Raw genomic sequence first — 115,343 nt, 5'->3', positions numbered from 1 at the left:
GCTGAGTGTACAGGCTATGTTGAAAGATGCCGGATATCAGGTTCCTGAAATCAATATGGAAGCTTATATGAAGGTGCGTGCATTGATTCAGGAATTTATGGACGATTTTCTCGGATTGTACATCAGCCCGAAAAATCGTCTGATGAACTCTTTGTTGATTGCTCCCGGATTGCCGGGCGGTATGATGGGGAGTTTGATGGCTGACCTTGAATCCAATCTTGAATCTATCAATAAATACAAGGCAAAACGTAATTTGCCGTTTATGACACAGGATCAGCTTCTTATTAAGTTGTTTGATGAAGTGGCTTACGTATGGCCTCGTGTCGGTTATCCTCCGTTGGTTACACCATTCAGTCAATATGTGAAGAATCTGGCCATGATGAACGTGATGGCGATGGAGAAAGGCAAAGAGCGCTGGGGAATGATTGCTGATGATATTTGGGATATGATTTTGGGTAAAGCCGGACGTTTGCCGGGTAAACTCGCTCCTGAAATTATTGAAAAGGCGGAGCGTGAAGGCCGTAAATTCTTTGAAGGGAATCCGCAGGATAACTATCCGGACAGTCTCGACAAATACCGTAAGTTGATGAAGGAGAATAAATGGGACGTAGGGCAGGATGACGAAGAACTCTTCGAATATGCCATGCATCCGGCTCAGTATGAGGCTTACAAGAGTGGAAAAGCAAAAGAAGACTTCTTGGAAGACGTTGCTAAGCGTCGTGCAGAAAAAGATAAATCTCCGGAGGAAGATGCAAAACCGAAGACACTGACTGTGCAAGTTGACGGACAGGCCTATCGTGTGACAGTGGCTTACGGTGATACCGAACTTCCTGTTGCATCAGCCGCTACCGCTGCTCCGGCCGGAGAGGGCAAGGAAGTGCTTTCACCGCTAGAAGGCAAATTCTTCTTGGTGAAGAATGCGCAGGAGACTGCTTTGCAAGTAGGCGACACGGTGAAAGAAGGTGATGTCATTTGTTATGTGGAAGCCATGAAGACCTACAATGCCATTCGTGCAGAGTTTGGCGGTACGGTTACTGCCATTTGCGTTACTCCGGGAGATGCTGTTTCAGAAGATGATGTATTAATGAAGATAGGATAATGAACGAGATATTTGAGAATTTATACGAGATGACTGCGTTCAGCAATATCATTGCCGAACCGCAGTTCCTGATAATGTATGCCATCGCGTTTGTTCTGCTCTATCTCGGTATCAAGAAACAGTACGAACCGCTGCTGCTTGTTCCCATTGCTTTCGGGGTGTTGCTTGCCAACTTTCCCGGTGGAGATATGGGAGTCATTCAGGCAGATGAGAATGGTATGGTGATGGTAAACGGAGTGTTGAAAAACATCTGGGAAATGCCGTTGCATGACATTGCCCACGAATTAGGCTTGATGAACTTCATTTACTATATGCTGATTAAGACAGGTTTCCTGCCTCCGATCATCTTTATGGGTGTCGGTGCGTTGACGGACTTCGGGCCGATGTTGCGTAACTTGCATCTTTCTATATTCGGTGCGGCTGCACAGCTGGGTATCTTTACCGTGTTGTTGGTGGCTATCTTGATGGGGTTCACTCCGCAAGAAGCTGCTTCTTTAGGTATTATCGGAGGTGCGGATGGTCCGACGGCCATCTTTACAACTATCAAGCTGGCACCGCATTTGTTGGGTCCGATTGCTATTGCGGCTTATTCCTACATGGCACTCGTTCCGGTGATTATTCCGTTGGTAGTGAAACTGTTCTGTACAAAGAAAGAGTTGAGTATCAACATGAAAGAGCAGGAAAAAATGTATCCTTCGAAGACTGAAATCAAGAATCTGCGTGTATTGAAGATTATCTTCCCGATTGTGGTAACTACCGTTGTTGCCCTCTTCGTACCAAGTGCAGTGCCTTTGGTGGGTATGTTGATGTTTGGTAACCTGGTAAAAGAAATCGGTACCAATACATTCCGCTTGTTCGATGCTGCTTCCAATAGCATCATGAATGCTGCTACTATCTTCCTCGGACTGTCCGTAGGAGCAACGATGACATCCGAAGCATTCCTTAACTGGACAACAATCGGTATAGTGATCGGTGGATTCCTTGCATTTGCACTTTCTATAACCGGTGGTATCTTCTTTGTGAAATTGGTAAATCTCTTCTCCAAGAAGAAAATCAATCCGCTTATCGGTGCTACCGGATTAAGTGCTGTGCCTATGGCAAGCCGTGTTGCTAACGAGATTGCTTTGAAATATGACCCGAAAAATCATGTATTGCAGTATTGTATGGCAAGTAACATTTCCGGAGTAATCGGTTCTGCCGTAGCTGCCGGTGTTCTGATTTCTTTCCTTGCGTAATTAGGAACAACTGATTTCTGAAAAGAAAAGAAGGGAGTGTCAACATTCTGCGTTTTGACACTCTCTTCTTTGTTAGATGAATTTAAAATTTGGTTTTTATTATTCACTGATAACTCTTCTGTATTCCGCTATTGCTATCTTTTCTGATAAGTATGCATTAATCAAGTTTGTATGTGCTTGTGTCCATGATAACTGTGCGGATAATACGTCTACCATATTTGCTTTTCCCTCGTTGTAAGAGAAAGAAACCAGGTCGAGATTTTCATTAGCCAGATTCATCGTTTCTGTGGCTGTCTTTACCTGATATTCCGTTTCAGTCAACTTAGTCAGTGCGGCTGAAAGTTCTTCGTTAATATTGTCCGTCACATAGCTTTGTTGTAACTTCTGTATTCCGATAAACGCTTTTTGTTGGCGGTTCGTCTTGAAACGGGCGCCCCATCTGAAAATCGGGATATTGAGATTAATGCCGACAATGGGATTGAATGAAACATCATATCCGAGATTTGGCGTACTAGTTGCCCATCCACCGCTGAAATACATACTCAACTGAGGATTGAATTGACTTAATGCGGCTTTACGTTGCGCTTGACTTTTCATGATGTTCACTTCCGTACTTTCATAATCCGCACGTCGTTGCAATACATTTTCAAGAGAAAGGATTTGTATAGGAGCAGAAGTCTTGTCAATAGTATAAAGACTGTCTACGGGGGTGTTGGGAGCTATTCCCATCAGAATATTCAATTTCTGCAATGCCAACGTGTAATTCTGACGGGCTTTGATATATTGAAGTTCAGCTTCTTTTAGCCGGGTGGAAATCATGAGTAGGTCTGTACGGCTAATCATTCCATCATTGAAACGGTCTAGAATAATATCATATTGCTGTTTTACGATATGTTGATATTTATCGGCAGCTTGCAGCATTGCTTGTGAAGCAGACGCATTCCAATAGACTGCATCGCTCTGATAATGAATTTGGTCGATTGTCATTTCCTCATTGAGCAGGCCGAGTTTTTCATCCGCTTTGGCAATCTTGTGTTGAGCGTTGAGTGCCCCTCCTGTATAAAGAGGTTGCGAGACGACGAATACTCCTTGATAGGTGTGGTTACGGTATTCCCCTAATGGCTCGTTCCATGCTTTAAGATCACTCATATTGAGTGTACCGTCCGCATTGATATCGATTTTGGGCAGGAAACCGGTATGAGCAATCTTACGTGCCTCCGCACTTGCTATAGTTTTTAGTTTCTGTTGCTTGAGTATTTGGCTATAAGCTTCCACTTTATCCCGGTACGCTTCCCGGCTGAGAAAGGGGTGTTGTGCCTCGGCTGTAAGACTAAGGAGCAGCAGAGACAGAGTTATTAGTTGAGTTCTCATTTTATTCATTGTAATTTATTTCTTCTGTCTAAATAAGGGTTATATTTAGTTTTTGATTCTTTGGATAGCGCAATAGGCCACCGGAAGAACGAATAGCGTCAGAGCTGAAGCGACCAACAATCCTCCCATAATCGTAGCCGCCATACCTCCGAACATCGCATCAAATAGTAGCGGTAACATTCCCAAAATTGTTGTTCCGGAAGCCATCGCTACGGGGACGATACGGCTGGTTGTAGCACTGACTACAGCTTCTAAAGGCTTTTTACCCATAGCTGTTTCCAAGTCTATCTGTTCGACGAGTACAATCGCGTTTTTGATATTCATTCCAATCAATCCCAGTAAACCGAGAATGGAAAAGAAGTCGAACGATTTGCCAAGTACTAATAATCCCAGCACGATACCAATGAAGATCAGTGGTAACATCAATAGAATTACGGTCGGTTTGCGATACGTCTTGAATAAGAACAACAAGGTTACAAACATCAGGAAGAAAGTCAGCGGTAAATTTTTAGCCAACGCCTCATTTGATTCGACTTGACTTTCCTGTTCTCCGAAGTACTTCATTGTATATCCTTCTGGGACCTTAATTTCTTTCTGTACCTGAGACCACACCTGGTTGAAAGCGGCAATTGCATTTACTCCTCGACGTGGGTCGCATTGTGCCATCATTACCATCTGACGGTTGTAATCCTTTACATTCGAGAATCGGTATTGGAAATCAAAATCCGAGACCACTTGTTCCAGGCTGGTTGTTTCATTTCCGCTGCCGAATACGGGTAGGGTACGCAAGTCATTGATACGGAATGAGTCCACTGTATTATCTTTCAATAAGATGGGAAGCACTTGGTCTCCTTGCCTGTATTCCCCTAATGTCATTCCGGTGGTACCGATTTGAATACTTTGAGCCATTCCTTGTCGGGAGACTCCTAGAGGTTGTGCCCGTTCCGGACTATATACCGGTTTCCATACGGGGATTTTATTTCCCCATGAGTTTCGGATATTAATTAAATCCGAGTTTTGATGCATAATCTCCAGTGCTTGATTGGTAAGTGCCACGAGTGTGTCTACATTCGGTCCTATAAAGCCTATCTCGATAGCTGCATCTACTGCGGGAGATAGTTTGAACAGGCTGGTACGAGTGATTGCATTCGGATAGTTGGCTTTCATATATCCGTCGAAATTCTCTTCATATTCTTTCGTATACTTGCTATCCGTCAATTCAACTAATATGTTGGCAAAGTTCGGTTTTGGACCTACCGAAGTGGAAGCCAGGTAATACCTGAGCGGGGTGCTTCCAAAAGTGATTGATACCTTTTTTACTTCCGGTTGCTTCGCTAAATGATCTTCTACCGATTTCATTTCTTTCACGACATCTTGGATACTATATCCATCAGGATAGAATACGTCTGCCCGGAAATAGGGTTTGTCCAAAGAAGGGAAGAAGTTTTGTGGCATCGTTCCCATGATAACCAGCGAGATAATGAACAGTACCACCATCGAACCTAATGTTAACGCTTTTCTGCGAATCAGTGCACGTAGGATGGAAGCGAACTTGTGGTAGAACGGTTTATCGTATGGATCTTTTGCACCATCGTTTACTTTTGCTTTCAGGATAAAGTTACCGAATACTGTGGTCTGCGTGAGAGCAAGTACCCAACTCAATCCCAAAGATATGGCGAGCACCACGAAAAGCGGTTTTACTATCTCCGCCACAGAAGAAGGAGCGAGATAAAGTGGCAAGAATGAACAAATGGCAATGAATGTAGCTCCGAGTAATCCCCATTGAGGACCGGTAGCGCCATCTATCAGGGCCTTTCTTCTATTTACCCCACGTGCAATAGCGATTTGTGCATTGTCTGTTACCACAATGGCGTTATCCACCAACATTCCCATAGCGATAATGAATCCGGCAAGGGAGGTACGATTCAGTCCTACACCGAAGAAAGACATGATGAGTAGAGTTCCACCGATGGAAAAAATAAGTGACGAGCCGATTAGTACACCGGCGCGTAAGCCCATTACCAGCATAATGATTACAATTACAATCAGAATAGATTCGATCAGGTTGATGATGAATCCGTTGTTGGCTTCGTTGGCTATTTCATTTTCCAGATATAGGCTCTGCAACTCCAGACCTACGGGCATGAGCGGCAACAATTCGTTAAGTTTGTTTTTTACATTTTCTCCTGTCTGCACAACATCTCGTTGCGGGTCGGTCGATACACCGATACCGATGGCACGTTTCCCGTTTACGTGCATGATGTTGGACGGCGGATCCATATATCCTTTCTCTATTACAGCGATGTCACCCAGTTTCACTTGTCCGGCTTTTGTTGTAATTACTTGGTTGCGGATGTCGTCAACAGTAGTATACATACCGTTGGCTGTTACCCGTAGCTGCTGTTCGCCGGCTCGGATTTCTCCGGTATTGATAATCTGATTTTGCGATTGCAGCAGACTGGCAAGTTGTTTCGGATCGATACCCATGCCAACTAATTTGTTGGTTGAGATATAGATATTCACTACCTCTGTCTGTACTCCGAATAGGGCAACTTTCATCACTCCATCTGCTGTGACTACCTGTGTTTTAATCCGTTCAGCCCAATTGCGCATCTCTTCGTAAGAATAACCTTCATCTGCCGTCAGTCCGTAATAAATGCCGAATACATCGCCAAAATCATCAGAAACGGTCGGGGTAGATGCGCCACTTGGCAACTGGGGCTGTATATTGAGCACCTTTCGTCGCAATTCATCCCATTTCTGGGGAATGGAATTGGCTGCTAATGAAGGTTGCAGCTCGAATGTAATTTTAGAGAGTCCGTACATGGATTCTGATTTGATCTTATATACGCCACTCATACTTTGAATCTCACGGGAGATAGGTTCGGTAATCAGTCGTTCTACTTCAGCCGGTTCGGCACCCGGATAACGGGTCATGATAACCGCCGACTTGATGACGAACGGAGCATCCTCTTTCTTTCCTAGCTTACCGAAGGAAGTGATTCCCCCGATTAGCAATACTGCAAGAAAGAAATAGATGATTTTCGTGTTATCTAATGAATATTTAGCTAAGTTCATTTCTCTATTTCTTTTACGGTTTCTCCTTCTACTAACTGGTATACGCCTGCGATAATGATCTTTTCTCCGGGTTTCAGACCTTCTGAGATTAGTACTTGAGCTTCTCCGGTAGGTGCATTGACAGTCACTTCACGTTTGTGTACTTTGTTGCCTTCCACTACCCAGACATACATTTTCTTCCCTTCACTTTCGCCAAATACGGCGCTGAGCGGCACGATTGTCCAACTGTCCTGTACCAATGGACCGACATCGGCCGTGAAACGTATGCTACACGTAAAGCCCGGTTTCACAGCATAAAGATCTCGATCGAAAGACGGATCATCAATTGTTATGCTGACCGGGATTCCCGTGCCGTCTGTTGATATATCAAGGTATTCTTCTAATTTTGCCTGAAAGATATGTCCTCTGAATGTGTCGAATTCTACTAGAAAACGAGGATCTTTAGTGCGAAGCAGATAGAGATAGACATCCGGTATGGTGAATTTGATACGCAGATTACGGGTGTTGACTAGTTGCACGATACCTTCTCCGGAGTTGACACGCTGATAGTTTTCTACCAGACGTTTTTCGATGGAGCCGTCGAAAGGAGCTGTCAGTTTTGTGTCGCGCATATTATTGACGGACAACTCATATTCGGATTTTGCTTTCTGATAGTTGGCAAGGCTGATTTCATATTCCTGCACAGAGATCGCTTGGCGGGAGAGAAGCCGTTTGTTACGTTCTACCTGTGCAGCTGCCGTTTCGTAAGCAGATTTGGTTGCGGCATATTGTAATGCAATATCTCTGGGATCAATGGCTGCGATCAGTTGTCCCTTCTTTACTTTTTCTCCCTCGATGACGGGCAATTGAATGATCTGTCCACTGACACGGAATGCCAGTTTTACATATTCTACCGCTTCTACAATTCCCGAAAAATCTTTTCTGATAATCGATCTAGACTCAACAATTGCAGTCTTTACGGGACGACTTGTTGTTGTCTTCGTCTCTTTTTTCTGTCCGCAGCTTGCCAGTAAAATTGCAGCTATCAGGACGAATCCATATTTCTTCTTCATATACCATACTGATGTTTAGAGTTTTTGCGTTGGTTCGTTTCTCTTTATTACAGAGAATAAACAACTTATGGATATGAATGTTCGGGAAAACCGAAAGATTTAGGTCTTAGCTTCTCGGTCTTTTCGGTCTTCCGGAAAAGATTGTGAGTTCAAAAATGGTGAATATGATTTCTGTCGTTGTATAACCATTAAGATCATATTCCAGGTTTTCATTTTCATCGTAGTACTTGAGGTAGACAGTTGGAGTACCTTTGTCGAAATCGAGAAAAAGATAAGAGGTATAATCGTAGATACCTAAATTGGCAAATTCATTTAAGATAGCAGTGTTGAAAAGAGTGCACCATCCTGTAGTCTGTTCGTAGCCGGACATTTCGAACCTACGATGCTCTTTGCTGAAATCATCCTCGTCCACATGTTTGAGTTGCCTTTTTATTTCCGGACCGAAAGAGAGGCGCTTTCTGATAAAATTGAGAACTTCTTCTTTTGTCATTTGTTCTAATTGGGTTATTTCCATTACTTTAGTTTGTTTATTATCTAACAAAGGTAGTTTCTTTATTCGGTAAAAACTGTGTACGCTGATATTTTTTAAGATTTTTCTGTTCTCTCTATGTAGCTTAAAATGAAAAAGAGGAAATTCCCCGCTGAGAATCCCCTCTTTTCATCTTTAACGAAAGATCGAATTATTTCTTCTTACGGTCACCGTAACGGCTCATGAACTTATCAACACGACCTGCAGTGTCTACCAAAGTAGATTTTCCTGTATAGAACGGATGAGAAGTGTTAGAGATTTCAATCTTCAGCAACGGATAAGTTTCACCTTCGAACTCGATGGTTTCTTTAGTTGCTACTGTTGATTTAGACAAAAACATATCACCATTTGACATATCTTTGAATACTACCGGACGGTATGATTCTGGATGAAGGCCTTTTTTCATTTCAGTATCTGTTTTTTTAATTTATATTCTGTTACTATTTTGGTAAGAAATAGTGTAATGGTCATTTTCAGTGCGCAAAGATAATGCTTTTCTGTGAAATAGAAAAAGGTTTTGCTGAAAAACTTTTGTTTATGACGCATTGCTTATTATATAATAAGGTGTATTTGCCCAAAGGGTTATTATTTGTCTTTTAGTTATTTGTTTGCAAGGTAGACATTACAATCTAATGTCTACCTTGCTTTCCGGCAAGAAATAGATGTTCTATTTAAGCCTTTTTCTACTATATTTTTCTTTCCGATGTTCGTTATTCGGTGGATAATGCTTACTTTTGCGTAGAATTTTTATTCACTAACAATAAACTTTAAACAAAATGGTAAATTACAAAGATTTAGGATTGGTAAACACGAGAGAAATGTTTGCTAAGGCTATCAAAGGTGGATATGCTATCCCGGCATTCAACTTCAACAATATGGAACAGATGCAAGCTATCATCAAGGCTGCTGTTGAAACTAAATCTCCTGTGATTCTTCAGGTATCTAAAGGTGCTCGTCAGTATGCTAACGCTACTTTATTGCGTTACATGGCTCAGGGTGCTGTAGAATATGCTAAAGAATTAGGTTGCGCACATCCGGAAATCGTTCTCCACCTTGATCATGGAGATACTTTCGAAACTTGCAAATCTTGCATTGATTCAGGTTTCTCTTCAGTAATGATCGACGGTTCTCATCTTCCTTACGAAGAAAACGTTGCATTGACTAAGAAAGTAGTTGATTACGCACACCAGTTTGACGTAACAGTTGAAGGCGAACTTGGCGTATTGGCAGGTGTAGAAGATGAAGTTTCTGCTGACCACCACACATATACTGACCCTGAAGAAGTAATTGATTTTGCTACCCGTACAGGTTGCGACTCTTTGGCTATTTCAATCGGTACTTCTCACGGTGCTTACAAATTTACTCCGGAACAATGTCATATCGATCCGAAAACAGGTCGTATGGTTCCTCCTCCATTGGCATTCGAAGTATTGGACGCTGTAATGGAAAAACTTCCGGGATTCCCAATCGTTCTTCACGGATCATCTTCAGTTCCTGAAGAAGAAGTGGAAACTATCAATAAATATGGTGGTGCTTTGAAAGCTGCTATCGGTATTCCTGAAGAAGAATTGCGTAAGGCTGCTAAATCTGCAGTTTGCAAAATCAATATCGACTCAGACTCTCGTTTGGCTATGACTGCTGCTGTACGTAAGGTATTTGCTGAAAAACCGGCTGAATTCGACCCGCGTAAATATCTTGGTCCGGCTCGTGACAATATGGAAAAACTGTACAAGCACAAAATCCTTAACGTGCTCGGTTCTGACAACAAATTGGCTCAGTAATCAGATTATTCCAATATAAATATATAAGAAAAGGCTGCAACCATTATGGTTGCAGCCTTTTCTAGTTTCATGATTTTCTTTAAATCGTGATTTTACATTAAGAATCCAAGCAGGATACCGGCAGCAACTGCAGAACCGATAACTCCGGCTACGTTCGGACCCATAGCGTGCATCAGCAGGTAATTGGTCGGATCGTATTCCAAACCGATAACTTGTGAGATACGTGCAGAGTCGGGAACGGCAGATACGCCTGCATTACCGATTAACGGATTAATCTTATTGCCTTTCTTCAGGAAGAGATTGAATATCTTTACGAAGATTACGCCTGAAGCTGTTGCGATGATAAATGACAATGCGCCGAGTGCGAAAATCTTGATAGAATCGAAAGTCAAGAACTCGGAAGCTTGCGTAGAAGCACCCACTGTCAACCCTAACAGAATAGTGATCGTATCAATCAGCGGACCACTTGCCGTATTGGCCAGACGACGTGTCACTCCACTCTCTTTTAATAGGTTACCGAAGAACAGCATACCTAATAAAGGCAAACCGGAAGGAACCAGGAAACAAGTCAGCAACAGACCGATAATTGGGAAAATCACTTTTTCCGTATGAGAAACAGCGCGTGGCGGCTTCATACGGATGACACGCTCGCTCTTGGTGGTGAGCAGACGCATGATAGGTGGTTGTATCACCGGAACCAGTGCCATATAAGAGTAGGCGGATACAGCAATGGCTCCCATTAAATTAGGTGCTAGTTTGGAAGACAAGAATATGGCTGTCGGACCGTCTGCACCACCAATGATACCGATTGCTCCGGCTTGCATGGGATCGAATCCCATTTCCAATGCAATCATGTACGCACCGAAGATACCGAATTGTGCTGCTGCACCGATCAACATCAATTTCGGGTTAGAGATGAGTGCGGAGAAGTCCGTCATAGCCCCAATGCCTAAGAAAATAAGCGGCGGATACCATCCGGATGTCACTCCTTGATACAATATATTCAAAACTGAACCTTCTTCATAAATACCGACTTTCAGTCCGGCATCCATATTGAAAGGTATATTACCGATCAGTATACCGAATCCGATAGGAATCAGCAACATCGGCTCGAACTCTTTGGCTACTGCCAAATAGATGAACCCCAAGCCGACAAGAATCATGACTATGTGTCCTGTGGTAGCGTTGGCAAAGCCTGTGTAGGTCCAGAAGTCGGCTAGGTTGTTTCCTAAAAAGTTTATGAAATCTCCCATATTATTCGATAATTACGAGGTCAGTACCTTCAAGAACAGAATCTCCCTTGTTTACATTGATTGCAGTAATCTTACCGTCTTTGTCAGCATTGATATTGTTTTCCATTTTCATGGCTTCCAATATAATGATGGTCTGTCCTTTCTTTACTGCATCTCCTACATTAACTTTAATATCGAGGATAACACCCGGAAGTGGAGATTTGACGCCTGATTTTCCGGAAGCTGGAGCGGCCGGTTTCACCACCTGAGTAGGAGCGGCCGGTGCATTAGGCATAGGACGTACTACTACAGGTTTAACGGCTGCTTTGGGCTTCTTTTCCATTTCCACTTTATAATGCGTACCGTTCACTTCTACGTGAGCGATATTATCTTCAATATCTCCGATGGTTACTTTATATAAGTTACCGTTGATTTTATATTTATATTCTTTCATCGTTTTTACTTTTTATAAGGTGACTTACTTTCTGGGAGGAGTTTCGCGCAAAGTATAAATCTTTGAACTCCACGGTGAATAGCTCCGTTTTACGCGAGTAATGGTCAGTACAGTTTCTTCTACATCATGTACTTCATCCTGCATTTCGTGCAATGCCATAGAAATAGCGGCATAAACTTCGCCCGGAGCTTGTGACAGCTCTTTGGCTTCATGCTTGTCGATTCCTTTGGATTTCATTGTATTACGCTTACTCAGGTTGACAGCGACTTTACCTACTACTTTGAAAGCGATATACAGAAGGATAAGTCCGCAGAATACTACGCTCATGGCTGAAATGGACATACCGATACCAACCGAGTCATGTTCTTCGAATTTTTCCATCTTGGCATTGCTGTCAAGAGTTTGGTTATTAGTGCTTGGTGTAACATATTTGTCACTGCTTCCACCTTTCACTTCCCATTCTGCTGCTCCGTCGCTAACACGTGCATACGATTGGTTAGGACCTAAAACACCAGCAGGTATCACAACCTTGTCGATTAACTTTTTACCGGAGTCAAATAACCCGATCCAATTGGCGGTTTCCGGATTCAGCTTGCAACTTGTGTGGAAAGTACCACGGTTAGGCTCGCCGTCTGCCCAGAAAAGGGCATGTTGACGCGGCTTTATCAATGTCAGTACGTCACCTTTCGGAATAAAGTAAGTAACTGTATCGCCCGGTTGGTTGCTCACTTTCAGTAAGCAAGCTGCCAAATCGGCGCTACCGAATGATTTATTGAATATTTCAATCCATGCGCTGTGCAGTCCGTAGTCATCCTGAAAATTACTTTGGTTATCTATCAAGACCTCGTTCAGTACCAGCTTGCTGTTCGACTTTTTCTCCCCACAAGAAGTAAGCCCGATCAGTAATAGCAGAGAAAGGAATATTCCGATTTTGGTTTTATTCATAATCGTTCTTGTTTTAATGTGAAAAGTTGGATTACAACGGAATATTTCCATGCTTCTTAGCCGGATTGGTCAGTTTCTTAGTCTGCAACTGTTGCAAAGCGCGAATAACACGGAAACGTGTGTTACGTGGCTCAATCACATCGTCAATGTAACCGTATTTAGCGGCATTGTAAGGATTAGCGAACAATTTCGTGTATTCTGCTTCTTTCTCGGCTAGGAATTGAGCGGGATTCTCCTGATCTTTAGCTTCGCGTGCATATAATACCTCTACTGCTCCGGCACCACCCATTACTGCGATTTCAGCAGTCGGCCATGCATAATTCATGTCACCGCGAAGCTGCTTACAACTCATCACAATATGAGAACCTCCGTAGGACTTACGCAAAGTAATAGTTACTTTAGGTACGGTAGCCTCACCGTATGCATATAATAATTTAGCACCGTGCAGGATTACACCGTTGTATTCCTGACCTGTTCCCGGAAGGAATCCCGGTACATCTACCAGCGATACGATAGGAATATTGAACGCGTCGCAGAAACGGACGAAACGTGCACCCTTACGAGATGCGTTGCTATCGAGCACACCTGCCAGATATTTCGGCTGGTTGGCAACGATACCTACTGACTGTCCGTTGAAACGTGCAAAACCGATGATAATATTCTTAGCATAATCTTTTTGGATTTCCAGGAATTCTCCGTTATCTACGATGGCTCCGATCACTTCGTACATATCATACGGCTTAGTCGGACTATCGGGAATAATGTCATTCAAAGAATCTTCCAGACGATCGATTGGGTCTGTGCAATCCACATACGGAGCTTCTTCAAGGTTATTTTGAGGAATATAGCTCAACAGTTTGCGGATTAATGCGAAACCTTCTTCTTCGGTTTTGGCAGTGAAATGAGTGACGCCTGATTTGGTAGAGTGAACACTTGCGCCACCGAGATTTTCCTGGCTGACGTCTTCACCTGTTACTGTTTTTACAACTTTCGGTCCGGTAAGGAACATATAGGAAGTGCCTTCCATCATCAAAGTGAAGTCCGTTAGAGCCGGAGAGTATACGGCACCACCGGCACAAGGACCGAAGATACCGGAAATTTGCGGAATGACACCGGAGGCAAGGATATTACGTTGGAAGATTTCAGCATAGCCGGCAAGAGCATTGATACCCTCTTGAATACGGGCACCGCCTGAGTCGTTGATACCGATACAAGGTGCACCCATCTTCATGGCCTGATCCATGATTTTGCAAATCTTCTGTGACATTGTTTCAGACAGTGAACCGGCAGAAACGGTGAAGTCCTGTGCGAACACATATACCAGACGTCCTTCGATAGTACCGCAACCGGTTACTACACCGTCTCCGGGATAGTGCTTCTTGTCCATGCCGAAGTTCGTACATCTGTGCTCAACGAACATGTCCATTTCTTCAAAGCTCCCTTCATCCAGCAACATAGCCAGACGTTCGCGTGCTGTGTATTTCCCTTTTTCATGTTGCTTCGCAATTGCTTTTTCACCGCCTCCGAGACGTGCTACGGCACGGCGTTCAATAAGCTCTTTAATTTTTTCAAGTTGATTACTCATGAGTTCTTGTTAGTTTTAGAGTTTATGATTAATGTTCGCAGAGTTCTGTCAGCACACCTAGAGTGGACTTCGGGTGGAGGAAAGCGATATTCAAACCTTCGGCACCTTTGCGCGGAGCCTTGTCAATCAGGCGGATTTCTTTGCTTTCTGCTTCTGCCAAGGCATTGGCTACGCCATCTTCTACGGCAAATGCAACGTGATGAACACCTGCACCTTTGTTTTCAATAAACTTAGCGATGGTACTCTCGGGGCAAGTCGGCTCCAACAGCTCAATTTTTGTTTCGCCTACTTTTAAGAAAGCAGTTCTTACCTTCTGATCTTCCACTGTTTCAATGTTGTAACACTTCAAACCCAATACATTTTCGTAGTAAGGAAGGGCTTCTTCGATGCTTTTTACGGCAATGCCCAGATGTTCAATGTGTGAAATCTTCATAACTATACTTTTTTATTTGGTTTTAATTATGTGCTTATATGGCATAAAACAGCACAAAGAAAGACAATTCTTACCTAATAAAGAAATATTTCTGCATTTAATTGCTGCGTTATAAAGCATAAAAAATCATAGGACAGGGATATGAAGAGCCGTTTTGTAATCTTGAGATTACATTTAGATATAAAATTTGACTAGAAGATTGTTTAGCCAAGTCCAACTGACACGAAACCAGCGGCGGGTGCTGCTTTGTTTTCCACCAAAGCGAAGCACGAAATCCCGATAGCCATGTTTACGGAACGGAAGTCCTACATCCATGAATTCCATGTGGCGGAACCCGCGTTGATGGGCATCTTCCAATGCTTTCCAAACAGCCAGTATACCGGGATATTGCAATGCGTATGTCTTTCGCATTCCTCCTGAAAACCAAAGGAAGGCACTCTCTCCGGAATAGATACAGACAGCTCCGCCGATAATTTTCTCCTTATATTTGACGATGAATATTTTTGCTTGTTTGCCCCTGATGAGCATACTGTTCATGTGTCGGAAGAAATCGTTGGCGGGGAAATATCTGCGTATACGGGAGGAATAGACTTTATGTAGCATTCGTGAGAAATCGCGAATCTCTTCTACTGTATGTGCCTCTTCTACTTTTGCTCCGTTCTTAAGTCCTTTTTTTATTTGCCGGATACGTGACGGACTAAATCGGTCTTCTACATTTTTCATACTATGCAGCGAGTTGCGTACCCGTAGCCAATTGACCGGAAAGTAGTTATTGTTTCGGAAGAAACGATAACCGAACATCGAATTATTCAGATTACGGAATTCGATAAGGAAGCAGGTGCGTGTTGCCTCCTGAGTGAGATGCTCAAGCATCTCTCCAAAAACTTCCTCAGCTTTTTCCTTGTTAGCGGAAAGCGACTCATCCAACCCTTCGCCTTCACTGTATACTACACAGTGTTTTACCAATGAAGAGGGGAGCCATCTTTTTGCTTTGCGGATGGCTGCGAGTAAACGTGCCATTGGTTTGCCGTTTTCCGTTGCCACTATCAATAAAGGAGTATAGCCCGGAGTCGCTTCGTAAATCAGAAACAGCTCTTTGGAATGAAAGGTATTCTTTCCCGGCAAATAAGGAATATCCTTTCCTTTATAATATGTTGTTAGTTTAAGTGGCATTCAACTACAAAATTACAATTTTTATTTCTCATACAACAAGAAAACGGATAATTTATTGGAAATGCTAATAGTACAATTTTTTATTTTTTTGGTAAAAATGTATCAGATAAAAGAAATATAGTATCAAAAGTGAGTACGTATATAATTTATAATCGTCATTAATATGATTATAATCAAGTGGTTTTTGCAAAACAACGAGAATTAATATTAACTTTAAATTAAGACGAATGAGTAATTATGCATTTGTTGAAACATGGAGAACACATCAGAGACGTGCTTCCATGATTTTAGGGCTCTCATTATTGTGCGCCCCCCTGTGCTCTCCCGCTTATGCGGAAGGCGGAGTGTCTGATACTATGGTGCAAGCTGTAATGCAAACAAAGACAGTGAGAGGAACTGTGTTGGATGAAACCGGTGAGCCGCTGATTGGAGTTTCTGTTGTTGTGAAAGGTACGAATACAGGTACGATTACTGATTTTAACGGTAACTTCTCAATTAATCTTCCTGTTGGGAAAAATGTTTTGGTGCTTTCCTATATTGGGTATAAGGAGCAGACAGTGACGGTGACTGGTAACGCTCCATTGAACCTGAAGATGATTGCTGATACGCAGGCATTGGACGAAGTTGTGGTAATCGGCTATGGTTTAGTGAAGAAACGCGACTTGACAGGAGCTGTATCTTCTGTGAAAGCTGATGATATTACGATTGCTCCGACTTCTAATGCAATGGAAGCTCTGCAAGGTAAAATTGCAGGTATGGATATAACTAAGACTAGTGGTCAGATTGATTCAGAACCTTCTATTATTTTGCGTGGTTCTCGTTCCATATATGGCAGTAATGAACCTCTATTCATTATTGATGGTATGCCGGGTAATTATAATCAGGTGAATCCTTCGGATATTGAAACAGTCGATGTGTTGAAAGATGCGTCTTCTACTGCTATTTATGGTTCTGCCGGTGCCAATGGGGTAGTCATGATTACTACTAAACGTGGTAAGCAAGGCAAGGCTACCGTGAATTTTGATGCTTACTATGGTTTTAGCGGAACTCCGAACTATAAGCATGGAATGACTGGTGACGAGTGGGTGAACTATCAGAAAGAGGCTTATGCTTATAAAAATGGTTCGCTTCCGGAAAATATGTCTAGCGTGCTGAATAACGCTGATTATACTAAAGCCTATGAGACAGGAAAGTGGATTGACTGGGTTGACCAAGTATCCGGTAATACGGCTACTACCCAAAAATATAGCTTGTCTGTAAATGCCGGTGGTGAAAAAACCAAAGTTTTTGCTTCTCTTTCTTATAATAGAGAAGAAGGACTTTTGGCTAATGAGAATCTGAATAAATATCAATTTCGCTTGAATATCGATCAAGAAATTTTCAGTTGGGCTAAAGTCGGTTTCACATCCAGCCTTGCTTATCAAGATAAAAATCAAGGGGTGAAGAATACGTTTACCAAAGCTTTAACTTCTATGCCTTTGGGAGATGCTTACGATGAAAATGGAAACATAAACCATGAGTTTATAGAAAATCAAAATACTCCTCTAGGCGACTTTATCGAGGGACAATATGCTAATAATACTAAGACTACTTACATTAATTCGAATGCTTATTTAGAATTGACTCCCGTCAAAGGATTGAGCTATCGTTCGCAAGTGAGTGCCACATTGAGTCATTCGCGTCAAGGTCAGTATTGGGGGGCGCAGTGTAATGCCAACCGTCCATCATATGCAGGCTCTCCTCATGCGGCTATTACCAATAAAGATGGCTACTCGTATCTGTGGGAAAATATTCTCAATTATAAGCTGACGGTGGCACGTGACCATGATTTTGGCGCAACTTTCATCACTTCTTGGCAGAAGAACAATAATGAAAGTTCGTTAGCTTCCGGTAGTGGGCAGGATTTGGATAAGTGGTCATTCTGGAGATTGACTTCCGCCAAGTCACAACACATAGAATCGGATTATCAACAAAAGCAACAGATGGCGTATGCAGTCCGTTTTAATTATGCGTATAAAGGCAAATATCTTTTGAATCTGTCTAATCGTTGGGATGGAGTATCTTGGCTGTCCGAAGGACATAAATGGGACTCTTTCTTTGCTGCTGCATTAGGTTGGAGGGTTTCAGATGAAAATTTTATGGAAAGTACTAAAAATTGGTTAAGTAATTTGAAACTGCGTTTGGGTTATGGTGTCACCGGTAATTCGGGTGGTATTACCGCTTATTCTACCTCCACTACTCCAATTGTTTATTCTGCTAGTGGTGTTTCTGTAGGTGGAGCTGTTGTACCGTTCGCACAATATACAGGCACGGTGGCTAGCCTGGATTTAGGCTGGGAAAAGTCATACAACTGGAATATTGGTCTCGACTTCGGATTATTTAATAACCGTATTGATGGTTCTGTAGAGTGGTTTAAAACAAAAACGAAAGGTTTGTTGTATTCCCGTACACTTCCTATAACTTCGGGCTTGACCGGTTGGGGAAGTCCATTGAAAATGTGGCAGAATTTGGCGGAAACCGGCAATCATGGGGTGGAAGCTACCATTAACTCACATAACATTAAGACCAAATCGTTTACCTGGAATACTACTTTGTCTCTGACTTGGAGCAAAGAGAAAATCGAATCATTGCCTGATGGCGATTTGGAAAAAGAAAGTTTGTTTGAAGGAGAACCTATTCATTCTTTATACGGTTACAAATATGCCGGAATTTGGGGAACAGACAGTGACGAGGAAACAATGAAGACATATGGCGTCAAACCGGGTTTCATCAAGATTGATACGGTGGAAAAAGATGGAGATGGTGGCGTTCATAAGTATAGTGACAAAGACCGTCAGGTTTTGGGACACACTAATCCTGACTGGATTGTTGGCTTGAACAACACATTTACTTTCAAGAATCTAGATTTGTCAGTATTTGCAATGGGACGTTTTGGGCAAACCATTTGCAGTGACTTATTAGGTTATTATACTGCGGAACAGTCTGTAACTACCAATCAGCTAGCTGGCGTGGACTATTGGACGGAATCTAATCAGGGTGCCTATTTCCCACGTCCCGGAACAGGAACGGAACAGAAAACTGTTTATACTGCACTTAAATATCGGGATGGTTCGTTTATTAAGATTAAGAATATCACGCTGGGATATACGTTGCCAAAGAATATTTCCCAAAAGGTATTGTTGTCTAAATGTCGTGTGTATGCCACCATGTATAACCCTATTATTTGGGTGAAAGATAAACAATTGAAGGGTACCGACCCTGAAACGAACGGTTCGGATGCTTTCCCAACTTATCGTCAGTTTGTGTTTGGCGTGAATTTAACATTTTAATAGAGAAGGAGATTTGATATGAATAAAACAATATATAAGATTTCGTTGTCTGCCGTTGCAGCAACCATGTTGTCTTTTCAGGCTTGTTCTTTGGAAGAGGTCAATCCGGGTGGTTTCCTCATTGAAGACTTGACACTGACTAGTGAAGGGTATACTGAATTGATTAATCAATGCTATTTTTCCATGGAACGCGGATTTTATGGAACGGATGGATGGATGGCGTTCACAGAAGGAGACACTGATTTGTGGACTTACAGAGCGAATGATGCTAATAGTTATCAACAGTTTTTCTGGTTCTATGCCGGTGCGGCTGCTAATACCACATATACCGATAACATTTGGAACAATGCCTACGATGGCATTGGGTCATGCAATACGGCTATCTCTTTGGCTGATAAAGCTCCTTTTACTACCGAAGAAGAACGGAATGCGAAAGTGGCCGAGGCACGTTTCCTGCGGGCTGTTTACTATTTCAATTTAGTGGAGCAATTTGGAGCTGTCACGAAATTGGTCGATGTGCCTAAGTTGCCGAACTATGCGCCAACACGCACCGAGCCCTTGGAAATCTATAAAGATGTGATTATTCCGGATTTGGAATTTGCCGCAACATGGTTGCCTGTTGGCGATCACTCTACCACTACCACACCGACCAAAAAGTCTGCTATGGCTTTCTTGGCAAAGGCTTGTCTTCAGACGTATGAGTATGGTTCTATTGAGTATCTGCAGATTGCATTGGACAATGCAAAAAAGCTGATAACCGATTGTGAAAGTGGAGGAAATACTTATATGACTTATATGTATCCTACGTATGCGGAGGTGTTCAAAGAAGATAACAATTTTGAAAATAAGGAGGCTCTTTGGAAACATCGTTGGGCTGCTAGTTCTAGCGCGCATGGTTCTAGTAATGGTAATTACAAGTTGAATCGTAACGACGAATATTTCCTTTGTAACCTGACGAAGTTTGGTGCTCGTCAAGATAGTCAGGAAAGTCGTCTGACATGGGAAGGATCTATCAATGGTATCTTTATGCCTACTCAACACTTGCTGAGTCTCTATGTGCAAACTGATGGAACTTTGGATCCCCGTTATCATCAGTCATTTACTACCGAATGGAATGCGAACCAAAACTATTCATGGACTTCTGACGATTGTACTAATTTCCGTAAAGACAGAAGTGTGGAAGGTAAAAGTCTGACCATTGGCGACTTGGCAGTTAAGTTTATCACTCCGCAGGATAATGATTATGAGACAGAAAAAGCTAAAAAAGCAACCTCTGACTATCTGATAGTAGATTATGCTGATGTGTATGACGCAGCGAAGAAAAATGTGATTATGAAGAATGGATCTAATGAAAATCAACTTCGTTATTTTTATCCTTCTCTCAATAAGCATAACAGCAGTAATTATTACGTAGCCAGCGCTTCTAAAAAACGTAATGGTAATTTGAATGCGACATTTATTATGCGTATGCCCGAGGTGTATTTCATTGCTGCCGAAGCAGATCTTTATTTGAATGGAGGAACCAATGCACTTGGTTATCTAAACAAGGTTCGTCTTCGTGCTAATGCAAAGGCACTTCAAGAAACCGTAGACGTGCGTACCATTTTGGATGAACGCGCCCGTGAACTATGTGGAGAATATTGCCGATTTTATGATCTAAAACGCACAGGAATGTTGAAAAATAAATCTTATTTGGAAGCGACACATCCTGATTTAGCACAATATTTTGAACCGAATTACGCACTTCGTCCTATTTCTACTAATTTTACAGCTACCATTTCAAATGGTGCAGAGTATCAGAATCCTGGTTATTAACAGATGTGTGTAATAATAATTTTGATGAAGGCAGTCATTTTTCTCATTTAGTTTTCGTAGTCAAATTGCCAATGCGGAAGAATATGGAACAAATGGGTATTAGACCTTTATAGATTAATTATTTTGTAGAGAGGGATATGTCGTGAGATACATTTCTCTCTTTATTTATCGGTGCTTATTGTAAGATGAATTAAAAGCCTTGCTGCATTTTTTTCATTTTTTGATATTTTGTGTACTTTTGTTGTACTCAAATTATATTGATTATGATAGAAGAAATATTAGTTTACAACAAAAAATTTGTTGAGAACAAGGGATATGAATCGTATATTACCAATAAATATCCCGATAAGAAAATAGCGATTCTTTCTTGTATGGATACCCGTTTGACAGCATTGCTTCCGGCAGCGTTGGGTATAAAGAACGGCGATGTGAAAATGATAAAAAATGCAGGTGGTGTTATTTCCCATCCTTTTGGTAGCGTGATCCGGAGTTTACTCGTAGCTATCTTTGAACTGGGTGTGGAGGAGATTATGGTGATTGCCCATTCTGACTGTGGGGCTTGCCATATGCATAGTGAGGAGATGATCGGGAAAATGAAAGCACGGGGGATCAATCCGGATTATATTGACATGATGCGTTTCTGCGGAGTAGATTTTAATTCCTGGTTGGACGGTTTTGAAGATACGGAAAAGTCGGTAAGAGGAACTGTTGATTTTATCGTACACCATCCTTTGATTCCTTCGGATGTGAGAGTTTACGGATTTATTATTGATTCTACGACCGGAGAATTGACGAGAATAGTATAATTGCATTATCTTTGCATACATTAATCAGATGAAACCGGAAATGATATGGAAAATTTCAGTGAATTGATAAAGAACCGTCGCAGTATGCGTAAGTTTACTGATGAAGAACTGACTCAAGATGAGGTGGTTGCCTTGATGAAAGCCGCTTTGATGTCTCCCTCTTCCAAACGCAGTAATAGTTGGCAGTTTATAGTTGTTGATGATAAAGAAATATTAAAAGAACTGTCTCACTGTAAGGAGCAGGCCTCTTCCTTTATTGCTGACGCCGCTTTGGCGATTGTTGTAATGGCTGACCCGTTGGCGAGTGATGTTTGGATTGAAGATGCTGCGATTGCCTCCATTATGATACAGTTACAGGCGGAAGATCTAGGATTGGGAAGTTGCTGGGTACAGGTGCGCGAACGTTTCACAGCCACCGGAATGCCTTCCGACGAATTTGTACATGGAATACTGGATATACCTTTGCAGCTTCAGATTCTGTCCGTTATAGCTATCGGTCACAAAGGAATGGAACGCAAGCCTTTCAATGAAGAACACCTTCAGTGGGAGAAAATTCACATTAATAAGTTTGGAGGAAAATAACGATGGGAGCTGCCAAAGCAAATAACAGCAAAGATACCTATATGGCTACTGCTGTTTCTTTTATAGTAATAGGAGCACTCTTTTTGATCGATAAACTGATTCATTTTTCTTCTCTTGGTTTGCCTTGGGTGATGAATAAGGATAATATGTTATTGTACGCTTCTGTCTGTTTCCTTATTTTCAAACGGGATAAATCCATTGGTTTCGTGTTGCTGGGACTTTGGCTGGTGATGAATATCGGGCTGGTGATATCGTTGCTGGGCTCGTTATCAGGATATCTGTTGCCATTGACGTTGCTCATCATCGGAATTATTTTATTTTGGATTGCAAAACGGTAAAGAAGTGATGAATAGAAGTATAGAAGATACTCCGATTGTGTTTATCGGTGCCGGGAATTTGGCCACTAATCTGGCAAAGGCGCTTTATTACAAAGGTTTTCGTATCGTGCAAGTGTATAGCCGGACGAAAGCATCTGCCCGTGCTTTAGCCGAACAGGTAGAAGCCGGATATACGACGGATTTACAGGAAATATCAAAAGAAGCCCGATTATATATTGTATCTCTGAAAGATGCGGCTTTTGTTGAATTATTGCCTCAGATAACGGAAGGAAAGCAAGATGCGCTGCTGGTACATACGGCGGGCAGTATCCCGATGAGTGTTTGGGAGAAATATGCGGAACGTTATGGAGTGTTTTACCCCATGCAGACTTTCAGTAAGCAACGTGAAGTTAATTTCCGGGAAATACCCTTCTTTGTTGAGGCGAAAAGACCGGAAGATGTGGAACTTCTGAAAGCGATAGCTGCGACTCTTTCGGATAATGTGTACGAGATAACTTCCGAACAGCGTAAGAGTCTTCATTTGGCTGCTGTCTTTATCTGTAATTTTACAAATCATATGTATGCCTTAGCGGCGGATTTGCTTGAAAAGTATAATCTGCCTTTCGATGTCATGCTTCCGTTGATTGATGAGACTGCGCGTAAAGTGCACGAATTGACACCTCATGAGGCACAAACCGGACCGGCAGTGCGTTATGATGAAAATGTGATAAGTAATCATCTTGCTATGTTGGCAGACTCGCCGGCGTTACACGAAATATATAAATTAATGAGTAAAAGTATCCATGAGCACCATCAATTATGATTTGTCCCGTATCAAGGCGTTGGCTTTCGATGTTGACGGAGTCTTGAGTTCGACCACAGTTCCCCTGCATCCCTCCGGTGAGCCGATGCGTACTGTGAATATTAAGGATGGTTATGCTATCCAGCTTGCCGTAAAGAAAGGGCTTCATATCGCTATCATTACCGGAGGGCGGACAGAAGCCGTACGTATCCGCTTTGAAGGCTTGGGAGTGAAGGATTTGTATATGGGCTCTGCCGTAAAGATACATGATTATCATGCGTTCCGTGATAAATATGGATTGTCTGACGATGAAATATTATATATGGGGGATGATGTGCCCGATATAGAAGTGATGCGTGAATGCGGTCTTCCCTGCTGCCCGAAAGATGCTGTTCCGGAAGTAAAATCCGTAGCAAAGTACATCTCTTATGCCGATGGCGGTCATGGCTGCGGACGTGATGTGGTGGAGCAAGTGCTGAAAGCTCATGGGCTGTGGATGGCACAGGATGCTTTTGGTTGGTAGCACACAAAAAAGAACAAACAGAATAACTAATTCGTAATTGATAAAGTAATGCTTGATAATTTAAAGAAATATCAGATCATATTAGCTTCCAACTCGCCTCGTCGGAAAGAGCTAATGTCGGGTTTGGGAGTGGATTATGTGGTAAGGACTTTACCCGATGTGGATGAATCCTATCCGAATACATTGGCTGGAGCGGAGATACCCGAATTCATAGCCCGTGAAAAGGCGGACGCCTATCGTGCTATGATGAAACCGGGAGAATTATTAGTGACTGCTGATACCATTGTGTGGCTGGATGGTCAGGTTTTGGGCAAACCGGAAGGGAGAGAGGGGGCTGTTGAAATGCTCCGTGCACTTTCGGGGAAATCACATCAGGTTTTCACCGGTGTTTGCCTGACTACTACTGAATGGCAGAAAAGTTTTACCGCATCTTCCGATGTTCTGTTCGATGTCTTGTCTGACGATGAAATACAGTATTATGTCGATTGTTATCAACCTATGGATAAGGCGGGAGCATACGGTGTACAGGAATGGATTGGATATATCGGAGTGAAATCTATTTCCGGTAGCTTCTATAATATAATGGGACTCCCCATACAAAAGCTGTACGGGGAGTTGAAAAAGTTATAATAAATCCAACATTAAAGGAATGTCTTCTTCTCGAACACCTTGTTTGAGAAGAGCTTCTTCATCTTTATGGAACATTTCCAGGAAATGTTCACGGCTTTCACAGGCTATAATTGCCTTTCCATAGAAAGTGACCGCTTTCTGGATATCTCCCATCACCCATGCAACGTGCCCGGCATTCATGTAATCGATTGCCTGCGGCTTTTGTCCGATGATTTTCTCGTAATATTTCATGGCTTGTTCATATTTCCGGCTGATGAATGAGCACCATCCGATACCGCGCCATGCTTTCACACAATTGCTCTTGATGAAGTCCAACTTGAAGAAGTAATTCAACGCTTCTTCATATTGTTCCATTTCTGCCAGGCAATTACCGATATAGAAAATTACGTTTGCATCTTCCGGAGCCACTTCCTCTACCTTTTTATAATAGGCGAGAGCCGCCCGGTAGTTCTTAGTCAGCCGATAGCAGGTAGCCAGATGGCGGTTGTTCCAGATGTTATCCGGTTTTAGTGTATCAGCTTTCAGATAGGCCTGAATAGCTTCTTCGTATTGTTTTGTTTTCTGTAACACATATCCGAACTTTTGGTAACCGTCAGCAATATCGTCCCCTTCAAATTCTCCGATTTCTTCCAACTCTTTGTAGATTTCGACCGCTTCCTCCCAGCGTTCTTTTGATATATAGAAGTCGGCGATGGGGAATAACACGTCTGCCCAATACAAGATATTGTCGAGTGCGGGAACATTATGGAAGTCAAGTTTATCTTGAAAAATATCTCTGAATTCCTGTCGGCGCACGCTCAGCTTGAAGAAACGGTAAAGATCGTGTAAATACTGGTTGCTGATAGCACCCGGACTTTCGTTAAGTCGTTTTATCATTTCAGGATTTGAATTTGAATTCTCCATCAATTCGTTCATTTGCTGCTCGTTGAGCTGGCTGAGCATCATGTCCTGCTGCGCTTGGGGTAATTGGTGGATGGTGAAAAACAACGAATATTTGTCGCTATTGCTGAAGATTCCCGCTTCAAGTATCAAGTCCAATACTGTGTTTCCTTTATTACCTGTTTTTTTCAGCGCTTTTAGTACGCTGGAGTGTTGCTTGCTGAAAGGATAGAACCAGTTCTGCACTTCACGGAAGAACGGATAACTCTTCAGAGCGGCAAATGTACTCATATATACATCAGCTCCTTCAAGCTGGAGCTCGCTCATTTCACGCAGCTTGTCTCCCAAACCGGATTTTTCGAAAGTGTCTTCCCAATCCGGATTCTTGTCATCGTTCTCTTCATCGTTCTCCTCTAGGTCGAATCGCATATTCTTCATAGAAGAGACAGACTTCAACATTTCAGGAATAATCTCTTCCCGCATCTTTTTATCGATTTTCTCTGTTTCCTGACATAAGAGCATTTGGTGATAAACACGTGCGACCTCCTTTCTGAATGTAGGGATTTCATCCATGAGATCTACTCTCTTGAGGATTTCCGGATAAAAGATCAAACGGTTTCTGTAAATGTGGAAGATAATCATTACACCTACCAATGCCCGTTGGCTGACGCTGACGTTCGAATGACTGTATGCGTTGAGTAGCCACATTATTTTCCGCACATCGAAACTTTCCATCAAACTTAGTGTGACAGCGCTTGTGAACAGGCATAAATCTTCTCCCGGAAGTAATTCGGACGCAAGCATGGCTTGTGCCTCTTCTTCGTCCTGAGGAGTCCATGCGCTGTTTGTCCATACCCTGACGAACATGAATTTGAGTGTGTCTTCATGCCGTTTCAGGACTTCATCCATTTTTGTGTCAGAGAGTAATCCGCTGACTGCCAAGTCGTCATTGAATGACTCCAATATATGCAGTATTGTTTTAATGCCGTAGTTCGCTAAGTCCGGTGATGTAGGAGTGCGGCGCACTTCGTGATAATAGTTGGATGAAGCGTTGTCCAGCATGAGCAACCGCGATTGGTCGGCGATAGCCCACGTATCCGTAAGCATTTTCTGATACAGATTCCATCGTTCGGGATCATTGGCTCCCTGTCTCATATAATCGAGCATATACTTATATGAAGTTTGCAGCTGTTCCAATCGGGTACGTAAATCCCAGTCAGAGCATTGCCACAACAGGGATTCCAATTGTATCAAGGCTTCCTTAAGTCTTCTATCTTCAAGTAAGGAATATATATATGCGTATTGTTCATTAATTGTTTTTTCGTTCATAATTTGATCAATTATTTATTTCTTTCCATCTACATGGAACAGTGCAAAAAGAATGCCAAAAAAGGGAATCAACGTATTAACCTTCATTATAGGTTATAAATAAGGGCAACTCTTTTCACAAAGAACTGCCCTTCAAAAATGTTGAAATCTTATGTGAATTTATTCTTGAATAGCGGCGATGCCCGGAAGGATTTTTCCTTCGATTGCTTCAAGTAATGCGCCACCACCTGTTGAAACGTAAGATACACCGTTGGCCAGACCGAACTTGTTGACACAAGCTACAGAGTCACCACCACCGACGAGTGAGAAAGCACCGTTCTTGGTTGCTTCAACGATAGCTTCACCTACTGTACGTGAGCCGTGAGTGAAGTTGTCAAATTCGAATACACCTGTAGGACCGTTCCAAAGAATAGTCTTAGATTCTTTGATAACGTTAGCGAAGATTTCTTCAGTCTTAGGACCGATATCAAGACCTTCCCATCCATCAGGAATTTCGTTAACCGGACAGAATTTAGTATTTGCATCGTTAGAGAAAGCGTCAGCGATTTTAGCGTCAACAGCCAAAACCAGGTTCACACCTTTTTCTTTAGCCTTCTTTATCAGATCCAAAGCCAAGTCAAGTTTGTCGTCCTCGCAGATAGAGATACCGATTTTACCACCTTGCGCTTTAGTAAATGTATAAGTCATACCACCTGCGATAATCAAGTTGTCTACCTTGTTCAACAGGTTTTCGATGATTTCGATTTTAGAAGAAACTTTAGAGCCACCCATGATAGCAGTGAACGGACGTTTGATATCGTTCAATACTTTATCTACGGCTTTCACTTCTTTTTCCATCAGGTAACCGAACATCTTGTTATCAGTATCGAAATATTTAGCGATCAATGCCGTAGAAGCATGAGCGCGGTGAGCAGTACCGAATGCGTCGTTTACATAGCAGTCAGCGTAAGAAGCCAATTTCTTGGTAAATTCTTTCTGGCTTTCTTTTACAGCTTTCTTTGCAGCAGCTTTTTCTTCGTCAGTTGCGTCTTCTGCCAAACCTCTTGGTTTGCCTTCTTCTTCAGCATAGAAACGAAGGTTTTCGAGCAACAGCACTTCGCCCGGTTGCAGAGCAGCAGCTTTCACGGCAGCTTCTTCACCCATACAGTCGTTAGCAAACTGAACTTCAACACCCAGCAATTCAGACAGGTGTTTGATGATATGTTTCAAAGAAAATTTATCGGCAACGCCTTTCGGACGACCCAAATGAGAGCCAATGATGATGCTTCCGCCGTCTGCTAGGATCTTCTTCAAAGTAGGAAGAGCCGCACGCATACGGGTGTCGTCTGTGATGTTGAAGTTTTCGTCCAAGGGTACATTGAAGTCCACGCGAACAAATGCCTTTTTACCGGCAAAATTGAATTTGTCAATTGTCTGCATAATACTCTATTTTTATTTAAAAGTGTTTTTAAGATTCTTCGTTAAGAACGACCGCAAAGTTACTATTTATTTCGGTTCTCCGTTATTAAATCGTTATTTATTCTTGGCTTTTGATTCCTCTTTTGTAACTTTATAGGTGTTACAGAAATATTTGCACATCATTTGCAAACCACAGGTAGCACATTTGGGAGTACGTGCCTGACAAACATAACGACCGTGAAGGATCAGCCAATGATGGGCGATAGGGATCAGTTCCTCCGGAATATTCTTTATCAGTTCTTTTTCCACACTAAACGGAGTAGTGCAACTGTCCGGCACTAATCCGATGCGGTGGCTTACCCGGAATACGTGTGTGTCAACCGCCATTGCCGCTTTATTGAATACTACGGACTGAATCACGTTGGCCGTCTTCCTGCCCACACCGGGCAGCTTTGTCAAGTCTTCCAGATTATCGGGAACTTGGCTTTGGAAGTTATTCACCAGCATTTTTGCCATGCCGACCAGATGTTTCGCCTTGTTGTTCGGGTAAGATACACTCCGGATATATTCAAAAACGACTTCGGGAGTGGTGGCTGCCAAAGCCTCCGGAGTTGGAAAATCTTTATATAAAGGCGGAGTAATCATATTTACCCGTTTGTCTGTGCATTGGGCGGAGAGGATTACTGCGATCAGCAGTTCGTACGGATTGTTGTAATGTAATTCTGTTTCGGCCACAGGCACGTTCTCCTGAAACCAGGCGATCACTTTCTCATAACGTTCTTTCTTTCTCATCGTAGTTTGTTTTTATGGTAATGAGGCGTTACTTTGATTTTAAAATAGATGGCGGAAACTACCGTCAGGCAGGCTCCGAACAGATAGGCTTTGTCAAATGTGCTGATTTCTGCAATATATCCTCCCGTCAGCATACCAATACCGATTCCTACATCCCACGAAGTAAGATAGGTGGAAGTGGCCGTCCCCCGTTGGCTGTTGGGAGCCAGGTTGACAAACAGCGTATTGAACGCCGGAAACATGATCCCGAAGCCTACGCCCATCAGTAGCGCGACACCGAAAAACAGGATTGTGCAGACCGCTTCATTCCATTGAATCAGATATACGCAAGAAGCTAACAGAAAGAAACTGAAAATGACAAGATACAGTCCGGCGGCTATTACTTGTGTTATTTTCCCCCGATCCACCAACTTCCCGGAGAATATCCGGGAGATGGCCATACCGATAGCCATAAAAGTGAAGAAGAATCCCGTTTGCGTGTTTATTCCTATCTGACGGGCATACATGGCTACATAATTGGTAGTCATGCCGTAAGGAATAGAAAGCAACAACAGGCTAAGTCCGGCAGGCAATCCTTTTAACAAGATAAACCGGTCGAGTGAAATAGGTTCCCGTTTCACCGGAGGTTTATAGGGTGTTTTTACTAAACTGGCGGAAATAAATCCCAATACACATGAACCGAGCGCATAGCAGAATATCGTAGCAAAAGAGACTCCCGCGTCATGCAGGAATAATCCGAACATCGGTCCGATGGACATCGCTGTGTTGTTTGTAAGTCCGTAATATCCTAAACCTTCGCCTCTGCGTGAAGAGGGCATAATGTCGATAACGATTGTATTTCCGCCCACCGTAACCATCCCGAACGAGACACCGTGAATAATACGGAATATGATAAATAAGGTCAGTGAACCGGCAATCAGATAACCGCCGAACATCATCATAAAGATAAAATAAGCGAAAAGATACAGCGGTTTGCGTGCAAATGTATCAAGCAGATAACCGGAAAACGGACGAATGCAAAGTGCCGCTACTGTATAACAGGAAAGTACGATACCGATGGTAGAGGTCCCTGCCTGGAAAAACTCGGATAAATAAAACGGCAAAACGGGAATCAGCAGCCAGAAACCGAAGTAGAGCAGAAAATTGGCTGCCAAGATGAAACAATAACTAGGAGTAATGAGTCTATCCTTTGCCATAATGAATTAGTTTATTCCACCATTAGTTCACCACAGATTACACGGATTAGCACAGATTTTTAATAAATTCCCAATAATCTGTGTTAATCCGTGTAATCTGTGGTGAATATGATTAGTAGGCGCTCTCGAATTCCTTCAGGAAGCGTGTGTCATTTTCAGAGAACAGTCTGAGGTCGTTGACGCGATATTTTAAGTTGGTGATTCGTTCAATGCCCATTCCTAAAGCATAACCGCTATATATCTTGCTGTCAATACCGTTCAGCTCCAGCACGTTCGGATCTACCATACCGCAACCTAAGATTTCCACCCAACCTGTGTGTTTGCAGAAAGGACAACCTTTTCCACCGCAGATGTTACAGCTTATATCCATTTCGGCACTGGGCTCTGTGAAAGGGAAATAAGAAGGACGCAGGCGGATTTTGGTATCTTCACCGAACATTTCGCGGGCAAAAAGAAGCAATGCCTGTTTCAAATCCGTGAAAGACACGTTGCGGTCTACGTATAAAGCTTCCACTTGGTGGAAGAAGGCGTGTGCACGGTAGCTGATAGCTTCGTTACGATATACGCGTCCCGGACAAAGTACGCGGATAGGAGGTTGTGTAGACTCCATTACACGGCTCTGTACGCTGGATGTGTGTGTACGCAAAACGACATTGTGAGACACTTCGGTATTGTTTTCAATAAAGAAAGTGTCTTGCATATCGCGTGCCGGATGGTCTTCCGCAAAGTTCATGGAAGAGAATACATGCCAGTCGTCTTCGATTTCCGGTCCGTCTGCGATGTTGAAACCCATTCGGGCAAAAATATCGATGATTTCGTTCTTCACGATTGTGAGCGGATGGCGCGTACCAAGTTTCACAGGATAAGCCGAACGGGTCAAATCCAATCCGTCGCAACCGTTGTCTTGGTTTTCAAACTGCTCTTTCAGCGCATTGATTTTATCCTGCGCTTTCGTTTTCAGTTCATTCAGCCTCATGCCGACTTCCTTTTTCTGCTCAGCCGGTACGTTACGAAAATCTGCCATTAAGTCGTTAATGGCTCCCTTCTTGCTAAGGTATTTGATGCGGAGAGCTTCGAGTTCTTCGGCATTGGAGGCGTGCAAGGCTTCCACCTCTTTCAGAAGTTGTTCAATCTTAGCTATCATATTTTTGATATATTGTTATTCAGTTTCTTGGTAAAAACCTTGCAAAGATATAATATTTATTTCAGTTGGTGAAATCTATATAGACGTTTTTATGGAGTTACTTACTTTAGGTTCGGATTTAAAATCGCATCCTCGTAAGGATAGGGAGCGTACATTTTACTATCATCCCATGTACCCGTTACGGGCACCGCTTCATTTCTCTCGATACCCTCCGCTACTTTTATTAGCGGGTTCTCCTTGCGGTATTCAAAATGATCTTTGTACCGGTACATCCTGAACATATCCCTGGCCCTGCTTGCAATGCCTCCCCAATAGTATCCGGCTATTTCCCAGCCGTGCTCATCGTAGGCGGCTTCTGCCAGTGCTTCGGGTGTCATGGTTTCCTTATAAAAATTAGTTTCTTGACCGTCAGCCCTGTTACGTACCTTATTTAATACTTCTATGGCTTTTGTATTGACTTCTCCCGAACGCCCTGTTGCTTCGGCATACCAGCAATATACCTGCGACAGCCGTATCAGTTGGAGCGTCTTTTCGCCTGCCGCGTTCACCAGAGCGGGATTGGTGTAATCGAACTCCGTTCCACGTACAGCACCTTCCACCGTTTTCATGAAAACAGGTGCAACCACTTCGCGGGAAGGTGGATCGGTGTCATACCACCAGTCATGTAGCTCGCCATCGCTCAATATGATTTTAGGAAAGTAAGTGGCATCTTTGCGCGGTCCTTCCGGAAAAGCTTTCCAGAATTTGATTTCTCCATTGGTATCTCCCCATCCGCCTTGCGCCATATCCTGAAGGAAGTCGGTCAAAGGAGCGGCTTGATTTGTCTGGTTCCGGTTATAGTAGATGCCCAGCAGTAACTCTTTATTCTTATTATTATATTCCCAAGAATATACCTGGCTGTATTCATCCAGCAGTGCATAATTATAAATGTGGTTCTCCACACCGTCGATTACTTCTTTTGCTTTGCCTGCCGCCAGTTTATAATATTCCGTTCCTTTGTTGAGCGGCCATCCTGCCATGCACATATACACGTATGCCATTGTCGCTTTCACTGCTCCTTCACTTACGGCGATATTTATTCCGTTTCTGGCATAAGGCTCTTTGGTGTAATTTGCAGGACAGTCTGTTTCTGCAATCTTCAGGTCGGATAGGATCAATTTATAAACTTCTTCTTCTGTTTGCAAAGGAGCGTTGTAATTGATTTCCTCTTCCAGCATGATAGGTACTTTTCCCCACGTTGTCACCAGATAGAAATACGAATAGGCTCTCCAATAATGTGCCTGTCCGATAGCAGCCTTAATTTCTTCCTCTGATACGTCGGGGGTGCGTCCAGCATTGTTGATAATGAAGTTGGCGGCTTTGATTACTTTGAAACGCTGTTCCCACATACTGGACAGCCATGAATTATTATCTTTCACATCAAACTGGTCATGTTCCCTAAGCGGCTGTTTGTTGCTGGAAGGGTGGGTGGAAATATCATCACCGGCTAGGAAGTTAGTACCGCAAAGATTATTGCTGGCCTGTGAACTTGCTATCACGGAGTATAATGCGGTCAGTGAAGCATCAAGATCTTCTTTGTTGCTGAAGAATTCTTCTGAAGGTAACTGTCCTTTAGGGTCTTCGGTCAGGAAGTCGTTGCACGAAACGAGACATAGACCCGCCCAAACGAATGGCAATGTCTTTTTGATATACTTATATGTTGTTTTCATCTTGTTCTTTATTTATAGGTCAATGGTTAAAATCTGATTTTGGCGCCAAAAGTTATTGTTCGTGGGATGGGGTACGCACCATAGTCCAGACCGTCATAGCTGGTATAAACCTCCGGATCCATTCCTTTGTAACGGGTGATTGTAAAAAGGTCTTGCGCGCTTACGGATAATTGTATGCTTGCAAACTTGGCAACCCGTCTCGGAATGCGATACGAAATGCTGACGTTCTTCAATTTGACGAAAGAAGCGTCTTCCAGCCAGAAATCCGAGTTGGCGTAATTCTTACTTTCGGTATTGGTGAGGCTCGGATAAGCTGCTTCCGCTTTGTTGCTTACGTGATCCCAACCTTTGAAATAAGCATCCCGCAGCGTGACGAAACGTGAATTCCCGGTCATTGAGGCGGCCGTGTAGCGGCTTATATTCAGGCGGTTGTATCCGGTGGCGGCATTGAAGAAGATGTTTACAGTCCAGTTTTTCCAACTGATTGTGTTGTTCCACCCCATTGTCCATTTCGGGCTTGCCTGTCCTTTTACTACCAAGTCGTCGGAAGTAGGGCTGGTAGTCAGGCTGCCGTCTGCTTTCTGATAAAGGTTGGCGCCTTTCTCGTCGAATCCTTTCCATTGATATACATAGAAAGATCCCATCGGATAACCGGGCTTCATAATTTGCATCGCGCCGCCCAAATCGCTATAGTTGGCTGTCAGTACGAAGTCACTGCCGGCAAGGTCGGTTACTTCATTTTTCACATAAGCGGCATTGAAACCGGTCTCCCAAGTCACCGTTCCTTTCACCGGGAAGGTGTTGACCGAGAATTCAACTCCCATGTTCTTCAGTTCACCCTGATTCACCCAATACGTACCTCCACCGTTGTATTTGGGTACTTGTTTTTGGAAGAGCAGGTCTTTGGTTATTTTCTTGAACCAATCGAATGTAATGTTGAACCCGCCTAAGCTTAAATCTACTCCCAAATCATATTGGTAGGTCTTTTCCCAAGTGATATCGGGAGTAGGGAACTGGTTACCCCAATACCCTGTGTAAGCATTGGAAGTACCCCAGCCGTAAGTTGCGCCCGATAACATTCCCAGCGTACTGTATGCGGCAATGTCCTGATTACCGGTGACACCGAAACTACCTCTTAATTTCAATTGTTCCAATATATGTTGGTTGCTCATGAACTTCTCCTTTGCTATATCCCAAGCTACTGCTGCGGATGGAAAATATCCCCATTTATTGTTTCCTTGAAATTTGGAAGAGCCGTCCGCTCTTAATGCGGCAGTGATGAAATACCGTTTCTTGTAGTCATAGTTGGCACGTATGATTCCTGAAGCAAGAGACGCTTCTGTGTACGAGTTGCTTGCATTTCTTATGGCGGCATTGGCGATATTCCAATATCCTACGCTCTCATTGTTCAGATTCGAACCGGTACCTTGCAAGCCCGTATCCCATGAGCGGCTGATTTCCCATACGGCCATTGCCGTAACGTTGTGGTCACCGAATTGTCTTTGCCAGGTCAGGTTATTGGTATTCTGCCAATAGTTATGCATATTGCTGGTGTTGTTCATGCTGTTGATTGCACCGGGAGCTTCCAATTTCGATTTGAAAGAATAGGAAGGGCTGTGGTCGTAGTCGTATCCACCTTGTACGGAGAACGTAAGCCCTTTCATTATCTTGAATAATAAGGTCAGGTTGGCATTGAGGTTATAACTGTAACTGTCACTGTAGTTAACCATCAGCTCGCCGTATGGATTCGAGCCGTTGGCGATGTTATACGGGTCTCTGTTGTATATGCCGGTTTCCGAGTCTTTCATTTCCATCGTAGGGGAGAAGTTGGTGATATGAAACCAGTTGGCGCCGTCGTTATGCTTATGCAGACTGCTGGCGTTCATCTTGGCGGAGATAGTCAGCCAGGGTTTTACATCAGCATCGATGTTTGCCCGGATACCATAACGTTTGTAATCCGTCCTGATAGTGACGGCTTCCTGATCCAGCATATTTCCGGAAATAAGATATTTCACTTTGGCGTTTCCGCCGGAGATGCTTAACCTGTAATCCTGCGTGATACCGGTGTGGGTGATGAGGTCAGCCCAATTGATTCCTTTTGTCCCGTTTTTGTAGGCTTCGAGGTCTTCTGCTGAAATCGTAGATGAACCGCGTATATCATTCAGTGCCGTTGCATATTCATATGCGTTCAGTAAATCATATTGTTTTCTCACTGTGGAAAGACCTACGGAAGCATCGAACGTAATACTGGCTTTTCCTTCGCTACCGCCTTTGGTGGTGATCAAAATAACTCCGTTTGAACCTCGCGAACCGTAAATAGCGGTGGATGAAGCGTCTTTCAGAACTTCCATCGATTGGATATCCGACGGATTGATACCGTCCAGCCCGCTGGAAGAGATGATTCCGTCTATCACGTACAACGGGTCACTACTTTTATTGATAGAGGTAGTACCGCGTACACGTACTTTCATGCCTGCTCCGGGCACACCGCTTGTCGCAGTAACTTCCACACCGGGTGTCCGGCCTTGAAGGATGTTTTCCACTCGTTTTATCGGCTGGTTCTTGAATTGCCTGGTCGACACACCGGAAACGGAGCCCGTCAAATCGCTTTTCTTGACTGTTCCGTATCCTACCACCACTACCTCTTCTAGTAGCTGATTGTCTTCTTTCAGTATGACATGGAGGGCTGTTCTTTTTCTTATTTTTATTTCCTGCGGATGATATCCGATATAAGAAATAACGAGGGTGGCTCCTTGGGGAACACTCAGTGTAAATTTGCCGTCCATATCACTCGTCGTCCCTGTCGTTTCTTCTCCTTTTATTAATACAGAGGCGCCGATGATGGTTTCTCCTTGTTCGTCATAAATAATTCCTTTTATGGTTCTGTTCCCGCCTTCATCGGTTTCGTCTTCTTGCACTTCCGTCACCGGCTCTCCTTCTGTCGGGGCTTCCATCGGCATACTTGCTGCTTGTGAAAACAGATGTGATGGTAAAAGGAACACAAACAGAATGCTTAACAACCATTTGCTTTTTCTTGTCACTTTCATGTTTATTTAAGTTTAGATTTTCTTATAGGGATTGAATTCTGTTAATAGTTAGTGGGCAAGCAGCGTGCCAGACCATTCTATATACTGTCCGGATAAAACGTAAATAATTGATTTTTATTGTTATAGTATTTAAGAAATAAAGTGTGTTTTTTTAGAAGTGTGGAATTGCAGACTGTGGAATTGTGTAAAAATTCCACAGTGTGGTGGAGTATATTCCCCATTGTTTTATCGGTACGCATTGAAATAATTTATATCTTTGCACCGTTATGTACCGAAAATCCGGCAACTTATGAAAAAGATTGTTTTCACTCTTCTGATTTTGGCTTTTTCTTTTCGCCTTGCGGCCCAGATAGACTATTTGGAGCCGGTGCGATCTCTCTCTACTTATAAAGGCGAGTTGGGTGAATATTATCGTAGTGTATTCTCTTTGTTAAATACAGGTTTTCAGAAACAGCCTTATGCGCGTTTTACAGCTATTCCTTCCTTTTCGCCCGAATATGCCATGTCGGTGGAAAAGAAGAACGGACGTTATTTTCTTATATCGAACACGCTGTCACGAACTTATTGGCAGGCGGAGAAAGGAACGGTGAAAGTGGAGACGAAATCAGTTGCCATCAGTCCGTCGCTTTATCGGTCTTTGGGAGCTATCTTTCATATAGTCACTGAGCAGATACAGGATTTGGATGGTTCCAGTGCTGGTTTGGATGGGGTTGTCTATTATTTTTCTTCCACCAATGAGAAAGGGAAAGAGCGGATGGGACGGAAGTGGTCTCCGGAAAAAGGAACTTTGATGGAGCGTCTTGTGTTGGTTTGCCAGTCGGCTTATATGTTGTCCAAAGGTGGGAATATATCGGAGCAGACTTTGGCAGAAGAAGCCGCTTCTCTGTTGAAGGCCCTGCAACAACGCAGCAAGGAAGCTCCCGATGCATATAAACAACCGATATATGTTGGAATTTATCAGGTAGGTCCCCGTTCGAGAGCGCTTTCCGGAAAACGGATAGAAGAGTTAGCTCATTTTCCGGACATGACTCCTGAAGAATATATTGCCGGACAGATGGTGTATCCGGCCGATTTATTGGAAAAGAATATTCCCGGATTTGCTTTGTGCGAGTTTACTATTGATAAAGAAGGAGTTATACTTCGTCCGCATATAGTACGGTCTACGCATCCGGAGTTTGCGGAAGAAGCTCTCCGCATTGTAAAAGGAATGCCGAAGTGGGCTCCAGCTCTTGTAGAAGGTAAACCGACAGATAGTAATTATACTCTTTATATTCCTTTTCGACCGCAGAATTATCGGGCGAAATAACCTTCCTCCCCTAGTGTAAAAATATAAAATCCTCTATCACCTATCACCTGTTGCTCTGAATTCCTTTATTCATCGTGCTTTCAATAGGGTGATAGGTTGTGTGTAATCTATCACCGCACCTGTCACCTATCACCGCTTTCTCTGAAAACAGTAATCGGTAGAATGTCTCTCTTACTATTGGTTATTTTGTTTCATAGCTGTTTGAAACATTTTGTTTGCCACCGTAAAACACTATGTTTCACGCTGCCAAACACTTTGTTTCGCACTGTCGAACACTTTGTTTCAAGCCGTTGAAACACGACTCTACTCCGTATGTTTGGGATGAATCGTATAGTTGGTTTAGGCGAATCGTATGGTTAGTTTAAGTGAAACGTATGGTCGATTTAGGCAAATCGTATGGTCGTATTGGGTGACAGATGTTTTGCCAAGATAGTTACTCATGTATAATCAGATTCAAAAAATCATTAAAACAAAGAACTTTTCTTGTTCTTGATTGTCTTATGACCATAAATATATAAAATGAGAACTTATGGATGATATGATTAACAGACACGATTCGATTGCAGAAGAAAATATCGAACCGAATGGTCGTCCGGCCACGAATGATTTTGAAGAATGGAGCAGCGAAGTTTCTGACCGTGCAGACAATGTTTTCAAGAATGATACGAAAGACGGTCCCGACAAAGACCGTAAGAAACGTATAAAGGAAATAGATGAAGTGATAAAGAAGGACCTTGAATAAAGGTCCTTTATTTGATTACAATCTCTATTTGTATATTTTTAGGTATAAGTTCTACTCCATATTTTTTCTTGAATGCCGCTTTTGCTCTTTGTACGGAAGTTTTCCCTTTAATTCAACAATACTCGTTGTGACAATGATCAAGTATTAAATAATCGCACCTGATGCCTTCAGTGATTTGGCAACCGTCGACTTTTATTTTTGTTAGTAAATGTTGGTCAGGGTTTAAGAAAATACATTTGCATTTATTCTCTTTGATTACCAGAATTTTATCTGTCATTTCTCGTGTACATTTTCCGGATGTAACTTAGATACGTTATCAGCCTCTATCATATTATTCAAGGTTGATAATAGATATGGACTATGTGTTGTTACTGTCAGTTTACCGACTCCTTGCTCACCTATGAATATATTGAAATCTTTCAATATAATTTCTGCTGAAGTGATCGCTCCAAAGTTGCGAATGATGAGTTTACGTTCCATATTACTATACGACTTATATTTTCGAGTCGTGCAATATAATCATTTAATGGTAGAAAATCAAAAAAGAGCAACTCTGTTTATGAATTGCTCTTTTAAGAAGTGGAGCGTATCGGACTCGAACCGATCACCTTAACACTGCCAGTGTTACGCTCTAGCCAGATGAGCTAACGCCCCTTTTTTCTCTTATATGATAACGTTTGTAAACGAATCTCTTTTGTTGCCGCAAATATAATGCAATATTCTGAAATAATTGCTATGTTTGCGGTAAATAATCTATTAGAAGGAAAAATATGTTGATTTATAACACCACTTTTCAAGTGGACGATGATGTTCACGATAATTTTTTGATTTGGATAAAAGAATCTTATATTCCCGAAGTACAGAAGCACGGAGCGCTGAAAACGCCACGTATTTGTCGTATACTGAGCCATCGGGAAGATGGGAGCGCCTATTCTTTACAGTGGGAAGTAGAGAGTAGCGGATTGTTGCACCGCTGGCATTTGGAACAAGGGGTGCGATTGAATGACGAACTGACTAAGATATTTAAGGATAAGGTAATCGGATTTCCCACATTGATGGAGGTGATAGAGTGATTCAACCGGTAAAAGAGAAGATAATTCTGGGGATAGACCCCGGTACGACAATCATGGGATATGGAGTGCTGAGAATAAAAGGAACCAAACCTGAAATGATTGCTATGGGGATTATCGACTTGCGTAAGTTTGCCAATCATTACTTGAAACTGCGCCATATCCATGAGCGGGTGCTGAGTATTATTGAAAGCTATTTGCCTGATGAACTGGCTATTGAAGCTCCTTTCTTCGGCAAAAATGTTCAGTCTATGTTGAAATTGGGACGTGCGCAAGGAGTGGCGATGGCAGCAGCGTTAAGTCGTGATATACCGATCACCGAATATGCCCCGTTGAAGATAAAGATGGCTATTACCGGAAACGGACAAGCATCGAAGGAGCAGGTGGCGGATATGTTGCAGAGAATGCTTCATTTCTCAAAAGCGGATATGCCCACCTTTATGGATGCGACCGACGGTCTGGCTGCCGCCTATTGTCATTTCCTGCAAATGGGACGGCCTGCCGTAGAGAAGGGATATAGTAGCTGGAAGGATTTTATAGCGAAGAATCCGGATAAAGTGAAGTAAACTTTAACAATAATCAGATTACGAAAAATAGTATCATAGGAGAGCTTGAGATGAAGATAGGAATTAATTCAATAATAGGAGTGACTACAGTGGCAACAGTGATGAGTTGTTCTTCTGCGAAAAAGGAATATGCTTCCTTCGAGTTGTATCCCGTCCGTACGGGAAGCCTTACGGAAATGGAATATACTCCGGAAGCTACGAAATTCACCCTTTGGTCACCGACAGCAGAAGAGGTGCGCCTGATGCTTTATGATGAAGGTGAAGGAGGCCATGCCTATGAAACTGTGAAGATGGAACTTGGAGAGGATGGAACTTGGGCAACTGTGGTTAACAAGAATTTGCTCAATAAGTTCTATACTTTCAATGTGAAAATCAATGATAAATGGCAAGGGGATACTCCGGGAATTAATGCTCACGCCGTTGGGGTGAACGGAAAACGTGCCGCTATTATCGATTGGAAAGCAACGAACCCGGAAGGATGGGAGAATGATCAACGTCCTCCGCTGAAATCTCCTGCCGATATGATTATCTACGAAATGCATCATCGTGATTTTTCGGTCGATTCTACTTCCGGAATAAAGAATAAAGGAAAGTTCCTTGCTTTAACCGAGCATGGAACGATGAATTCGGACAAATTGCTGACGGGAATCGACCATCTGATAGAGTTGGGTGTGACGCACGTGCATCTTCTTCCTTCCTATGATTATGCTTCCGTAGATGAAACGAAATTGGATGAAAATCAGTACAATTGGGGATATGACCCGTTGAACTACAATGTTCCGGACGGCTCATATTCAACAGATCCTTATCAACCCGCCACTCGCGTGAAAGAATTCAAGCAAATGGTACAGGCGTTGCATAAAGCCGACATCCGGGTGATTCTGGATGTGGTTTACAATCATACGTTTAATACGGCGGAGAGTAATTTTGAACGTACAGTACCCGGTTATTTTTATCGTCAGAAAGAAGACGGGACATTGGCGAACGGTTCGGGTTGTGGAAATGAAACGGCTAGTGAACGTCCTATGATGCGTAAGTTTATGATAGAATCCGTGCTTTACTGGATGAAGGAATATCATATCGATGGTTTTCGCTTCGATTTGATGGGAGTGCATGATATTGAAACGATGAACGAGATTCGGAAGGCAGTGGATGAAGTGGACTCTACTGTTTGTGTTTACGGAGAAGGATGGGCTGCTGAAACGCCTCAATATCCTGCTGATTCTTTGGCTATGAAAAAGAATGTGGCGTATATGCCCGGAATTGCAGTCTTCTCGGACGAGTTTCGTGACGGACTTTGCGGTTCTGTTTGGGAGAAAGGTAAGGGAGCTTTTCTTGCCGGAGTGCCGGGAGGGGAGAACAGTGTTAAGTTTGGTATTGTGGGAGCTATCGAACATCCGCAAGTACGCTATGATTCGGTGAATTACAGTCGGCAAGCCTGGGCCGGACAGCCTACCCAAATGATTAGCTACGTTTCCTGCCATGACGGTTTGTGCCTCGTTGATCGCTTGAAAGCAAGTATGCCGGGAGCTACTCCCGAGCAACTGGTTCGACTTGATAAGCTTGCGCAGACGGTAGTCTTCACTTCGCAAGGTATTCCTTTTATCTATGCAGGAGAAGAAGTGATGCGCGATAAACAAGGAGTGGACAATAGTTATAAGAGTCCGGATGCAGTCAATGCTATCGATTGGCGACGTAAAACGACGAACGGAGATGTTTTCATGTATTATAAGCGGCTCATAGATCTGCGTAAGTCCCATCCCGCTTTCCGTATGGGAGATGCGGAAAAGGTTCGGAAGCATCTGGAGTTTCTTCCGGTGGAAGGACAAAACCTGATTGCATTCCGCCTGAAGGATCATGCGAACGGGGATAGTTGGGAAGATATTATCGTGGCTTTTAATTCCCGTATGACTCCTGCGCGTTTGGAAGTGCCTGTTGGTAAATATACAGTGGTATGCAAAGATGGCGTGATAGATGTGCGTGGATTAGGTACGCAGACCGGACCGGAAGTAATTATTCCCGGACAGTCTGCATTGATTATGTACAAGTAGCTTTTGTTTGAAGATTAAGAATCATTTTCCGGTATACATACCGATAATAGTTCCTGTAAACCCACCTGCTTTATGGGTGCTTAAGATGGTGGCATCTAAATCGTTGACTACTTCTTGCCATTTCTTCTTGTCGAAGGATAGGGCGAAGCTGTATTTTCCACCGCGTCCAGTGATGCGAAGGTAAAGAGGGAGGTCGGTTCGTTTATCCTCTAGTGTAAATGTACCTTCAGTTGTCTGTTTGCCATTGTCAGTACGGACTACAGTAATCACTTGTTTTCCTTCCCGGATTGTTTTGCCAAAAATGAGATTGAATTTTTCATTCTGATAGCAGACAAGTCCGGCAAATGTTTGTTCATTGAGCGGAGTGAAACTCATTTCCGTAGTAACAGTGAAATTGGTATGTTGCTGACGATGACCAATAAAGGCGGGAGCGCCCACAGTATAAATATCAAAAGCGGCAGGAGTCAGATGAAGTTTGCCTTCGTGAATACTCCACCAGTTCTCTCGCGGTGTCCGGATGAACAGCCATTCCAAAGCTAATTTCTCATCGGTATTGAAGTCATCTCTCCATCTAAAGTTACCTGTAAATGTTTGTGGCGTAATTCCGGCAACATCAGCTTTCCAATTTTCGGGACGTACAACAGTAGGAATTGCTTTCCCTTTTTCCATAATGACAGGTGTTCCCTTTTTCCATGTAACCGGAAGCAGGAATGTTTCACGTCCGGTATGGTATAAGTCACCTTCATAAGGGCGGCAAGCCAGGAATATGGCAAACCATTGTCCGTCCGGTGTTTCAATAAGATCGGCATGTCCTGTGCAGGTGATTGGATTGGCACGGTCTTCGGGGAGATCGCGTTGCGTTAAGATCGGATTGTCGGATACGGGTCGGTAGGGACCTTTCACATGGTCGGAGGTGAAAATAACCTCTGAATGATTGACGGATGTGCCACCTTCAGCAGCCATCAGATAATATTTTCCTTTGATTTTATAGAGATGGGGTCCTTCTATCCAGATAGGATGTTTGCTTTTGTCTACGCCTCCATCTACGATGACTTGTTTTTTCCCGAATGTCTGGTCGGTGCCCGGATCATAGTTGTGAATCCAGATGGCACGATGCCCGTCATATTCCGGTATTCCTACTGGTGCGTCATTATGAACGAGATATGCTTTTCCATCTTCGTCGAAGAAGAGGGAAGGATCGATTCCGCCAACTTCAGGAAGAAGGATCGGGGCGCTCCAACCTTGTTGCGGGTCTTTCGTTTTTACAACAAAATTGCCGATGCCATCTACGCAGGTGGTAACCACATAAAAAGTGTCATTAGCAGGATTATAGCTGATGGCTGGTGCATAAATACCTCCGCTTAGGCGGATGTTGTCGAGTTTTAATTGTGAGGGACGGTCGAGTACGTGTCCTATTTGTTCCCAATGTACGAGGTCACGGCTATGTAGGATTGGGATTCCCGGATAGTAAGAGAAAGAGGAATGTATCATGTAATAGTCTTCTCCTTTCCGGCAGATACTGGGATCCGGGTAAAAACCACAGATAATCGGATTCCGGTATTCATAGATCGAATCAATCGGTGTTTCGAAAATAACATCTTCTCCCTGATATTCGAAGAAGTCGAAAATGGCTTCATTTGTTTGGGGAATGGATTGGCATCCGGTTATATTTAATCCGGTAGCTATGGTAAACAGGATAATAATTAGAGAAAAGAAGATCTTTTGTGTCGTCATGGCTCTACTTTATTAATGAATGAAATGGAACATTTGTGATACATGGCAAAGATAACGGCTTCTTTTCTAATTCGGATTCTTGTTTGTAACAAGTCTTATTCTGTTTGTTACATCTGTTGTTCTTTATATTCACTCGGTGAAATTCCGTAAAAGTCTCTGAATGTATTGGAAAAATGAGAGAGGTTGGAGAAGCCTGTAGCGTATGCAACTTCCGAAACGCTTAGATTCTTCTCACGTAGCAGATTGGCAGCTTGTTTCAGTCTGATAGAACGAATGAAATCTCGTGCTGACTGATTAGTCAACTCCTTTAATTTGCGGTGCATATGTACGCGGCTCATTCCAACGTTGGCTGCCAGCATCTCTACATTAAGGGTAGGGTCGGCAAGATGGTCATTGATGGTTTTCATTACTTTACTCATCAAGATCTCATCATTGGACTTCATTTCTATCTTTGTTATTTTTTCTTCTACTTGTTGTTCACCTACCAGTTTGCCGCGCAGTCTTTCCCGATTGGCTATCAGGTTACTGATAGTAGTTCGTAATAATTCAGTGTTGAATGGTTTTACGATATAAGCATCTGCTCCAATTTCAAGCCCTTCGATTTGGTCTTCGGCTTTCGATTTGGCGGTTAATAATATAATCGGTATATGATTGATATTGATATTCTGTTTTATTTTCCGGCAGAGAGTGATCCCATCCATTTCGGGCATCATAACATCACTGATGACGAGATCGGGTTTCTCCTTCAAAATGGTTTCCAGTCCTTCCCGTCCATTTGTACATTCATAGATACGGAAATCACTATCCAGTTCGCTACGTATGTAGCGGCGTATTTCTTCATCATCTTCTACGATTAAGACGCGATAACGTGTTTTTGCTTTGGGTTTCCTGTACTCATTGGCTTTGTTTTCTTCTTCCGTTTCATAGATCGAATCTTTGGGAAGTTGGGAGATGGTTGGCTCGCTTCCGGTTTCTTCAGGATTTTCCAGTTCCTCTGCTTTCAAGTGATTACTACCTAACGGTAGGCGGATGATGAAACGGGTTCCTTGTCCGTCTTCGCGGTTTTCTGCTTTGATGATGCCGTGGTGCAGTTCCACTAACGACCGTGAAAGATGCAGTCCGATTCCTGTACCGAAATTAGATTGTGTCATGTCGTTGTCAATCTGATAGAAACGCTCGAATATTTGTTCTATTTTGTTTTTGTCAATACCGATCCCGTTATCGGTGATATCTATCTCGAAATAATCTTTCAAAGCACCCCGGTAGGCATCGTTGTGACCAGTTTTCAATAACACTTCGATATTTCCTCCCTCATGTGTATATTTGAAAGCATTGGAAAGGACATTCATCAATACTTTGTCAAAGTTATTTAGATCAATCCATACTTTCAGAGAATCAGCACCTTCCAGTTCTTTTTCGAAAGTGAATGTGATGTTCTTTTTTTGCGCTTGATAATTGAATGTTTGCATCAAGTCATTGATAAATCCTACGATGTCTGTTTCCCGGAATTTCAGATGCATTTGTCCTTTGTCCAGTTTTCGTATGTCCATCAGTTGATTGATTAGACGTAGAATACGTTGGGCATTCCGGTAAATCATGAGATAAACCGGTTGTTTCTCGGAATGTTCGGCTAACAGTTTCTCTAACGGGCTGATGATAAGAGTCATCGGGGTACGTATTTCATGTGAGATATTAATGAAGAATTGTAATTTGGCTTCGTTAATCTGTTCCATGTGTTTTTGTCGCATCACTTCTTGCCGGTGGCGGATACGTGACAGAATATACATGGTAAGAGCATAGATTAGTAATGCTCCGAGGCATCCCCAGATTACTTTTGCCCACCAGGTCTGGTACCAGGGTGGAGTGATGGCAATAGTAACTGTACGGATATTAGAGAAATTATTATGGTCGCGTGCCTGTACGGAGAAAGTGTATTTCCCCGGTTTCAGACTGCTATAAGTCACCCGGTTTGTTCCCGGTTGCGTACTGATCCATTCATCGCTTAATTCTTTTATCTTATATTGATAACTAATCCGGTCGGGATTGCTGAATTCCAAAACAGAAAAATCAATGCTGAATGTATTTTCATTATATGCCAGTGTAAATTGCTCGGTATCCATGACAGCAGTATCAGTGATGACATTGTTGCCGGATTTATCCCCTTTTTTCACAGGGCGGTTAGCAACGTGAAAGCCGGTAATCAATACATTCATTTCTTTTTTGATTTCGGTGATATCCTGGGGGTAGAAAGCTGTTACTCCATTGGTACCTCCAAAAAATATCTTGCCGCGTTTATCTTTAAATACAGCAGTGCGTGTAAACTCATTTCCTTGCAGACCGTCGCCTGCATAATAGTTGATAAACTTCTTTTCCAGAAGATTCAGTTTGGAGATTCCCTGATGGGTACTGATCCATATATTTTTTTTCTCGTCTTCAGCCAGGCCGCAAATAATATCACTGGGGAGTCCATCGGCAGTAGTGAAAAGTACAGGTGTTAGTCTGTCTTTATTCAGGCAGACCAATCCTTCGGAAGTACCAGCCCAGATCTCTCCATTACTACTTTCCAATAAACTGTAAACGACATACCCGGGGAGGAGATTGTTTTGCTTTTTATAATTGATAAAATTGTCCGTTTGAGGATTGAGTACGGCCAGACCTTTATAAGTGCCGATCCATATCATTCCCTCTTTATCTTCCAGTAGGTAGCTGATCCAATCGTTCGGAAGACGGTTGATGCTCCAGTCATCGTTTTCGTTGCGGGTAGATTCGTAATAGGTGACATGTTGAGTTGGTAAATTGATTTTGTATAAGCCCGAACCATAAGTACCCACCCAGAGATTCTTGTTTTTGTCTTCAATGATGCAGGAAACTTTGGGCTTGCCTGCGTTAAGATTTCCTTGTAAAAGCGAGGTGGCATCTTGACATGTTCCGGTTTGTTTGTTCATCCGTGCCAGACCATCGAAGTAAGATCCTAGCCAAAGTTCCTGATTGGAATCTTCATAGAGACATAGGATAGTGCCGGGGACAGATTGGGGATTACCTGCCTGATGGGTGTAATGGCGTAATTGTTTTCCCTGATCGTTTATGGCATATAATCCGTCGTTATCCGTACCTATCCAGATTGTAGCTTGTTCATCTGTATGAATAGCCATAACACAGCTGGAACCAATGGTGTTGTTGTGTATTGATTTGTAGCCGTAGTAGTCGAACTTATTTGAAATGCCGGGCACTAGTATCAAACCTTTCTGAAAAATGCCCAGCCATAAATTGTGATCTTTATCTTCGATTAACGAGTGAACCTTGGATTTGGAGAAGTCAAAGGGACCCGCATTAATCTCACTGTCCACAATAATATCTTGTTGAGGCTGATATTCTTTTACTCCTTCACCGTCTGTTCCTATGATAAGTTTTCCACGGGTATCAATGATGAGAGTCCGGATATTCAAATTCATCCGGTTTTGGTAGAGGACAGGTTCGAAGTTTCCTTCCTGTCGGGATGATAGTCTGAAAAGACCTTTTGTCAAGGTTCCTACGAAAATTTGTCCGTGTGCATCCTCACAAATGGCAGAAACGTCATCACCTGCTATATGATAAGGTGCTTTATAGCTTTTAAGCTCTTTACTTTCCGGAGAATAACGGTAAAGTCCTTTTTCTTCTGTAGCAATCCATAAATTTTGCCGGGAATCTTCGAAAATGACATTCAGGTAGTTACTACCTATCCGGTCTGTCAGTTCGGTTTCGATATGGAAGGAGGCGGGATTGCTGTTCTTTTTTAGGGATATGGCGCCTTGTCCGGAAGTTGCTATCCAAAGATCTCCGTTCCGGCGTTCAATAATGGAAGTGATATGAGGATTCTTTCGTCCGTCTTTCCGAGAGATGAATAATTCGTGAAAGTTGTCTGTGGCGCGGTCATATCGTTGTAAGCCATTGATGCATCCGATCCAGAAATTACCGCGACTGTCTTCGAATAATGTCCGTACATAGTTGTTCTTCAAACTGGTGCTATCCGTAGCATTATGTCGATAGATCGAGAAACGTGTCCCGTCGAATTTATTAAGTCCGTTTTCGGTAGCTATCCAGATAAATCCTTTCCGGTCCTGATATACGGCATTGATCAGACTGTTGGAAAGTTCTTTGTCTGTTGAATAGAATTTGCCGGTCTGTGCTTTCATAACAGGAGTGCTTCCTATCAGGAAACAGTATATGGAAAAAAGGAATAGGATTTGTGCTTTCATACTCATTAATATAAGCAGGGTTTATTGGTACTTTTTATATAGACAAAGATACTATATTAAATTAAAATAGCATTAGCTTTGTTACTTTTCCTTTTACTGATGTTACGTGCAAACCCTTTAGGAATGCTTCTGGAAGGGGTATGTAACGGGTGTGCAATAGCTTGTAACGTACATGCAAGTGTATGTAACCGCCTGTCAACTGCTTGAAACAAAATCTCCACCTATGCTTGATATATTATCCATAAATTTGCATTAACAAAAAAATGAATTGTCGGACACCTTAAAATAATAACTGCTTATGGAAACATGAATTCCTTACTCTATTCCTTATTATAAATAAGAAGAGAAAAACCTATAACTTGGATTAACCACTATCATTATTAATTAAAAAAATGATTTTATGGAAAGCACAAATCATTATTTTCGACCGTTAGGTCTTATCATTCTTTTCTGCCTCTTCCCTGTATGGGTATTGGCACAGACTGTTTCCGTGACGGGAGTGGTCAAAGATGCATCGGGCGAACCGATTATCGGAGCCAGTGTAGTAGAAGCTGGCACTACCAATGGTATAGTTACCGATTTGGATGGTAATTTTAAGTTGAATGTATCAGCCAAAGGTAGCTTGAAGATTTCTTTTATCGGATATCAGACACAAACGATTCCTGTAGCCGGGAAAAAGCAGTTTGATATTACCCTCAAAGAAGATGCAAAAGTATTAGACGAAGTAGTTGTAGTTGGATATGGTCAGATGAAACGTAGTGACCTGACCGGTTCTGTTGTATCGGTCAACGATGAAGCCATTAAGAAATCTGTAGTGACTTCCGTTGACCAGGTACTGCAAGGACGTGCTGCCGGTGTGCAGGTACAGGCTAATAGCGGTATGCCCGGTGGTAGTTCTTCCATCCGTATTCGTGGTATCAACTCTTTGAATGCCTCCAATGAACCTATCTTTGTCATTGACGGTGTTATCATCGACGGTTCCACAGGTTCGGGAAGTGATAATGCACTGGCATCTATCAATCCTTCGGACATCGTCTCTATGGACGTATTAAAGGATGCTTCCGCCACTGCTATTTATGGTGCGCGAGCTGCAAACGGTGTGATTATGATTACTACCAAACGTGGACAGAAGGGTGAGGCGCAAATAACTTATGACGGATATATAGGATGGCAGGAAATGCCTAAAAAACTGGATATGCTGAATCTGCGTGAATATGCGGAGCATAAGAATGTTCGTTCAGGAAAAGACTATTCGGGAAATGATTGGGGAATAGTGAACAAGGATAATAACTTTGTTCGTCCGGATTTACTAGGTGAAGGTACAGACTGGCAGGATGAGATGTTCTCTAAAGCTATGATGACCAGTCATAATCTTTCTGTGACCGGAGGTACTGATAAAAGTAACTATGCTTTGGGAGCAGGCTACCTCAATCAGGATGGTATTGCTGTTGGTTCAGGGTTCAGGCGTCTGAACTTACGAGGTAGTTTTGATGCCCAGGTGAAGAGCTATTTAAAAATGGGTATTAACTTTGCGTTTAGTAATTCCCGTCAGAAATTGACTGTATCTGACGAGTCGTTGATTAGAACTGCTTTATTGCAGAGTCCGAGTGTGGCTGTTCGTAATGCTGAAGGCACATTTGACGGACCGGATACGGACGAATGGGTACAAACGAATCCGGTGGGTCTTGCCATGATTAAGGATAACCGCAACGAGAAAATGGGTATTCGGGCAAACACCTATGCTGAAGCTACTATCATTGACGGACTGACGTTTAAAACGGAATTGTCTTTCGATTATGGGGTAGCTAATACTTATAAATTTGATCCCTCATATACTTTTGGTGCGATTGAAAATACAGACCGTCAGGGGACTTTCTCCAAATCATATAATAAGTTCTGGAGTTGGAGAAATATCGTGAATTACATGAAAACTTTTGGAGTGCACAATGTGAATGCAATGATTGGTCAGGAAATGCAGGAGAGCAAATGGGAATATCTGATGGGAAGCCGTATGGGATATTTGTCCAATGCTGCAACCGACCTGACATTGGGAGATGCCGCAACAGCCAAGAATAATGGTAATAGTGGAGAAAGTTCGATTTTATCTTATTTCGGCCGTCTGTTCTATTCATACGATGACAAATATCTGTTGACATTTACTCTTCGTCGCGACGGTTCTTCCAAATTCTACAAAGATAATCGTTGGGGATGGTTCCCGTCGGCTGCTTTGGCTTGGAAGGTTTCCAATGAATCTTTTTTGAAAGACAACAATATTATTAATAATCTGAAATTACGTTTAGGATGGGGTGTTGTAGGTAATCAGAATGTGCCTAATAATGCATATAAAGCCATTTATTCATCTGTTGCTACCGTTTGGGGAACAGGATTGCTGGCTGGCAATACTCCGAATCCCGAATTGAAATGGGAGTCTACTTATTCAAGTAATCTGGGACTTGATATTAATCTTTTCCAGAACAGGATTGAATTGATAGCCGATATTTATTATAAGAAAACAAATGATTTGTTGTTGCAAGTGCCTCTTCCTGCTTACGTGGGAACTTCAGGTCAGGGCTCTACTTCCGCACCCTGGAAGAATGTGGGTTCTTTGGAGAATAAAGGACTTGAGTTGACTTTAAATACAGTGAATATTGATAAAGGCGGATTTCAATGGAGAAGTAACGTGGTATTCTCTATGAACCGTAATAAAGTAAAATCGCTGGATACGGCAACCAGCCTGATAGATAAGAGTAATCAGACAGGCGAAACAATAACCGTACTGACACGTACATCAGTAGGAAACCCTATCGGACAGTTTTATGGTTATAAAGTGATTGGCCGCTTTGAAAAGGCTACTGACTTTTACTATAAAGATGCTTCCGGAGCAATTAAGCCGGTAGCATTGCCTGAAGGTATGTCGATTTCCAAGAATAGTGTCTGGATTGGTGATTATATTTTTGAAGATGTAAACAAAGACGGTGTTATCAATGAACAGGATCGTACTTATATCGGTAATCCTGAACCGGACTTTACTTTCGGCTTCGGTAACTCTTTCTCTTATAAAGGCTTCGACTTGAGCATTAACCTGACCGGATCGGTAGGAAATGAAGTTGTAAACTGGGGACGTCGTGAACTTGAAAATCCACGTGGCAATAATAACATCCTGAAATCGGCTTTGGATTATGCACAACTGGCTTTGATTGATCCGAATGGTCCGGATGATTATCGGAATATACAGATTGTAGGCGGTGACCCTTATGCTTGCCGTATGGCTATTGCCAAAGGGACGGATGATTCCAATTATCGTTTCAGTGACCGCTTTGTGGAAGATGGTTCTTTCCTGCGTATTCAGTCTATCTCTTTCGGCTATACATTTCCGCGTAAATGGTTGGCACCGATTGGTATTCAGAATCTGAAACTTTATTGTAACCTGCAGAATGTATATACATTCACAAAATACAAAGGGATGGACCCGGAAATAGGTTCTGCCAATCAGGACGCTTTGCTTACAGGCTTTGATAACTATCGTTATCCTTCTCCGCGAATTTATACATTCGGTCTGAATTTAACCTTTTAATCATTTAAAGTGACTAAATATGAAAACAAGTAAATATATATACTCTTTCATGTTGGCTGTAGCTTTGGCGTTTGCAGGATGCAGTGACTTCCTCGATTCTGAAGATAACTCCAATATCGCAGGAGATAATTTTTATCAAACGGAAGATGATTTCCGGGCAGCAACAGCTCCTTTGTATAATAAGGTGTGGTTCGACTTTAACGATAAGTTCTATTATGGACTGGGTGACGGACGCGGATTCAACCTTTGTGCGACAACCTCTAATTATATCTATCCTTTTGCTGATTTGACCGAAACCGGATTGACGGGACCGTTAGTTTCGGCTTGGGGTTCATTGTACAATATAGTACAGCAAACTAATAAGATTATTAACGGGATCAAAGGTAACTCATCCAATAGCGAAGAAGTGAAGAACCCATATATTGCTGAAGCACGGTTCATGCGTGGAGTTGCTTATTCCTATCTGGCGATGTTATGGGGAAATGTTATTATTAATGAGGATACGGATGAACTGGTGGCTAATCCTATTGTCAATACCAGTCCGGTAAGTGATGTCTATGAATTTGCGATGCGTGATTTGGAGTTTGCGGCAAAATATCTGCCGGAGGTTTCTTCTGCTGCCGGACGTGTCAATAAATACAGCGCATTTGGTATGTTGTCACGTGTTTACCTGACGTATGCCGGTTACAGTAGTAATCCTAATAGTGCGACTCGTAATCAGGATTACCTGGATTTGGCAAAGAAAGCGGCTTTAAAAGTGATAGAAAACAGAAATTTTGAACTGATGACTGATTATGCCGATTTGTTTATGATTGATAAAAATAACAACTCGGAAACACTGTTTGCTTTACAATGGGTTAGTAATGGTACGTATGGGGAATGTAACACGATACAGGATTATTTCGCTTGTGAGTCGGCTATTACCGGTAATGACCGTGCATGGGGCGGCTATGTCTTTGCACAACCGGACGTGATTTGGGAGTATGAAAAAGGAGATAAACGACGTCAGCCGACTTGGATGGCTTATGGCGATCATTATCCTGAAATACAGAAAGCAAACGGAGGATATACTTGTGAGAAGAAAGCGTCGGGTACTGTTTCCGGAATTTATTGTAAGAAATATGTTTGTGGTTCTAGCAAAGATAATGCGAAGATCACTTCCGGAAGTACTCCTATCAATACTTACATGTTGCGTCTGGCAGAAGTATATCTGATTTATGCAGAAGCTATATTGGGAAATAATCCTTCAACAGATGATGCCGATGCAATGGAATACTTTAACAAAGTGCGCAAGCGTGCCGGTTTGGAGCCCAAAAATTCGATTACTTATGAAGATATTCGTCGTGAGCGTAGACTGGAACTTTGTCTGGAAGGACAGTATTGGTATGACTTGGTGCGTAGAGCTTATTATAAACAACAGGAAGTACTCAATTATATCACCGGACAGGATAGGGGTACTGCTGTCCCTGTAGTATGGGATGCGGATACACAGACTTTGAAGAGAGACGAGGATTCGGATGAAACGAAGCGTGCCATAGGTGATGTCGATTCCAGTATATTCCTTCTTCCTTATCCGGAATCGGAGACTGTGCAAAATCCTTTGTTGAAAGCGGATCCTGTGCCTTATGCATTTAAGGAAGACAGAATAACCGATTTGTTTAACTAAAAACGAGAATACGAATGAAAAGCTTGATATATAAAAATAGTATGAAAGCATTTGGCTTATTGGTGAGCCTACTCATCTGCTCTTGTTCATTTGTTTCGTGTGACGACGATGATGATAATGGCGGAAGTTCTGTGATGAACATAACAGGGATCTATCTGGAAGACGCGAAGTCGAATGTTACTGACCGTTTGGTTGATTTTGCCCGTTTGGGACAACTGATCCGAATTGAAGGTGAAGGATTCAACGGATTGAAGAAAGTGTATATTAATGGATATAACTGTTATTTTAATCCGGTATTTGTTTCGAATAAATCTTTTCTGGTTAGTGTGAACAGTAAAGTTCCGACTACAGAAGCAGATGAGAATGTACGTAATACAATTCGTTTGGTAAAAGATGGCGGTGAATACGTTTATGATTTCCAGATTCGTGCTGCTGCCCCGTCTATAACGAAAATCTCCAACTGTATGCCGAATGTAGGTGAACCTATCATTGTTTATGGAAGTGGATTGACGGAAATAGCAAAAGTCATTTTCCCCGGAAATGTGGTGGTGACAGAAGGTATTATTTCTGATCTTGACGGTGAATATTTTATGGTGGATATGCCTGCCGGAGTTTCTGAAGAGGGCGGTTCTATTTTCGTAGAAGGTTCGAATGGTGGTGCTTATTCTCCTGCCTATTTCAATTATAAGAAAGGCTTGTTGTTGAACTTCGATGGAGTGGGTGCACAAGGGGCATGGGGCGATTCTGAAAGTATGATTCAAACAACCGAACTGGAATCTGCTTCGATTGGTGAAGGTAATGTGTCGCAAGGTGCTTACTGTCGTTTGCCATTAGAAAGACAGTTGCCGGTGGCAGCAGCGAAGAATCGTTGTGCTGAAGTTTGGACAGCTGGTAATGGCACTGATCCTGACTGGTTGACGCTGGGTGTCCCTGCTGAAACTCCTGTTGCCGAATGTGCTATTCAGTTTGAAATCTATGTGCCCGAACCTTGGTCTGAATCCGGATTCCTGAAGATTTGTGGTCAGAACGGATTCAATGGTGGAGAATGGGAGAGAGACTGTTATAATTACGTACCGTGGCTTGTAGGCGGAAAGATCGTTCCTTTCCAGACAACCGGTTGGCAGACTGTAACTGTTCCGTTCAGTGAATTCTACAAATCGAAAGCATCCAGCGGAGCTTGGACCACTTTTGCCGATGTGGCCGCTACCCGTGCATCTGCTTCTTATGCCAACTTCGGTTTCTATTTTGAGAACTCTGATATTACATTGGATAAGATCACAGGTGCGAGCTCGGATAAAGAAACAGAGTTTCTATCCAAAGCAACTTCCGTGAAAATTTATATTGATAACTGGCGTGTCGTACCTTTGACGAAGCCGGAATATACCGATTTCCCGGACGAAGAAGAGGATGCAGAATAATAATGACTTTAAATTGAAAAGATTATGAAATACAGAAATATGCTTCCGTTTGTTGCCTTGTCGGTGCTGATATTGACATCGTGTGACGATAATAAGATGGAGTGGTATAAAGACCCTACACATGGAGCGGTTACTTCTTCCGAACTGCCTTTACAGTTGGCTGAAAAGATTTCCCGTTACAAGCCGTTGAAAGAATATTTATCCGATCCCAACTTTAAGTTGGGTATCGGAGTGGGGATGGATGAATATCTTGGTGACGAGACAACGACTACCATTGTGAATGAGAACTTTAATGATCTGACGATAGGATATGCCATGAAGCACGGTCCTATGGTCGATTCTAAAGGGAATTTGAAATTTGATAAGGTCGATCAGTTGTTTACAAAGACCACAGAAGCGGGTATCAGCATTTATGGGCACTGTCTGATTTGGCACACTAATCAGAATGCGAGTTATCTGAATAGTCTGATTGCACCGGAAGTTATTCCGGGGCCGGCTGGAACAAATCTCTTACAGAATGGCAGTTTTGACGAGGATATAGTTCCGTGGGCTTCCTGGGGAGGAGGAAAAGCGACAGTTGAACATTCTGCAACAGAAGGGTTGGGTAATACGAAAGGTTGTATCAAGGCCGTTACAAGTGCAAGTTCGGCCAAACCGTGGGATTTGGAGATTCAGAGTGAAGCAATACCTGTAATCGAAGGGCATCGTTACCAAATCTCTTTCTTTATCAAATCAGAAGGAGTAGGTGCTGTACGTCTGGCATTTGAAGGAATGAATACAACGTATCCTAATATTGATGGAAAAGAAACGATTCCAACTTCGAATAGTTGGCAGCAGATTGTTTATAATAAGGAATTGATAGGTACGGATATAATGCCTGCTGAAAATTCTGATAAGCTTCAGTTCCGAATAGATTTAGGTGCTGTTGCTAATATGACTTACTACATAGATGATATTGTTGTTGTAGATTTGGAGGGTGAGCCTACTGTGGTAAATCTCATTAGTAATGGTGACTTTGAATCTGGGACAATTGACCCATGGAATTCTTGGGGAAATGGTTCATCCAGAGATATATCCGAAGAAGGAGAGGGGGTTAATGGAAGTAAATATGCAATGAAGTTAACCAATCCTGCGGCAGGGGATCAAATACATGTTGCTCAAGCATGTTACACTTTGGCTGCACCGCTTGTTGAGGGAACACAGTATAAGGTTTCTGCATGGGTTAAGTCTACAGTTTCTAATGGTAAGATCCAAATGCAAGTACAGGATAATGCGGATTTTTCTGGTCCAAAGGATGTGACCAATACGTGGAATCTGATTGAATGGACTATTACAGCAAAGGCTGGAGGGCATACCAAACTTTTATTTGATTTTGGTTTAGTGGCAGCAGATTATTATATTGATGATATTGTTTTGGAAGAAATCGAGACGACTCGTGCTGTCATTCGTGCTTCCGGTCCTACTATCATTGAGAAGACCGACGAAGAAAAAGCCGAGATTATCAGAGATGCTATGGAAGACTGGATTTCAAAGATGGTTACCCATTGCAAACCTTATGTTCATGCATGGGACGTAGTCAATGAACCGATGGATGATGCAAAAACATCAGACATTAAGACTGGTAAAGGCAAAACTGATCTGGCTTCTGATGAATTCTATTGGCAAGATTATTTCCTGACTCCGAAAGATTATGCTGTAGAAGCCTTCAAACTTGCCCGCTTATATGGAAATCCGGATGACAAACTATTCATCAATGATTATAATCTGGAATATAACCTCAATAAGTGTGATGGTCTGATTAAATATGTGGAATACATCGAAAGCAAAGGGGCCACAGTGGATGGTATCGGTACACAAATGCATATTGCTATTGATTCCAATAAAGACAATATTGCTCAAATGTTCCAGAAACTGGGTGCTACCGGCAAGTTGATTAAAGTATCCGAGTTGGATATTAAGGTTAACACCTCGTCGCCTACTACTGAAAATCTGGCACAACAGGCAGAAATGTATCAGTATGTCATTGATATGTACAAGAAGTATATCCCGGCGGACAAACAATATGGTATTACCATCTGGGGAGTATCGGACAATGAAAAAGAACATGTGAATTGGATACCGGATGACGCTCCGAACCTTTGGGATGCTAATTATGCACGTAAACATGCTTATAAGGGAGTGGCCGATGGTTTGGCTGGTAAAGATGTCAGCGAAGACTTTACCGGAGATTTGGAATAAATGATTTTATAACGATTAAAGAAGGGAAGAGTGAGGGTTACAGTAGTTGTTATGATCTTGGAGCGGATCAAATGAATAACAATAACTACTGTAATCCGCTCGTTCTAAAACTTTCCCTTTCCTCCTGTTTATCGGTGGTTTCAGCTTGAATGTAACATTGCAACAAGTTTTTGTAACATACGTAAACGATGATGTAACAAGCGAGTAATGATTTGAATCAGAATTTCTGGGTAAGTGGGAAGAAACTTCCTAAGTTTGCAAAGTGGAATCCCGATGGAGTTCTTCTCTTGCTAAATTATCATGAAATAAAGACATATAAAAGAAAAGACAGAATGAATAAGTATTGGTTTTATAAGGTAGGGTTAGTAGTTGTGTTCCTTTGCTTCGCCTTGTTGGGCGGAGCAAAGGTTAAACTTCCGGCTCTTGTTTCCGACGGAATGGTACTTCAGCGTGGGGAACCTGTCAATATCTGGGGAACGGCTGATCCTGATGAAACCGTTGATATAACTTTCCTGAAAAAGAAATATAAGACTGTTGCCGATGCACAAGGCAACTGGAAAGTGACTTTGCCTGTTTTGAAAGCCGGCGGACCTTATACGATGACTATTAATGATATCGAATTAAAGGATATTCTTATTGGTGATGTGTGGGTATGTTCCGGGCAGTCGAATATGGAATTGCCTGTTTCACGGGTTACAGATCGTTTTCGCGATGAAATATCTACGGACAGTAACTATCCGATGGTGCGCTATATAAAAACACCTCTGCTCTATAATTTTCATGCTCCGCAGGCAGATATTCCGGGAATTTCCTGGCAAGCGATGACTCCTGAAAATGTGATGCCTTTCTCTGCTTTGGTCTATTTCTTCGCTAAAGATGTCTATCAGAAGACAAAAGTTCCGGTAGGAATCATAAATTCCAGTGTCGGAGGTTCACCGGTAGAAGCGTGGATCAGTGAGGGAGGGTTGAAGCCTTTTCCATTTTATTTGAATGAAAAGCGTATCTATGAATCGGACGACTTGGTGGAATCAATGAAAAAAGAGGAGAGGAAGAAAAGTCATGCTTGGAATGTGGCGTTGTTTCAGGGAGATAAAGGGATGCATGAGGCTACCCCTTGGTATGCTGCCGATTATGATGATAGCAATTGGAAAGAAACAGATTTGTTTGCTTCCGGCTGGACAACAAACGGACTAAATACCATCAATGGTTCCCACTGGTTCCGTAAAGACTTTCAGGTGTCTGCACAACAGGCGGGAGAGAAAGCGACTCTTCGCTTGGGATGCATCGTGGATGCGGATTCTGTTTATGTAAATGGCACATTTGTGGGGACTGTCTCTTATCAGTATCCTCCCCGTATCTATACCATTCCTGCCGGATTGCTGAAAGCCGGAAAAAATACAATAACCATACGCCTTTTCAGTTATGGCGGTCGTCCTCAATTTGTAAAGGAGAAGCCTTATAAAATTCTTTTCGGAAAAGGTCAGCCGGAAAAAGGAGAATCGGAGATCAATCTGGAGGGGAGTTGGAAATATCATCTCGGTGCTCCTATGCCCGCTGCTCCGGGACAAACGGCTTTTCATTATAAACCCACAGGACTGTATAATGCCATGATTGCTCCTTTGCTGAACTATACGGTATCCGGTGTTATCTGGTATCAGGGAGAATCGAATGTCTCACGCAGAAATGAGTATAAAGACTTGTTGACGGCTATGATTAGCGATTGGAGACAACGATGGAATAGATCAGATATGCCTTTCTATATCATTGAACTGGCGGATTTTCTTTCACCCACAGATAAAGGAGGACGCGCTGCCTGGGCGGAATTCCGGAAAGCGCAGGCGGAAGTAGCCGATACAAATAAAAATGTTACTCTGATTAAAAATAGTGATTTAGGAGAATGGAATGATATTCATCCATTGGATAAAAAGACGCTAGGGCAACGAGTGGCAGCAGCTATCTTGATAGAAATGAATACGAAAAACAGAAAATGACCAATTTATCTATTTTATGGAGAATACAATAAAGACCAATGAAGCGAAAGGTTTCTATAAACTCTCTTGGCTTCAACGTATAGGATTCGGTTCCGGTGATTTGGCGCAAAACCTTATTTACCAGACCGTATGTATGTATCTGCTGATTTTTTATACCAATGTATATGGACTTAAACCGGAAGTGGCAGCCGTGATGTTTCTTATTGTCAGGATAGTGGATGTCCTTTGGGATCCTCTGGTGGGTGCTTTCGTCGATAAACACAATCCTAGACTAGGTAAATACCGTTCATATCTTATTTGGGGAGGAATTCCGCTGACTGGTTTTGCTATTCTTTGTTTTTGGAACGGCTTTTCGGGCTCACTGTTCTATGCCTATTTCACTTACGTTGGATTATCCATGTGTTATACATTGATTAATGTGCCTTATGGAGCACTGAATGCGTCACTTACCCGCGATACGAATGAAATCACGGTGTTGACGTCAGTGCGTATGTTTCTTGCCAATTTGGGCGGTTTGGCCGTGGCATACGGTATTCCGATACTGGTGAAGGTGTTGTCTCCCGATGGCAAAATCAATACTACTGCATCTGCTAACGCATGGTTTATTACGATGACTATTTATGCTGTTATCGGATTGGCGTTATTGGTGTTCTGCTTTAGCCAGACGAAGGAGCGTGTGGTTATGGATCAGGAGGAGACATCTAAAGTAAAAGTGTCCGACTTGTGGGTAGAATTTTGTAGAAATAAACCTTTGCGTATTTTGGCGTTCTTTTTCATTACTGCTTTTGCAATGATGGCCATTGGTAATTCTGCCGGTTCATATTATATGATTTATAATGTACGTGCACCGGAGATGTTACCTTATTTCATGGCCTTGGGCTCGATACCCGCATTCATTTTCATGCCGATGGTACCTGCCATTAAACGTGCCATTGGAAAAAAGCAAATGTTTTATGTATTCCTTTCAGTCGCTATATTGGGTATGGCATTACTGTATATTATTTCTGTGGTTCCGGTACTCAAAACGCAGATATGGTTGGTCTTTGTGGCGCAGTTCATAAAATCTACCGGAGTCATTATTGCGACAGGATACATGTGGGCTTTGGTTCCCGAAGTGATTTCGTATGGAGAATATACTCATGGTAAGCGTATTTCAGGCATAGTCAATGCTTTGACCGGTATTTTCTATAAAGCGGGAATGGCTCTTGGGGGAGTTGTACCGGGACTTGTTATGGCTTTTGTCGGATTCGACCAGACAAATGAAGTGTCACAATCGCCTTTTGCCGAACAGGGAATACTGTGGCTTGTGGCCGTTATCCCGGCATTGTTACTTTTGGTCGCTATGTTCATTATTTCTAAATATGAACTGGAAGATAATGTAATTGACAATATAAATGAGGAGATAGAATCGCGCTGTAAAAAAAGCGAATAGATAAGATAGTAGAATGTTTATTACTCAAAAATATAACGTATGAAACTCAAACGAATAATTCTGTTGTTGACAGTGATGTTTTCTTTTTCTTATGGAGAAGTTTTTGCGAAAGATGGAAATTCGCTGAAAAAGGCTTTGAAAAACAAGTTTCTGATTGGCGTGTCAGTGAACACACATCAAAGTTCCGGTAAGGATGTCGCAGCTGTTGAAGTTGTAAAGAAGAATTTTAATTCCATCGTGGCGGAAAACTGCATGAAGTCTTCTGTCATTCATCCGAAAGAAAATAAGTATAATTTTGCGCAGGCAGATGAATTTGTCAGTTTTGGTGAGAGCAATCAAATGGCTATCATTGGTCACTGCCTGATTTGGCATTCACAATTGGCCCCTTGGTTTTGCGTAGATAAGGACGGGAACAATGTTTCTCCGGAAGTCCTGAAGAAACGGATGAAAGACCATATCACTACCATCGTGAAACGCTATAAAGGCCGCATCAAAGGCTGGGATGTAGTAAATGAAGCGATTGAAGATAATGGAGCATATCGCAAGACAAAGTTTTATGAGATTCTGGGGGAAGAATATATCCCATTGGCTTTCCAATATGCACACGAGGCCGATCCGGATGCCGAACTTTACTACAATGACTACTCAATGGCCCAACCGGGCAGAAGAGAAGCCGTCGTGAAGATGGTGAACGATTTGAAAAGACGTGGAATCCGTATTGATGCCGTAGGTATGCAAGGGCATATCGGCATGGACTACCCGAAAATCAGTGAATTTGAGAAGAGTATGTTGGCTTTTGCTGGAACAGGAGTGAAGATAATGATAACAGAACTGGATTTGACGGTGATACCATCACCGAATCCCAATGTAGGTGCAGAGGTTTCCGCTTCCTTTGAATATAAAAAAGAGATGAATCCTTATCCGGATGGATTGCCGGAAGAGGTATCGAAAGCATGGACTGAAAGAATGAATGACTTTTTCCGCCTGTTCCTGAAACACCATAACCTCATTACTAGGGTTACTCTTTGGGGAGTAGCCGATCAGAATTCTTGGCGTAATGACTGGCCGATGAGAGGTCGCACGGATTATCCGTTACTTTTTGATCGCAATTATCGGCCGAAACCGGTAGTCGACCTGATTATCAAAGAGGCTGAAAAAACAAAATAAGTTTCTAACAGAAAACCGAAAAAGCATGAAAACAGAAAAAAGATATTTAGTTCCCGGTGATTATATGGCTGACCCTGCCGTACACGTATTTGATGGCAAACTGTATATTTATCCCTCGCATGATTGGGAAAGTGGTATTGCCGAAAATGATAATGGCGATCATTTCAATATGAAAGATTATCACGTGTATTCTATGGATGATGTGATGAACGGTGAAATAAAAGATCATGGAGTGGTGCTTTCCACAGAGGATATTCCTTGGGCGGGTCGTCAACTATGGGATTGTGATGTGGTTTGTAAAGATGGTAAGTACTATATGTATTTTCCATTGAAAGATCAGAATGATATATTTCGTATCGGGGTAGCTGTGAGTGATAAACCTTATGGTCCTTTTATACCGGAAGCTAATCCGATGAAGGGAAGTTACAGCATCGATCCGGCTGTATGGGATGACGGAGATGGTAACTATTATATGTATTTCGGTGGATTGTGGGGTGGACAACTTCAACGTTACCGTAATAATAAAGCCTTGGAATCTGCTATTTTGCCGGAAGGAGAGGAGGAAGCAATTCCGTCGCGTGTTGCTCGTTTGAGTGAAGACATGATGGAGTTTGCCGAAGAACCCCGGGCAGTGGTAATTCTGGATGAAGACGGTAAGCCATTGACAGCAGGGGATACAGAACGCCGTTTCTTCGAAGCTTCGTGGATGCATAAATATAATGGTAAATACTATTTCTCCTATTCTACGGGAGACACTCATTTGCTCTGCTATGCAATAGGTGATAACCCTTATGGTCCGTTTACTTATCAGGGAGTCATTCTGACTCCGGTGGTAGGATGGACTACTCACCATGCTATTGTAGAGTTTAAAGGCAAGTGGTATCTGTTTCATCACGATTGTGTACCATCAGAGGGGAAGACTTGGCTCCGTAGCTTGAAAGTCTGCGAACTTCAGTATGATGCAGACGGGCGAATCATTACCATTGAGGGAAAAGATGAATAATAGGATACATTAAAACAACCGCCTCTATTTGAAAAACATACCTACTTTTACCAGAATATTAGGTAATAGGGATTTTTCAGGTAGAGGCGGTTATTATTAAGTATGAATGCTTAATTGACTTATGCTATCATACTGTAAATTAATTGTGATAACATACTTTGTACTATGAGGAATATATTTGCATTGACATTCACTTTGTTTTTTTGCTTTTTTTCTATTTGGGCAGAAGATGGAAGTGCCTTGTGGCTTCGTTATGCATTGGGAGCGAAAGCGGAAATTAGCAGCAAGAAACAATCGCCTACATTACGTATTGCCGTTTCCGAATTACAGAACTTCTGGCAGGGAGGAATCCCGGTTACTTTGGAGGTTCGGAATAATAAAGAACTTCGTGCACTTGGAAATGAGGGATATACGATTCAGACCTCCAAAGGTGGCAGTCAAATAACGATAGCTTCTTCCGGTGAACAAGGAGTACTTTATGGAACGTATCATTTACTCCGTCTGCAAGCTACCGGACAACTACCGGAATCAGCTTTGCAATCCCTCGATATCTCCGAACGACCTGATTATCGAATTCGTATCCTGAATCATTGGGATAACTTGGATGGTACAATCGAACGCGGATATGCCGGACATTCACTTTGGAAATGGGACGAACTTCCGTCTGTTGTCTCTCCCCGTTATGAAGCCTACGCTCGTGCCAATGCTTCTATCGGCATTAATGCCACCGTAATAAACAATGTCAATGCAAGTCCTAAAATACTTTCTAATGATTATTTGCAGAAAGTCAAAGTCTTGGCCGATATTTTCCGCCCTTATGGCTTGAAAATATATCTTTCTATCAATTTCTCTTCTCCCGCAGCTTTAGGCGGTTTATCCACTTCCGATCCGTTAAATAAAGAAGTGATAGACTGGTGGAAGCAGAAAGCCAAAGAGATTTATTCTCTGATTCCCGATTTCGGAGGTTTTCTGGTGAAAGCGAATTCCGAAGGGCAGCCCGGTCCGTGTGATTACGGACGCACTCATGCCGAAGGAGCCAATATGCTTGCTGATGTGTTGAGGCCTTATCATGGAATTGTGATGTGGCGTGCTTTCGTTTATTCTCCTACCGACAGCGACCGTGCCAAACAAGCCTATCTTGAATTTGAACCTTTGGATGGTAAGTTCCGGGATAATGTTATTGTGCAGATCAAGAACGGTCCGATAGATTTCCAACCCCGTGAGCCATTCAGCCCGCTGTTCGGAGCTATGAAGAAGACGGCAGTTATGCCCGAGTTTCAGATCACACAAGAGTATCTTGGCTTTTCCAATCATCTTGCGTTCCTTGCTCCTATGTGGAAAGAGTGTTTAGACAGTGATACTTATCTGCAAGGCAAAGGCTCTACCGTTGCCCGTGTGACAGATGGTTCTTTATTCTTTCATCCGCTCACGGCTATTTCCGGAGTGGCAAATATCGGTGATGATACTAATTGGTGTGGACATCCTTTTGCTCAAGCCAACTGGTATGCTTTCGGACGATTGGCATGGAAACATTCGCTCTCTTCCGAACAGATAGGAGAAGAATGGTTGAAACAAACTTTTCTTCCCGTTACCGGTGCGCAAACCGATACTCCGGCAGGAGAAGTCATTCAAAAAGAGCAAATTGACGCTGAACTCTCCTTTCTCAACTCCCAAGTGCTTCAGAAATCGAGAGAAGCAGTAGTAGACTACATGATGCCTCTCGGCTTGCATCATATCTTTGCATGGGGACATCATTACGGACCGGAACCCTGGTGTGATATTCCCGATGCTCGCCCGGATTGGCTGCCTCCTTATTACCACCGTGCCGACAACATGGGAATAGGTTTCGACCGCAGCAGTACAGGAAGTAATGCTACCGGACAATACCATTCTCCATTATGCGAGCAACTGGACAATGTGAATACCTGTCCGGAGAATCTGCTCCTTTGGTTTCACCATGTTCCTTGGAATCATCAGATGAAGAGCGGACGTACACTTTGGACAGAACTGTGCTACGCGTATGATCGTGGTGTAAACGAAGTGAGAAACTTTCAAAAAGTGTGGGACAGGATGGAACCGTATATTGATTCCGAACGTTTTCGTGATGTGCAACACCGCCTGAAGATTCAGGCACGGGATGCTGTCTGGTGGCGGGATGCTTGTTTGCTTTACTTCCAGCAATTCAGCAGACAACCGATACCTTATGAATTGGAACGTCCCATACATGAGTTGAAAGATATGATGGAATACAAATTGGATATTACCAATTTTGAATGTCCACCTTACGGGTTTAGTAAGTAAAGATATTCCCTATACGGAACGAATAAGAATATGTTTGCAATTTGGCGTCTTTTATGATAAAATTGTTACCTTTGCGGGCAATTATAAAACAGAATAAAAGAATATGAGTCAAAATACATTTAGCATGGCGGGGGGCGTAGCACGCAACCCGCTTGTGCGTTTAGCCAAACCCATCACGGCAACTATCGGAGCGAATGAACATATAGCTATTGTAGGTCCTAATGGTGGTGGTAAAAGTCTTTTTGTAGATACTTTGATAGGAAAATATCCTTTGCGTGAGGGAACGATTGAATATGATTTTTCCCCTTCGGTCACTCAGACTGTTTATGATAATGTGAAATATATTGCTTTCCGTGATACTTATGGGGCAGCCGATACCAATTACTACTATCAGCAGCGTTGGAATGCTCATGATCAGGATGAAGTGCCGGATGTTCGTGAGATGTTGGGCGAAATCAAAGACGACAAGCTGAAAAATGAATTGTTTGAACTCTTCCATATCGAACCTCTTCTTGACAAAAAGATAATTTTACTTTCCAGTGGTGAACTACGTAAGTTCCAACTCACTAAAACTCTGTTGACGGCACCTCGTGTGCTGATTATGGATAATCCGTTCATCGGTTTGGATGCACCTACCCGCGAATTATTGTTCTCCTTGCTTGAGCGTTTGACAAAGATGTCGTCGGTGCAGATCGTCTTAGTTCTTTCTATGCTGGATGATATACCTTCGTTTATTACTCATGTCATTCCTGTGGATAAGATGGAGGTCTTTCCTAAAATGGCACGTGAGGCTTATCTGAAAGCTTTTCATGACAGAGATACGGTTGATTCTTTTGAGGAGTTGCAGAAACGGATTATCGATTTGCCTTATGACGGAAATACCTATGACTCGGATGAAGTCGTGAAATTGAATAAGGTGAGTATTCGTTATGATGACCGTACTATCCTGAAAGAATTGGATTGGACGGTATGTCGCGGTGAGAAGTGGGCATTAAGTGGGGAAAACGGAGCGGGTAAATCGACCCTGTTGAGTCTGGTTTGTGCAGATAATCCGCAGTCGTATGCCTGTGATATCAGTCTTTTCGGGCGGAAAAGAGGAACGGGAGAAAGTATTTGGGAAATCAAGAAACATATCGGTTATGTCAGTCCGGAGATGCATCGTGCCTATCTCAAGAATTTGCCTGCTATTGAGATTGTAGCCAGTGGTTTGCATGACAGTATCGGTCTGTATAAACGTCCTCAACCGGAACAGATGGCTATCTGTGAGTGGTGGATGGATATATTCGGTATTGCAGATTTAAAAGATAAACCATTCTTGCAACTATCCAGTGGAGAACAACGTTTGGCCTTGCTGGCAAGAGCTTTCGTCAAAGACCCGGAACTGCTGATTCTGGATGAACCGCTTCATGGCTTGGATACCTATAATCGTCGCCGGGTAAAGAAAGTGATTGAGGCTTTCTGCCGACGCAAAGATAAGACGATGATTATGGTGACGCATTATGAATCGGAACTACCCGATACAATTACGAATCGTGTTTTCTTGACGAGAAACCGATGAAAGAATAAAATCAGCATTTTTAGGTATTGGCAACTCCTTCTTCTTTGGTGAACTTTGTAGCGAAACAAACTGTTCTATATATAACTAAAGAAGAAAGGAGACCAATAAAAATGAAAAAAATAGTATTGCTTCGTCATGGAGAAAGTGCTTGGAATAAAGAAAACCGCTTTACGGGTTGGACAGATGTCGATCTGACCGAAAAAGGAATTGCCGAAGCTGAGAAAGCAGGCGAGACATTGAAGGATTATGGCTTCAATTTCGATAAAGCCTATACCTCTTACTTGAAAAGAGCTGTCAAGACGCTGAATTGTGTTCTTGATAAAATGGATCTCGACTGGATACCTGTTGAAAAGAACTGGCGTCTGAACGAAAAGCATTATGGCGATTTGCAAGGATTGAATAAAGCGGAAACTGCCGGGAAATATGGTGAAGAACAAGTGCTGATTTGGCGTCGTAGCTATGATATTGCCCCTAATCCGCTTTCGGAAAGTGACTTGCGGAATGCGCGTTTTGACTACCGTTATCATGAAGTTCCCGATGCCGAACTTCCCCGTACCGAATCACTGAAAGATACCATTGAACGTATTATGCCTTATTGGGAATCGGATATATTTCCCAACCTGAAAACAGCCCATACTTTATTGGTTGTGGCTCATGGTAACAGTCTGCGAGGTATCATCAAACATCTGAAACATATTTCTGATGAGGAAATTGTAAAACTGAATCTGCCTACTGCCGTTCCTTATGTATTCGAGTTTGACGAGAACCTGAATGTCTCCAATGATTATTTTCTTGGAAATGCGGAAGAAATCAAAAAAATGATGGAAGCGGTAGCCAATCAAGGAAAGAAGAAATAAAGTGTTGTATATTTAAAAAAGTAAAGTTATGAGTAAAGTAATTGATTTGTTGGGAGATAAAGCCGGATATTATCTGGATCACACTTGTAAGACTATTGATAAGTCTTTGATTTATGTGCCTTCTCCCGATACGATAGATAAAATATGGATTGATTCCGACCGTAATATAAAAGTGCTGAACAGCTTGCAAGCTATTCTCGGACATGGACGTTTGGCTAATTCCGGTTATGTATCCATTCTTCCTGTCGATCAGGATATTGAACATACTGCCGGAGCGTCTTTTGCTCCGAATCCTATCTACTTCGATCCGGAGAACATTGTGAAATTGGCTATTGAAGGTGGTTGTAATGCGGTCGCTTCTACATTCGGCATTCTGGGAGCGGTGGCACGCAAATATGCCCATAAAATTCCGTTTGTAGTTAAACTGAATCACAATGAATTGCTGACCTATCCTAATTCGTATGATCAGGTGATGTTCGGTACAGTGAAAGAAGCATGGAATATGGGAGCTACGGCTGTCGGTGCTACTATCTATTTCGGTTCGGAACAAAGTCGTCGCCAATTGGTGGAAATCGCTGAGGCTTTCGAGTATGCTCACGAATTGGGGATGGCCACTATCCTGTGGTGTTATCTGCGTAATAGTGATTTTAAGAAAGATGGTGTGGATTATCATGCTGCTGCTGACTTGACCGGACAGGCCGACCGTCTCGGAGTTACGATCAAAGCAGATATTGTCAAACAAAAACTTCCTACGAATAATGGTGGTTTCAAAGCAATAGGTTTCGGTAAGACGGATGAACGTATGTACACCCAACTGGCTTCGGAACATCCGATTGACCTTTGTCGTTATCAGGTTGCCAATGGTTATATGGGGCGTGTCGGTTTAATCAATTCCGGTGGTGAGTCGCACGGAGCTTCCGACTTACGTGATGCGGTTATTACAGCCGTAATCAATAAGCGTGCCGGAGGTATGGGGTTGATTAGCGGACGTAAAGCGTTCCAAAAATCGATGAATAAAGGTGTAGAATTATTGAATGCTATCCAGGATGTTTATCTTGATCCGGCAATTACCATTGCCTGATTATAGGAAAGATGAGAATTAATTCTTATCTTTGACTACTAGATAGTTAACCATTAAAATTTAGAAGTATGAAGTTTTTTATTGACACAGCCAATTTGGAGCAAATCCAAGAAGCGTATGATCTCGGAGTACTTGACGGAGTGACTACCAATCCTTCGCTAATGGCGAAAGAAGGTATCAAGGGAACCCAAAACCAACGTGAACATTATATTAAAATCTGTAATATCGTCAATGGTGATGTAAGTGCCGAAGTGATAGCTACCGATTACGAAGGGATGATTCGTGAAGGAGAGGAACTGGCAGCACTCAATTCGCATATTGTAGTGAAAGTGCCATGCATTGCGGATGGCATCAAAGCTATCAAGCATTTTACGGAAAAAGGGATTCGTACGAATTGTACATTAGTCTTTTCTGTGGGACAGGCTTTGTTGGCGGCTAAAGCCGGAGCTACTTATGTTTCGCCTTTTGTAGGACGGTTGGATGATATTTGTGAAGATGGGGTAGGGCTTGTTGCTGATATTGTACGTATGTATCATACGTATGATTATAAGACACAAGTACTGGCAGCCTCGATTCGTAATACGAAGCATATTATAGAATGTGTGGAAGTGGGTGCTGATGTTGCTACTTGTCCGTTGAGCGCTATTAAGGGATTACTCAATCATCCGTTGACGGATTCGGGATTGAAGAAGTTTCTGGAGGATTATAAGAAAGTGAATGGGTAAAATCAAATGAGTGATAAATTTTAGGTGCGGAGTCCGCATCTGGAAAGTGAATATTCCGGTGACTGTGTCAACAGTCGGTGAATATTCACTTTTTTCGTTTCTCTTTGTATTGTGTAGGAGTTTCCCCTGTATATTGTTTGAAAGTTGTACTGAAATAACGTGAAGTGGTGAAGCCGACTTTCTCGGCTATTTCTGTAAATGTCATATCCGTTCCGGTAATGTATGCTATTGCTTTCTCCATTCTGAACTTATTGATATAATCATTAGCCCCCATATCGGTCAGGGCTTTCAACTTATTGTAAAGTGAAGCCCGGCTCATACCGATTTCTTTGCAGATAAAGGCTATATCCAAACTGCTGTTGTCCAGATTTTCTTGAATGATCTTATTTAACTTGAGCAGGAAGGTCTCGTCTGCCTGGCTGAACGTACTTTCTTCCGGTGCAGGGATTACTCCGGCATTCAGGTATCTTTTCTTGGTAGACTCACGGTTTTTCAATCGGTTACGAATGATTTCCATAAGCATTTCTATCTCAAAAGGCTTTGTCAGATAGGCGTCCGCTCCATTCTTGTAACCGCTTAATTGACTTTGCTGGTCGTCTCTTGCCGTTAGCAGAATAATAGGGATATGGCTGATTGTGATATCTTCCTTGATACTTTTGCAGAGTTCATATCCATTCATTCTAGGCATCATTACATCGCTGACAATTATGTCCGGCGTGTGGCTTCTGATAAGTTGAAGGGCTTCTGCACCATCCGAAGCTATCACTACCCGTTTAAAGTATTCTCCCAACGATTTTTTCAGGAAGTCTGTTAAATCCGGATTGTCGTCTACAACTAAAACTGTATATGGAGTTGTATCGAAATCATCATTGCCGGGTGCTTGTTCATGGCTGTCGTCACTCATCAGTTCGTTCAGATAGGCTTTCGGTTGACAGATGATTTCTTCTGATTCTTGTCTTAACGGCAATTCAATGAAGAAAGTCGCACCTGCTTCCTGATTGTCGTATGCGCCGATGGAACCACCTTGCAATTCAACCAGAATCTTTGAATAAGACAGTCCGATTCCAGTTCCGTTTTGTTCTCCGGAGCCTTGATAGAAGCGTGTGAAAAGTTTTTGTGTATTGACTTGCTTCAAACCGCTTCCTTGGTCGGTGATAGAGATACGTATTCTGTCTTTTTCAGGAAGCAATTCTGATATAATAGTGATTTCCGTATTCTCCGGACTGTGTTTCAATGCATTGATAAGCAAGTTGCTCAAAATAATTTCGCATTTGTCTTTATCGAAACTTACCGTTTCTATTTGCGGATCCAGTTGGTATCGGATACGTACGTTTTTAGCTTCTCCTTCACTGATGAAATCCTGTGAGATGTGTTCTATCCATTGGTTGAGGAAGTGAGGCTGTATCTGTATTTTACTTTCACCCACTTCCATTTTTCGTACGTCAAGTACCATATTAATCAGATTCTTCATCCGTTGTGACTGCCTGTAAATCGCCTTTATGGGCAGATATTGCGGCTCTTCAGGAGAGAGTGATTTCAATATCCGGCTAAGTGGAGCGTGTATCAATGTCAACGGTGTGCGTAGTTCGTGGCTGATATTAATGAGGAAACGTACTTTTTCTTCGTATACCTGTTGCTCATGCTCTTTCATCGCCCATTTCAACTTTTCTTCTTTGCGTTTCAGAGCCCTTCTGAAAGTCTCGATAATAACGACAGTAATGAGAACCGCACAGCTAAGGATAAACCACCATGTGCGATACCAGGGAGGAAGAATGGTCAATACCAATACTTGTTGATTGGGAATCCAACTACCATCTTTTGCTGTGCAGGACGCTGTGATTTTATAACTTCCCGGAGGGAGTGAACGTATAACCAGTTCAGGGTTATATGATTCTATTTGTTGGTCGTTCAGTCCTTCTATTTGATATCGGTATACTTTCTGTCGGAAGATGTCTTTTTCTTTAGACATTATCCGAATGATTATATTGCTGTTCCAAGGAGCGGAAATACTCGTTGGATTATTGTTTAGCTTATCATTGACGGACTCACCATTGATGATGATATCCGATAGTTGAAGTTGGGGTATTTCGGTAGTGATTAAGGGTAGGGTACTATTGATGTGCAATAATCCCTTCACTCCGCCCATATAGATATTGCCTTGTGAACTTAACAAACAGGGTTTGGATAAGTACTCGTTTTGAATGACACCGTCCGATTCGCCGAAAAGCACAAATTTCTGTTCTTTGATTAGCCAGGCGAACAGCATATTATTGGTTCCTATCCATACTTTTCCTTGTTGGTCGCACACAATCGATGTGACTTCCGAGAAAAGGGAAGTGGATATGGGAGTTTGTATTTTTTTATCGGGATTATAATGAAGCAGCCCGTAATTATTTCCTATCCAGAATTCTCCATGCTCATCCAATGAAACAGAGTTGATAATAGTGTCCTTGTAGCATTGATACAGAACTTCCAGTCGGTTGGTGCGGTTATCCAGCCGATAAATGTGCTTTATGTCGTTCAGATAAGTATAATTCCCATAGTTTGTTATGGGTAAGAAAGTGCCGATAATGTCCAGTCCTTCTTGTTCGGTTGCAATATTGAAAGTTTGCTTCTTCAAGTCATATTGATATACATGGTCTCCAAGTAACAGAACGCTATGAGGGCTGTTGGAAAATAAATTGACTGTCTTTCCCCGCTTCCCGAGACGCATGGAGGTTTCCGGATCTATAATCATGAATGGTGTTTTCTCACCTGTTTCCGGGTTGAATACGAATATTCCTTTTGAGAAAATGGAAACCAACAGATTGCCGGAAGTGAATGGGGAAATGGAAGCGACTTTGTCTTCCCAAGTGGATGGGTAATGGGTGAATTTCTCTGTGATAGGATTAAAGAGATTAATACCGCCGCCGTCTGTACCCACCCAGATACGGTCGTTCGATTCCTGATAAAGACTGAGTACGGTATTATAACTTAATCCACGGTTACTGCCCGGAAAGACTTCCGTATAGGTTTTCATGGAGACTTCCCGGATATTGATCAATCCGTTGCGGATACTTCCTGCCCACATATTATTGTTCCTATCATTGTAGAGACAAAAGATAGAGGTGGCGGGAAGTGAATAGTTATCACCTCCGGAAATGTGTTCCAGCAAGGATAAACGTCCTGTTTTCGGTTCAAGGATATTGATACCGCCTCCGTCTGTTCCTATCCATATTTTTCCTTCCCGTTCGGCAAGACTTAAAACGACGTTGTTGCTTAGGTCGGAATTGTGAATAGTATAGGCTTTCACCAGCTCTCCGTTATGGGTGAAGCATTTTATACCTTCATTGTAAGGGGCAATCCAGATTCTGTTTTGTGAGTCGATCAACATATTCATGATTTCCTTTCCGCAATCGAAAGGTGGGAGACGATGCTTTCCCGTATTCAGATCCAGCAAAACAAGACCTTGCCACCGGCTGCAACAAAGGACAGTATGTTCGTCCCATAGGCTTAGTAAAGAGATATTAAAATTACTCCCTTTATTCAGCTTCTGCAGAAGGCGAAGAGAAGAATCCCGATAACTATAAAAGTATACTTTGTCTTTAGAACCAAACAAGACCCCGTCTTTGGTCAGGCAGGTTGAATAGGCGATAATAGGATTACCTTTTTCATCCGCAGGTAAGAAAAAATCATCGCTTTGGCGTTGATAGCGGGCTATTCCTTTGTCGGTCAGAATCCAAATATTGCTCATTTCATCTTCTGCAATCTGATGGATTAAGTTATTGGGAATCGACTGAGGATTGTTTGGAGAATGAACGTATTTCTTTAGCTCATGTCCGTCATATCGGCTTACTCCAGCCTTCGTTCCTATCCATACAAATCCCTGTTTGTCTGTCAAGATACATCTCACGGCTGAAGTCACCCCATCTTTTAGGGAGAGCTGTTTATAGTAATAATGGCTGGCTTTTAGGTGCGTGACACCGGCAAACTGCATAATAACTGTCAAACATAGTAGGATAAAGATTTTTATTCTCATGAGATTAGGTCAGTTAAACGAAAGCAAAGGTAGTATTATTTGTTTATAATTCCTATCTTTGCTCGAAAATATGTAACTATGATTACCGAAGAATTACAGAAACTTTATCAGTCATATACGGGAGTTCCCGCTGAAAATGTAACAGAATTACCTTCCTCCGGTTCCAATCGCCGTTATTTCCGGCTGACAGGAACACAAACACTGATTGGAGTATATGGAACTTCTGTTGATGAGAATGAGGCTTTCTTTTATATGGCGGAACATTTTCGTAAGAATGGGCTTCCTGTTCCCGAAGTACACATCGTGTCGGAAGATAAAATGTATTATCTGCAAGAAGATCTGGGAGATACTTTACTTTTTCACGCTATTGAGAAAGGACGTGCTACCAGTGTGTTTTCCGAAGAAGAGAAAGAGTTGCTTCGTAAAACGATCCGTCTGTTGCCTGCCATTCAGTTTGCCGGAGCTGACGGATTTGATTTTTCCCGTTGCTATCCCCAGTCGGAATTCAATCAGCGTTCCATACTTTGGGATTTGAATTATTTCAAATATTGTTTCCTTAAAGCTACCGGAATGGAGTTTCAGGAAGACAAGCTGGAGGATGATTTCCAGAAAATGAGTGATGTTTTGCTCCGTAGTTCTTCCGCTACTTTTATGTATCGTGATTTTCAGAGTCGCAATGTGATGATAAAGGATGGAGCCCCTTGGCTTATCGACTTTCAAGGAGGACGAAAAGGTCCGTTTTATTATGATATTGCTTCTTTCTTGTGGCAAGCCAAAGCAAAATATCCCGATAGCCTTCGGAAAGAATTGTTACGGGAATATATAGAGGCTCTTCGCAAATATCAACCGATTGATGAACCTTATTTTTATAGTCAGCTCCGTCATTTTGTACTTTTCCGTACTTTGCAGGTGTTGGGGGCTTATGGTTTTCGCGGCTATTTTGAGAAAAAACCTCATTTTATCCAGAGTGTTCCATACGCTATCGCAAATTTGCGCGAGTTGCTTAAAGAGGAATATCCGGAATACCCGTATCTCTGCAAAATGTTGCGTGAACTGACCGGACTGAAGCAGTTTACGGATGGCTTGGAGAAGCGTCAACTGACGGTCAAGGTAATGAGCTTTGCCTATAAAAAAGGTATTCCCGATGACCCGACAGGCAATGGCGGAGGTTTTGTATTCGATTGTCGTGCAGTGAATAATCCCGGAAAATACGAACGTTATAAGTCTTTTACCGGATTGGATGAGCCCGTGATAACTTTCCTGGAAGAAGACGGTGAGATTCTTCGTTTTCTCGACCATGTTTACGCTTTGGTGGATGCTTCCGTCAAACGTTATATGGAACGCGGATTCAGTAATTTGTCGGTTTGCTTCGGTTGTACCGGAGGACAGCACCGTTCCGTTTATTCAGCGCAGCATTTGGCGGAACGTCTGAATAGAGAGTTTGGGGTTAAAGTGGAATTAGTACATCGCGAACAGAATATAAAACATACATTTGAAGCAACTATATAGAAGATCGTTATGAAAGCAATGATATTTGCGGCCGGTTTGGGAAGTCGGTTGAAACCGCTGACGGATACTATGCCTAAAGCTCTTGTTCCCGTAGCCGGGCGTCCCATGCTGGAGCACGTTATCTTGAAGCTGAAAGCATTCGGCTTTACTGAAATAGTAATTAATATTCATCATTTTGGCGAGCAAATACTTGAATTCCTGAAAGTGAATGACAATTTTGGACTTACTATCCATATTTCCGATGAACGTGATGTGCTACTTGATACAGGGGGAGGAATCCGGAAAGCCAGTTCTTTTTTTGAGAACTCCGATGAGCCTTTTCTTGTACACAATGTAGACATTCTTTCGAATGTGGACTTGAAAGAACTTTATGATTATCATTTGCAGACTGATGGTTTGGCTACTTTATTGGTAAGCCAACGTAAAACTTCACGTTATCTGCTTCTCGATGCGGAGAAGAGACTTTGCGGATGGATAAACAAGGATACAGGTCAAGTGAAACCCGAAGGTTTTCAATATGAACAATCATTGTTCCAAGAATATGCGTTCAGTGGCATTCATGTGCTTTCACCTGCTATATTCCAATTAATGGAAGTTCCCCTGTGGGAAGGAAAGTTCTCTATCATGGATTTTTATCTCTTCACCTGTCGACAAACGAACTTCTTTGGTTATCCGGTGGAAAATCTGCAACTTATTGATATTGGTAAACCGGAAACACTTGCTAAGGCAGAGGAGTTTATAAGGTCTTTCGGCAAATAGTATTGTTCGCTGGGTCGAATAACATGAGCTTGGCTAATTTAGTTTTTGTATTTGTTTGGGATTCCAACATATTTCCTTTACCTTTGTTATAATGAAAACAGAAATAGAAAAAGGAGGCGAACAAATGACAAGTAATTATATTCGTTTCGATTGGGCAATGAAACGCTTATTGCGTAATAAAGCTAATTTTGCCGTACTGGAAGGTTTTTTGACTACCCTTTTAGGGGAATCAATCCTTATTCAGAAATTATTGGAGAGTGAAAGTAATCAAGAAGATGAGTACGATAAATATAATCGTGTGGATTTGCTTGCCGAAAACTCTAAAGGTGAGCTTATTTTAATAGAAGTTCAAAACAATAATGAATATGCTTATTTCCAGCGTATGTTATTTGGAACATCTAAGTTGGTTACCGAATACATAAATCGTGGAGAAGGTTACGACAAAGTTCGTAAAGTGTATAGCGTTAATATCGTCTATTTCTCTTTAGGTAGCGGTAAAGATGTTGTATATCATGGTAAAACGGAATTTCGCGGAATTCATCAAGGGGATGTTTTAGAACTGACTCCATTCCAAAAACAAACTTTCAAAGTGGATACTGTCAGCCAACTTTATCCGGAATATTATATATTGAAAGTGAATGATTTCAATCAAGTAGCAAGAAGTCCGCTTGAAGAATGGATTTACTATCTGAATACAGGAGATATTCCCGATAACGCTACTGCACCGGGATTGAACGAGGCACGCCAGCGATTGAAATTGGATCGGATGACAAAGGAAGAACTCAATGCTTATTATAGACATTTGGATAATATTGTTATTTTGAGAGATAATATATTCACGGAACGTGCAGAAGGACGTGCAGAAGGACGTGCTGAGGGACGTTTGGAAGGACGTGCCGAAGGGGAAAGAAATAAGCAAATTGAGATTGCGCGTAATTTAAAGAAGGCAGGGGTTTCAATAGATGTTATTTCACAATCTTCGGGATTGACAGTAGATGAAATAGAGAAGTTATAAAAGTATTACTTTAAGTAGAAATAAAAAAAGAAAAGGCGGGAATGCTCAAAAAGGGTATTTTCGCCTTTCCTATTTTGTTTTATATACGTATCCAAAAATGTCTAAACAACTCGTATTATCCGATGAAATGGACGATTTTAGACAAAATTGGAAGAATCGTAGCTAAAATAGAACACATACAATCTTGAATCTTCTATACATTTGTAGCAGAGAATGACGATAGAAAGTCATTGCTATTATTAAAAGGTAATCTTAATTATTAAACTTATGAGAAGCAAATTCCTATTTTTTTGTCTCTTCCTCTTTGGAATGTTGGCAGCTTGTAAAGACACAAAATGGGTGGATGTTCCAGCTGGCACTCCTCCTGAAGGTTCAGTTGTTGGAAAACCGGGTGATGACGAAGAACCAGATGAACCGGATCCAACAGAAAAATCATTTATTAATTGTTCTTATATACGTGGTGATTTTTTTGAGATAAATCGAATCTCTGGAGCAAGTATGGGTGCTTGTAATGATTTGATTTATCTGACAGCTCGTCCTTATGCTGACGGTGACTTGACATTTGATCTGCCGGTGAATGACGCAGAATTTACAGGAGTATCATATATGCCTTCTTATGAAGGTCGTAATGGAGTGGTGAAATTTGATGGTGCCGGAAAAATGAACGGTGGAGATGGTTTACTTCATTCCCCGGATGGGGCATACAAGAAGTTTACATTTGGTACTTATCTATATATAACTGAATGGATAGATGGTGCTTATTTATTTAATAAGGTAAACAATAACTCTACCATTATATCTTTCCAACTTGGTGAAACTGAAGGAAATTTAAAATTTACTATTGGAAATTCTACGACAACTATTGTCAATGACAATTTAAAGCCGGGTGCTTGGCATTATGTAGCGATAACTTATAGTGGAGGAAAGGCTAAATTATATGTAGACACTAATAATACCCCTACAGAATTTACGGGTTCTCTGCCTGCTGAAATTCCTAATACTCGTGCAGATTTCTTTCTTGGAGAAAAATTCAAAGGATATTTGGATGAGACATTCGTTAGCAGTTTGGAAGTAGGTACGTTGGGTAGAAATCCTATCTCTTTTGATACTAATATTTGGAATAATACAAAAACACTTGCTTATTGGAAATATGATGATTCTGCACAGCTCGGAAAAGATTCTCATACTTGGGCTATTCGTTTAGAACAAATACGTGCTGCATTAAATGGACAAGTAGGAGACCGAAAACTACGTTTGGGTATCGCTGGTGGTGAATGGTTGAAGATGGTTGGTAATGAAACTGCGCGCACTAACTTTGCTAATAATGTTAAGAATGTTTTGGATAAGTATAATATGGATGGGGTCGATCTTGACTTTGAATGGGCTTATTATGCTAGTGACTTAACTAATTACAGCAAAGCCATAGTAAAACTGCGCAACGTATTAGGAAAAAATGTATTTTTTACGGTTTCCTTGCATCCGGTTTCTTATAAGATAACTCCTGAAGCAATTGCTGCAGTTGATTTTATCTCTTTCCAATGTTATGGACCTCAGGCGGCTCTTTTTTCTTTCGAACGTTTCAAATCAGACGGTCAAACTGCTGTTGAATATGGAATTCCTCAAAATAAATTGGTGATGGGAGTACCTTTTTATGGAACTACCGGAACAGCGGGTGAACAAGTTGCTTATTATGATCTGATAAATAAAGGTAATCTTACTAACACTTCTGTGGATGAATGGATGTATAATGGAAAGAGCTATACACTCAATAGTCAGACTACAATTCGCCAAAAAACACAGTATGTGTGTGAGAATGGTTTCGGTGGAATAATGAGCTGGGATTTGGCTACGGACGTAGATGTGACAGATGATAAGTCTTTGTTGAAAGTGGTGAAAGAAGAGTTTGATTACTATGCTAATCCTGCCGTAGAATAACAGTATAATCTTAATTAGTAAATATAATATTATGGAAAAAAAGAAGTTCGTGAAAAAACAGGGACGGGTTGTTCTTTTTCTGATGCTCCTGTTATTGTTTCCTCTTGGTGCATTAGCACAACAAAAGATGATAAAAGGACAGGTCGTGGATGATAGTGGTGAGGCGATTATTGGTGCAACGGTCATGGTAAAAGGCAACACTGGAGGAACGATTACTGATATTGACGGTAATTTTTCAATTCAGGGAAAAGTTGGAAGTATACTTTCTATTACATACGTTGGATACGCTCCGATGCAAGTAAAGGTTACTAAATTGGAAGGAAATAAATATGTGATGAAAGAAGATGCCAAAGTATTGGATGAAGTGGTAGTTGTGGGTATGGATACACAAAAAAGAAATACGATTACAGCAGCTGTTGCTACGTTGAAAGATGATGCCATTGTCAATCGTCCTGTTACAGATGTCACAAGTGCCTTGCAGGGTAATATTGCAGGCTTAAATTTTGCTACGGACGCAGTGGGAGGTGGTGTCGGTGGTGAAACCGGTGCAGATATTAAATTTAGTATTCGTGGTATTGGTTCTATCAATGGTGGAGAACCATATGTATTGGTAGATGGAGTAGAGCAGAGTATGCAGAATGTGAATCCTGCCGATATTGCTAGTATCAGTGTTTTGAAAGATGCTTCCGCTTCTGCTGTATATGGTGCACGTGCAGCTTATGGAGTAGTATTGGTTACCACAAAAAGTGGTAAAAAGGAGAGGGCTAGCGTCACCTATCGTGGAACAGTTGGTTTCAGTTCACCTATTAATATGCCAAAGATGATGAACTCGTTGGAATACGCTATGTATAATAATCAGCAATATGATAATGGTGGAGCGTCTTCCGGTTTACAGAGAATTCCGGATAAAACTATTGAGAAGATTAAAGGTTTTATGCAGAATCCTTATTCAGCAGAATTTCCGGGTATTGAGGCTAATACTTCCGGTGATGATTGGGCAGGAGCCTATTATAATCAGTATGGCAATACTGATTGGTTTGATTATTATTTTAAAGATAAGTCTATCCGTCATTCTCATAACTTAAGTGTACAGGGTGGTTCTGACAAGGTAAACTACTATATTGGTATGGGATATACTTATCAAGAGGGTTTGCTGGATCAAGTGCAGGATGATTTGAGTAAGTATAATTTGAATACCAAATTACAGATGAAGACCAATAATTGGTTACGATTTAATTTGAATAATAATATTACTTTGCAGATGATTAAACGTCCGATGGCGAATCAGATGATTCTATATAATAAGATTGGTAGCCATCGTCCTACTCAGGTTACTCAGTTGCCTGTTGATTCAGAATACAATTTGCCGAGTTGGAATGAAATGTTATATTTGAAAAATTCTCATTATCAGAGGAACCGTATTTCAGATGCTTTGTCACTTTCTGCAACAGTAACTCCATTGGAGGGATGGGATATCACCGGAGAAATGAAAATCCGTTTTGATATAGAAAATAACGATCTGATAATGGAAAATAATCAGAAGTATGAAACTCCTGTGGGTACTTTTAAACCGGGTGATGCTACTAATCAAAGACAAGGATTTACTTATCCTGGTATTAGTTGGAAGAATATGTATTTCGGATCTTATACTCGTGGGAGTATGTTCAATTATTACTTATCACCTAATGTCTCGAGTTCATATACTCATCAATGGGGAGATCACTTCTTCAAGGCAATGGCAGGATACCAAATGGAATTAAAAGAAGATTCACAGGAATATATGTACAAAGATGGTATGCTGAGTAATGATATTTACTCATTTGACAACGCCAGTGGAAATGTAATAGCAGGTGAAGCCCGTTCACATTGGTCTACTATGGGATTTTATGCCCGTTTGAATTGGAACTACAATAATATTTATTTTTTGGAGTTCAGTGGACGTTATGATGGTTCTTCCCGTTTTGCTGCGGGGCATCGTTGGGGATTCTTCCCATCATTCTCTGCCGGTTATGATATTGCTCGCACGCCTTATTTCCAAAAAATGGCACTGCCTGTATCTCAGTTGAAGGTACGTGTTTCTTATGGTCGTTTAGGAAACCAAAATGGAGCGGGCTTATATGATTATATCGCTCAGATGCCCTTAGATGCACAGGGGACTAATGCTTGGTTATTACCGGGCACCTCTTCTTCCACAGCTTCCAAAGGTACGATTGCACAAACTCCGAAAATGATTAGTCCTTATATTACTTGGGAGAAAGTGGATAATGCTAACTTAGGTTTTGATTTGATGTTGTTTAAGAACCGTTTGTCAATTACTGCTGATTTATATCAACGTACGACACGTGACATGATTGGTCCGGCAGAATCAATACCAAGTATCAGTGGTATCGCTTCGGAAGATCGTGCAAAAGTGAATAATGCAACTTTGCGTAATCGCGGATGGGAACTTTCTGTCAGTTGGAATGATAAATTGAAATGTGGTTTCAGTTATGGAGTTGGTTTCAATGTTTTTAACTATAAGGCTGTAGTGACTAAATACAATAATCCGGAAGGTATTATTTATAATAACCATACAGGATTGGCTGCTAATAAAGGTTATTATGAAGGTATGGATCTCGGTGAAATTTGGGGATATCGTGCTGATGATCTCTTTTTGTCGAATCGTGAAATTGATGATTATCTGAGAAAAGTTAATCTGACGGCGTTCAAATCAAACGATCTTTGGCGTCGTGGTGACTTGAAATATATAGATACTAATGGTGACGGTAGAGTGGATGGTGGTAAAGGTACTTTGTCAGACCACGGAGATCTGCAGGTTATTGGAAATACTACTCCTAAATATTCTTTCGGTATTAATTTGAATCTTGGATATAAGGGTTTCGAAGTATCTACCTTGTTACAAGGTGTGGCAAAAAGAGATTTCCCGATTGCTGGAAGTAACTATATGTTTGGTGGAAATAACTATAACTTTAAAGAACATCTTGATTATTTCAGTACAGAGAACCCAAATGGATATTTGCCTCGTTTGACTGGTTGGAAAGATGATAAGGATTTTTTGGTGAATACTGGATACAATACGACACGTTATTTGTTAAATGCTGCTTATATGCGTATGAAAAATCTAACAGTGGCTTATACATTTAATAAAAAACAGTTGAAACATATTGGTATCAGCAATCTAAAAGTGTATGTAACTTGCGACAACTTGTTTACTATAACAAAGTTGCCGAAACAGTTTGATCCTGAAACACTGAACCAGGTAAATATGTCAGCGGGTGGTGATGCTAAGAATACGGCTCCGGGTTTAACTTCTCCGATGAAGCAAAATGGTAATGGTATGGTATATCCGATGAACCGTAACTTCGTGTTCGGACTTGATTTTACATTTTAATTAGATAATGATGATGAAAAAATTATATATATTATTAGCGGTAGGGGCAAGTGTTATGATGTCGGCGTGTTCCGATTTTCTAGATAGAGACCCCATGACAACCCCCAATAGTGAAACATTCTTGTCCAATGCAAGTGCAGTGAACAATTATATTAATGGTTTGTATATAGCACTTCCTTCTTTTGGTACTTATGATATGGGAGTCCGTGGAGAAGAAAAGAATAGTGACAATATCGTGGCGGAGGTTTATGATAAACGTCTTAATGGAGAGCTGTTGGAGACAGGAGGAGGTACTGCCGAATGGCAGAACGGATACCAGAATCTACGTAATGTAAATTATTTTTTTGAATATTATAAAGTTCCAGAAGCAGAGGAAACAAAGGATGTGCTGTCACTGAAAGGGGAAGCTTATTTTTTCCGTGCTTATTGGCATTTTTACTTACTAACTAGATTTGGTAGTATTCCTGTAATGGATAAATTTTGGGATGGAAACGCTACAGTTGCAGGTTTGCAAATTCCCCCACGCGATCGTTCGGCAGTGGCACAGTTTATTATTGATGATTTGAAGACGGCTAAGAATTTGCTTTATTCACGTAGTCAGTATAAAGGCTTGAGGATTTGCAAAGAAGCTGCTATCATCATGGCCATGAGAGTGGCGCTTTATGAGGGTACATGGGAAAAGTATCATAAGGGAACAGATTTTGCAGCCGCAGAGGATAAATCTACAGATCTTTTGGGACAAGTGTTGACACTAGGTGATGAATTATTTACTATGGGACTTTCTTTAAATACAAAGGATAATGATAAGAAATTTGTATCAAAAGAAGATGCTTATGCACACTTGTTTAATTCGAAAGATTTGTCGGATATGACAGAGGTCGTTTTTTGGAAAAAGTATTCGATAGCAGATGGAGTGACTCATAATTTGAGTAGTAACTTAGGTGCTGGTTATGTGGACAACAGTGGAGCGGCTGGTTTAGCTCAATCATTGATTGATAATTATCTGAATGCTGACGGAAGCTTTATTGATCCTAACGATGGAATTTATAAGGATTTCAACCTTACATTTAAAGAACGTGATGCTCGTTTGTTAGCGACAGTTATGCATTCAGACTGTAAATTTAAGTCTACATCTCCTGAGTCTAAGTCAAAAGCTATGTTTGTGGATGAATATTCGGATGAAAATAAACAGAAAGTTCGTCCTCCTTATCTAACAGAAAGTGGTCCGGCACGTAATGCAACTGGTTATCATATTCGTATGAGTATTGATACAACTTATGTCAGTGGTCAGGGTGAGACCTCACTTCCGATAATTCGTTATGCAGAAGCTTTGTTAGCTTATGCGGAAGCTGCAGAAGAATTAGATAAATGTGATCCTGATGTATTGGAAAAGACATTGAAGCCTTTGCGTGAACGTGCGGGAGTGACCTATACTGCTCCTGCTGAAATTGATCCTAATTTTACCGATTTTGGTTATCCAATCTCTGCCAAATTGCAGGAAATTCGTAGGGAAAGACGGTCGGAACTAGCTTTACAAGGATTCCGTTTGGATGACTTGATGCGTTGGAGAGCTCACAAATTGATTCAGGGAAAACGTGGAACAGGGGCATATTTTGGAGCAGATGGTGTGTTATACAAAGCATTTGATCCTAAAACAGCTGTAGATTTGAAGACTATTTTAACTACGGATGGTTGGCTTGATCCACAGAAAGAGGTTCTTCCACGAGGCTATCAGTTTGATTCTAGCCGTGACTATCTGCTGCCAATTCCTCCGAGTGAATTGTCACTGAATCACGAACTGGAACAAAATCCGGGATGGCTGAGGAAATAAGAGAATAGAACAATATTTATTGATGATAATTAGATAAATAAAGATATGAAGAACATATTATATAGAATGCTTCCAATATGCTTGTTTACTATAAGTTTGACAGGTTGTGAAGATGAAACAAAATATCGTCCTTTGCCGGAAGCGGTGCCGTTGACTATGAGCATTAACGAAAAGGCATTTGTGATGGGAGAAAATCTGAAAGTAAATATCAATGTGGATGCTGATGCAGATGGGAATGAGATGGTAGCTAACGAGGACTTTGATATTTACTTTACGGCTAAAGCTGGTACTGAAGATGTATCGGATGTATTTGAACCATTTAGCGGTATTGTTACGTTTCCAAAAGGTGAAAAACAAATTCAGGTGGATTTTCCAGTGAAGAAATCCGGATTGACGGGGAGTACTGCGATGGAGTTTGTTGCTTTCGCGCGTGGTTATAAAATGGCAAATTCGAGTCAAGCAATTAAAGTATCCGATTATTATCGGATAACCATGTCTTTGGAAAATAATGTAGATAATGTAGTAACGGAAGGAGATAAATTTGTTTTAGTGGCAAAAATAGATAAGGCAAAGGCAATACCTATTGATGTGACTATTACTCCTAAAGAGGGCGAGGAAGGGCGATATGAAAATTTGCCTTCGTCAATAACTATTCCTGCGGGAAGAACTAGTGTGAAGAGTGCAGCTATCACAATTAAAGCGGATGGAGAAAAAACGGGTGATTTGAATTTAACTTTAAATTTTGAAAGCTCTTCTTCTGTAAATCCAATGATTTCCCCGACATTAAGTATTGTGATGACTGATCTTGAATCGTTAGCTGATCCTGATTTGTATGATATGACAAAAGTCTATTTATTGCCGGAGAGTCCATTTGCATCTTCTCAAAATAGAGATCTGGTTCATTCATGGTTTACTGGAAGAGTTACTGATATAGAAGAAAATTCTGTCCATTCTAATGAGGTATTGGCTGCTGAAGGGTGGAAATTTCATTATGCAGTCGAATTTCATAAAATAGAGCCAGCTAATTATTGGGATGCTACTTCTAATATGCTAAGATGTTTTGCTAGTTCCAACGAAGCAGCTGTTCAGAAAGTAGCAACAGTGAACAATAAAGAATGCTCTAATTTAAATAATAATGGAGAGTTGGTAATGTGGGCTGATGCTGTGCATGGGGGCAGTAAAGCGTATGGATTTAGTGCTATGCAATGTTGTAAGGTTAATGGTGGACAGGGATCCCCTTTCTTAGGTAACTTTACCAGAATTTACCCGGGTATGAGAATTGAATTCAAAGTTCGCCTGCGAGGTGTACGAACAGGCTTTGTTCCTACTATAGAAATTAAAAATCCGGATGTAATGTCTAATGGAGCAATTAAGGCGATAAAAATTCTTCAGAATAAAGCAGGTTCTTTTATTACACAATCTGTGACAGGCGATAAAGTTGCTGATGCTGTATCAAAGGTTACTGCCATACCTCAAGCGAATGAATATAATATTTATTGGGTGGAATTGGTTGATGATGAGCATATTCAACTTGGTATTAACGGGATTGCTACAATGACTGTGAGTAAGAATGATTTAGGAAGTTGGCCTTTTGAGAAGGCTGCTATGCCTTCTAATAAGCTTGGATGTAGAGGGCTTTTTCTCGTAATGCGAATGAGCCCATCAGATGATCTTGAGGCTGGAAATATGGAACCGGGATGGGACTCAGACCTGAAATCTGTGTCTGATCCTGAAACAGAGGGACCGAGAATGGAGATTGATTGGATTCGTTTCTATGTTAATGATGCTTATAAGGTTGAAAGCAATGAGACGAATAATAGAAATACAATATTCTATTAATAAATTGAAACGTTCAATGGTTTGAGGTAAAGTCTGTGCTAAAGAGGGATTGTAAAAAATGGACGTACTTTGGTATAGATTGAGTGAGAAGAATTGAACTGAAAATATTGAAGGAATTTAATTAATGATTTGTGGAAGTGAAGATAGGGATCCCTCCCTATCTTTGCTTTCTCAATCTAACATAAATTTATTATGGAAAATCTGCAATCAAACTTATTCTATTCTTTAGCGGGAGTAGCTACCCTTGCTTCTTTTGCTTCATGCACCGGTAAACAAAAGCCTGCTGAACAGCCTCCCCTGAACATTGTCTATATCATGACAGACGACCATACGGCTCAGATGATGAGTTGTTATGATACTCGCTATATGGAAACACCGAATCTCGACCGTATTGCTGCCGATGGCGTCCGTTTTACTCAAAGTTTTGTAGCCAATTCGTTAAGTGGTCCCAGCCGTGCCTGTATGATAACGGGTAAACATAGCTGTGCCAATAAATTCTATGATAATACGACTTGTGTTTTCGATAGTTCCCAACAAACCTTTCCAAAACTTTTGCAGAAAGCCGGTTATCAGACTGCATTGGTAGGAAAATGGCATTTGGAGAGTTTGCCGTCAGGATTTGATTATTGGGAAATCGTTCCGGGACAAGGAGATTATTATAATCCGGATTTCATCACACAAGAAAATGATACGATTCAGAAACATGGATATATCACCAATCTTATAACGGACAATGCCATTAATTGGATGGAACACAAGCGAAACCCGGAGAAACCTTTCTGCTTGTTGATTCATCACAAGGCTATTCATCGTAATTGGATGGCGGATACTTGTAATCTGGCTTTGTACGAAGATAAAACTTTCCCATTGCCGGATAATTTCTTTGACGATTATGAAGGACGTCCTGCAGCGGCTGCTCAGGAAATGAGTGTCGTGAAAGATATGGATATGATCTACGACCTTAAAATGTTGAGGCCGGATAAAAATTCACGCCTGAAATCTCTTTATGAGAAATTCTTGGGACGGATGGACGAGGGACAACGTGTCGCATGGGATAAATTCTATGCTCCGATTATAGAAGATTTCTATAAGCAAAATCTGCAAGGTAAGGAACTTGCCAACTGGAAATTTCAGCGTTATATGCGTGATTATATGAAAACTGTGAAATCTCTTGATGATAATGTAGGTCGTGTGCTCGACTATCTGAAAGAAAAAGGACTGTTGGATAATACTCTTGTTGTCTATAGCTCCGATCAGGGATTCTATATGGGCGAACATGGCTGGTTCGATAAGCGCTTTATGTATGAAGAGTCCATGCGTACTCCTTTGATAATGCGTCTACCGAAAGGATTCGACCGTAGAGGAGATATTACTGAAATGGTACAGAACATAGATTATGCGCCGACTTTCCTCGAATTGGCAGGAGCGGAGATACCGTCGGATATTCAAGGAGTTTCGTTGGTTCCTTTATTGAAAGGAGAACAGCCGGAAAACTGGAGAAAAGCCCTTTATTATCATTTCTATGAATATCCGGCAGAACACATGGTAAAACGCCATTATGGAGTGCGTACAGAACGTTATAAACTGATTCATTTTTACAATGACATTAATTGGTGGGAACTGTATGACATGAAGACAGATCCGACCGAAATGCACAACCTTTACGGACAACCTGAATATCAATCCGTAGTGAACGAACTGAAAGAAGAATTGCAAAAGTTGCAAGAACAATACAATGATCCTGTTCGCTTTTCACCGGACAGAGGCAAAGAATAAATAAAATACATCAGCATGATTAAATATATCTTTATCTTATTGATAGGTTTTTTACTACCAATTACGACGGGATGTACTGATACTAACTTGACACATGACATACCCTTGGTTCCACGTCCGGCACATTTGATGCCGGGCAGTGGCAACTATCTCTTCTCAGACAAAACTGTATTTGTGGTGGAGAATGAGGAACAGGCGGCTGTGGCAGCCAGTCTTATTTCCCGATTTACCAATGTAGCCGGTTTTACTCCCAAGTTGGTTGTGGGCACTACGGAAAAGGGGGATGTTCGGTTTGTAACGGACGCTTCTTTAAAGAGCGAAGCATATTCATTGGAAGTTTCTCCAAAGGAAATTATCATTAAGGCTTCCGGTGATAAGGGATTCTTTTATGCTTTGCAAACTATCCGGCAATTACTTCCCGCATCTATCGAAAGAGAAAGTCCGTCGGATAAAAAAGAGAAGTGGAGCATTCCTGCCATGAATGTTCAGGATGAACCCCGTTTTGAGTACCGTGCCTTGTTACTGGATGCGTCGCGTTTTTTTATTCCTAAAGAGAACGTTTTGCGTATCATTGACTGTATGTCGATGTTGAAGATAAATAAACTGCATTTCCATCTGACAGATGACAACGGCTGGCGCATAGAAATAAAAAAGTATCCTCGTTTGACTGAGGTTGGCGCATGGAGAGTGGATCGTATGGACGTTCCGTTTCCGGCCCGGCGTAATCCGAAGCCCGGAGAACCGACTCCGATAGGAGGTTTCTATTCGCAAAAAGATATAAAGGAAATGGTAACTTATGCGACCGAACGCCAGATAGAGATTGTGCCGGAGATAGATATGCCTGCCCATAGTAACGCTGCATTGACGGCTTATCCGAAATTGGCTTGTCCGGTAGTGAAGGACTATATCGGTGTATTGCCCGGTTTGGGAGGACGAAACTCAGAAATCATCTTTTGTGCCGGAAATGACAGCGTTTTCACTTTTTTGCAGAATGTGATGGATGAGATTATGGAGTTATTCCCTTCCCGTTATATCCATATCGGAGGCGATGAAGCTCAAAAGACACATTGGAAAAAATGTCCGTTGTGTCAGGCTCGTATGAAGAAAGAAGGCTTGGCTAATGAAGAAGACCTTCAAGGCTATTTTATGCAGCGGATAAGTGACTATGTACGTAGTAAAGGTCGTGAAGTGATTGGTTGGGATGAACTGACTAACAGTAGTTTCTTACCGGAAGGCTCTATTATTCTTGGTTGGCAGGGATATGGCAAGGCTGCACTGAAAGCTGCGGAAAAGGGACACCGTTTCATTATGACTCCGGCACGTGTCATGTATCTGATTCGTTATCAAGGGCCGCAATGGTTCGAACCTTTGACATATTTCGGCAATAATACATTGAAAGATGTATATGACTATGAACCGGTACAAAAAGACTGGAAACCGGAATATGCTTCATTACTGATGGGGGTACAAGGTTCTATGTGGACGGAATTCTGTAATAAACCGGAAGATGTGGATTATCTTTTGTTCCCTCGTCTGGCAGCGGTGGCGGAAGTAGCGTGGACACAACCGGAAAAGAAAGATTGGGCTTCGTTTCTGCAAGCTATGGACCGGTATAACGGGCATATTGCAGAAAAAGGTATTGTCTATGCCCGTTCGATGTACAATATCCAGCATAAAGTAACACCGGAAAACGGTGGGTTGAAGTTAAATCTGGAATGTATTCGTCCCGATGTAGAGATTCGCTATACTATCGACGGCAGTGAACCTGCGGCAAATTCTTCTGTGTATTCAGACTCACTGATCGTAACAGGGACTCAACTCATTAAATGTGCTACCTTTGCAGAAGGTGTGCAGATGGGAAAGACGCTTGTATTACCGATTACGTGGAACAAAGCGAGCGCTAAGACGATACTTGGAAATAAACAGAATGAGATGCTTATGCTCAATGGTGTTCGTGGAAGCCTGAAACAGACTGACTTTGAATGGTGCTGTTGGGACAAGAACGACCTTATTTCTTTTACCATAGATTTGCAGCAGAAGGAAAAAATGAATACTTTTACAATCGGTTGTATCACGAACTATGGTATGGGCGTACATAAACCGAAATCAATACGTATAGCTGTATCAGACGACAATAAATCTTATCGTGACGTAACCGGATTGAACTACACTCCTGAAGAAATATTCCGTGAAGGCACCTATATTGAAGACCTTTCTATGGATATGAAAGGAACGGAGGCAAGGTATATTCGTGTAACGGTGAATGGAGCGGGGGAATGTCCTGCCGACCATGTTCGTCCGGGACAGGAATCGAGAGTATATTTTGATGAGATCATTATTGAATAGTACAACATAGTCATAACAATAACCATGAAGAACCTGAAGAAACGAACTTTTTTACTCTTATTGGCAGGACTGACTGCTACTGTTTTTGCTTCGGCACAGAAACAGCCGTTGCCCGAATGGCAAAGCCAGTATGCTGTAGGACTGAATAAACTCGCTCCTCACACTTATGTATGGCCTTATGCCAATGCTTCCGATATTGAGAAGCCGGGAGGCTATGAGCAATCTCCTTATTATATGTCTTTGAACGGGAAATGGAAGTTCCATTGGGTGAAGAACCCGGACAACCGTCCGAAAGACTTTTATCAACCTTCTTATTATACAGGAGGTTGGGCTGACATCAATGTGCCCGGAAATTGGGAACGGCAGGGATACGGAACAGCTATCTACGTCAATGAGACGTATGAGTTCGATGATAAGATGTTCAATTTCAAGAAGAATCCGCCGTTAGTGCCTCATGCCGAAAATGAAGTCGGTTCGTATCGCCGTACTTTCAAAGTGCCTGCCGATTGGAAAGGACGTAGGGTAGTACTTTGCTGTGAGGGGGTAATCTCTTTCTATTATGTATGGGTGAACGGTAAATTGCTCGGATATAATCAAGGTTCGAAAACAGCGGCTGAATGGGATATTACAGAGGTATTGACCGAAGGAGAGAACGTAGTAGCTTTGGAAGTCTACCGTTGGAGTTCGGGTGCTTATCTGGAATGTCAGGATATGTGGCGTTTGAGCGGTATCGAACGGGATGTATATCTTTACAGTACCCCCAAACAATATATCGCCGACTACAAACTGAATGCCTCTTTGGATAAGGAAAAGTACAAAGACGGATTTTTCGGACTTGAAGTGACGGTAGAAGGTCCGTCTTCTACGGTAAGCTCGATTACTTATACACTGAAGGATACCTTCGGCAAAGCTGTTCTGAAGGATGCTATCAATATCAAATCCCGTGGATTGAGTAATTTTATAGCATTTGAAGAGAAGAAGATTCCTAATGTAAAACCGTGGAGTGCCGAATATCCTAATTTGTACACATTGGTGCTTGAACTGAAAGATGCACAAGGGAAAGTAACCGAACTGACCGGCTGTGAAGTCGGTTTCCGTACTTCGGAAATCAAGAACGGGCGTTTTTGTATCAACGGTGTGCCGGTATTGGTAAAGGGGACTAACCGTCACGAACATTCCCAATTGGGACGTACCGTAAGCAAGGAACTGATGGAATTGGATATTAAGCTGATGAAAGAGCATAATATCAACCTGGTACGCAATTCTCATTATCCTACTCATCCTTATTGGTATCAGCTTTGCGACCGTTACGGATTGTATATGATTGATGAGGCTAACATCGAATCACATGGAATGGGCTACGGTCCTGCTTCTCTTGCTAAAGACAGCACTTGGCTGACTGCGCACATGGACCGTACACATCGTATGTACGAGCGTTCGAAGAATCATCCCGCTATTGTTATCTGGTCATTGGGCAATGAGGCCGGAAACGGTATCAACTTTGAACGTACATACGACTGGCTGAAATCGGTGGACAAGACTCGTCCTGTTCAATATGAACGTGCCGAACTGAATTACAATACGGATATTTATTGCCGTATGTACCGTAGTGTAGATGAGATAAAAGCGTATGTAGCGAAAAAGGGTATTTACCGTCCCTTCATCCTTTGTGAATATTTGCACGCGATGGGTAACAGTTGTGGCGGATTGAAAGACTATTGGGATGTTTTTGAAAACGAACCAATGGCACAAGGCGGTAATGTTTGGGACTGGGTGGACCAGTCTTTCCGTGAAATAGACAAGAACGGCAAATGGTATTGGACGTATGGCGGTGATTACGGACCGGAAGGAATACCGAGCTTCGGCAACTTCTGCTGTAACGGTCTGGTGAATGCCGACCGCCAGCCGCATCCTCATCTGCTCGAAGTGAAGAAAGTGTATCAGAATATAAAAGCAACTCTGCTGAGTCCGAAGAACATGAAACTTCGTATCAAGAACTGGTACGACTTCTCTAACCTGAACGAATATGAACTTCATTGGAATGTGACGGCTGATAATGGAGAGAAAATTGCAGAAGGTACGAAAGTCTTAGACTGTGAACCACACGCCACCATAGACGTGTCGTTAGGAAATGTGATTCTGCCGAAGACAGTCCGTGAGGCTTATCTGAATATTAGTTGGACACGTAGGGAAGCTTCTCCGATGATAGCCGAAGATTGGGAAGTGGCATACGATCAGTTCGTTATTGCCGACAATAAGAATTATACGGGCTATCGTCCGCAAAAAGCGGGTGAGACGACTTTCACGGTGGATAAAGAAACGGGAGCGCTTACTTCTCTTGCTTTGGATGGTAAGGAACTGTTGGCTACTCCGATCACTCTCAGTCTTTTCCGTCCGGCTACGGATAATGATAACCGTGACAAGAACGGAGCTCGCCTGTGGCGTAAAGTGGGATTGGATAATCTGACTCAAAAGGTGACCTCATTGAAAGAAGGGAAGAATACGACAACTGCGGCTATCGAGCTTCTTAATGCAAAAGGTCAGAAAGTGGGAACTGCCGACTTTATCTATACGCTTGATAAGAACGGCGCATTAAAGATACGTACTACTTTCCAACCGGATACAGCGATTGTCAAGTCTATGGCACGTCTGGGACTGACTTTCCGTGTGGCGGATACTTACGATCAAGTTTCTTATCTGGGACGTGGTGACAATGAAACGTATGCTGACCGTGACCAATCCGGTAAGATCGGCTTATATCAGACAACACCCGAACGGATGTTCCACTATTATGTCACTCCGCAATCTACCGGTAACCGTACAGATGTGCGTTGGACGAAATTCACTGATCGTTCCGGTGAAGGAATCTTTGTCGATTCAAATCGTCCTTTCCAGTTTAGCATAGTTCCTTTCTCGGATGTATTATTGGAGAAAGCCCGTCATATTAATGAGTTGGAACGTGACGGACTGGTGACTGTGCATTTGGATGCAGAACAGGCTGGCGTAGGAACAGCTACTTGTGGTCCCGGAGTATTGCCGCAGTATTTGGTTCCGTTAAAGAAACAGAGTTTTGAATTCACTCTTTATCCGGTGAAACCGGCAGGGCAGGCGCAGAAAAAAGAAAATTATTATGTGAAACATCTTGAGTTTCCTCAAAATGCGACTTTGGAGCAAAAGGTAGATATGGCTGCGCGATTAATTCCTACTCCCCAGCAGTTGTCTTGGCAACAAATGGAGTTGACTGCTTTTCTCCATTTTGGTATCAATACCTTTACCGGACGTGAATGGGGAGATGGAAAAGAAGATCCGGCGCTGTTTAATCCATCCGAACTGAATGCGGAACAATGGGTACGTACCCTTAAAGAAGCCGGTTTCAAGATGGTGCTGTTGACGGCAAAACATCATGATGGATTTTGTCTTTGGCCTACGGCTACCACCAAACATTCCGTAGCTTCTTCTCCTTGGAAAAAAGGACAAGGCGATGTAGTAAGGGAATTGCGTAAGGCTTGCGATAAATATGATATGAAGTTTGGCGTTTATCTTTCTCCCTGGGATCGTAATGCGGAATGTTATGGAGATTCTCCCCGATATAACGACTTCTTTATCCGCCAATTGACAGAGTTGCTTACCCATTATGGGGAGGTACACGAAGTTTGGTTTGACGGAGCGAATGGGGAAGGGCCGAACGGAAAGAAGCAGGTATATGACTGGGAAGCTTTCTATAAAACGATTCAACGTCTGCAACCGAAGGCCGTGATGGCAATAATGGGCGATGATGTGCGTTGGGTTGGTAATGAAAAAGGTTTGGGACGTGAAACCGAATGGAGTGCGACGGTACTTACTCCGGGCATTTACACCCGTTCGGAGGAGAATAACAAACGTTTGGGCGTATTCAGCAAAGCGAAAGATTTGGGAAGCCGTTCGATGTTGGCGGAGGCTACGGAACTTTTCTGGTATCCGTCGGAAGTGGATGTTTCTATTCGTCCGGGATGGTTCTATCATGCGGAAGAAGATACGAAAGTGAAGTCATTGAAACATTTGTCGGATATCTATTTCCAATCGGTAGGATATAACTCAGTACTTTTATTGAATATTCCTCCTGACCGCAGAGGTCTGATTCACGAGGCCGATGTGAAGCGACTGAAAGATTTTGCCGCTTATAGGAAAAGAGTGTTTGCAGACAATCGTGTAGTGAAAGGTCGGAAAGAGTGGAATGCGGTTTCGGGAAGTGAGAAGATTTATTCTTTGAAACCGGAATCGGAAATCAATGTGGTAATGCTTCAGGAAGATATCGCTAAAGGACAACGGGTTGAATCCTTTGCCGTAGAGGTGTTGACCGAACAGGGATGGCAGGAAGTCGGACAGGGTACTACCGTAGGTTACAAACGTTTGCTGCGTTTTCCGGCAGTAAAGGCTAGTCAACTGAAAGTGAAAATCAATGAATGCCGGTTGACGGCTCATATCAGTCAGGTCGGTGCGTTCTATGCAACACCGTTGCAGGAAGATAATCAGACGGAAAGTTGGAATGACTTACCTCGTAAAGAATGGAAACAGGTGGCTGCTTCTCCGTTGACGATTGACTTGGGAAAGATGGTACAGCTGTCAGCCTTTACATACGCTCCCTTGAAGGCGGAAGCAAAACCGACAATGGCTTTTCAGTATAAGTTCTATGTAAGTACGGATGGGAAGAGTTGGGCGGAGGTGCCGACTAATGGTGAGTTTAGCAATATCATGCACAATCCTCTGCCACAAACGGTTACTTTCAACAAAGGCGTACAGGCGCGTTTCATCAAACTGGAGGCTACAACGCCTGCTGCCACCACTGCTAAAGTAGAAATGAATGAGATCGGAGTCACAGTAGCTCCTTAATACAGATAACCTATTATTTCAGAACATAAGATGAAAAAAGAATATTATTATGGTATATTGCCTTTGGCTTTAACCTCTTGTCTGGTTTCTCAGACATCTGCCCAGGAAAGACAGATAAACCGTCCGAATGTAGTCTTTATTTATGCCGATGACATAGGCTATGGTGATTTGAGTTGCAATGGAGCGAAGACGATTCACACTCCTAATGTAGAGCGTTTGGCAAAGATGGGAGTACGTTTTACAAATGCGCATAGTGCTGCCGCTACAAGTACGCCTTCCCGTTATGCTATGCTGACCGGTGAATACGCTTGGCGTAAGGAAGGAACGGGAATTGCAGACGGAGATGCCGCATCTATCATCCGTCCGGAACGTTATACAATGGCGGATATGTTCAAAGAGGCAGGATATAGTACGGGGGTGGTAGGTAAATGGCATTTGGGACTTGGCGACAAGGGAGGTGAACAGGATTGGAACAAGCCTTTGAAACCGGGCACAAATGATATCGGGTTTGATTATTCATTTATCATGGCCGCTACCGGTGACCGTGTGCCGTGTGTTTTTGTGGAAAACGACCGGGTGATTAATCTTGATCCGAATGATCCGATTCAAGTAAGTTATAAAAAGAACTTTCCGGGTGAACCTACCGGGAAAGACAATCCGGAACTGCTGAAAATGCATCCTTCCCATGGTCACAATCAAAGTATTGTCAACGGTATCTCACGTATCGGGTATATGAAAGGTGGAAAATCCGCTCTTTGGCAAGATGATAAGATTGCGGAAACTTTAACCGGGAAAGCGATATCTTTTATTGAAGGACACAAGGATGCTCCCTTCTTTTTGTATTTCGCCACTCAGGATGCACACGTTCCTCGTGTGCCGTCTCCTCAGTTTGTTGGCAAAAGCGGTATGGGATCTCGTGGCGATTGTCTTCTTGAATTTGACTGGTCGGTAGGACAAGTGCTGGATGCATTGGAACGCTTGGGACTGGATAAAAATACATTGGTGGTTTTGTCTAGTGATAACGGGCCGGTAGTGGATGACGGTTATAAGGATCAGGCGGTAGAATTACTGGGCGATCATAAACCCGGAGGTGTTTATCGTGGAGGAAAATACAGTGCTTACGAAGCCGGTACACGTGTGCCGTGTATTTGGAGTTGGCAGGGAGTGATTCGTCCCGGTACCGTTTCGGATGCGTTGCTTTGTCAGATAGACTGGTTTGCTACTTTTGCGCAAATGATGAATTTCCGTTTGCCGGAGGGAGCTGCTCCGGATAGTGAACCGTTACTGAATGCCTGGACAGGTAAAGAAAAGAAAGGTCGGGAATGGCTGGTACTTCAGAATGCACAGAATAATCTGTCGTTGACGGATGGACGGTGGAAATACCTGCGTCCCGGGAAAGGTCCTGCATATAACAAAAATGTCAATATTGAATTAGGTAACAGCATGAAACCTCAACTTTATGACATAAAGAAAGATCCGACTGAAAAGAATAATGTAGCAGAGAAGAATCCGAAAATAGTGACGAAAATGTCGCAACAATTGGAAAAGATAGTAGACGGTCGTTATGGTTTGCCTTTGTAAAAGAATGCTTAGAGAGTAGCAGTGTAGACTGGCGTCTTGATTCTTTATGAGTCGGATGCCGGTCTTTTTTTATTTTCTAAACCAAATGTATATCCAGACTGTTATTTCTTAAAAAAGACAGAAGTTATGCTCGTAGTAGATTTAGGAAAGTGGATGAATAAAATCCTGATAGATTGGGGGATAGACCCGGAAGTTGCCGACCGTTTTGATGAAACTATTATTGCTATATTGATGATAGCGATTGCTGTCGGCTTGAATTATCTCTGTCAGGCAATTCTCATAGGAGGAATGAAACAGTATACCCGGCGAAAGCCGCATAAATGGAATACACTGCTGATGAAGCGTAAAGTGTTCCATCATCTGATTCATACTATTCCGGCTTTTCTTGTTTATGCTCTTTTGCCAATGGCATTTGTTCGTGGAAAAGAGTTATTGCTGATTTCACAGAAAGCGTGCACCATTTATATAATCTTTTCGCTGTTGTTGGCTATTAATGGTATCCTGCTGATGATTATGGATATTTACGATGGTAAAGAATCTATGAAGAACCGGCCTATGAAAGGATTTATTCAAGTCTTGCAGGTCGTTCTTTTCTTTGTGGGCGGAATTGTAATCATCGCTATTATTGTAAATAAGTCTCCTGCCAGTCTGTTTGCAGGATTGGGAGCGTCGGCAGCTATCCTGATGTTGGTATTCAAGGATTCTATTTTGGGCTTTGTGGCGGGCATTCAGCTTTCTGCCAATGATATGGTACGTCCGGGCGACTGGGTTACGCTGCCTTCGGGGGAAGCCAATGGCACGGTGCAGGAAATTACGTTGAATACGGTTAAGATTCAGAATTTTGATAATACAATTTCTACGGTTCCGCCTTATACGTTAGTGAGTACGCCATTTCAGAATTGGCGGGGAATGACGGAGTCGGGAGGACGGAGGGTCATGAAGAACATTACCTTAGATCTGACTACTTTACAGTTCTGTACACCGGAAATGCTGGACCGTTACCGGAAGGAGATTCCCTTGATGGCAGACTATCAGCCGGAAGAAGGGACGGTTCCGACCAATTCCCAAGTATATAGGGTATATATTGAACGCTATTTGTGCAGCTTGCCTGTAGTGAACCAAGATTTGGATCTGATTATCAGCCAGAAAGAGGCTACGATGTATGGAGTGCCTATTCAGGTTTACTTCTTTTCCCGAAATAAAATCTGGAAAGAGTACGAACGTATCCAATCGGATATCTTTGACCATTTGCTGGCAATGGTTCCCAAGTTTGACTTAAAGGTTTATCAGTATTCGGATTGAACGGAATACGTCACGTTGATGCCGTGGTCATGCCACGTTAGTGTCACGACTGTGCCACTACGTTGGCACTGTTATGCCAATGCGATGACACTATTGTGCCAACGTGGTGGCACTAAACTGCTTCCTGTGGCTGTGTGAGCTTTGTCAGGGGAGTACTAGTTCGAAGTCTGTATAGATGGGAAGGTGGTCGCTGAACCCTCCTTGATATTTCATTCCTTTATAGGTGCGAAAAGGTTCTTTACCTCCATACTTCTTGTCGTCGGTCAACAAAAAAGGAAGTTGGCAGACTTTCGCTTTTTCCTCATGAGTGAAGAAATTACCGGAAGTGTTGAGCAATGTACCGGATACAATTAAATGGTCGAGCAATCCCCATTCCCCATGATATTTATATGAACCGAAATTGGCAGTCTTTGCTTTTCGGGCAAGCAGATGATAGAGCTTTAACGGGGATAGGGATGAGGGTGAGGTAGCAGGATGGGTTGCTATATCCAAACTATCGGAACGGATAGGAGGAGCTTCCGCTTCGAGTATTTTACGAATTGATTTATTGTTGGGATAATCATTGAAGTCGCCCATGATGATGACTTGAGGATGGAGACGGGTATGCAGGACGCTATCCACTTCTGTGCGTAAAATTTGAGCGGCATGGAGTCGATAAGGCTCGGATTCTTTTGCTCCGCCTGAGCGGCTTGGAAGATGGCAGACGAATACATCCAATGTATCTCCGGTCAGCAGCAGACCGTTGACGTGCAGCAAATCTCTTGTCGGGCGATGTTGCCTGAACACAGGAATGGAAATAGAGCGGGAGGATAAGAGTTTGAATAAATCCCGTTGGTAAAGAAGAGCCACGTCGATACCTCTTAGATCGGGAGAGTCAGTCATTACATAACGATAATCGAGCTCTTGCAAAGGCGAACGGTGGGTGAGGTCACGGAGTACTGTGTCGTTCTCTACTTCGCAGAGGCCTATGAGTGCTGGAGCATTCCATTCACCGATAGCAGTGATGACACGTGCGATATCACTCAGTTTCTTTTTATATCTGTTGTAATTCCAATGGCGCATGGCATTGGGAAAGAACTCGTAATCGTTCTTCAGACTGTCATGGTGGGTATCAAACAAGTTTTCTGTATTCCAGCAGGCAACACGGAACCGGATATTTTCTTGTGCCGGTGCGTTCCATGAACAGATAACAAAAAAGAGTATGGTAACAGCTACTCTTGTTTCACTGTTACCATACTTTAGTTGTCGCAGACTTATCCGTCTTTTATTTTTTAGCAGGGACATGTACCAGAATATCCAATAAATGTTTCCAGAACTTCTCTACGGTAGGGATAAGCATCCGTTCGTCCGGAGAGTGTACTCCCGTCAATGTCGGTCCGAAGGAAATCATGTCCAATGTGGGATATTTATCGAGGAACAGGCCACATTCGAGTCCTGCGTGAATTGCTTTCACTTTGGCTTCTACACCGAACAGGCGTTTGTAGGATTCGGCTGCCACTTCGAGAATGGCCGAATGCGGGTTGGGCTTCCATCCCGGATAACCTTCACCGAAAGTGACTTCCGCTCCAGCCAGTCTGAATACGGCACGTACGGTATTTGCCATATCGTTGCGTGCGGACAATATAGAACTACGCTGGCTGGTTTCAATACGGATGATATGGTCGGGTTTCATCTTCACCGAAGCAAGGTTCGTGGATGTTTCTACCAGTCCCGGAATGTCTTGACTCATTGCATATACTCCGTGAGGAGCCGCGTACAGTGCTTTCAACAGGCGGTCGGTGGTATCTTGGTCGATAGCTGTCTGGCGGGGAGTCTCTGATTCGAGAACCAATTTCAAATCCGGTTCTACAACTGACAGCTCGTCTTCCATTTCACTGGCGAAGATGTTCAGTTCGGTGCGTACGTCATGTTTTGCATCTTCGGGAACTGCACAGATGGCATAAGCTTCACGAGGGATGGCATTGCGCAGATTTCCACCGTTGATTTCGCAAAGGTACAAATCGTGGTTATTGGCTATGCGGGTAAGGAAACGGTTCAAGATTTTGTTGGCATTGCCGCGTCCCAGATGGATATCTCCTCCAGAGTGGCCTCCTTTCAGTCCTTTTACTTCTACTTTGAAGAAGAAATATCCGGCAGGTACTTCGATTTCTTTATACGTAAATTCTGCTACGGAGTCAATACCACCGGCACATCCGATAAAGATTTCCCCTTCATCCTCAGAGTCGAGATTCAAAAGGATATCTCCGCTCATAAAACCTTCTTTTAGGGCAAATGCTCCGGTCAGTCCGGTTTCTTCATCTACGGTGAACAGACATTCCAGCGGTCCGTGTTCTATGCTGTCATCGGCAAGAATAGCCAGCTCTGTAGCCACACCGATACCATTGTCGGCTCCGAGTGTGGTTCCTTTGGCTTTCAGCCATTCACCGTCTATTTCTGTTTCGATTGGATCGGTGAGGAAGTCGTGTTGAACATCATTGTTTTTCTCACATACCATGTCAATGTGCGATTGCAGTACTACAGTTTGCAGGTTTTCCTTTCCGGGAGTGGCAGGCTTTTTAATCAGTACGTTGCCCGCTTCGTCCACTTTGGTCTCAAGATTATGTTTAGCTCCGAATGCCTTTAGGTAGGCAATCATTTTCTCTTCCTTCTTCGAAGGGCGCGGTACTTGGCAGATTTCTTCAAAATACTTGAATACGCCGGCCGGCTTTAGGTCTTTTTTTTCCATGTTGTTTCTTTATTATAATAAGGAATAGAAGGGCGGTTTTAGCTTCTTCTATTGCTAAATATGGTTAATTTGATTGACTTATCTGAACTCATATCTCATTAAAGCCTATCTTTGCATTCACAAAATTAATAGAAATGGTTGAGACTATACTGATAACTTTGTTAATAGTTGCTATTTCCCTGGTTTTATTGGGGGTGAAAGTATTCTTTACGAAGGGCGGGAAGTTCCCGAATGGTCATGTGAGTGGGAATAAGGCGTTGCGTAAAAAGGGAATTGGGTGTGCTCAGTCTCAGGATCGTGAGGCACAGAAGAAACCGCGCTTTTCTATTGATGAGTTAGAAAAGGCCTTGAATGATAGTATGAATTAAATTTATTAAAAACAATACTTATTAATTATGAATAGAATGAACTACCTCATGAACGGTTTGGCTGCTCTTGCGTTTATCGTTTTATTTTCACAATGCGCTGGCAAAGCTGATAATCAAACTGCTACAACTCCCGTTCAGGCAAATGCTGAATTGTCAGGAATGAAAATTGCTTATGTTGAAATAGACTCGCTGTTGGCCAAATACAATTTTTGTATTGACTTGAATGAGGCTATGGTGAAGAAAAGCGAGAATGTTCGTATGACATTGAATCAGAAAGCTAACTCCTTGAATAAGGAAAAGCAGGACTTCCAGAAGAAAGTGGAAAACAATGCTTTCCTGTCACAAGATAGAGCACAGCAGGAATATAACCGTCTGGTAAAGTTGGAACAAGACTTGCAAGAGCTGAGCAATAAGCTTCAGAATGGCTTGATGGAAGAGAACAATAAGAATAGCTTGCAGTTCCGTGATTCTATCAACGCATTCCTGAAAGAATATAATAAGACTCACGGATATAGCTTGATTTTCAGCAACACCGGTTTCGATAATCTGCTTTATGCTGATAGCGCGTTTAATATTACAGAAGAAATCGTAAACGGATTGAATGCCCGATATTCACCGGTAAAGAAATAGATCATTTTTTTATTATATATTTAAATTTTTTGCCTGTCCGGTACTGTAAAGTCCGGATAGGTTTTTTTGTGCGTGAAAACAAGGAAACGGAATGATCAGGGAGCTTCCGTTATATATTGTTTCATGCCTTCCGTGTAATAAGTCTCGAACTCTCCTTTTTCTCCACTATATATAAAGTAAGCATCAATCTTGGGATGCGCTTTACAGAAAGCCTCCGCTTTTTCAAGCCCCATCACCATAAATGAGGTAGCCAAAGCGTCGGCTGTCATACAATCTTCCGCTATCACAGTAGCGGACAGAATGTTATGCTGCACAGGATAGCCCGTTCTCGGATCAATGGTATGGGCATATTTCTTTCCGTCTTTGTAATAGAAGTTGCGGTAGTTTCCGGAAGTAGCCATACCGAGATCGGTCACTTTGAGTACCGTCTGTATATCTTGTTTTACAGAGAGAGAATCATCGATAGGCTTGTTGATTCCGATACGCCAACGGTCGTTTTTAGGATTGAATCCTTTTACCACCACTTCGCCACCTATATCTATCATATAGTTCTTGATTCCTTTTCTATCCAACAGACGGGCGACTACATCCACTGAGTATCCCTTGGCTACAGCACTACAACTCAACATAATACGCGGATCTTGTTTGATAATCTTTTCGTTCTCAAGTTTTACTTTGTCATATCCGGTGATTTGCAACAAACTATCTATCATTATGGAATCAGGGAAAGTGCCTTTCTTGAATCCGAATCCCCACGCATTGGCGAGTGGGGCTATCGTTATGTCAAAAGCTCCTTGGGTCTCGCGGGAGATCTCCATAGAACGGTTGAAGCATTTTTGGAAAAAAGTATCTGTCACTATTTCTTCGTTACGATTGACGCGACTGATGACAGAACTGTCATTGAAGGGTGACAGTGACAAGTCGAATCGTTTTAACTCCGCTTCGATTTCCGGTTTTAAGTCACCGTCATATTGATAAGTGATATTGTAAACGGTTCCGAACACCAGACCGGTAATACTGTTGTAGTTTGCTTGTTGATTGTGCCTGGCCAATATCCAGATAGTTGCCAGAATTAGGAAAGCCAGCCAAAGGAAACTCTTTTTTGTCTTCATACGCTCTTCTATTTAATAAGAAAACTCTTTTTTTATTGGAAAAATAGATGCTCAATTAATATTTTAATTCCGATAATTACCAGAATGATACCTCCCCATAATTCAGCTTTTAACTTCCGGGCAAGGCCGCAGCCACATTGAATGCCGAAAATAAGTCCGATTAATGACAGGACGAATGAAACAAATCCTATGATGAGGATAGGAGAAAGGATATCGCTGTAATCCTGAATACCCAAAAAGGCAAATGAAATACCGACTGCCAATGCGTCGATACTTGTTGCTACCGCCATGGTCAGTACTACCTTTAAGTTTGCCGGATTGAACAGTTGGCAACATTCTTCTTCTTTAAAGGATTCCCAAATCATTCGGCCTCCCAGAAAGGCAAGAATTCCGAAAGCGATCCAATGATCTATACTTTCTATAAGATGACTGAAGGTTTTTGCACACATCCATCCGATAAGTGGCATGATGGCTTGAAAAAGTCCGAAAGCAAAGGCCATGACTAGCATTGGTCTCCATCGGGTACGTTTCAAAATAATGCCGCTTGCAATGGATACGGCAAAACAATCCATCGCCAAACCTATTGCAAGCAACCAAATCTCTAGTCCTGTCATTGTATTCTAAAGAGGCAATTTATAGATGAGGGAATAGGTGATTCCCATATTATTTGATTTATATTTACCGTAACCCGGCACATACCACGGAGCGCCATACTCTCCGATAGAAGCTTTTGTCTTGTATTTCATGCGTACCGACCACCCCATATTAAAGTTCTTGTAAATACGCACTTTAACGCCTAAGACGATTTCCAACCATTGCACCGAGCCTTTCATGCCCAGATGGCTGAAAGGAACACTCCCTCCCCAATAATCGTCTTCTAAGCTGGGATTGCCTATTACATCTCCCCAAATAGGATCATTTGCCGGCAGGGTTGATACATCATATTTGAAAGAACTGAATGCATAACGAAGTCCGGCATATAAATAACTGTTTTTCTCTTTTTTCTTTGCCATCGTGTTGTAGTCTACGCCGATACGGAAAAAAGGGGCAGCTTTGCTTTTGTAGTGTATACCCGTTTCGCTCCAGGTGTCTGTTCCTCCCATGCCAAATTCAAAAGTAGGGATGAATTTGTTTTTAAGGTTGACACCAATGCTGACTTCTGAACTCATGAAGTCTCCTCCTAAGATTTTGCTTCCTATGCCGTATAAATCCACACCAATATACGTCCCGTTATAAAACGGAATCGTATCTATCTCGACAGTCTCTTTTTTCTTCTGGTCTCTTTTGGGTGTATGAGTAGGACGCTGCTGTTGTGCCAGTAACGGAAGACCGATACAAAAGAGTAGAAGCAGACTAATCAGGCGTAACCGGTGTGCGGTCGCGATAGTTAAAGAATATCTGTAAATTCTCAATTTCATTTGAATTGGCTTCTTTATTTCGTAATTCGATAGACGTTATTTTCTCCGTACTGTTTTTTCTGTTGCCGAATGCAGCACTGATGATGTTTTGTTTCATCATGTAGCCGCATTCCATAGACTGAAAATAGGGAGTGTTCTCTTGTACGATATATACTGTATCTACATCCTCGGGATTGCGTACCGGATCATATTGGAAGATAAATACGGTGGAATCGCTGGTATAGCGCAACGGCAACATTACTGTATGTACATCTTTCTCATTGTTGAGAATAATGGAGTCTGTTCCCATTGCTCTGACTGTCAGCGAGTCGAGTGTGTCATTGAGTACGGCCTTATCATTATCCGGATCGTTGGTTTTGAACGTACAATACATCATGGGACGTCCTGCCATAGAACAATCATTTTCGTCCGAACATGAACTGTGGATACCGATAGCGGCACCAACGATTATCAATAGGAGAAAGATACGAACTAAATTCTTCATAGTCAAGTATTGAATGTGAATCAAATTTTCTTTTCTATCTGGTAGTTATTCCGTTCCGGTGCGTTACGCGAGATTAATTCGCCAAGAAATCCGGCAAGGAATAATTGTGTGCCTATAATCATTGCCGTAAGTGACAAATAAAAATAGGGAGAGTCGGTCACTAGTCTATATGGTAGATTGTTGTACATTGCATATAGCTTACTGCCACCTACAATGATAACGGAAATCATTCCGATGAGAAACATCAGCGATCCTAACAAGCCGAAAAAATGCATCGGTTTGATTCCGAATTTGGAAAGGAACCAGAGTGAGAGCAAATCCAGATAACCGTTCACGAAGCGGTTAAGTCCGAATTTGGTTGTACCGTATTTGCGGGCTTGATGGTGCACCACTTTTTCACCGATTTTCTTGAATCCGGCGTTCTTTGCCAGATAAGGTATATAACGGTGCATCTCACCATACACTTCGATATGTTTTACGACCTCTCTGCGATACGCTTTCAGTCCGCAGTTGAAGTCGTGCAGGTTTTTAATGCCTGAAACTTTGCGTGCCGTTGCATTAAACAGTTTGGTGGGAAGTGTCTTTGACAGAGGATCATATCTTTTTTGTTTCCAGCCGGAAACCAAGTCGTAACCGTCTTCGGTTATCATCCGGTAGAGTTCAGGTATTTCGTCCGGACTGTCCTGTAAATCTGCGTCCATCGTTATAACCACGTCTCCCTGCGCTTCTGCGAATCCACAGTAGAGTGCGGGTGACTTGCCGTAGTTGCGACGGAACTTGATACCTCTTACATGCTCCGATTGGGATTTTAGCTTTTCTATCACTTCCCATGAACGGTCCGTACTTCCGTCATTAACGAAAATCACCTCAAATGAGAATCCGTTGGCTTGCATTACCCGTTCTATCCAAGCGTAGAGTTCGGGTAGTGACTCTTCTTCATTGAATAATGGGACTACAACTGATATATCCATTTCTTTAATTACTAGTTACGAATTACAAATTACAATCAACTCGGCTCATTGTTTCCGGGCTTCGCTTTTTTCATTACCATTAATCCGGTAGGGATGGCAAGGATACTTCCGAAAAATACGTCCGATGACAGCATTTGCATGGTAATGTTGATAGCGCTGAGCGAGTTTATTTTATCTGCATCAAACATATCTTTCATAAGTTCTTTGTTTTCTTGTAAAGCGGGACTTTGCTCTATCGCTTGGTTCCAAAAATCAGCAAGGGCGTTGAAGATAAAGCCGTGATCTATAAACTGGAAGTATATGTAATGTGCTACGGCTACCAATAGGGAAGCGAACATATACATAAATATAGTGAAAAGAACAGCGTGTGAGAATTGTATAGCTCCTCCGCATACTTTGTCGCGATAGATTTTTACGTAATAATAACCTATGATTGGCACGGCTAGCGTTAGAATAACATATAGCAATTGGAAAAAAGGTATAGTAAACATCAATGGAAGTAGTATGAATTTCAATATCCAATAAGCTCCCATATATGTGCCAAAATGCATGGCGTATTTCTGTAAATAGCTTCTGTTCTCTGTCATCTTCATTTATAAATTGCGCACAAAGGTACAAATAATATCGGTTGATAGAGGGAATATGGTTGTTAAAGTTAATAAAGCAATAAAAGTTGCTAGTAGAGATTTTTTTTATACTTTTAATTGCTTGAAATGTAGTCTGTTAGTTGTTTTACTTGAAAAAAGTTGTTCGTAGCTATTGCAGAATCCGTAAAAATGCCTACCTTTGCAACCGCAAAACGGGTAAGTCCTATACGGCCAGCTCCCTTCGAATCCTCCAGGGCTTGATCGCAGCAAAGGTAGTTGGTTGTAGCGGCGCGATATAGATAGCTTACCCACCCGCCTCTTTAGCTCAGTTGGCCAGAGCACGTGATTTGTAATCTCGGGGTCGTTGGTTCGAATCCGACAAGAGGCTCAAAAAAAGGATATATAACAGATCCAAGAAAAAAGCATTCAGGTAATTACCTGAATGCTTTTTTTATACCTTTTAATAGGGATTCAGTTTTTACTTGATTCTCTTGTATCCATACACAGCCAAATCGCCCAATTCCTCTTCAATGCGGAGTAACTGATTGTATTTAGCCATACGGTCTGAGCGGCTTAAAGAACCTGTTTTGATCTGTCCGCTGTTAGTAGCTACTGCGATATCGGCGATAGTAGTATCTTCTGTTTCACCCGAACGGTGAGAAGTAACAGTAGTGTATCCATGGCGGTGAGCCATTTCGATAGCGTTCAGTGTTTCTGTCAGCGAACCGATTTGGTTTACTTTAATCAGGATAGAGTTGGCACAGCCTTTTTCGATACCCATTGCAAGGAAATCTACGTTGGTTACGAACAAGTCGTCACCTACTAGCTGGCAACGGTTGCCGATGCGTTCGGTCAGCTTTTTCCAGCCTTCCCAATCATTTTCGCTCATACCGTCTTCGATAGAGTCGATAGGGAACTTGTTAATCAGTTCTTCCAGGTAGTTGATTTGTTCTTCAGCGGTACGTTTCTTACCTTTTTCACCTTCAAACTTGGTATAATCGTAAATACCATCGTGGTAGAATTCGGAAGAAGCACAGTCCATACCGATCATAACGTCTTTGCCCGGTTCGTATCCTGCTGCTTTGATAGCGGCCAGAATAGAATTCAAAGCATCTTCCGTACCTTCGAGGTTAGGTGCGAAACCACCTTCATCACCTACAGCAGTGCTAAGGCCACGGTCTTTCAAGACTTTCTTTAAAGCGTGGAATACTTCAGCACCCATGCGCAGACCTTCTCTGAAAGAAGGAGCACCTACGGGGCGGATCATAAATTCCTGGAATGCGATCGGAGCATCGCTATGTGAACCACCGTTGATGATGTTCATCATCGGTACAGGCATTACATACGTATTTGTTCCACCGATATAGCGGTATAAAGGAAGGTCCAGATAGTTGGCAGCAGCTTTAGCTACGGCAAGAGATACGCCGAGAATAGCGTTAGCACCTAAATTCGATTTAGTCTTAGTGCCGTCCAATGCCAGCATTGCGTAGTCGATACCTCTCTGATTGAGTGAAGACATACCAATCAGCTTCGGAGCGATGATTTTATTTACATTATCAACCGCTTTTTGTACTCCTTTTCCACCATAGCGCTGTTTGTCACCATCGCGAAGTTCCAATGCTTCGTGTTCACCTGTGGAAGCACCTGACGGCACAGATGCACGTCCCATAATGCCGGATTCCAATACCACGTCAACTTCTACTGTGGGGTTACCTCTTGAATCGAGAATTTCTCGAGCTACAATTTTTTCAATTTTCATCGTTTCTATTGTTTTTGAATAAGATTTCTGCAAAAGTACGGACTTGACGGGGAGCCGTTAGTCCGCTCTTATACTATAACAACAGGACGATGCTTTTTGTTTAAATCTGTTTTCCCACATATCCGCCGGCTAACGTTGCGGCTAATCCTATTCCTATACTTAATAATGTATATAGAACAAATGTTCCGTAAAATTCTCCTTTCAGCAGACCTACGCCGTCACTGGAGAAAGTAGAGAACGTTGTGAAACCTCCACATAAACCCGTTGTCAGAAACAAACGGACCTCGAACGGAAGGTGAAATCGCTCTGAAAGGGCATAGAACAGACCGATGAGAAAACTGCCAAGAAGATTGACCGTGAAAGTGGCCCATGGAAAATGATAAGGGACGATTCGTTCGTGCATTAACAACTGGATGAAATAACGCAGTGCACTACCGGTTCCTCCACCGATAAAGATATAGATAACTTCTTTACTCATTTGATTTTAGATACGTTACTGTCGAGATAATTTTTGGCAAAGATAGAAAGAACGTGTAATATATACTTTAATCATTCAGATTAATTGCAGGATAATTACTATATTTTTTCTTATTCCTAACTTTTGTAGTATTCTGAAAATTAGGTGCTTATGCTGAATGGAATTTTTGGATTATCTATATTTTAATTATAAAGAAAAACAGTTCCTATATTTCTGTCCTATCTTTGCGATACGATTATTAACTAACTCATTTATATCATGAAGAACATGAAGAAAAGAACTGTAACATGGCTTTGCCTGCTGTTTTCTTTATTAATGTGCACATCAGCAAAGGCTGAAAGTATTACTTCTCCCAACGGACAGTTACAACTTAATTTCTCCGTCAATGCGCAAGGAGAACCAATGTATGAACTTTCTTATAAAGGAAAAGAAGTAGTTAAGCCTTCAAAACTGGGACTAGAATTGAAAAATGATCCCGGGCTGATGAATGGATTTACTCTGGCAGATACTAAAACATCAACTTTTGATGAAACATGGGAACCGGTGTGGGGAGAGGTGAAATCAATCCGCAACCATTATAATGAGATGGCTGTTATTTTGAATCAGAAGGCACAAGATCGCAATATCATTATCCGTTTCCGTCTTTATGATGATGGCTTGGGATTCCGGTATGAATTCCCATTGCAGAAGAATTTGAATTATTTTGTGATTAAGGAAGAACATTCCCAGTTTGCTATGGCGGGAGATCATACGGCCTTTTGGATTCCCGGCGATTATGATACTCAGGAATACGATTATACCGAGTCCAGACTTTCTGAAATTCGTGGATTGTTGCAAGGGGCGATTACCGGAAACGCTTCTCAAACCTCTTTCTCGCCAACAGGTGTGCAAACTTCTTTGCAGATGAAAACGGATGATGGTCTGTATATCAACCTGCATGAAGCTGCTTTGGTTGATTATTCCTGTATGCATTTGAACCTTGATGACCGGAACCTGGTTTTTGAATCGTGGTTGACACCGGACTCACAAGGAGATAAAGGATATATGCAAGCGCCTTGTCGTTCTCCTTGGCGCACGGTAATCGTGAGTGATGATGCACGTGATATTCTGTCGTCTAAGCTGACATTGAATCTGAACGATCCTTGTGCCTATGAAGATGTTTCTTGGATTAAACCGGTGAAATACATTGGTGTGTGGTGGGAAATGATTAGCGGAAAAAGTTCTTGGGCATATACGGACGATGTTTACTCTGTGAAATTGGGCGAAACAGATTATTCAAAAACAAAACCGAACGGACGCCATGCAGCGAATAACGATAATGTGAAACGGTACATTGACTTTGCTTCTGAACATGGATTTGATCAAGTATTGGTAGAAGGATGGAACGAAGGTTGGGAAGATTGGTTCGGCAAATCAAAAGATTATGTATTTGATTTCGTTACACCTTATCCTGATTTCGATTTGAAAATGCTGAATGCATATGCGAAGTCAAAAGGAGTAAAGCTGATGATGCATCACGAGACATCCGCTTCTGTCCGTAACTATGAACGTCATTTGGACGTGGCATATCAATTTATGGTAGATAACGGCTACAATGCAGTGAAGAGTGGATATGTCGGCAATATCATTCCTCGTGGCGAACATCATTACGGACAATGGATGAACGACCATTATCTATATGCAGTGAAGAAAGCGGCTGATTATAAGATTTGTGTGAATGCTCATGAGGCAGTCCGTCCCACCGGACTATGTCGTACTTATCCGAATCTGGTCGGCAATGAGTCGGCGCGTGGTACGGAGTATGAAGCATTTGCCGGTAATAAACCGTTTCACACCACTTTACTTCCTTTTACCCGTCTGATTGGCGGACCGATGGATTATACTCCGGGTATTTTTGATACCAAACTTTCTTTCTTGTCGGGCGATCATAGTTTTGTACGTACTACATTGGCTAAACAATTGGCTCTTTATGTAACGATGTACAGCCCTTTGCAGATGGCGGCTGATTTCCCTGAAAACTACGAACGTCATATGGATGCATTTCAATTTATCAAGGATGTAGCCGTTGATTGGGATGACAGTAAGTATCTGGAGGCAGAACCGGGAGATTACATCACCGTTGCACGTAAGGCGAAGGGTACTGATAACTGGTTCGTAGGTGGTATCACTGATGAGAATCCCCGTACTTCTGCTTTTACACTTGATTTTCTCGAACCGGGAAAACAATATGTAGCGACATTGTATGCTGACGGAAAGGATGCGGACTTTGAAAAGAATCCAACTTCTTATCAAATAAAGAAAGGTATAGTGACTGCTAAAACCCGGATTTCTGTCAAACTGGCCCGTAGCGGAGGATTTGCATTGAGCTTGATTGAAGCAGCTCCGTCGGATAAGAAGATAATCAAGAAATGGAAATAAGATCTAGGCAAAGAGATTGTTCTCGGATTCCCCGTTTTTAATAAATATTAGTTGTTGCCCCACAAAGAAAACAAAACTTTGCGGGGCTCTTTATTTTATCAGACGGATTCTTTTTTGTACTTTTGCACATCTTTTTAAAAAACATCAATAAAGAGAATAACATGGGAGGTTTTTTCGGAACAGTCTCGAAAGCTAGTTGCGTGACTGATTTATTCTACGGCACAGATTATAACTCACATCTGGGTACAAAGCGGGGAGGACTCGCGACATACAGTAAGGAAAAAGGGTTTATACGCTCCATTCATAATTTGGAAAGTACCTATTTTCGAACAAAGTTCGAAGGAGAATTGGACAAGTTTAAAGGAAACGCCGGTATCGGCATTATTAGTGACACAGACGCTCAACCTATTATTATTAACTCTCACCTCGGTCGCTTCGCCATTATTACCGTTGCAAAGGTTGTCAATATTCAACAACTGGAAGATGAACTCCTCAATCAAAATATGCACTTCGCCGAACTTAGTTCGAGCAATACCAATCAGACAGAACTTATCGCATTACTTCTGATACAAGGTAGAAACTTTGTGGAAGGTATTGAGAATGTGTTCAAGCACATCAAAGGTTCTTGTTCAATGCTTATCTTGACGGAGGACGGAAGTATCATCGCTGCTCGTGACCAGTGGGGGCGTACTCCTATCGTAATAGGAAAAAAAGAAGGAGCATACGCTGCGACAAGCGAATCATCCAGTTTTCCGAATTTGGATTATGAGATAGAGAAATACTTAGGTCCCGGTGAAATCGTCCGTATGTATGACGATCATATCGAACAACTTCGTGAACCGAATGAGGATATGCAGATTTGTTCGTTCTTGTGGGTGTACTATGGCTTTCCTACTTCTTGTTATGAAGGACGGAATGTAGAAGAGGTGCGCTTCACTTGTGGATTGAAGATGGGACAGACAGATCAATCGGAAGTGGACTGTGCTTGTGGTATTCCTGATTCGGGAGTGGGTATGGCTTTGGGATATGCGGAAGGCAAGGGTGTTCCTTATCACCGTGCGATTTCAAAATATACACCGACCTGGCCTCGTAGTTTTACTCCTAGTAATCAGGAGATGCGTGCGTTAGTGGCGAAGATGAAATTGATTCCGAACCGTGCAATGCTTGAAGGTAAACGTTTGTTGTTTTGTGATGATTCTATCGTTCGTGGCACGCAGTTGCGTGATAATGTGAAGATACTATATGATTATGGAGCAAAAGAGGTACATATGCGTATTGCCTGCCCTCCATTGATTTATGCTTGTCCGTTTGTAGGTTTTTCCGCTTCCAAAAATGCGTTGGAACTGATTACCCGCCGTATTATTAAGGAATTGGAAGGTGATGAAAATAAGAATTTGGATAAATATGCTACTACCGGGTCTCCCGAATATGAGAAGATGGTTGGTATTATAGCCGAACGTTTCGGGCTTTCTTCTTTGAAGTTCAATACAGTGGAAACATTAATAGAAGCTATCGGTCTGCCCAAATGCAAGGTTTGTACACATTGCTTTGATGGCAGTAGCCATTTTTAAAGTGGTCAGATAGGTCAGTTAAGTATCCGGATAAAATTATACAATAAAAAAGAGCCGTGAATTGCTTTGTAATTCACGGCTCTTTTTTTACCTTTACGGCACTATAAACTATCAATTTGTAAATTGTAATTAGTAACTTGTAATTAAAACGATATGACTTTAGTAGACAGATTTTTAAAGTATGTAAGCTTCGATACACAATCTGATGAATCGACAGGGCTTACTCCAAGTACTCCGAAGCAGATGGTTTTTGCAGAATACTTGAAAAAAGAGTTGGAATCTTTGGGGTTGGAAGATATAACTTTGGATGAGCATGGTTATCTTTTCGCCACGCTCCCTGCCAATATAGATAAAAAGGTGCCGACTATCGGGTTTATTGCTCACATGGATACAAGTCCGGATATGACGGGTAAGGATGTTACTCCGCGTATTGTAGAAAAGTATGACGGTTCGGATATTGTACTTTGTACTGAAGAAAATGTGGTTCTTTCTCCGTCGCAATTCCCTGAATTGTTGGATCATAAAGGAGAAGATTTGATTGTAACCAACGGAAAAACTTTGCTCGGTGCTGATGATAAGGCCGGTATTGCAGAGATTGTTTCTGCAATGGCCTATCTGAAAGAACACCCTGAAATCAAACACGGAAAAATCCGTATCGGTTTCAATCCGGACGAAGAAATCGGTGAAGGCGCTCATAAATTCGATGTAGAAAAGTTCGGTTGTGAGTGGGGATATACAATGGATGGCGGTGAAGTGGGAGAGTTGGAGTTCGAGAACTTCAATGCTGCTGCCGCTAAAGTTACTTTTAAAGGGCGTAATGTACATCCGGGATATGCTAAGGATAAGATGATTAATTCCATTTATTTGGCCAATCGGTTTATTACTCTGCTGCCGGCACAGGAAAGGCCGGAGCATACTACGGGATATGAAGGATTTTATCATCTGATTGGCATTCAGGGTGAAGTGGAGCAAAGCTCAGTTTCTTATATCATTCGCGATCATGACCGTACTAAGTTCGAAAACCGCAAGAAAGAAATGGAACGTCTGGTCGCTCAAATGAATGCCGAATATGGTGCGGGTACGGTGACTCTCGAATTGCGCGACCAATATTATAATATGCGTGAGAAGATAGAGCCGGTGATGCATATTATCGACACCGCTTTTGCTGCAATGGAAGCTGTTGGTGTGAAACCGAATGTGAAGCCGATTCGTGGAGGTACGGATGGTGCACAACTTTCTTTTAAAGGCTTGCCTTGCCCGAATATCTTTGCCGGTGGGCTGAATTTTCACGGACGTTATGAATTTGTGCCTATCCAGAATATGGAGAAAGCAATGAAAGTAATAGTGAAGATTGCCGAGCTTGTAGCTTCCAAATAACTGATACTTAAAACTTAATACTTAAAAGAATATGAAAACCACTCCGTTTACAGAGAAACATATAGCGCTTGGCGCTAAAATGCACGAGTTTGCAGGTTATAATATGCCTATTGAATACTCCGGTATCATTGACGAACATCTGACGGTCTGTCAGGGTGTCGGGGTGTTTGATGTATCCCACATGGGAGAATTCTGGGTGAAAGGTCCGAAGGCATTGGCTTTTCTTCAGAAGGTGACTTCCAATAATGTGGCGGTACTGACTCCGGGAAAGATTCAATATACTTGTTTCCCGAATGATAAGGGAGGAATTGTAGATGACTTACTGGTATATCAGTATGAACCGGAAAAATATATGTTGGTAGTCAATGCCGCTAATATTGAAAAGGACTGGGACTGGTGCGTTTCTCATAATACGGAAGGAGCGGAATTGGAGAACGCTTCGGATCACATGGCGCAACTTGCTGTGCAGGGACCGAAAGCGATTCTTGCTTTGCAAAAATTGACTGATATTGATCTGTCATCAATTCCTTATTATACTTTTAAAGTCGGAAAGTTTGCAGGTGAAGAGAACGTGATAATTTCTAATACCGGCTATACGGGTGCAGGAGGTTTTGAACTATATTTCTATCCGAATGTGGCTGATACCATTTGGAAAGCGGTCTTTGAAGCCGGTGAGGAGTTTGATATCAAACCTATCGGTTTAGGAGCTCGCGATACACTCCGGTTGGAGATGGGATTCTGTCTGTATGGAAATGATTTGGATGATACTACTTCACCGATAGAAGCCGGACTTGGATGGATAACTAAGTTTATAGAAGGTAAAGAGTTTATCAATCGTCCGATGCTGGAGAAGCAGAAAGCAGAAGGAGTAACCCGTAAATTGGTTGGCTTTGAAATGGTTGATCGTGGAATTCCCCGTCATGGGTATGAACTTGTAAATTCGGATGGGGAGAAGATTGGGATCGTTACTTCGGGCACTATGTCGCCTACCCGCAAAATCGGTATCGGCATGGGGTATGTGAAACCGGAATACGGCAAGGCAGGTACGGAAATCTGTATCGATATGCGTGGGCGTAAATTGAAAGCGGTCGTGGTAAAACCTCCGTTCAGGAAATAATTGAATATTTATAGAAACGCAGATTAACGCAAATTCACGCAGAAGTTTAATTTCAAATCTTATTCTGCGCAAATTTGCGTTAATCTGCGTTTCTTATATGGATAAACGTTGCTCATTCCATAGATTTATTATAATTTTGTCAGCAAATATGATGAAATAATGTCTCAGTTACCTACTCTTATAGCCGATCTCGCACTGATATTGATCTGTGCAGGCATCATGACTTTATTATTTAAGAAGTTGAAGCAACCTTTGGTTTTAGGATATGTGGTTGCCGGCTTTTTGGCAAGTCCGCATATGCCTTATACGCCTTCCGTAATGGATACTGCGAATATTAAGACATGGGCGGATATAGGTGTTATCTTCTTGTTGTTTGCTCTCGGACTGGAATTTAGTTTTAAGAAGATAGTGAAAGTGGGTGGCTCTGCTATTATTGCCGCTTGTACTATTATTTTCTGCATGATCCTGTTGGGTATAGGTGTTGGTATGGGCTTCGGCTGGCATAGGATGGATAGCCTGTTTTTGGGTGGTATGATTGCAATGTCCTCTACTACGATTATTTATAAGGCTTTTGATGATCTGGGGTTACGGAAAAAACAGTTTACCGGCTTGGTCTTGAGTATCTTGATTTTGGAAGATATTTTGGCAATTGTGTTGATGGTCATGCTTTCCACAATGGCTGTAAGCCATAATTTTGAAGGTACGGAAATGTTGGAAAGTATCGGTAAACTATTGTTTTTCCTAATTCTCTGGTTTGTGGTCGGTATCTATCTAGTACCGGAATTCTTGAAACGTTGCCGTAAACTGATGGGAGAGGAGACTTTGCTTATTGTGTCGCTGGCACTATGTTTCGGTATGGTGGTTATGGCGGCCAATACGGGTTTCTCTGCTGCTTTCGGTGCGTTTATTATGGGATCTATTTTGGCGGAAACAATTGAAGCGGAATCTATCGACCGGTTAGTGAAACCTGTTAAAGATCTTTTCGGAGCCATCTTTTTCGTATCGGTAGGAATGATGGTGGATCCGGCGATGATTGTAGAATATGCCATACCTATTCTTGTCATTACTTTGGCGGTTATTTTGGGGCAGTCCGTATTCGGAACATTTGGAGTAATACTTTCCGGCAAACCATTGAAGACGGCTATGCAATGCGGCTTTAGTCTGACGCAGATTGGTG

General features: G+C 42.1%; 80 protein-coding genes, 2 tRNA genes and 1 pseudogene (2 of these 83 cut by a window edge). 50 read left to right on the top strand and 33 right to left on the bottom strand.

The genetic code is table 11. From position 1 onward, the window contains the following. Nucleotides 1–1,099, top strand: partial view of a biotin/lipoyl-containing protein gene (locus GD630_RS18965; protein WP_143866633.1) — the 3' portion only. 734 nt of this gene lie to the left of the window's left edge; only the last 1,099 of its 1,833 coding nucleotides appear in the window; the start codon falls outside the window, past its left edge; its stop codon occupies nucleotides 1,097–1,099. Beyond that, nucleotides 1,099–2,334 (top strand): sodium ion-translocating decarboxylase subunit beta, encoded by a 1,236-nt coding sequence (locus GD630_RS18960; protein WP_143866635.1) that lies wholly within the window; start codon nucleotides 1,099–1,101, stop codon nucleotides 2,332–2,334. The genes GD630_RS18965 and GD630_RS18960 overlap by 1 nt, the downstream gene beginning before the upstream one ends. Before the next feature lie 99 nt (nucleotides 2,335–2,433). Here GD630_RS18960 and GD630_RS18955 read toward each other — a convergent pair whose 3' ends face one another. From GD630_RS18955 to GD630_RS18935, 5 genes are all read right to left on the bottom strand, one after another. After that, nucleotides 2,434–3,705 carry a TolC family protein gene (locus GD630_RS18955; protein WP_182505662.1) on the bottom strand — a complete coding sequence of 424 codons (1,272 nt, stop codon included), beginning with the start codon at nucleotides 3,703–3,705 and terminating at the stop codon, nucleotides 2,434–2,436. A 45-nt stretch (nucleotides 3,706–3,750) separates the two neighbouring features. Then, nucleotides 3,751–6,783 (bottom strand): efflux RND transporter permease subunit, encoded by a 3,033-nt coding sequence (locus GD630_RS18950; protein WP_143866639.1) that lies wholly within the window; start codon nucleotides 6,781–6,783, stop codon nucleotides 3,751–3,753. After that, on the bottom strand, nucleotides 6,780–7,835 hold the full coding sequence (locus GD630_RS18945; protein ID WP_143866641.1) for an efflux RND transporter periplasmic adaptor subunit: 1,056 nt from the start codon (nucleotides 7,833–7,835) through the stop codon (nucleotides 6,780–6,782). The genes GD630_RS18950 and GD630_RS18945 overlap by 4 nt, the downstream gene beginning before the upstream one ends. A 106-nt stretch (nucleotides 7,836–7,941) precedes the next feature. Beyond that, complete coding sequence (locus GD630_RS18940) at nucleotides 7,942–8,349, bottom strand: hypothetical protein (RefSeq protein WP_143866643.1); 408 nt, start codon at nucleotides 8,347–8,349, stop codon at nucleotides 7,942–7,944. 166 nt (nucleotides 8,350–8,515) lie between these two features. Continuing rightward, nucleotides 8,516–8,770, bottom strand: coding sequence for a type B 50S ribosomal protein L31 (locus GD630_RS18935; protein ID WP_005678397.1), 255 nt, complete (start codon nucleotides 8,768–8,770; stop codon nucleotides 8,516–8,518). Between the two features lie 370 nt (nucleotides 8,771–9,140). Here GD630_RS18935 and GD630_RS18930 point away from each other — a divergent pair, with 370 nt between their 5' ends. Next, the gene (locus GD630_RS18930; RefSeq protein ID WP_007756881.1) at nucleotides 9,141–10,145 is read left to right on the top strand and encodes a class II fructose-bisphosphate aldolase; all 1,005 of its coding nucleotides are present in this window, start codon (nucleotides 9,141–9,143) and stop codon (nucleotides 10,143–10,145) included. A 92-nt stretch (nucleotides 10,146–10,237) separates the two neighbouring features. Here the strand turns inward: GD630_RS18930 and GD630_RS18925 are convergent, their stop codons facing one another. The 6 genes from GD630_RS18925 to GD630_RS18900 all read right to left on the bottom strand — a co-directional run bounded on the left by GD630_RS18925 (nucleotide 10,238) and on the right by GD630_RS18900 (nucleotide 15,967). Beyond that, nucleotides 10,238–11,398 (bottom strand): sodium ion-translocating decarboxylase subunit beta, encoded by a 1,161-nt coding sequence (locus GD630_RS18925; protein ID WP_007756882.1) that lies wholly within the window; start codon nucleotides 11,396–11,398, stop codon nucleotides 10,238–10,240. A 1-nt stretch (nucleotide 11,399) separates the two neighbouring features. Next, nucleotides 11,400–11,831, bottom strand: a complete 432-nt coding sequence (locus GD630_RS18920; protein WP_007756883.1) for an acetyl-CoA carboxylase biotin carboxyl carrier protein — start codon at nucleotides 11,829–11,831, stop codon at nucleotides 11,400–11,402. A gap of 24 nt (nucleotides 11,832–11,855) precedes the next feature. Further along, nucleotides 11,856–12,776: an OadG family transporter subunit gene (locus GD630_RS18915; protein ID WP_143866645.1), complete on the bottom strand. Its 921-nt coding sequence runs from the start codon at nucleotides 12,774–12,776 to the stop codon at nucleotides 11,856–11,858. Between the two features lie 31 nt (nucleotides 12,777–12,807). Continuing rightward, a complete protein-coding gene (locus GD630_RS18910; RefSeq protein ID WP_007756886.1) occupies nucleotides 12,808–14,361 on the bottom strand; it encodes an acyl-CoA carboxylase subunit beta in 1,554 nt (517 codons plus the stop codon). A 28-nt stretch (nucleotides 14,362–14,389) separates the two neighbouring features. Beyond that, nucleotides 14,390–14,794 carry a methylmalonyl-CoA epimerase gene (gene mce, locus GD630_RS18905; RefSeq protein ID WP_002561104.1) on the bottom strand — a complete coding sequence of 135 codons (405 nt, stop codon included), beginning with the start codon at nucleotides 14,792–14,794 and terminating at the stop codon, nucleotides 14,390–14,392. Between the two features lie 174 nt (nucleotides 14,795–14,968). Then, nucleotides 14,969–15,967: a GNAT family N-acetyltransferase gene (locus tag GD630_RS18900; RefSeq protein WP_143866647.1), complete on the bottom strand. Its 999-nt coding sequence runs from the start codon at nucleotides 15,965–15,967 to the stop codon at nucleotides 14,969–14,971. Nucleotides 15,968–16,194: 227 nt separating this feature from the next. On the opposite strand from GD630_RS18900, the gene GD630_RS18895 reads away from it, so the two are divergent. From GD630_RS18895 to GD630_RS18860, 8 genes are all read left to right on the top strand, one after another. Further along, nucleotides 16,195–19,296 (top strand): SusC/RagA family TonB-linked outer membrane protein, encoded by a 3,102-nt coding sequence (locus GD630_RS18895; RefSeq protein WP_143866649.1) that lies wholly within the window; start codon nucleotides 16,195–16,197, stop codon nucleotides 19,294–19,296. Between the two features lie 18 nt (nucleotides 19,297–19,314). Continuing rightward, nucleotides 19,315–21,111, top strand: a complete 1,797-nt coding sequence (locus GD630_RS18890; protein ID WP_143866650.1) for a RagB/SusD family nutrient uptake outer membrane protein — start codon at nucleotides 19,315–19,317, stop codon at nucleotides 21,109–21,111. A gap of 263 nt (nucleotides 21,112–21,374) precedes the next feature. Next, a complete protein-coding gene (locus tag GD630_RS18885; protein ID WP_143866652.1) occupies nucleotides 21,375–21,917 on the top strand; it encodes a beta-class carbonic anhydrase in 543 nt (180 codons plus the stop codon). A 45-nt stretch (nucleotides 21,918–21,962) separates the two neighbouring features. Continuing rightward, a complete protein-coding gene (locus GD630_RS18880) occupies nucleotides 21,963–22,499 on the top strand; it encodes a nitroreductase family protein (protein WP_143866654.1) in 537 nt (178 codons plus the stop codon). A gap of 2 nt (nucleotides 22,500–22,501) precedes the next feature. After that, nucleotides 22,502–22,837, top strand: coding sequence for a hypothetical protein (locus GD630_RS18875; protein ID WP_143866656.1), 336 nt, complete (start codon nucleotides 22,502–22,504; stop codon nucleotides 22,835–22,837). Nucleotides 22,838–22,844: 7 nt separating this feature from the next. After that, a complete protein-coding gene (locus GD630_RS18870; protein WP_143866658.1) occupies nucleotides 22,845–23,639 on the top strand; it encodes a Rossmann-like and DUF2520 domain-containing protein in 795 nt (264 codons plus the stop codon). Then, a complete protein-coding gene (locus tag GD630_RS18865; protein WP_007756902.1) occupies nucleotides 23,620–24,141 on the top strand; it encodes a KdsC family phosphatase in 522 nt (173 codons plus the stop codon). Before GD630_RS18870 ends, GD630_RS18865 begins: the two co-directional genes overlap by 20 nt. Before the next feature lie 48 nt (nucleotides 24,142–24,189). Then, nucleotides 24,190–24,771 carry a Maf-like protein gene (locus GD630_RS18860; protein WP_143866660.1) on the top strand — a complete coding sequence of 194 codons (582 nt, stop codon included), beginning with the start codon at nucleotides 24,190–24,192 and terminating at the stop codon, nucleotides 24,769–24,771. On the opposite strand, the gene GD630_RS18855 is transcribed toward GD630_RS18860, so the two are convergent. The 7 genes from GD630_RS18855 to GD630_RS18825 all read right to left on the bottom strand — a co-directional run bounded on the left by GD630_RS18855 (nucleotide 24,766) and on the right by GD630_RS18825 (nucleotide 36,265). Beyond that, nucleotides 24,766–26,979, bottom strand: coding sequence for a tetratricopeptide repeat protein (locus GD630_RS18855; protein WP_143866661.1), 2,214 nt, complete (start codon nucleotides 26,977–26,979; stop codon nucleotides 24,766–24,768). The genes GD630_RS18860 and GD630_RS18855 overlap by 6 nt on opposite strands. 159 nt (nucleotides 26,980–27,138) lie before the next feature. After that, the gene (locus GD630_RS18850) at nucleotides 27,139–28,398 is read right to left on the bottom strand and encodes a phosphoglycerate kinase (protein ID WP_143866663.1); all 1,260 of its coding nucleotides are present in this window, start codon (nucleotides 28,396–28,398) and stop codon (nucleotides 27,139–27,141) included. A gap of 93 nt (nucleotides 28,399–28,491) precedes the next feature. Further along, complete coding sequence (nth, locus tag GD630_RS18845) at nucleotides 28,492–29,169, bottom strand: endonuclease III (RefSeq protein ID WP_143866665.1); 678 nt, start codon at nucleotides 29,167–29,169, stop codon at nucleotides 28,492–28,494. Further along, nucleotides 29,166–30,365: an MFS transporter gene (locus tag GD630_RS18840; protein ID WP_143866666.1), complete on the bottom strand. Its 1,200-nt coding sequence runs from the start codon at nucleotides 30,363–30,365 to the stop codon at nucleotides 29,166–29,168. The genes nth and GD630_RS18840 overlap by 4 nt, the downstream gene beginning before the upstream one ends. A 112-nt stretch (nucleotides 30,366–30,477) precedes the next feature. Then, on the bottom strand, nucleotides 30,478–31,509 hold the full coding sequence (pheS, locus tag GD630_RS18835; protein WP_007758658.1) for a phenylalanine--tRNA ligase subunit alpha: 1,032 nt from the start codon (nucleotides 31,507–31,509) through the stop codon (nucleotides 30,478–30,480). 101 nt (nucleotides 31,510–31,610) lie between these two features. Continuing rightward, the gene (locus GD630_RS18830) at nucleotides 31,611–33,218 is read right to left on the bottom strand and encodes a RagB/SusD family nutrient uptake outer membrane protein (RefSeq protein ID WP_143866668.1); all 1,608 of its coding nucleotides are present in this window, start codon (nucleotides 33,216–33,218) and stop codon (nucleotides 31,611–31,613) included. A gap of 26 nt (nucleotides 33,219–33,244) precedes the next feature. Next, on the bottom strand, nucleotides 33,245–36,265 hold the full coding sequence (locus tag GD630_RS18825) for a SusC/RagA family TonB-linked outer membrane protein (protein ID WP_143866669.1): 3,021 nt from the start codon (nucleotides 36,263–36,265) through the stop codon (nucleotides 33,245–33,247). Between the two features lie 289 nt (nucleotides 36,266–36,554). Here GD630_RS18825 and GD630_RS18820 point away from each other — a divergent pair, with 289 nt between their 5' ends. Both GD630_RS18820 and GD630_RS18815 read left to right on the top strand, forming a co-directional pair. Continuing rightward, entirely contained in the window at nucleotides 36,555–37,571 is a 1,017-nt protein-coding gene (locus GD630_RS18820) for an energy transducer TonB (protein WP_143866671.1), read from the top strand. Between the two features lie 529 nt (nucleotides 37,572–38,100). Then, a complete protein-coding gene (locus GD630_RS18815) occupies nucleotides 38,101–38,313 on the top strand; it encodes a hypothetical protein (protein WP_143866673.1) in 213 nt (70 codons plus the stop codon). 273 nt (nucleotides 38,314–38,586) lie between these two features. On the opposite strand, the gene GD630_RS18810 is transcribed toward GD630_RS18815, so the two are convergent. Together GD630_RS18810 and GD630_RS18805 are read right to left on the bottom strand one after the other, a co-directional pair. Next, complete coding sequence (locus GD630_RS18810; RefSeq protein ID WP_143866674.1) at nucleotides 38,587–38,793, bottom strand: hypothetical protein; 207 nt, start codon at nucleotides 38,791–38,793, stop codon at nucleotides 38,587–38,589. Between the two features lie 100 nt (nucleotides 38,794–38,893). After that, nucleotides 38,894–38,967 (bottom strand) — tRNA-Ala (locus GD630_RS18805). 116 nt (nucleotides 38,968–39,083) lie between these two features. On the opposite strand from GD630_RS18805, the gene GD630_RS18800 reads away from it, so the two are divergent. From GD630_RS18800 to pulA, 3 genes are read left to right on the top strand one after another with little or no spacing between them, the layout of a single operon-like run. Beyond that, nucleotides 39,084–39,386 (top strand): DUF4286 family protein, encoded by a 303-nt coding sequence (locus GD630_RS18800; RefSeq protein ID WP_007758669.1) that lies wholly within the window; start codon nucleotides 39,084–39,086, stop codon nucleotides 39,384–39,386. Next, nucleotides 39,383–39,949 (top strand): crossover junction endodeoxyribonuclease RuvC, encoded by a 567-nt coding sequence (gene ruvC / locus GD630_RS18795; protein ID WP_007758671.1) that lies wholly within the window; start codon nucleotides 39,383–39,385, stop codon nucleotides 39,947–39,949. Before GD630_RS18800 ends, ruvC begins: the two co-directional genes overlap by 4 nt. Before the next feature lie 50 nt (nucleotides 39,950–39,999). Continuing rightward, complete coding sequence (pulA, locus tag GD630_RS18790) at nucleotides 40,000–42,000, top strand: type I pullulanase (RefSeq protein WP_143866676.1); 2,001 nt, start codon at nucleotides 40,000–40,002, stop codon at nucleotides 41,998–42,000. A gap of 21 nt (nucleotides 42,001–42,021) precedes the next feature. On the opposite strand, the gene GD630_RS18785 is transcribed toward pulA, so the two are convergent. Beyond that, on the bottom strand, nucleotides 42,022–43,734 hold the full coding sequence (locus GD630_RS18785; protein ID WP_143866678.1) for a glycoside hydrolase family 43 protein: 1,713 nt from the start codon (nucleotides 43,732–43,734) through the stop codon (nucleotides 42,022–42,024). A gap of 107 nt (nucleotides 43,735–43,841) precedes the next feature. Beyond that, entirely contained in the window at nucleotides 43,842–47,975 is a 4,134-nt protein-coding gene (locus GD630_RS18780) for a hybrid sensor histidine kinase/response regulator transcription factor (RefSeq protein ID WP_143866679.1), read from the bottom strand. Between the two features lie 394 nt (nucleotides 47,976–48,369). Between GD630_RS18780 and GD630_RS18775 the strand changes: the two genes are divergently transcribed. From GD630_RS18775 to fsa, 13 genes are all read left to right on the top strand, one after another. After that, on the top strand, nucleotides 48,370–51,543 hold the full coding sequence (locus GD630_RS18775) for a SusC/RagA family TonB-linked outer membrane protein (RefSeq protein WP_117934107.1): 3,174 nt from the start codon (nucleotides 48,370–48,372) through the stop codon (nucleotides 51,541–51,543). A gap of 19 nt (nucleotides 51,544–51,562) precedes the next feature. Continuing rightward, nucleotides 51,563–53,209, top strand: coding sequence for a RagB/SusD family nutrient uptake outer membrane protein (locus GD630_RS18770; RefSeq protein ID WP_143866681.1), 1,647 nt, complete (start codon nucleotides 51,563–51,565; stop codon nucleotides 53,207–53,209). 41 nt (nucleotides 53,210–53,250) lie between these two features. Further along, complete coding sequence (locus tag GD630_RS18765) at nucleotides 53,251–54,627, top strand: glycan-binding surface protein (RefSeq protein ID WP_238482942.1); 1,377 nt, start codon at nucleotides 53,251–53,253, stop codon at nucleotides 54,625–54,627. Nucleotides 54,628–54,651: 24 nt separating this feature from the next. After that, nucleotides 54,652–56,865: an endo-1,4-beta-xylanase gene (locus GD630_RS18760; RefSeq protein ID WP_143866684.1), complete on the top strand. Its 2,214-nt coding sequence runs from the start codon at nucleotides 54,652–54,654 to the stop codon at nucleotides 56,863–56,865. A 332-nt stretch (nucleotides 56,866–57,197) separates the two neighbouring features. After that, nucleotides 57,198–58,856 (top strand): sialate O-acetylesterase, encoded by a 1,659-nt coding sequence (locus GD630_RS18755; RefSeq protein WP_143866686.1) that lies wholly within the window; start codon nucleotides 57,198–57,200, stop codon nucleotides 58,854–58,856. Between the two features lie 16 nt (nucleotides 58,857–58,872). After that, on the top strand, nucleotides 58,873–60,288 hold the full coding sequence (locus GD630_RS18750; RefSeq protein ID WP_143866688.1) for an MFS transporter: 1,416 nt from the start codon (nucleotides 58,873–58,875) through the stop codon (nucleotides 60,286–60,288). Between the two features lie 39 nt (nucleotides 60,289–60,327). Beyond that, nucleotides 60,328–61,455 carry an endo-1,4-beta-xylanase gene (locus GD630_RS18745; RefSeq protein WP_143866690.1) on the top strand — a complete coding sequence of 376 codons (1,128 nt, stop codon included), beginning with the start codon at nucleotides 60,328–60,330 and terminating at the stop codon, nucleotides 61,453–61,455. Between the two features lie 25 nt (nucleotides 61,456–61,480). Beyond that, nucleotides 61,481–62,458: a glycoside hydrolase family 43 protein gene (locus GD630_RS18740; RefSeq protein ID WP_143866692.1), complete on the top strand. Its 978-nt coding sequence runs from the start codon at nucleotides 61,481–61,483 to the stop codon at nucleotides 62,456–62,458. A gap of 165 nt (nucleotides 62,459–62,623) precedes the next feature. Then, nucleotides 62,624–64,759 carry an alpha-glucuronidase family glycosyl hydrolase gene (locus GD630_RS18735; RefSeq protein WP_143866694.1) on the top strand — a complete coding sequence of 712 codons (2,136 nt, stop codon included), beginning with the start codon at nucleotides 62,624–62,626 and terminating at the stop codon, nucleotides 64,757–64,759. Nucleotides 64,760–64,862: 103 nt separating this feature from the next. Next, entirely contained in the window at nucleotides 64,863–66,317 is a 1,455-nt protein-coding gene (locus GD630_RS18730; protein ID WP_143866696.1) for an ATP-binding cassette domain-containing protein, read from the top strand. A gap of 110 nt (nucleotides 66,318–66,427) precedes the next feature. Next, on the top strand, nucleotides 66,428–67,174 hold the full coding sequence (gpmA, locus tag GD630_RS18725) for a 2,3-diphosphoglycerate-dependent phosphoglycerate mutase (protein WP_143866698.1): 747 nt from the start codon (nucleotides 66,428–66,430) through the stop codon (nucleotides 67,172–67,174). A 28-nt stretch (nucleotides 67,175–67,202) separates the two neighbouring features. Next, entirely contained in the window at nucleotides 67,203–68,255 is a 1,053-nt protein-coding gene (locus GD630_RS18720) for a class I fructose-bisphosphate aldolase (RefSeq protein WP_143866701.1), read from the top strand. A 68-nt stretch (nucleotides 68,256–68,323) separates the two neighbouring features. Next, entirely contained in the window at nucleotides 68,324–68,980 is a 657-nt protein-coding gene (gene fsa, locus GD630_RS18715; RefSeq protein WP_143866703.1) for a fructose-6-phosphate aldolase, read from the top strand. 85 nt (nucleotides 68,981–69,065) lie between these two features. Here fsa and GD630_RS18710 read toward each other — a convergent pair whose 3' ends face one another. Further along, entirely contained in the window at nucleotides 69,066–72,998 is a 3,933-nt protein-coding gene (locus GD630_RS18710) for a hybrid sensor histidine kinase/response regulator transcription factor (RefSeq protein ID WP_143866705.1), read from the bottom strand. 78 nt (nucleotides 72,999–73,076) lie between these two features. Here GD630_RS18710 and GD630_RS18705 point away from each other — a divergent pair, with 78 nt between their 5' ends. From GD630_RS18705 to GD630_RS18650, 13 genes and pseudogenes are all read left to right on the top strand, one after another. Further along, nucleotides 73,077–74,507 (top strand): RapZ C-terminal domain-containing protein, encoded by a 1,431-nt coding sequence (locus GD630_RS18705; protein ID WP_143866707.1) that lies wholly within the window; start codon nucleotides 73,077–73,079, stop codon nucleotides 74,505–74,507. Nucleotides 74,508–74,516: 9 nt separating this feature from the next. Next, the gene (locus tag GD630_RS18700) at nucleotides 74,517–75,266 is read left to right on the top strand and encodes a nucleotidyltransferase family protein (RefSeq protein WP_182505661.1); all 750 of its coding nucleotides are present in this window, start codon (nucleotides 74,517–74,519) and stop codon (nucleotides 75,264–75,266) included. A gap of 91 nt (nucleotides 75,267–75,357) precedes the next feature. Beyond that, entirely contained in the window at nucleotides 75,358–76,281 is a 924-nt protein-coding gene (locus GD630_RS18695; RefSeq protein ID WP_143866709.1) for an Rpn family recombination-promoting nuclease/putative transposase, read from the top strand. A 267-nt stretch (nucleotides 76,282–76,548) separates the two neighbouring features. Next, entirely contained in the window at nucleotides 76,549–78,216 is a 1,668-nt protein-coding gene (locus GD630_RS18690; RefSeq protein WP_143866711.1) for a glycosyl hydrolase family 18 protein, read from the top strand. Nucleotides 78,217–78,247: 31 nt separating this feature from the next. Beyond that, on the top strand, nucleotides 78,248–81,607 hold the full coding sequence (locus tag GD630_RS18685; RefSeq protein ID WP_143866713.1) for a SusC/RagA family TonB-linked outer membrane protein: 3,360 nt from the start codon (nucleotides 78,248–78,250) through the stop codon (nucleotides 81,605–81,607). Between the two features lie 13 nt (nucleotides 81,608–81,620). Next, nucleotides 81,621–83,438 carry a RagB/SusD family nutrient uptake outer membrane protein gene (locus GD630_RS18680; RefSeq protein ID WP_182505660.1) on the top strand — a complete coding sequence of 606 codons (1,818 nt, stop codon included), beginning with the start codon at nucleotides 81,621–81,623 and terminating at the stop codon, nucleotides 83,436–83,438. A 45-nt stretch (nucleotides 83,439–83,483) separates the two neighbouring features. Continuing rightward, nucleotides 83,484–85,277 carry a DUF5006 domain-containing protein gene (locus GD630_RS18675; RefSeq protein WP_143866715.1) on the top strand — a complete coding sequence of 598 codons (1,794 nt, stop codon included), beginning with the start codon at nucleotides 83,484–83,486 and terminating at the stop codon, nucleotides 85,275–85,277. 192 nt (nucleotides 85,278–85,469) lie between these two features. Continuing rightward, nucleotides 85,470–87,053 (top strand): sulfatase family protein, encoded by a 1,584-nt coding sequence (locus tag GD630_RS18670; protein ID WP_182505659.1) that lies wholly within the window; start codon nucleotides 85,470–85,472, stop codon nucleotides 87,051–87,053. A gap of 15 nt (nucleotides 87,054–87,068) precedes the next feature. Next, on the top strand, nucleotides 87,069–89,399 hold the full coding sequence (locus tag GD630_RS18665; RefSeq protein ID WP_143866718.1) for a glycoside hydrolase family 20 protein: 2,331 nt from the start codon (nucleotides 87,069–87,071) through the stop codon (nucleotides 89,397–89,399). 24 nt (nucleotides 89,400–89,423) lie between these two features. Then, a pseudogene (locus GD630_RS21540) lies at nucleotides 89,424–92,495 on the top strand (glycoside hydrolase family 2 TIM barrel-domain containing protein); the annotation flags it as partial. Beyond that, complete coding sequence (locus tag GD630_RS21535; RefSeq protein WP_317168859.1) at nucleotides 92,490–94,268, top strand: alpha-L-fucosidase; 1,779 nt, start codon at nucleotides 92,490–92,492, stop codon at nucleotides 94,266–94,268. The pseudogene GD630_RS21540 and the gene GD630_RS21535, both read left to right, overlap by 6 nt. Nucleotides 94,269–94,298: 30 nt before the next feature. Next, a complete protein-coding gene (locus tag GD630_RS18655; RefSeq protein ID WP_143866722.1) occupies nucleotides 94,299–95,849 on the top strand; it encodes a sulfatase-like hydrolase/transferase in 1,551 nt (516 codons plus the stop codon). A gap of 126 nt (nucleotides 95,850–95,975) precedes the next feature. Next, complete coding sequence (locus GD630_RS18650; RefSeq protein ID WP_143866724.1) at nucleotides 95,976–97,151, top strand: mechanosensitive ion channel family protein; 1,176 nt, start codon at nucleotides 95,976–95,978, stop codon at nucleotides 97,149–97,151. Nucleotides 97,152–97,295: 144 nt separating this feature from the next. Here the strand turns inward: GD630_RS18650 and GD630_RS18645 are convergent, their stop codons facing one another. Next, entirely contained in the window at nucleotides 97,296–98,435 is a 1,140-nt protein-coding gene (locus GD630_RS18645; protein ID WP_143866726.1) for an endonuclease/exonuclease/phosphatase family protein, read from the bottom strand. Continuing rightward, nucleotides 98,416–99,876, bottom strand: coding sequence for an aminoacyl-histidine dipeptidase (locus tag GD630_RS18640; protein ID WP_143866728.1), 1,461 nt, complete (start codon nucleotides 99,874–99,876; stop codon nucleotides 98,416–98,418). Before GD630_RS18640 ends, GD630_RS18645 begins: the two co-directional genes overlap by 20 nt. A 134-nt stretch (nucleotides 99,877–100,010) precedes the next feature. Here GD630_RS18640 and GD630_RS18635 point away from each other — a divergent pair, with 134 nt between their 5' ends. After that, complete coding sequence (locus GD630_RS18635) at nucleotides 100,011–100,244, top strand: hypothetical protein (protein ID WP_005678489.1); 234 nt, start codon at nucleotides 100,011–100,013, stop codon at nucleotides 100,242–100,244. A gap of 27 nt (nucleotides 100,245–100,271) precedes the next feature. Continuing rightward, nucleotides 100,272–100,874, top strand: coding sequence for an OmpH family outer membrane protein (locus tag GD630_RS18630; RefSeq protein WP_007758720.1), 603 nt, complete (start codon nucleotides 100,272–100,274; stop codon nucleotides 100,872–100,874). A 95-nt stretch (nucleotides 100,875–100,969) separates the two neighbouring features. Here the strand turns inward: GD630_RS18630 and GD630_RS18625 are convergent, their stop codons facing one another. The 6 genes from GD630_RS18625 to GD630_RS18600 are packed head-to-tail and all read right to left on the bottom strand — an operon-like array spanning nucleotide 100,970 to nucleotide 105,452. Continuing rightward, a complete protein-coding gene (locus GD630_RS18625) occupies nucleotides 100,970–101,986 on the bottom strand; it encodes an FAD:protein FMN transferase (protein ID WP_143866730.1) in 1,017 nt (338 codons plus the stop codon). Nucleotides 101,987–102,018: 32 nt separating this feature from the next. After that, nucleotides 102,019–102,600: a manganese efflux pump MntP gene (locus tag GD630_RS18620; RefSeq protein WP_143866732.1), complete on the bottom strand. Its 582-nt coding sequence runs from the start codon at nucleotides 102,598–102,600 to the stop codon at nucleotides 102,019–102,021. Between the two features lie 6 nt (nucleotides 102,601–102,606). Further along, entirely contained in the window at nucleotides 102,607–103,404 is a 798-nt protein-coding gene (locus tag GD630_RS18615) for a DUF6048 family protein (RefSeq protein WP_182505658.1), read from the bottom strand. Further along, complete coding sequence (locus tag GD630_RS18610; protein WP_143866734.1) at nucleotides 103,340–103,888, bottom strand: DUF6452 family protein; 549 nt, start codon at nucleotides 103,886–103,888, stop codon at nucleotides 103,340–103,342. The genes GD630_RS18615 and GD630_RS18610 overlap by 65 nt, the downstream gene beginning before the upstream one ends. A gap of 20 nt (nucleotides 103,889–103,908) precedes the next feature. After that, nucleotides 103,909–104,859 carry a glycosyltransferase family 2 protein gene (locus GD630_RS18605; RefSeq protein ID WP_007758729.1) on the bottom strand — a complete coding sequence of 317 codons (951 nt, stop codon included), beginning with the start codon at nucleotides 104,857–104,859 and terminating at the stop codon, nucleotides 103,909–103,911. A gap of 35 nt (nucleotides 104,860–104,894) precedes the next feature. Then, nucleotides 104,895–105,452, bottom strand: a complete 558-nt coding sequence (locus GD630_RS18600) for a DUF4199 domain-containing protein (protein WP_143866736.1) — start codon at nucleotides 105,450–105,452, stop codon at nucleotides 104,895–104,897. 308 nt (nucleotides 105,453–105,760) lie between these two features. Here GD630_RS18600 and GD630_RS18595 point away from each other — a divergent pair. Beyond that, nucleotides 105,761–105,834, top strand: a tRNA-Thr gene (locus tag GD630_RS18595). A gap of 90 nt (nucleotides 105,835–105,924) precedes the next feature. Here GD630_RS18595 and eno read toward each other — a convergent pair. Together eno and crcB are read right to left on the bottom strand one after the other, a co-directional pair. Further along, complete coding sequence (gene eno / locus GD630_RS18590; RefSeq protein ID WP_143866738.1) at nucleotides 105,925–107,205, bottom strand: phosphopyruvate hydratase; 1,281 nt, start codon at nucleotides 107,203–107,205, stop codon at nucleotides 105,925–105,927. Nucleotides 107,206–107,305: 100 nt separating this feature from the next. After that, nucleotides 107,306–107,683, bottom strand: a complete 378-nt coding sequence (gene crcB, locus GD630_RS18585; RefSeq protein WP_074635641.1) for a fluoride efflux transporter CrcB — start codon at nucleotides 107,681–107,683, stop codon at nucleotides 107,306–107,308. Nucleotides 107,684–107,941: 258 nt separating this feature from the next. Here crcB and GD630_RS18580 point away from each other — a divergent pair, with 258 nt between their 5' ends. The 5 genes from GD630_RS18580 to GD630_RS18560 all read left to right on the top strand — a co-directional run. Beyond that, on the top strand, nucleotides 107,942–110,101 hold the full coding sequence (locus tag GD630_RS18580) for a glycoside hydrolase family 97 protein (protein ID WP_143866739.1): 2,160 nt from the start codon (nucleotides 107,942–107,944) through the stop codon (nucleotides 110,099–110,101). Nucleotides 110,102–110,262: 161 nt separating this feature from the next. After that, entirely contained in the window at nucleotides 110,263–111,672 is a 1,410-nt protein-coding gene (locus GD630_RS18575; RefSeq protein WP_007756110.1) for an amidophosphoribosyltransferase, read from the top strand. Nucleotides 111,673–111,825: 153 nt separating this feature from the next. After that, a complete protein-coding gene (pepT, locus tag GD630_RS18570; protein WP_143866741.1) occupies nucleotides 111,826–113,049 on the top strand; it encodes a peptidase T in 1,224 nt (407 codons plus the stop codon). A 31-nt stretch (nucleotides 113,050–113,080) separates the two neighbouring features. Further along, nucleotides 113,081–114,166 (top strand): glycine cleavage system aminomethyltransferase GcvT, encoded by a 1,086-nt coding sequence (gcvT, locus tag GD630_RS18565; RefSeq protein WP_143866743.1) that lies wholly within the window; start codon nucleotides 113,081–113,083, stop codon nucleotides 114,164–114,166. Between the two features lie 159 nt (nucleotides 114,167–114,325). Continuing rightward, on the top strand, nucleotides 114,326–115,343 hold the start of the coding sequence (locus GD630_RS18560; RefSeq protein WP_143866745.1) for a cation:proton antiporter. 1,256 nt of this gene lie beyond the right edge of the window; 1,018 of the gene's 2,274 nt are visible here — the first part of the coding sequence; the start codon lies at nucleotides 114,326–114,328; its stop codon lies beyond the right edge, outside the window.

The sequence above is a fragment of the Bacteroides zhangwenhongii genome (assembly GCF_009193325.2).
Taxonomy (GTDB): domain Bacteria; phylum Bacteroidota; class Bacteroidia; order Bacteroidales; family Bacteroidaceae; genus Bacteroides; species Bacteroides zhangwenhongii.
The sequence above is the reverse complement of the archived record's forward strand: the minus strand, read 5'-3'. Positions and strand labels throughout refer to the sequence as shown.

Excerpts from the sequence above, each read along its gene's own strand:
- GD630_RS18960 (WP_143866635.1), top strand. The coding sequence starts at position 1,099 with ATGAACGAGATATTTGAGAATTTATACGAGATGACTGCGTTCAGCAAT.
- GD630_RS18955 (WP_182505662.1), bottom strand. The coding sequence starts at position 3,705 with ATGAGAACTCAACTAATAACTCTGTCTCTGCTGCTCCTTAGTCTTACA.
- GD630_RS18950 (WP_143866639.1), bottom strand. The coding sequence starts at position 6,783 with ATGAACTTAGCTAAATATTCATTAGATAACACGAAAATCATCTATTTC.
- GD630_RS18945 (WP_143866641.1), bottom strand. The coding sequence starts at position 7,835 with ATGAAGAAGAAATATGGATTCGTCCTGATAGCTGCAATTTTACTGGCA.
- GD630_RS18940 (WP_143866643.1), bottom strand. The coding sequence starts at position 8,349 with ATGGAAATAACCCAATTAGAACAAATGACAAAAGAAGAAGTTCTCAAT.
- GD630_RS18935 (WP_005678397.1), bottom strand. The coding sequence starts at position 8,770 with ATGAAAAAAGGCCTTCATCCAGAATCATACCGTCCGGTAGTATTCAAA.
- GD630_RS18930 (WP_007756881.1), top strand. The coding sequence starts at position 9,141 with ATGGTAAATTACAAAGATTTAGGATTGGTAAACACGAGAGAAATGTTT.
- GD630_RS18925 (WP_007756882.1), bottom strand. The coding sequence starts at position 11,398 with ATGGGAGATTTCATAAACTTTTTAGGAAACAACCTAGCCGACTTCTGG.
- GD630_RS18920 (WP_007756883.1), bottom strand. The coding sequence starts at position 11,831 with ATGAAAGAATATAAATATAAAATCAACGGTAACTTATATAAAGTAACC.
- GD630_RS18915 (WP_143866645.1), bottom strand. The coding sequence starts at position 12,776 with ATGAATAAAACCAAAATCGGAATATTCCTTTCTCTGCTATTACTGATC.
- GD630_RS18910 (WP_007756886.1), bottom strand. The coding sequence starts at position 14,361 with ATGAGTAATCAACTTGAAAAAATTAAAGAGCTTATTGAACGCCGTGCC.
- mce (WP_002561104.1), bottom strand. The coding sequence starts at position 14,794 with ATGAAGATTTCACACATTGAACATCTGGGCATTGCCGTAAAAAGCATC.
- GD630_RS18900 (WP_143866647.1), bottom strand. The coding sequence starts at position 15,967 with ATGCCACTTAAACTAACAACATATTATAAAGGAAAGGATATTCCTTAT.
- GD630_RS18895 (WP_143866649.1), top strand. The coding sequence starts at position 16,195 with ATGAGTAATTATGCATTTGTTGAAACATGGAGAACACATCAGAGACGT.
- GD630_RS18890 (WP_143866650.1), top strand. The coding sequence starts at position 19,315 with ATGAATAAAACAATATATAAGATTTCGTTGTCTGCCGTTGCAGCAACC.
- GD630_RS18885 (WP_143866652.1), top strand. The coding sequence starts at position 21,375 with ATGATAGAAGAAATATTAGTTTACAACAAAAAATTTGTTGAGAACAAG.
- GD630_RS18880 (WP_143866654.1), top strand. The coding sequence starts at position 21,963 with ATGGAAAATTTCAGTGAATTGATAAAGAACCGTCGCAGTATGCGTAAG.
- GD630_RS18875 (WP_143866656.1), top strand. The coding sequence starts at position 22,502 with ATGGGAGCTGCCAAAGCAAATAACAGCAAAGATACCTATATGGCTACT.
- GD630_RS18870 (WP_143866658.1), top strand. The coding sequence starts at position 22,845 with ATGAATAGAAGTATAGAAGATACTCCGATTGTGTTTATCGGTGCCGGG.
- GD630_RS18865 (WP_007756902.1), top strand. The coding sequence starts at position 23,620 with ATGAGCACCATCAATTATGATTTGTCCCGTATCAAGGCGTTGGCTTTC.
- GD630_RS18860 (WP_143866660.1), top strand. The coding sequence starts at position 24,190 with ATGCTTGATAATTTAAAGAAATATCAGATCATATTAGCTTCCAACTCG.
- GD630_RS18855 (WP_143866661.1), bottom strand. The coding sequence starts at position 26,979 with ATGAACGAAAAAACAATTAATGAACAATACGCATATATATATTCCTTA.
- GD630_RS18850 (WP_143866663.1), bottom strand. The coding sequence starts at position 28,398 with ATGCAGACAATTGACAAATTCAATTTTGCCGGTAAAAAGGCATTTGTT.
- nth (WP_143866665.1), bottom strand. The coding sequence starts at position 29,169 with ATGAGAAAGAAAGAACGTTATGAGAAAGTGATCGCCTGGTTTCAGGAG.
- GD630_RS18840 (WP_143866666.1), bottom strand. The coding sequence starts at position 30,365 with ATGGCAAAGGATAGACTCATTACTCCTAGTTATTGTTTCATCTTGGCA.
- pheS (WP_007758658.1), bottom strand. The coding sequence starts at position 31,509 with ATGATAGCTAAGATTGAACAACTTCTGAAAGAGGTGGAAGCCTTGCAC.
- GD630_RS18830 (WP_143866668.1), bottom strand. The coding sequence starts at position 33,218 with ATGAAAACAACATATAAGTATATCAAAAAGACATTGCCATTCGTTTGG.
- GD630_RS18825 (WP_143866669.1), bottom strand. The coding sequence starts at position 36,265 with ATGAAAGTGACAAGAAAAAGCAAATGGTTGTTAAGCATTCTGTTTGTG.
- GD630_RS18820 (WP_143866671.1), top strand. The coding sequence starts at position 36,555 with ATGAAAAAGATTGTTTTCACTCTTCTGATTTTGGCTTTTTCTTTTCGC.
- GD630_RS18815 (WP_143866673.1), top strand. The coding sequence starts at position 38,101 with ATGGATGATATGATTAACAGACACGATTCGATTGCAGAAGAAAATATC.
- GD630_RS18810 (WP_143866674.1), bottom strand. The coding sequence starts at position 38,793 with ATGGAACGTAAACTCATCATTCGCAACTTTGGAGCGATCACTTCAGCA.
- GD630_RS18800 (WP_007758669.1), top strand. The coding sequence starts at position 39,084 with ATGTTGATTTATAACACCACTTTTCAAGTGGACGATGATGTTCACGAT.
- pulA (WP_143866676.1), top strand. The coding sequence starts at position 40,000 with ATGAAGATAGGAATTAATTCAATAATAGGAGTGACTACAGTGGCAACA.
- GD630_RS18785 (WP_143866678.1), bottom strand. The coding sequence starts at position 43,734 with ATGACGACACAAAAGATCTTCTTTTCTCTAATTATTATCCTGTTTACC.
- GD630_RS18780 (WP_143866679.1), bottom strand. The coding sequence starts at position 47,975 with ATGAGTATGAAAGCACAAATCCTATTCCTTTTTTCCATATACTGTTTC.
- GD630_RS18775 (WP_117934107.1), top strand. The coding sequence starts at position 48,370 with ATGGAAAGCACAAATCATTATTTTCGACCGTTAGGTCTTATCATTCTT.
- GD630_RS18770 (WP_143866681.1), top strand. The coding sequence starts at position 51,563 with ATGAAAACAAGTAAATATATATACTCTTTCATGTTGGCTGTAGCTTTG.
- GD630_RS18765 (WP_238482942.1), top strand. The coding sequence starts at position 53,251 with ATGAAAGCATTTGGCTTATTGGTGAGCCTACTCATCTGCTCTTGTTCA.
- GD630_RS18760 (WP_143866684.1), top strand. The coding sequence starts at position 54,652 with ATGAAATACAGAAATATGCTTCCGTTTGTTGCCTTGTCGGTGCTGATA.
- GD630_RS18755 (WP_143866686.1), top strand. The coding sequence starts at position 57,198 with ATGAATAAGTATTGGTTTTATAAGGTAGGGTTAGTAGTTGTGTTCCTT.
- GD630_RS18750 (WP_143866688.1), top strand. The coding sequence starts at position 58,873 with ATGGAGAATACAATAAAGACCAATGAAGCGAAAGGTTTCTATAAACTC.
- GD630_RS18745 (WP_143866690.1), top strand. The coding sequence starts at position 60,328 with ATGAAACTCAAACGAATAATTCTGTTGTTGACAGTGATGTTTTCTTTT.
- GD630_RS18740 (WP_143866692.1), top strand. The coding sequence starts at position 61,481 with ATGAAAACAGAAAAAAGATATTTAGTTCCCGGTGATTATATGGCTGAC.
- GD630_RS18735 (WP_143866694.1), top strand. The coding sequence starts at position 62,624 with ATGAGGAATATATTTGCATTGACATTCACTTTGTTTTTTTGCTTTTTT.
- GD630_RS18730 (WP_143866696.1), top strand. The coding sequence starts at position 64,863 with ATGAGTCAAAATACATTTAGCATGGCGGGGGGCGTAGCACGCAACCCG.
- gpmA (WP_143866698.1), top strand. The coding sequence starts at position 66,428 with ATGAAAAAAATAGTATTGCTTCGTCATGGAGAAAGTGCTTGGAATAAA.
- GD630_RS18720 (WP_143866701.1), top strand. The coding sequence starts at position 67,203 with ATGAGTAAAGTAATTGATTTGTTGGGAGATAAAGCCGGATATTATCTG.
- fsa (WP_143866703.1), top strand. The coding sequence starts at position 68,324 with ATGAAGTTTTTTATTGACACAGCCAATTTGGAGCAAATCCAAGAAGCG.
- GD630_RS18710 (WP_143866705.1), bottom strand. The coding sequence starts at position 72,998 with ATGAGAATAAAAATCTTTATCCTACTATGTTTGACAGTTATTATGCAG.
- GD630_RS18705 (WP_143866707.1), top strand. The coding sequence starts at position 73,077 with ATGATTACCGAAGAATTACAGAAACTTTATCAGTCATATACGGGAGTT.
- GD630_RS18700 (WP_182505661.1), top strand. The coding sequence starts at position 74,517 with ATGAAAGCAATGATATTTGCGGCCGGTTTGGGAAGTCGGTTGAAACCG.
- GD630_RS18695 (WP_143866709.1), top strand. The coding sequence starts at position 75,358 with ATGAAAACAGAAATAGAAAAAGGAGGCGAACAAATGACAAGTAATTAT.
- GD630_RS18690 (WP_143866711.1), top strand. The coding sequence starts at position 76,549 with ATGAGAAGCAAATTCCTATTTTTTTGTCTCTTCCTCTTTGGAATGTTG.
- GD630_RS18685 (WP_143866713.1), top strand. The coding sequence starts at position 78,248 with ATGGAAAAAAAGAAGTTCGTGAAAAAACAGGGACGGGTTGTTCTTTTT.
- GD630_RS18680 (WP_182505660.1), top strand. The coding sequence starts at position 81,621 with ATGAAAAAATTATATATATTATTAGCGGTAGGGGCAAGTGTTATGATG.
- GD630_RS18675 (WP_143866715.1), top strand. The coding sequence starts at position 83,484 with ATGAAGAACATATTATATAGAATGCTTCCAATATGCTTGTTTACTATA.
- GD630_RS18670 (WP_182505659.1), top strand. The coding sequence starts at position 85,470 with ATGGAAAATCTGCAATCAAACTTATTCTATTCTTTAGCGGGAGTAGCT.
- GD630_RS18665 (WP_143866718.1), top strand. The coding sequence starts at position 87,069 with ATGATTAAATATATCTTTATCTTATTGATAGGTTTTTTACTACCAATT.
- GD630_RS18655 (WP_143866722.1), top strand. The coding sequence starts at position 94,299 with ATGAAAAAAGAATATTATTATGGTATATTGCCTTTGGCTTTAACCTCT.
- GD630_RS18650 (WP_143866724.1), top strand. The coding sequence starts at position 95,976 with ATGCTCGTAGTAGATTTAGGAAAGTGGATGAATAAAATCCTGATAGAT.
- GD630_RS18645 (WP_143866726.1), bottom strand. The coding sequence starts at position 98,435 with ATGTCCCTGCTAAAAAATAAAAGACGGATAAGTCTGCGACAACTAAAG.
- GD630_RS18640 (WP_143866728.1), bottom strand. The coding sequence starts at position 99,876 with ATGGAAAAAAAAGACCTAAAGCCGGCCGGCGTATTCAAGTATTTTGAA.
- GD630_RS18635 (WP_005678489.1), top strand. The coding sequence starts at position 100,011 with ATGGTTGAGACTATACTGATAACTTTGTTAATAGTTGCTATTTCCCTG.
- GD630_RS18630 (WP_007758720.1), top strand. The coding sequence starts at position 100,272 with ATGAATAGAATGAACTACCTCATGAACGGTTTGGCTGCTCTTGCGTTT.
- GD630_RS18625 (WP_143866730.1), bottom strand. The coding sequence starts at position 101,986 with ATGAAGACAAAAAAGAGTTTCCTTTGGCTGGCTTTCCTAATTCTGGCA.
- GD630_RS18620 (WP_143866732.1), bottom strand. The coding sequence starts at position 102,600 with ATGACAGGACTAGAGATTTGGTTGCTTGCAATAGGTTTGGCGATGGAT.
- GD630_RS18615 (WP_182505658.1), bottom strand. The coding sequence starts at position 103,404 with ATGAAATTGAGAATTTACAGATATTCTTTAACTATCGCGACCGCACAC.
- GD630_RS18610 (WP_143866734.1), bottom strand. The coding sequence starts at position 103,888 with ATGAAGAATTTAGTTCGTATCTTTCTCCTATTGATAATCGTTGGTGCC.
- GD630_RS18605 (WP_007758729.1), bottom strand. The coding sequence starts at position 104,859 with ATGGATATATCAGTTGTAGTCCCATTATTCAATGAAGAAGAGTCACTA.
- GD630_RS18600 (WP_143866736.1), bottom strand. The coding sequence starts at position 105,452 with ATGAAGATGACAGAGAACAGAAGCTATTTACAGAAATACGCCATGCAT.
- eno (WP_143866738.1), bottom strand. The coding sequence starts at position 107,205 with ATGAAAATTGAAAAAATTGTAGCTCGAGAAATTCTCGATTCAAGAGGT.
- crcB (WP_074635641.1), bottom strand. The coding sequence starts at position 107,683 with ATGAGTAAAGAAGTTATCTATATCTTTATCGGTGGAGGAACCGGTAGT.
- GD630_RS18580 (WP_143866739.1), top strand. The coding sequence starts at position 107,942 with ATGAAGAACATGAAGAAAAGAACTGTAACATGGCTTTGCCTGCTGTTT.
- GD630_RS18575 (WP_007756110.1), top strand. The coding sequence starts at position 110,263 with ATGGGAGGTTTTTTCGGAACAGTCTCGAAAGCTAGTTGCGTGACTGAT.
- pepT (WP_143866741.1), top strand. The coding sequence starts at position 111,826 with ATGACTTTAGTAGACAGATTTTTAAAGTATGTAAGCTTCGATACACAA.
- gcvT (WP_143866743.1), top strand. The coding sequence starts at position 113,081 with ATGAAAACCACTCCGTTTACAGAGAAACATATAGCGCTTGGCGCTAAA.